Genomic DNA, 115343 nt, shown 5'->3' with positions numbered 1-115343 from the left:
ACGTGGTAGCGTATTGGTTGGTCGCGCTAATGGTGACAATACAGCGATCAGCGAGTCAGTATCTCGTATCTTGTCAGAATTACACGCTGACGTGTTTGTAAATAGCAGTGATAATGTGAAAGATGCGCTGTCTGATGCTGGCGTTAAAGCCAAGGCCAATACAGGCGGCGATGATAAATTTAAAGTTTTATTATTTGATGCCAGTAATATCAGTAACGCAGATGAGCTAAAGCAAGTGTATGAATTTTTTCATGCCGTTGCGCGCCGCGTAGAGAAATCAGGTCGCGTTATTGTCATCGGTCGTCCACCAGAAGACCTCACGGATATTGAAGCAGCATTGGCTCAGCGCGCGCTTGAAGGCTTTGTGAAGTCGGTCGGCAAAGAGTTTAAGCGTGGTATCACGGCCCAGCTTATTTATGTTGCCGAAGGCGCTGAGAAAAACCTAGATTCAACATTACGCTTTTTCACTTCAGCACGTTCAGCCTATGTCTCAGGACAAGTGGTACGTGTTAGCAACGGCGATAACGTTGACGTTGATTGGGCACAGCCTTTGGGCGGCAAAACCATGCTGGTTACAGGCGCAAGTCGCGGTATTGGTGAAGCAATTGCCCGTGTCTTGGCACGCGAGGGCGCTCATGTTATTTGTCTTGATGTACCACAGCAGCAAGCTGACTTACAAAAAGTTGCGAGCGAAATCAGTGGTTCGGTTTTAACCGTCGACATAACTAGTGAAGATGCGGGCAAAGAAATTGCCGAAGCCGCGCAAAAACGTGGTGGTCTAGATTCAGTGATTCATAATGCTGGTATCACGCGTGACAAAACGCTCGCCAATATGGATGAGCAAAAATGGGATATGGTCATCAATATTAACTTGGGCAGTATTGCCAAGCTAAACCGCTACTTGCTTGATAATGATGTGCTAAAAGAAAACGCGCGTATTGTTTGCGTTTCATCAATCTCAGGTATCGCTGGTAACTTAGGTCAAAGTAACTATGCGACTTCTAAAGCAGGTGTTATTGGTTTAGTAAATGCCACTGCTAAACAGTTAGAAGACAATGCGAAAGGTATGACGATTAACGCTGTTGCTCCAGGATTTATCGAAACGCAAATGACAGAAGCGATTCCATTTGCTATTCGTGAAGCGGGTCGCCGTATGAACTCAATGAGCCAAGGCGGCTTGCCAGTAGACGTGGCTGAAACCATTGCATGGTTTGCTTCACCAGCTTCAGGCGGTCTAAATGGCAACATCGTACGTGTATGTGGTCAAAGCTTATTGGGTGCTTAGTAAATATAATGTAGGCAAAATTGTAGTTAATAAAATAGATGATTATCTCAATTAAGCCTGCACTAAGTATATGATAATCAGTAAGGTTTTAGATTTACCTCACATATGCTTACGAAAAAATTGCTGATAAATTGTAATAAAGCTGCCCTAGGGTGGCTTTTTTATGATAAAAACACAGTAATAATAACTTGCCCGGTTTGTTAGATGGTTTTTTACGTTGGCGGCGGGTTATTACTATAATGATAAATAGCTGTATTGGGTAAAGGAAGTGACCCTCTTTGTTGGGCGAAATTACCTTTTAATCAAAACCTATATTCATCAAAATAAGTGTTGATTTTAATCAAAGTAATTGTTAATCAAGTAAGTTTCAGTCAAAGCTCTTACTAATAAACGAATGCATCGCATTTACATCTAGCCAGAAAATTTGCTCAAGCCCCACTTAGGATTTATTATGTCAGACAAACATTATGATGCGTTGCCAAAAGCGCATACCACTTATGCTAATATCGTCAAAAGTTTATTGCCTATTGGTAATAGCGGTAAAATCAGTCGTGATCAACTGCCACAAGCGACCTATTATGTAGATGACTTGCATATCGATCAAAACAATCTTGATGACTACCGTAAGATTTGTGGTTTCGCTGATAATGGCAAAGTGCCTGTGACGTATTTTTCGGTCTTATCACAGACGTTGCAGATGAATATGATGGTCAAAGAGCCATTTCCATTTGCTATGCTAGGATTGGTACACGTGGATAATAGCGTCACTCAGTATCGTCCTATCGGTGAGCGTGAAACGGTTGCCATGGCGGTAAAATTTGATAATTTGCGCGACCATGCCCAAGGTCAGCAGTTTGATTTTGTCACCACGGTGAAATCAAATGATGAAGTGATCTGGGAAGGGACGTCTACTTATTTATCACGCGGCAAAAAATCAAGCAGCAAAGATAAAAAAAGCACGCCGCGCCCAGTAGCGGTTAAACCTGCAGTCAATGAAGACGGTGTACATAGTATCTTTGAAGTGCCAGAAGATATCGGTCGCCGTTATGCGTTTGTTTCAGGTGACTTTAACCTAATCCATCTGCATCCGCTATCAGCACGCGCGTTTGGTTTCCCAAAAGCCATTGCGCATGGTATGTGGTCAAAGGCCAAATGTCTGGCTTTGATGGATGAGCTACCAGATGCTTATACAGTTGAGGTATCATTTAAGCTGCCTATCTTCTTACCAGCTGAAGTAGAGCTTATTGCAGAACCAGTCGCACAGCTTAAAAATGCAGAAGATAGCTGTGAGTTTGGCTTATATAGCGCCAAAAACGACAAGCCGCATCTTGCAGGTGTGATTAAATTGCAAGCTGACAACCAGTAAAATAGGCCATATTTTTTAACATTCATATTTCACGAACACATCACTAATTATGACTTTACATGAAAATGCAATAAGCGCAGCTGAGCCTGATAGTTCAGCTGTGATAGACCAAAGCGCTGCTAATGAGCAAAACGATGCTAACGAACAAAATGCTGCAAGCGCTATAGATAACGGTATCAATTTAGCAGATATATTTGAGCCCTATTTTCGTCCAGAGGCAAATACCATTGTCTGCGGTGCACTCGATGAAGCAAAAGTAGCCGCTTTGGCGGCCGCTGGCGTTGAGTTGGTGATTAACCTGCAGCCTGATGACGAGCTAAGTTTTGATGAACGAGCGGCGGTCGTGGGTGCTGGTATGGCTTATGAGCAGCTACCTATAAGCGGTGCGAATGATTTAAAACAGCTAAAGATATTGGCGTTTGATAATATCCTACGTCAGCATTATGGCAAAAAAACCGTTATGCATTGTGGCTCTGGTAATCGTGCTGGCGCAGCAATTGCGCTGCGTGCTGGCTGGCTACGTGGGCGTAAAATGGATACGGCAATGGAACGTGGGCGTAGTCATGGTTTGACGAAGCTTGCAGAAGAGGTTCATAATCGTTTATTAGTGCCACGCTAAGCTATCGTCAATTCCATTTATGCTGATTAGCATTACTAACAAAAAGGCGACCAATAGGTTGCCTTTTTATTGAGTAGATTTTATCAGCAGGCAGTTTTTTTAAGTGTAAGAACGGTTTTTTATAACTCAGATTAAAAATAAAGCGAGTAAATAATGATAAAAAATAATGCGCAAGCAAATAATAATAACGTCTATCAAGCAAGTGAACTGAATCAATCAATTGCATCTATTAACCCTGAAATTCAACAACGATTACAACAACTGCTGACGGACTTACAGCTTGATGATGCACCAGCTGGCGGCGCATTGGTGGTTTATCAGGCGGGACAATGCATCGCTCAAGCAAGTGTGGGCATGGCACGCGCGGATTTGTCATGGAGTCCTGATACGTTATCGCTTAATTTTTCGACGGGTAAGGGTATTTTGGCGACCTTGGTACATGTATTGGTATCACAGCAATTACTTGATTATGACCGACCGATTGCAGATTATTGGCCAGCTTTTGCGGCGCAGGGCAAAGAGCAGATTACGCTGCGTCGTGTGATGTCGCATCAGGCCAATTTATTTTCCATTCAAAGTATCGATGTCGATAATGAAACGGTGCTTGATTGGAATATGATGCTAGAGAAAGTTGCTGCCATGCCGATAACTGTTCCCGAACAGAGTGAGTTATATGAGAGTGCTTATAGCGCGCTGGTTTATGGTTGGGTGTTAGGCGGCATGATAGAAGCCGTTACTGATATGCCATTAGCTGAGGCATTGCGCCATTATTTAACCGAGCCTCTTGGAATTGCAGATAGCTGTTATTTTGGCGTACCAGAAAACAAGGTAAACGACGTTGCGCATCTAGTTAAGTATTTTGAGACAGCAGAGCAGGTAGCAGAGCAAAAAGACGATTTAGGAACAAACCAAGAAAGCAGTCAACAAAGCGGGCAAGTGCGTCCTCGCCGTAGTAAACCAGTGTTAAGGGCGGACTCTGCTAATACTTTGCATACTTACACCAGTCTACCAAGCTATGCTTGTTGGCAAAAAAGAGCGCTAACCAATCAAGCAAGCGCAAGTGATGGTAAAAATGGAAGTATAAACGAAAGTACAACGGTAGATGAGCTACCCAGTCTAGATACGGCAAAAATTAATCGTTTATACTTTAATAATAGCCAGCTTAATTTAAAAAATTATAAATCCGCTCTTATGTTAGCCAATAAGCAACCTATTGATTATTATGATAAACGCACATTACAGGCTGTTATCCCTGCTGCCAATGGCGTGGCCTCAGCGCAAGCATTAGCGACTATTTATGCCATGCTAGCCAATGGCGGTACATGGCAGGGGCAGACACTCATTGATGAGCAAACCTTTCAGCAGCTATCAACCCCGCAAGTTACCGGCATGGATGCAGTGATGCCTGCAAAAATGAACTGGCGTTTGGGCTATCATCGCCGTTTTAGTCTTTGTGACAGCGAAGCGAGTAATGATAGGGCGCAAGGCTTTGGTCATATGGGTTATAACGGCTCGGTTGCTTGGTGTGACCCTACGCGGCAACTGTCATTAGCCTTTATCCATAATTTTGATGTAACGATGCTTAATGATGTCCGTCAGTTTGCGCTAACGGAAGCAGTATTGGATTTGGTGGATGCTGACAGATAAGGTTAATTAGCATCATCGGCACTTAATACTAATGCTACTTATTTGGCGTCATTTTAAGCAGCCTTGTCGCACTTAAACCATGGATAAAGATAGAAGTTAAAATCACAATGGAGCACACTATCCAAAGTTTAAGGGCATCTTCATTATTAAAGAATCCTTGATTGAGGGCATAAGATAAATAATATAAAGTCCCAATACCGCGAATACCGAGCGCAGAAATAGCGTATTTTTCGGTACGTGGAAGGTTTAATCCTGATAAAGCGATAAAGCCGCCAATAGGACGAATCAGCAATAAAAAGGTAAAGCTGACAATATAGACGCGCCATGTCAGCTCAACCCCCGCTTGCAAGCCTTGACCTAAGAACATGCCAAAGATAACAAGCACTAAAGACATCAGCAAACCTTCTGATTGCTCAGCAAAATCGTGCAATTTGTGATGATAGCTGTGTTCGCGCTCTGAGCGCCGAAAGGCAAAGGCTGCAACAAATACGGCAATAAACCCATAGCTATGCACGTATTCTGCCAGTCCATAGGCAAGTAATGTGATGGCAATCACCACATACCCTTGGGAAATAGTGGTGTTGTGGCTGTATTTTGAAAACACCAGCTTTGCCAAAACTTTACCAACCACAATGCCAACTATTAAGCCTGCGCCAATTTTCCACAGCACATCATGGGTGAACCAAGACCACAGCATCTCACCCGTGAACTGCTGACCTCCGCTATAAGCTTCCGCTATCTTAATCGCGAGATAGACAAAAGGAAATGCGAGACCATCATTTAGCCCTGCTTCTGAAGTTAGAGTAAAGCGCGGTGCGTCTTCGCCGCCGGTGTTAGGCGGGCCAACTTGAATGCTAGAGGCTAGTACGGGGTCGGTCGGGGCCAGTACAGCGCCGAGCAAGATGGCAGCGCCCAGCGTCAAACCAAAAGCATAATAGCCTAAGACGGCCATTGCAAAAATACCAATCGGCATGGTGATAAGCAGTAAGCGCACAGTCGGTCGCCATAAGTGCCACGATAGCTCAGTATCAATCTTAATACCCGCACCGACTAATGAAACCAATACCACAATCTCGGTCAGTTTTTCGATAATAAGACCATTATCAATCGGGTTTAAAAAAGATAAACTCGTCCACCAATAACCCATCAGTAAACCAAAGCTCACCTGTAACATGGGTAATGAGATGGGCGTGCGCTTAAAAATAATAGGAAACAGCGCCCCAAATAAAAAGGCAATGCCGCAGACCAATAAGAATAAATTATAATTTTCAATCATAAGTTTGCCGCACGCTGTTTTATAGGATTTAGAGATGCGATATTAGATGGTGTTTATTAGATGGTGTTTATTAGCTCTTAATAATGAGGCTAAACGCTTTTTAATACCGCAAAAAAACGTTATCAGAATGGCGGCTACGTTGTTTTTTGGTGAAAAAAAAGCCTGCATAGCGCAGGCTTTGGATAATTCTATAACAGTATTGCTTTAAGACTGTAGTTTTAAAAACTTATAAGCAAAGTTTTTTGCTTAACGCTCAACTTGGCTCACATCACGGACGGCACCGGTATCCGCACTGGTCGTCATAGCCGCATAAGCACGTAGAGCAGGAGAGACGTGACGCTCACGACTCACAGGCTTCCATGCATCGCGACCGCGGGCTTCCATGGCTTCACGGCGAGCTGCCAACTCTTCATCACTGACCTGCATATTGATAGTACGGTTTGGGATGTCGATATGAATGGTATCGCCTTCTTCTACCAAGCCAATCGCGCCGCCTTCAGCCGCTTCAGGGCTGGCATGACCAATTGATAAACCTGAAGTACCACCAGAGAAACGACCGTCAGTTAACAGCGCACACTCTTTACCTAGACCTTTAGACTTTAGGTAAGTCGTTGGATACAGCATCTCTTGCATACCTGGGCCACCTTTTGGACCCTCATAGCGGATGATGACCACATCGCCGGCTACGATTTGATCAGCAAGCACGGCTGCTACGGCATCGTCTTGCGATTCAAAAATGCGTGCGCGTCCGGTAAAGACTAAGATGCTTTCATCGACGCCAGCGGTTTTGACCACGCAGCCACGTTCAGCGATGTTGCCGTATAGTACTGCTAAGCCGCCATCGGTTGAATAGGCATGCTGAGCACTACGAATACAGCCTGACTCGCGGTTGACGTCGAGGTTCGGCCATTCTTTTGACTGCGAGAAGGCCTCAGTGGTACGGATGCCACCAGGAGCAGCGATATAACGTGCACGCGCCTCAAGATTGTCAGGATTCATGATGTCCCATTTATCGATGGCTTCTTTCATCGTGGCGCTGTGAATGGTTGGCAAGTCAGTATGGAGCAAGCCCGCACGATCAAGCTCGGCCAACAGCGCAAATACACCACCAGCACGGTGGACATCTTCCATATGGTATTTTTGCGATGCAGGAGCGACTTTTGCTAGGCAAGGCACACCGCGACTTAAACGATCGATATCATGCATTTTAAAATCGACTTCGGCTTCATTGGCGGCAGCTAGCAGATGCAAAATAGTATTGGTTGAGCCGCCCATGGCGATATCTAGAGTCATCGCGTTTTCAAAGGCGGCTTTGGTGGCGATAGAGCGTGGCAATACAGAATCATCATCTTGCTCATAGCGGCGCTTGGCCAATGACACAATCGTGCGCCCAGCTTCCAAGAATAACTCGCGGCGCAGCGAATGAGTGGCCAGCAGCGAACCATTACCCGGTAATGCCAAACCTAAAGCTTCGGTCAAGCAATTCATAGAGTTAGCAGTAAACATGCCAGAGCACGAACCACAGGTCGGACACGCTGAGCTTTCAATGGCTAAGACGTCTTCATCACTGATGCTATCATCAGCGGCATCCATCATTGCATCGACTAAATCAAGCTTACGAATCGCATTGCCTTTACTGTCAGTGGTATGGACGTCGCTACCGCCATCGTTATTGTGGCTGTGAGCTACGGTGCTGGCAATCACTTTACCCGCTTCCATCGGGCCGCCTGAAATAAACACCACTGGAATATTAAGGCGCATAGCCGCCATTAGCATACCAGGGGTGATTTTGTCACAGTTAGAAATACAAACTAGGGCATCGGCGCAATGCGCATTGACCATATATTCAACCGAATCGGCAATCAAGTCACGACTTGGTAGTGAATACAGCATACCGCTATGACCCATGGCAATACCATCATCGACTGCAATAGTATTAAACTCTTTTGCCACGCCACCCGCTTTTTCAATCTCACGTGCAACCATTTGCCCCAAGTCTTTTAGATGCACATGGCCGGGTACAAACTGCGTAAAGGAGTTGGCAATTGCAATAATAGGTTTGCCAAAGTCGCCATCAGTCATGCCAGTTGCGCGCCATAGGGCACGAGCACCTGCCATATTACGACCGCCAGTAGAAGTTTTTGAGCGATAATCCATGTGATATTCCTTACAAATGAGCGAGATTTATTAACGTGTGCAGCATCCGCTGTCATACTGATAGTGTGCTTTTTATGCAGTGTGAGTACTAGTGAATAATACTAAGTCATTACCATACCATTAGATATGAGTAACTGAAAACAATTAACCCCGAATCATAAAGACTTAAGGGTCAATATTTAGGCAAGACGCTCTAAGATAGCGCTCTCAAACCAAGGCAGCTCGCCTTTATCAGCTTCTAGTTTGGCGATGACGACCAAGGCGTGAGTCGCTGGCAAGAATTGATAGTCGGAGCTGGCATCAATAGTCAGTATCTGTTTATCGCCTTCAGCTTGTTCATCGATACTGATTAACGTCTGTTTGGTATTTTTATATAGGACATCAATACGACCAAAAAACTGCCACTCTTTAAAAGCCGCAGTAAGCGCATCCGCTTCATCTTTGGTATAAATTTGCTGGGTGTCTTTACCGGTATTGGTCCAATGTAAGCGTACCGCCAATTGCAGCGCTTCACTAAACACCACCAATGAGCCAACTACTTTGACATGCCAAGGGCTGGTTATCAGCGCCTTATCAATACCCATAAGTTTCGCAGCCTCATTCGCCGTCATCGGAGTATTAAATTGTGCAAGCAACGACGGGGTTAGCGGATAGGTTTGTTTAATACTGTCATCTAAACTGTCGTAATGATACAAAAAGGGCAGCGGCATATCCTGCGTAATGGTTTTTTTGCTAATTTTGCAATTATGAATACGCCAGCTGATTGCTTTATCGCTCAATGCTTCAGCTAAGATAATGGCATTTGGCTCAAGGATTTGCGTACGAGTTTGCGCCTCAACCTCATTCTCAATGTCAACTTGTTCTGTCGCATCTGCTATAGAGCTAGACGGCAGTGTTGTATCATAGATTTCTGAATAATACGGTTGTGAATAAGTGGCGTCATTATCTGACGGCTCATCTGATGGCTTATCTAATGATTGGGTTGGCAAGGCAGTCAAATCCATAAACGTAGGGTGATTAAAATAGAGGATTAATATAACATTTAAAGCGCATCACTCGTCAACAAATTAATCGTGATACCTGCAAATCCTCAAGCCCTTGTACTCAGCCCATATTTCGTCCACTATATTTGCTGAGATATTTATCCTCTAATACTGATCAACAAGTACTGATAACCAATTAAGGAATAAAATAATGAGTCAAGACAACCAAACCAAATACGACGATAACAACATTTTTGCCAAAATGCTTAACGGTGATATTCCTTATCATAAGGTTTTCGAGGACGATAAAACCCTCGCCTTTATGGATATCATGCCGCAAGCAAAAGGTCATGTATTGGTGATTCCTAAGCAAAAAGCAATTGATTTAGTCGATCTTGAGCCAGAATATGCGGTAGCCGTACTCATGACGTCCAAAAAGGTCATGCAAGCACAGCGTCAAGTATTCGAGCGTGAAGGTATTATTCAAATGCAGCTAAATGGCTCACAAGCAGGGCAAACTGTTTTTCATTATCACGTGCACCTGATTCCATCGAGCATTCATGAACTAGGTCGCCATGCTGTAACGCAAGCAGATCATGGCGAACTTGCTGAAATGGCAAAACAATTAGCAGAGGTTATTAATGCTTAAGCTGTAGAGCTGAGATTTATTGCTTAGACATTGCGTTAGAAATTTTTTTTATAAGTGTTAATAGAAAAGTATGGATAAAAAGGCAGCTAACAAGTTGCCTTTTTTATTTTTAGGTAAGAGTGGTGTAACAAATGTTAAATTGATGTTACATATTTGGCATGGTTCTGGGGTTTGGGCGTTCAATGTGGTAAAAATTGGTTCATATTTTACGTACGTATTTTTATATTTTGAATGCTTTGAAAACTTTTGATATTTTTCTCACCGTTACGAGACTCCCTTTATGAAGCCTAAATCATCCAGTTCCACCATTTTGCTGCCGGTATTTGTGCCAGCGGCCGTCATTATGTTGCTGTTAGTTATAGGCACATCCCTTAATCCTGAAGCCGCTGGCGAGTTGTTTGGTACAGTATTAAATTATATTACCGAAACCTTTGGCTGGTTTTATATGCTGGCGGTGGCGATTTTTTTGATGTTTATCATCGTATTGGCATTTTCGCCTTACGGTAGTATCAAGCTAGGCCCTGATCATGCCGAGGCTGAGTATGGTTTTCTTGAGTGGTTTGCCATGCTATTTTCGGCGGGTTACGGTATTGCCTTACTCTTCTTTGGTGTGGCAGAGCCGGTCTTACATTTCGCCAGTCCGCCATTATCAGAACCGCAAACCATTGCCGCCGCAAAGGAAGCCATGCAGATTGCCTATTTTCACTGGGGTTTTCATATTTGGTCTATTTATGGGGTCGTTGGTTTGTCGCTCGCGTACTTCTCTTTTCGGCATGGTTTACCCTTATCGATGCGCTCAACCTTATATCCATTAATCGGTGACAAGATTTATGGTCCTATCGGGCATACGGTTGATGTGTTTGCCATTTTGGGTACGATGTTTGGTATTGCCACCAGTTTGGGTCTGTCGGTCTCGCAGATTAATGCCGGTTTAAATTATTTATTGCCAGATTTGATTCCTGTCAATATTACCGTTCAAGTGATTACGATTGCACTGGTTACTGCAGCGGCATTGGTTTCGGTGCTGGCGGGTATGGATAAAGGGGTTAAACGCTTATCTATCTTAAATATGGTATTGGCAACGGCGTTAATGCTGTTTGTCTTTGTCGTTGGTCCGACTGTCTTTATTCTTAATGCCTTTATGGAAAATACCGGTAGCTATTTGGGCAATATCGTTGAGCGCACCTTTAGTTTACAAGCGTATCAGCTGAGTGATTGGATTAGTAACTGGACATTGTTTATCTTTGCATGGACGATTGCATGGGCACCCTTTGTAGGCTTATTTATCGCCAAGATTAGCCGTGGTCGTACCATTCGTGAGTTTGTCTTTGGCGTGATGTTAGTACCAACATTTTTCACTTTCTTTTGGTTTGCGGTGTTCGGTGACACGGCACTACATATGATTATGTTCGACGGTTATACCTCATTAATCAGCGAAGTACAAAACGACCAAGCCATTGCCTTGTTTAAATTATTAGAGAATCTACCCTTTACTGAATTTGTCTCTTCATTGACCGTTTTATTGATTATTACCTTTTTTGTGACTTCATCGGATTCTGGGTCGTTGGTGATTGATTCGCTCGCAGCGGGTGGCCGTAGCGATACACCATGGTGGCAGCGCTCCTTTTGGGTGGTCACTGAGGGCGCGGTCGCTGCAGTACTGCTGATTGCAGGGGGCTTAACGGCCTTACAAACCGCCGCTATTGTCAGTGCATTGCCTTTTGCGGTGATTATCTTAATTGCCATATTTGGCATGTGGCGCGCGCTACGTATCGAAGGTCATCGCAATCAAAGCTTGGCCAATGACAATCATTTGCCGCCGCATCTCCTTAAACTAGACGCATGGCGCGACCGTATTGATTATATGACGCAGCAGCCAACGCGTGAAAAAGTACTGAATTATATTAAAGGTACAGTTGTCTCGTCGATGAATGAAGTCTCAGAAAAATTTGCTGAAACAGGCTGGTTGCCTGATGTAAATTATGATGAGATTAATGATCGCGTGGTGCTTGAGTTACGAGGCGGCGATAACGTTGAATTTTGGTACGAAGTGCGCTTATCAGAACATGAAGCGCCTGACTATTATACGGAAGCGATGGCGAATAAATTACCGCAAGAGCATCATTATCGTGCGGAGGTTTACTTGCGCCGTGGTGGTCAAACCTACGATTTGTATGGCTATCAACCAGAGTCAGTGATTAATGACATTATTGATCAGTTCGAGAAATACTTGCACTTTATCAATGAATCGCCAGATATTTTACCGTGGCGTATGCAAGAGCACGATGATGACATTACCTTAGAGCAGGGCAGTGTCTTTGATAAATAGGCATTTTATCCCTTGACGTGCGCTGAGCAAATGATTGTCTGAATGACTTGCAATATGCGTACGAACCCTTAGAATAACGGCTTGTTTTCACCATGAATCAAGCCGTTTTTTATGCCTATAAATAATCCAGTGTCTAGTCACTCACCAGCACAAACTGCTAATGACCATCCTTTATTGCAGCCATTGGTCATTGGCGGCTTGACGATTGAAAATCGCCTGATGGTCGCACCGATGGCTGGCGTGACCGACAATCCCTTTCGACGCTTGTGTAAATCCTTTGGGGCAGGCCATGCGGTCAGTGAGATGATTATCGCTGATACCGCACTTTATGCACGCAAAAAATCACTCTATCGTGCCAATTTTGACAACGAAATAGCGCCTATTTCTGCGCAAATAGCCGGCGCAGAACCGGATAAATTGGCAGAAGCGGCACGTTATCAGATTGATAATGGCGCACAGATTATTGATATCAATATGGGCTGTCCTGCCAAAAAAGTGTGCCGTAGGTTGGCGGGTTCTGCACTTTTGCAAGATGAAGATTTGGTCGCGCGCTTGCTAGATGCGGCGGTAAACAGCGTCAATGCGCCCGTTACTTTAAAAACCCGATTGGGCTATGAGAATGGGCGTGAGAATATTTTGCGTGTGGCGAAGCGCGCAGAGCAAGCAGGTATTGCGGCGATTGCCATTCACGGGCGTACGCGTGAGGACATGTATACCGGTGAGGCGCGTTATGAGCTGATCCGTGAGGTCAAAGAAAGCATCAGTATTCCAGTGATTGCCAATGGCGATATCGATAGCGCGCAAAAAGCGCAGCGTGTCTATGAGCTGACCGGTTGTGATGCGGTGATGATAGGGCGTGCCGCGCAAGGGCAGCCTTGGATATTTCGTGATATCGAGCATTTTTTGCGGACTGGCGAAAGTCTAGCTGCACCTAGTGTGAGCGAGATAAAGGAGATTGTCCTAGCGCATTTGCAAGAACTATATGGGTTTTATGGCGAATATTCAGGTTGCCGAATTGCTCGCAAGCACATTGCTTGGTATACCACCGGCATTCCCAATTCCAATGCTTTTCGCCAAGCGATGTATGGTGAAGAGAGTACCGCTGGGCAGTTTCGCGTGGTCGAAGACTTTTTACACGCGCACGAATAGCAAGAAAAAACGGTCAGTTTAAGCAATACACTTGATAATAAATACTTAACTGCTAATATTCATGATATTAAATGCATTTTACGGCTTATTTATTAACTTCAATCCAATTATATTTGTTATGCTTTAGGCGAACATTAACGGAAGTATCATTTACGAAAAGGATCTTTTATGGCCAATCCCTCAAAAAAAGCAATCAGCAAAGCAGTCAAAGATAAGCATGTTATTATCACAGGGGCATCAAGTGGTATTGGTGAGCGTACGGCCTATTTGCTCAGTGAATGCGGTGCTCATGTGATTTTGTTGGCACGTACTGAAGACAAATTAAAAGCCGTGAAAGACAGTATCGAGGAGCTTGGTGGTAGAGCTACTTATTACCCTTGTGATCTGACCAATATGGATGATATAGAAAAAGTCAGCGCGCAAATTTTGGCAGATTTCGGTCATGTAGATGTCTTGGTTAATAACGCTGGTCGCTCAATTCGCCGCTCGGTACACGAGTCTATAGATCGCTTCCATGATTTTGAGCGTACCATGGATATCAATTACTTTGGCGCGGTTAAAATAGTGCTTGGATTTTTGCCGACGATGATTGAACGTCAGACTGGTCAAATTGTTAATATATCATCGATTGGTGTGCTGGCGAATAGCCCGCGCTTTGCCGCTTATGTCGCTTCAAAATCGGCATTGGATGCCTTTAGTCGCTGCTTGGCTGCTGAAGTAAAAGGCGATAATGTCACGATTACCAATATCTTTATGCCGTTGGTGCGTACGCCGATGATTGAGCCAACTAAGTTATACCGCTACATGCCTGCGCTTATGCCGGATGAGGCGGCGATGATGGTTGCCAAAGCGATTGTCCATAAACCAAACAGTATTGCCAGTAACATGGGCAAATTTGCCTCAGCGACTTATTCATTAGCACCAGCTATTAACGTTGGTATTCAATCGATGGGTTATCGTATTTTCCCAAGTACTCGTGCTGGATTGACGAGTGATAAAAAACCAAATATTGCTCAGCGTGCCTTTGCTAGAATTTTACCGGGTGAGCATCACTAAGATAATATGTCTGATGAATTTAAAAAAAGAGATGCCACGGTATCTCTTTTTTAATGCCTTGAAGTTATTCGTAATTTATATGAATGGGTAGTCAGTGGATTTCTATTTAACATAATCACCGTTATGGGAATAGTCGCAATTTTTGGGATTCTTTAGCGCCCATTTCAGATAATAAAACACATAAAAATTATCTCAGATAGGTGATTCTCCAACTGAGCACACGTATAGTGCTAATTAGTTTTAGAGCTATGAAAAACAGGAGTCAGTATGTATATAGACTTATCGAGTTATCCAATTGAGTTAGAGCTAGTCTATGAGTTTTCTAAGGACATGACGAACGATCCACATCTGATACGAGACACACATCAACTCACTTTAGATAAAAGTCGACCTTTTATGGGTCTAAGAGGGGATAAAGGATTGTTTGGCACTCAAGAATGGTGGGAAAATATTCATGCTAAAGTAATTCCTAGTGAAATCAAATCTGGTGTAATTACGAGAACATATGTAGCTGGGATGGAAAACTTAGCGCAAGATAATTCTTTTGAATATGTAGATGACACTGGTAAGTTGCATGATGAAGGTATTTACACGCTTAATAAGAATAAGAGGAGTCTATTCAGACTCAATCATTTAGTTGTCATTTACTATGCCTATGATGAAATGAAAGCCTCAACAATAGAAGACCCTGACTACTTATGTAACGTTATTGAAATGGCGATCTCAAAGATGCCAGTAAGATAATAATAGTTTTTTACAGGTATACCTCTGGCTAACCAATCAGGTGCTTTCACTGGTTCGGTTCCCTAGTGAGGACTTGAATCTTTGGCTGTGGGCTAATGGTATCAAGGTTTTAACCTGCTGAGATAACCCCAGTGTACTTCATGGTGTACTTATCATTTATATTCTGTTCGTGATCGGTGCGCTATACAGGCACTGCTTAAACGCTGGGTAACATAGGTAACCAAATCACTAAGGCTAAAAGCGTTACGAGTAGTACAGGTGGCGTGATTAATAAGCCAATCTTCATATACTGACCCCAGCTTATTTTATAATCCTTTTCCGCCAGTACATGTAACCATAACAAGGTTGCTAAGCTACCAATTGGGGTGAATTTTGGCCCTAAATCATTACCAATAACATTGGCATAAATCATCAACTCACGCGTTGCAGCGGGAACTTGGGCGCTATCAATTGCCAGCGCTCCTATGAGCGTTGACGGCATATTATTCATGACTGAGGCGACGATAGCTGATAGAAAACCTGTGCCAACCGTCGCAATGACGTTACCTTGCTGTCCTAACCAGTTTAGTATTTGCGCGCCATATGCCGTGAGTCCTGCGTTACCCAAGCCATAAACCACTAAATACATGCCGATTGAAAACAAGACGATTTGCCAGGGAGCTTTGCGTAGAACATGGGTCACAGAAAATTTTGTATCACGACCACCTTGCCACCAGCGACCTGCGATTGCCATAAGCACTAGCGCCGCGATACTAGTCACCAATGAAATCACAAGACCTAATGACTCGGTGGCAAAATAAGCGATAAGTAGTAAGGCCAATAATGGAAAGGCCGCTCGAAAAACTAAAGGGTCTTTGATAGCAGATTGTGGTGAGCTTAGACTATCCATTGAATAATGCTTCGGAATATGTCGCGCATAGACAAGCCATAATACCAATAGCGTTGCGATAACAGATACGATATTCACTGGCACCATGACTGCCGCATAGCGACCAAAACCAATATCAAAATAATTAGCGCTAACGATGTTAACTAGATTAGACGTTACTAATGGCAGACTTGCGGTATCGGCAATAAAGCCAGTAGCGATGATAAAGGCTAAAGCTGATTTGGGTGCAAAATCAAGGCGCAGCAAAATGGCAATGACAATAGGAGTGAGCAATAACGCCGCCCCATCATTAGCAAAAAAGGCAGCAATGAATGCGCCTAAAATAACAATCATGGGGAACAGTCGCCGACCTTGACCATTACCTAATCTTGCCACATGCAACGCCGCCCAGCCAAAAAATCCAGCCTCGTCTAATATCAATGAGATGATGATAAGCGCAACAAAGGTAAAGGTGGCATCCCAGACGATATTCCAGACGATAGCCACGTCTGATAATTGCACTACCCCCAAAAGTAGGGCAACTAATGCGCCGCCCATTGCACTCCAACCGATACCCAGTCCTTTTGGCTGCCATATGACTAAGGTCAAGGTGACAATAAAAATCGCTAATGCGAGCATAAAGGTGCCTTAATAAAACAATGGTATTAGAGAAGGTTAACGTTAGATACGCTTGAGTTTAGAGTGATTTTTGATTTACACGCTGTGATACTTCCTCACGACTCTCTACGCGCTCAGAATAACGATCGGTTAGATAAGGGGAGCGACCACGTGTGAGCCACGTAAACTTCACTAATTCCTCACACACATCAACAATACGCTGATATAAAGGCGAGTTCAGCATACGATTATTGTCATCAAACTCTAAGAAAGCTTTCGGAACAGACGACTGATTGGGTATGGTAATCATACGCATCCAGCGGCCCAAGATACGCAGCTGATTGACGGTGTTAAAGCTCTGACTGCCACCACTGACTTGCATTACTGCCAGCGTCTTGCCTTGAGTCGGTCGAACGCCACCTAATGACAGTGGAATCCAATCAATCTGCGCTTTCATGATGCTAGTGATACTGCCATGACGCTCGGGACTTACCCATAGCATGCCCTCAGACCACGCTGCTAGCTCACGTAACTCTTGTACTTTAGGATGATTAGCATCGGTACTATCAGGTAACGGTAAACCTGTGGGATCAAAGGTACGCACCTCGCAACCATACCAGCGCAATATCCGACTTGCTTCCTCACTTGCTAATTTAGAGAACGAGCGCGCGCGTAAAGATCCATATAGCACCAATATTCTTGGTGGATGACGGGGATCATTTGCACCAATCAGAGCCTCAATGTCAATCGGTTGCAGCTCTACTGCATCTATATTTGATAACTCCGTTAAATCGACAGAGGCGTCTAAACTATTATCTTTAGTAGATTGGACTATTTCGCCATCTTCTTTGGTAAAACGACTCACTGGATTATCTAATAACTCAAAAACCTTCTCTGAAGGGCGACACAACGCGGCGCCGCTAGAGGTCACCACAATAGGACGATTCATCAAAATAGGATGTGCCATCATGGCATCAATCAGTTCATCATCAGATAACTCAGGATTATCCAAACCAAGCTCATCATAAGGCGTACCTTTCTGACGTAGAAGCTCACGCGGTGAAAGTTTCATCAAGCCTAACAGCTCAATCAAATATTCACGAGTAGGCGGTGTTTTGAGGTATTCAATGACGTTCGGTTGCTCGCCTGAAGCCTTCATGATGGCCAAGGTATTGCGAGATGTACCACAATTAGGGTTGTGAAAAATGATAGGTGTCATAACGACCTTTTTATAGTGTTAGAAGGGTTTGTATTCTTAAAAGAATAGTAGCTTAGCTGTTGGGTTTGTCGGATGGGTTGATATCACAGGCACTCAAGCTGTCCAAAAGAGAGCCACATAACTCTGGGTGACCTGCACAGCAGTCTTTTAACAAGAATTGAATGACATCTTCGACATGCGTAAGAGACGCACGATAAATAATCTGGCGGCTTTGTCGTTGTGAGCTTACCCATCCTGCCCGGGCAAGCACGGCTAAATGAGCCGACATCGTATTATGTGGCACACCAAGATTGCGAGCGATTTCACCAGCAGGCAGACCATCAGGCTCATGACTAACCAAAAGTCTAAAAGCTTTTAATCGAGTTTCTTGAGAGAGCGCAGCAAAGCTGGCAGTAGCATTTATTATTTCCATAAGTCCAATAATATAGACATATAAAAATAAATCAAGATATTTTATGAGGTCTTCATAAACTGGCTTTCTCAAGCTATAACTGTCTAAATCGAGTTGAGTATTAAGAAACCCCTTGCACAAAATCAATCAAAGCGGGAGTATTTTCTCTAGCACTACGTCCAGCACCAATTAAAGTAGCTGAACCTGGACTTGCCCAATCGCCATAGCCAAATAGCCATAAACGAGGCTCTTTTATAGATTGGCCTTGTTTTACTTCTACCTTACCGTCATCCTCTAGCACACCCAAATTGGCTATATGGTCAAGCTCTGGTTTGAACCCAGTGCACCAGATCACCGCATCGATTTGTTCCTCACGTCCATCGCTCCACACGACACCTTGCTCAGTAAATCGCCTAAACATAGACACCGCTTTTAAAATACCTTTATCACGAACCGCTTTCACTGGAGGCACCATAACAATGTCACCAATTCCGCCCACAGGTGCATCTCCATTATTACCCGTAATCCGAGCCGTAGCTCTCTCAAATAATACGCGACCATCGACATCATCTGCTAAAAATAATGGTGGCTCACGCGTGACCCAGCTTACATCGGCAACCTCAGCTAGCTCAGCATAAATTTGCGCGCCAGAATTGCCACCACCGACTACTAGTATCCGCTTGCCTTTATACGCTTCAATACCAGTATAGTGTGCAGAATGGCACTGCTCACCGCGGTACATTTCTTGGCCGACCAGCGTTGGTATAACGCTATGACTCCATGTACCTGTCGTATTAACCACTGCTTTAGCCAACCAAGTAATTTTTCCATCCGTCACCCGCAAACAGTTGTGTTCACTATCGCGTTGTACATTGATCACCTGATATGGTCGATACACAGGCAGTTGGTAGTGCTGCTCATAATCAGCAAGATAACTGAGCACCTCATCTCGATGCGGGTATTCATTATCTTTGGCCTTTGGCATGAGCCTACCAGGTAATGAACTCATTATTGCCGGAGAAAATAACCGTAGTGATGGCCAAGTATGTTGCCACGCTCCACCACTTTGGCTTTGATTATCAAGGATAATAAAGTCAAGCTTAGCGCGTCTAAGATAATATCCTACCGCTAAACCTGCTTGACCGCCGCCAATCACGACCGCATCGAATATCTTAGTTGACATAATTACACTCAGTTCCTGCTACTAAAAAAGTTGGCTGCTCATTTTGGGGTTTTGTTAAAAACTCTGTCTCTGTTAAACGTGCATAGATTTCGATTAAATTACCATCAGGGTCTTTTAGCCATAACTCATGTAAAGGTGTGCCTTTCCAAGTGGTTCTCGGTGGTTTAAAAATAGTTAAGCCAGCATCTTTTGCGCTAAAAAAGGCATCAATGACTTCTTGCCTGTTATTAACATTTATACCTAAATGATAAAGAGTGTCATGATTAAGCTGCTTACCGTCAGATACCACCAACACCATATTTAACTTGAGGTCTTGGCGGATAAAGGTAGCATAACGATGTGTCCACTCTTTTGGCCAAGTGTTCAACAACCAACTATAAAACGCGGTACTCTTGGCTAAGTCATTTACCCGAATACTACCGTGGAACTCTATAGAGTCGATACCAACTGGCATTTTTATTAGCTCTGCTAATATCAATATTCGTTGTCGCAATTGATCTCGCACCATTCTAAAACGCTCAAGTGCTTCGTCTGACGAACTTGAACCAGTTGCAGGATCAATTAGCGGCCAGTGCAGCCGTTGAACATCTCTTGAAAAAATAGGACAGACCTCTTCAGCACACAGAGTTATAACAGCATCTACAAGGTCGGTGTCTAGCTCCTCAACTGCTTTGGCATGTTGTTGACTGATATCAATACCTAACTCTGCCATCACCTTAATGGCATAAGGATTAAGGTTAGATGGTATAGATCCAGCGCTCGTAACCTGGATGCTTTCTGGCAGATAATATCTTGCCAATCCTTCAGCGATTTGGCTTCGGGCCGAATTAGCGACACAAAGAAATAGGATGTTTTTCATAGTAAGTCCTGTAAATACACACGATTGAGTTGCTTGCTTTGATAAAAATGCGACATATGCTTGATAATATAAATTATCTATACCAATCAGATGGTTCATCAGGATTCTAATGCACAAATCACATAAACATTTTCATCGAACATTTTTAAAAGTATAGTATTAATTGTTTCCATATGTCCAATAATATAGACATAATAAGATAAATCAAGACTATCCTGACATTAGCTTTAAGTTGTCCGTCAATTCTAGCTCGATATATTTAGGATTTACTATGATATAGCCTGTAAGCTTTTAATTGAAATAGCTAGCTCATGTATAACTGTTTACGATGTACTTTAGGGTATACCCCAGCGGAACTAGCTATTTCACCCTTTAAACCTATTAATAGACCACTTAAAACAGACTGCCATAATGGAACCACTTATAATAGACTAGCCAAAAATTCGCCACATTATCCAAAATAACCCTGCCATCACCGCAGCAATGACCAATAGCCGCTTTGCCCAATAAGGAATAAGCGGTTTTTTATAGCCCAAGTCATTAAGCTGACTGTCAACACCGTCTTGTAGACTTTGGAAGCCTTGCTCCGTTGGCGTAGTTTTAACGCGAGTCTTCGTCAGACGCTCCGACTCTTCTTGCACTTGTTCTCTATCAAAGCTAAAGGCTTGGCTTGGGATACCTTGTTTATTGGCGATAGTATTGAGGGTTTGTTGCTGCTTGTTCTTTAACGCAAGCTCGTAAGCATCTATGCGAGATTTGGCGGCATCCATACTGATATTTTCATCAGCGGCCAAGGTTTTAATTGCCTGCACCAAATTGCCTTTTTCGACCATCATCATCACGGCTTTTGGCAGTTTTTTATTGGCGGGCGTTGAGCCTGAATCAGAGTCAAACATGACAGTCCTTATTTGGGTGTGATAATAGGTAAGTGAGGGTATTATAACCATTTTATCGGCGCAAAATTCAAGCAAAAAAATACCGCAACCATTATCATGTCTGCGGTATTTTCATGGCGCTTATCCTATTTTAATAAAAAAATGGCAATAAACGCTTCTTATAAATTATCTAGGACAATTTATAGGTCTTTCCAGCGTTGGATAGACTCTTTGATGACTTCTTTAGCTTCTGCGACGTCACCCCAAGATTCGACCACCGTTGTACCGGCTTTTTTAAGGTCTTTATAGTGGCTAAAATGGAATTGCAATTGGTTGATAAGCTGCTTTGGTAAATCTTCTAGGCTGTTATAAGCATTGCCTGTATCACGGTCGTCAGCCGGTACGACGACGATTTTGTCATCAACTTCGCCATCATCAACGAATTTCATCACGCCGATTACTTTCGCTTTTAAGAAAATACCAGTAGGCAAAGGCTGTTCTGTGATGATAAGCGCATCTAACTCGTCGCCATCTTCATCAAGGGTTTGCGGAATAAAACCATAGTTACAAGGTTTAGCAAAAATCTGTGGATCAACACGGTCAAGCTCAAAAACTGCCAATTCGCGATTCCACTCAATTTTATGGCTGCTACCAGTTGGGATTTCTACGACCACATTAATGATGCCGCCATCGACGTCGCCTGCGTCCAAAATTTTATTAAAATCTGCCATAAATTGCTCCAAGGTGCTTTTGTTATGAATACTTCAATGATAAATGGTTAAGGGTTGGCGCGCTAAGGTTATTGCTGCGCCCAATTTGTGCGCCTGCGATTATAACAAGTTTGACTCAAATTTTCTCACAATGCTTAAGTCTAAGCGTGCACGATATTATGCAAAAAAGGATTATGCAAAGAACAGTATTTAATTTAAAAAACTGTGTAAGCAAGACTGTATAAAAAAACTTGGAAAATTACTTTGGGGCGAGGGCACGTAATTGGATATGTCCAGCATGACGCTTGGCAATATTATCGATAAGTTTTTGGGTCACTTGCTCATAGCTTAAACAGTTGGTCATTGCTGTCATAGATTTTTCCGCTACCTGCGCTGCCAGTTGTTCATCCGCCGTTTGCTCATCCTGCGTTTGCTCATCCATCGCAACGAAGTCAGCCAGTCGTAACATTTGCATGCCCGCATAGCCGCACGGATTAATCGCATTAAAGGCCGATAAGTCACAATCTAAATTAATCGCAACGCCATGATAGCTAAAACCATGCTTGATTTTAAAGCCAAGTGAGGCGATTTTACCCAGCATAATGGCGTCATCGATCGGAAGCTCAGTGAGTGGTTGAGCCTTGTCATTGCTGGCAGTATTTAGATGGCTATATAAATAAACACCTGGCGCATCACGGCGGGCATGGGCGCTGATATCGGCACTGGTATTGACACTATTAGACGCGTGGCTTTTTAGGCAGTCATTGACCACATCTTCAATCGCTTGTTCGGCGTGCGATACCATATTGCGTACACTCCAGCCTAAACTTTCTAAATCAAACAACCAATAGATAACCAGCTGCCCATGCCCGTGCCATGTCACCTGACCACCGCGGTCGGTCTTGATAATCGGGGTATTGGTACGTTGCAGGATATGCTCTTCTTTACCGGCTTGTCCAAGCGTATAGACATCATTGTGATCGACAATCCATAGCTCATCAGGGGTGCGTAAACCCTGCTCTTTTTTGAGGGCGATACGCGCTAATGTACGTGATAGCATGGCATCAAGGGTGGGAACGTAGTCAGCAGCTGAGAGCGATTTGCTGACCAGCATTTCATTGAGGGGTTGCGCGGTATTTTGCATGGGAGTGACTGTCTTATGGTTTTGTTATTAAGAAACGTGCTTATTATTGATATTTAGTGTAGCAGTTTTAGCATTTGTACCCAAATCTAAATTTTAATAGTTGTGCTATGAATTAATAGACCGAGCTTTGATAAAAATACTGATAAACTCCAGCAATACAAGCCTTACCGGACACGTATTTCATACAAACCCAGTAGTCAATCAAAGGTGCTGTTCATTGATTGGACAATGCGCTACATTAAACGGCATTGAATAGAATAGTGTTTAGCAGCATTGAATGGAATCTCATCCGCTTTTTTAGCGACTGCTTATTTTAACGACCCTACATTCAGAGTCTTAAATCTATGATAGCGTACCGACTCTAACGCTTATAACAAGGAAGGTAAATGACTGATAACAATCAAACGACTGCGTTTCAAAACGAGCAGTTTTCAAATAACCAAGATGTAAGCAATCAAGATTCAAATAGCCAAACTCAAGCCTCAAATTATACCAATGATGCCAACGAATCCCTTAACATTATTAAGAGCGTCGCTGATATGCAGGCGCAATTTTCGCGCTTGCAAAAACTAAGCCGCACGCAGCCTATCAATGATTGGGCCACGCGTGAAAATCAACTCGACAATTTAGAGGTGATGCTGAGCGACAATCAAGAATTACTTGCCAAAGCGATTAGCGCTGATTTTGGTTATCGCAGTGAGTCCGAAACCCAGTTCGCTGAGCTGTTTCCAAGCTTTACTGGTATCAGTCATGCCAAAAAGAATGGTAAAAAATGGATGAAGCCGCAGCGGGTATCAATTTCAGCGCTGTACATGCCGGCTCATAATGAGATTCAACCGCAGCCGCTTGGCGTGGTCGGTATTATGGTGCCTTGGAATTACCCGCTGTTTTTGGCAGTCGGACCGATGATTGATGCGCTGGTAGCGGGCAATCGTATTATGATTAAGATGAGCGAGGCGGCACCGCAATTTGCTCAAACCTTTGCTGAGACTATTTCGCGTTATTTTTCACCGGATATGGTTTCTGTGGTCATTGGCGAAGTTGAGATTGCCGAAGCCTTTAGTAAACTACCTTTTGACCATTTATTGTATACGGGCTCGACCGCAGTCGGCAAAAAAGTTATGGCGGCGGCAGCACCGAACTTAACGCCAGTTACCCTTGAGCTAGGTGGTAAGTCGCCTGTCGTCATTTTAGAGGGTGCCAACTTAGAAAACGCTGTTAATCGCGTCATGATGGGCAAAACCCTTAACGCAGGTCAGACCTGTATTGCGCCCGATTATGTACTGCTGCAGCGCCAATATCATGCAGAATTTATTGGTCTGGCAAAAGAGTGGATGGAAAAACATTATCCCAATATTGCAGACAATCCTGATTACTCGCATATCATCAATGGCGAGCAATTTAAACGCGTCAAAGGCTATCTAGATGGCTTAGCAGGCGATGAGATCCATCCGCTGACTGATGTTGGCTCTGATATTGACAGCCGCCTGATGCCGCCAGTGATTGTCAGTGAGCCTGCGCCTGATAGTGAGGTGATGCAAAACGAGATTTTTGCGCCGATTTTACCCTTGATGCATTATGACACCCTTGATGATGCCATTAATTTTATCAATGAGCGTCCACGCCCGTTGGCACTTTATGTCTTTGGTGACAACAGTAGCGAGATAGATCAGGTGCGTAACAATACAGTATCAGGCGGTCTTTGTATCAATGAAGTCATTATGCATGTGGCGCAGCACGACTTGCCGTTTGGCGGGGTTGGTCACTCAGGTACGGGTGCTTATCACGGTAAAGCAGGCTTTGAGCGCCTCAGTCATATGAAGCCGGTGTTTGTACAGTCGAAGCTAAATGGGCTTAATATTTTACTACCGCCATACGGTGGCTTGTTTAAAAAAGCCATGGCGCTGTTTTTGAAATAGCCAATGATAAAACAGTTTTTGGTTAAATAAGCAACACGATAAAAAATAGCATCTATTCAGGTAGGTGCTATTTTTTTGCCTAAAATTTAGTCATTAATAACCAATAGTTAAAAACCAACAATTAAAATTAATGAGCATTTGTCATCCTATCTATAAATCGCTACACTTTGTAGTAAGCCTAAACGATTATAGTGTCAATTTTAGATTGACTAGCGATAGCTAATTTAGGCATTAATAAATAAGCTAGACATAGGCAATACACTTTTGGTTTAAGGTATCAGCGCTACTAACTTTAGCGTTAATACTGATAATAAAAACAATAAATAGGATATCCCATGCGCCAATGGATTGCGTTAAGTTTACTGTGTATGAGTGCCTTGTTGCTGCCGGTATCGGCGTCAGCAGCTTGTGATGCACCTATCAAATTTGGCGCACTGACATGGGAGAGCGGTCAGTTTATCTCTGGGGTGCTTAAGTACATCGCTGAAGATGGCTATGATTGTACAATTGAAGAAGTGCCGGGCGCCGGTCCTGCGCTTGAAACGGCATTATCACAAAATGACATCCAAGTGATTGGCGAGCAGTGGGTTGGGCGCTCGCCAATCATGGAGCAAGCCATCGCCCAAAATAAAGTCGCGGTCATTGGCGATACGCTGAAGGGCGGTGCTACTCAAGGTTGGTATGTACCCAAATACGTCCTAGACGAAAACCCAGGTCTACGCAGTTATCAAGATTTGCCGAAGTACGCTGAGCTGTTTAAAGACCCTGAAGACCCAAGAAAATCGCGTTTTATGAATTGTCCGTCTGGTTGGACGTGTGAGATATTTAATAGCCGTTTGCTTAAAAATACCGGTTTAGACAGTATTTTTAACAATGCCCATCCCGGAACCGGTGCTGCGCTCGATGCCGAGATTGCCTCCGCTTTTGAACAGCATAAACCGCTATTATTCTATTACTGGCAGCCTACAGGCTTGATGGCAAAGTATGACTTTGCGCCATTAGCATTTCCTGCCCATGACGACGCTTGCTGGCAAGACTTGCTACTTGCTGATGGTACAGCCAATTGTGTTTCTGGATTTCCAGTATCGCCTTTAGGGATCGCGGTATCGACACCGTTTATTGAATCTAATCCTGAGCTGGCTGCTGTCTTCGAAAAGGTTCAATTCACCTCCGATGAGCTCAACGGTGCTATCTTAGAGATGAGTGAAAGTAAACGGAGCGGCGATGAGCAAGCCTTAACGTTTTTGCGTGAGAATCCAAACGTTTGGCAACATTGGCTATCTGAGGAAGCGGCCACGAGTCTTGCTGCTAAGTTAGATATTAGCCTAACAGGCGCGGCTGTTGCGAATACTGGTGACCGTAATAATAATGCATCCAGTGCTAACAAATTTGGCCTATCATCAAGCTTTCCTTCGTGGTCACTTGAGACCCCGCTTAATAATACCTTAGCAAACGTTGTCCAAAACTACGGTGACGTCTTTCGTACTATCAGTACGGTGGCGTTAACCTATCTCTTGCTACCCATTGAGCGGCTATTAACGGTTATTCCGCCTTGGCTAATTATCGCACTTGTGACGGTATTGGCGTGGTTTGGCGTGCGTAAAATTTGGTTTGCGCTGGCGTGCGGGGCAGGATTGTTTCTTATCGGCGCCTTTGGACTATGGGGCGCCTTGATTGATACCTTTGCGCTGCTTATCGTATCGGTGTTGGTCACGGTGGTGATTGGTATTCCTATTGGCATTGCCATGTCAGGCAGTAAAATCCTGCGTAAGATTGTGACCCCGACACTAGATGTCATGCAGACCATGCCAAGCTTTGTTTATCTTATTCCAGTGCTCATGCTGTTTGGTATTGGTAAAGTACCAGCGCTATTTGCCACCATTATTTATGCCTTGCCGCCACTGATTCGTTTGACGACTTTGGGTATTACCCAAGTCAATCATGAGATGGTCGAAGCAGGGCGCTCGTTCGGTAGTACGCATCTGCAGCTACTTATTTGGATTAAATTACCCCAAGCGCTCCCCAGTATCATGGCGGGTATTAATCAGGCGGTAATGATGTCACTTTCTATGGTGGTATTGGCTTCTATGATTGGTGCCCCCGGTCTTGGCGAAGATGTCTTGCAATCTATCCAAACGCTCAATATCGGTCAGGGCTTGCAAGCTGGTACAGCGATTGTCATCGTTGCGATTATCATTGACCGTATTACGCAAGCATTCGGTCAAGGTAAGCGCGCACGGCAAAAAACCATCGACGCTGGCAGACGTCCGATTGGTTAGCACTGTGCTCCATATTAGAAGTGAATATCACAAGCAGTAAAAGTGACCATCACGAAACAATGCAAATAAAAAATACAAATAGTGAGAGCAACGATGAACCATATCCAGCTAGAGAACATCAGTAAGATTTATAATGCCAATAGCTCGCAAGCACAGTCTGCATTGGCATTATTGGCTGAAGGTATGGATAGCATTGCGGTCAAGGAGCAAACGGGCTACTCGGTCGGGCTATATGATATCAATTTGAACATTAAGGCGGGCGAGCTGCATTGTATTATGGGGCTATCAGGTTCAGGAAAATCAACACTGATACGCCATATCAATCGCTTGATTGACCCAACCAATGGCAAAATTTGGGTTGATACCAGCATTAATGCAAAAAATAAGGGCAACGCGCAAAGCCCGATAGCAGAGGAAGGTTCGTCCCAAACCGCTGCCAATACCAACTCGGCTATTAATATTTTAGAGCTTAATGATAAGGAGCTACAACATTATCGGCAGCAAACGGTCAGCATGGTATTTCAGCACTTTGGCTTAGTGCCACATATGACGGTGATGCAAAACGTCGCTTACGGTCTGCGTGTACGTAAAATGAGTGTAAGCGAGCGTCATGAAGTTGCTCGGCATTGGCTTAATGAAGTCGGGCTGCCAAACTTGGAGCACAGCTATCCTGATGAGCTTTCGGGTGGTATGCAGCAGCGTGTCGGGCTGGCTCGCGCTTTGGCGACGGATAATCCAATTTTGCTGATGGACGAAGCATTTTCGGCGCTTGACCCACTCATTCGTGCGCAATTGCAAGACCAATTACTTGAGCTACAAGCACGGCTCAATAAGACCATTGTCTTCATCACCCATGATATCGATGAAGCTGTCAAAGTCGGTCAGCGTATTAGTATTTTAAATGGTGGGCGCTTAGTGCAAACCGGTACGCCAAATGAATTACGCCAGAATCCAGCCGATGATTATATTGCACAGTTTATGAGGGCTAAAAATTAATTCAGTCAAGCGCTATATTTGTTTAATAATTAATTTTTTAAATTAACTGCTGCAAAAAGATGACTTTAATAGCAGGTTTTTAAGTGTTGAATAATCAGATAAGAGATTGATTTATTTGTAGATATTGATTTTCCTCTCATTTAGCCTCATATAAAAGTCACTAAGCAAAAAGTCACTAAACAAAAAGTCACTAAGCAAAAAGTGACTAGGCATCATTATTGCTGCCACTACTCCCATATCTCTAATTTCTATATCAACAACCTTACTGCGTTGTTAAAAAAGTGTAGTGAGCTGTCATTAACTCTTAAATTAAACTCTATTGTGGGGTTATACTATTAAGATAATCTAATGTAGATAAGTGTCTTATTATTATCTTAAATTCTAGCTATCTTTAATTAACCTAACCGCTTTTATCTCATTACCTTTATATTTATTCTGTCTTGCTTTTATAACGCTATTAACGCATTTAGTCTAAGCATAATTACCCTAATAAACAGCATAACAAGCCTATAAAAAACCATAAAAGACCATAAAAGACCATTCAATCTAAGTATTTGCTCGCAAGACTTTGTAAAAAGGATCCATCATGCTACCTGATAAACAAGATAATAAGTCGCAGAAAAAAATCCGTTATCATGAGCGCACTAACGCTAGTGATTTAGCGATCTCTTCACCGCGTGCAGCAGCGCGTTGGCTAAAAAATGTCAGCGCTTTTGGGGTGACGACCGTATTAAGTGCAGGGATATTGGTTGCTTGTGGGCAAATGAGTAGCGCAGAAAACAATGCTAAGAGCAATGCCAGTAGTAGCGCCAATACAGGTAGCCAAAACAGTGGCGTGAAAAGCTCACGTAATATGTTACCGTCTGACATGCTTGGGCAAATGCAGGCGTTGCCGCAATTGACAAAGGGTTTGGGCAAAACAGGCGCAGCCGTTATTGATCCTAATAAACCTACCTTGATTAAATTTTGGGCAAGTTGGTGCCCGTTATGTTTAGGGACGCTTGCAGAAACCGAGGAATGGCGTACCGATCCTAAATTTGCTGATTTAAATGTCGTCACTGTGGCCAGCCCCGGTCATCTCAATGAAAAAGCTGATGGTGAGTTCAGTACTTGGTATGGGGGCGTGCAAGCTGATTATCCGAAGCTGCCAGTATTGTCTGACGCTTCAGGCGAGCTGATTAATAGGCTTGGCGTACAAGTGTATCCTAGCTGGGCGATACTCGGTAAAAATGGCAATTTAGTGCATTTAGTTAAAGGAAATATATCAGCAGAGCAAGCCTATGCCCTCGCTGAAAACGCTGATAATGACTTTGCCGAGCTAAAAGCAGGCAATGCCAAACCGGCAAACGCCCAAGCATTAGATAACAATAGTAAGATTGAAACCATTAAGCAAAAAGATGGCGTTTATTATAACGATAAAGGTAAGGCGATTAATACGCGCTCAATCTATCTGGCAGGTGGCTGTTTCTGGGGCGTCGAGGCTTATATGGAGCGCGTCGAAGGTGTCGTTGATGCGGTATCAGGCTATGCCAATGGCGAGACGGCTAATCCAAGCTATGAGCAAGTCATTCGTGGCTCAGGTCATGCCGAAGCTGTAAAAGTAACCTATGATGCGGATAAAACCGATCTTGATACTATCTTAAAATACTACTTACGCGTGATAGATCCAACCAGTCTTAATAAGCAAGGTAATGATCGCGGCGTTCAGTACCGTACTGGCGTTTATTACACCGATAAAGCAGATAAAGCAGATAAAGCGGTGATTGATGCTGCTCTCAAACGTGTGCAAAGCCAGTATAAACAAAAAGTTGTGGTAGAAAACGCACCGCTGGATAATTTTTACTTGGCTGAGATGTATCATCAAGATTATTTGGCAAAAAATCCAAATGGCTACTGTCATGTCGATTTAAGTTTGGCTGATGATAAGCCGGAAGGAACTGCGCGTACCAAGCTTGCGCCTGTAAGCACGGTTGCTGAAACCTTAGACCCTAAACGCTATGCGGGCTTTGATAAAGGCGCGCTGAAGAATACTTTGACCAAAGCACAATACAATATCACGCAAGATGCGGGTACTGAGCGCGCCTTTAGTCATGAATACGATAATTTATTTGCGCCGGGTATTTATGTCGATGTGGTAAGCGGTGAGCCATTATTTTTATCAACCGACAAATATCAATCTGGCTGCGGTTGGCCAAGCTTCACCAAACCAATTGATAAGCAAGTCATTACCCAACACGACGATACCGCCTTTAACATGGTGCGTACCGAGATTCGCTCACGGGTAGCAGACTCGCATTTGGGTCATGTATTCCTTGATGGACCAAAAGACCGTGGCGGGCTGCGTTACTGTATCAACGGCGGGGCGCTACAGTTTATCCCAGTCGATGTGATGCCGCAGTCAGGCTATGCGCCCTTGGTTAAATTGGTAAAGCCTGCAAAACCTTAATGATTAACCTTGATAATTAAACTCATGAAGAGACGTTAAGTATAGGCTTAACGTCTTTTTTATGGCTGATGTTTCAAATTTATAGGCTATAGCCACATGATGAATACGTTTATTATCGTTGTATTTTTGCTGTTATAACCGTTGAATTATGAAAAATGAGGCAAACTTCGTTATACTCAAAATCTTAACGTTTTCTATCACCCCACGAAAGAGGACTCCACCCGACGCTAGGGTGGAGGTGAATTTCGTATAGCCTAGCTCTGCTGATTTTGAATGTATTGTTTGATAATCTCCAACGGTGCGCCGCTACAAGAGCCTGCAAAGTAAGAACGCGACCACAACACAGGCTTATTATAAGCCGCCCTTAAGTCAATGAAGTTGGCTCTCATTCGCCGGCTTGTGACCGACTTTAGATTATTAACCATCTTACTTAGTTGTACCGTTGGTGGGTATTGAATTAGCATGTGAACATGATCGCCTTCACCGTTACATTCCTTGAGTTCCGCACCAAAATCCTTGCATATCTCAGCAACAACTTCTTTAAAGTATTGACGATGATTATCAGCTAAAACCTTTTTGCGATACTTAGTGATGAATACTAAATGCACATGCAGATTATAAGCAGAATGACGGTTTTTATATATCTCACTCATTATAATAAATATCCTTTAATGTTGTTGTTATATAGTATAACATGGTATAAATAACGAACACACTGACCAACAAAGCATCCATTATGAAAATTAATAAAGCGTATAAATTTAGGCTTGAGCCTAACGCAGAACAAGAGGTTATCCTAAATAACCTTGTTGGTTCTGCACGTTTTGTTTGGAATCAAATGCTTGCGGTATCGTTTGAGATGTTTGCTAAAAATGAGTTTATTAATGCAACCAATTTGGTTAATAAAATCATGGATATTAAAGCAAATCCTGAGTTTGCGTTCTTAAAAACAAGCTCTAACGCGGTGTCTTTACAACAAAAAATTCGTGATCTCGCTTCTGCTTGGTCACGCTTTTTTGACCCTAAAGTTCACGCACGATTGAAAGAGAATAAGAAAAAACCTAAAAAGCCTAAGTTCTTCAAGCTTGCTGATGGCACAGAAATCCAATTACGCCCGCTTATGCCGCGCTTCAAGCGCAAATCAGATGGGTGTGATTCAATACGCTTGGTACAGTTTGATAAATATTGCCGTGTTGAAGGCAATCGTGTCAAACTACCGAATGGTATAGGTTTTGTGAAATTTAGGAAATCTCAAGACATCATAGGCGTTATCAAAAACACTACCATCAGTAAGAAATCCGGTCATTGGTACGTGTCTTTTGGTACGGAGCATGAGGTTGAAACACCGCACCATCCGTCCAATACCGCCATAGGTATTGATTTAGGTGTCAGTAAATTAGTTACCGGCTCAAACGGTCAGTGCTTTAAACCTAAGAGCAGCTTTAAAGCCAATCAAGGCGAACTAGCAAAGCTACAGCGCCAATTAAGTCGTAAGGTCTTATTTAGTAATAATTGGAAAAAGCAAAACCGTAAAATCCAAAAGCTTCACCATCACATTGCCAATATTCGCCATGACTACTTGCATAAAATCAGCACTGACATCAGCAAAAACCACGCCATGATTGTCTGTGAGGATTTAAAAGTAGTTAATATGTCGAGATCTGCAAGCGGGACTCTTGAAAATAAAGGTCGCAATGTCAAAGCCAAGTCAGAATTGAACAAATCAATTCTTGATCAAGGATGGGGCATGATGATTGATATGATGGATTATAAGCAGCAATGGCACGGCGGCTTACTCATCAAGGTAGACCCGCGTTATACAAGCCAAACTTGCTTTAAATGCAAGCATGTTGCAAAAGAAAATAGACGCACCCAAGCAGAATTTGAGTGCGTTGAATGCGGGCATCAAGAAAATGCTGATATCAACGCAGCTAAAAATATTTTATCGGCAGGACATGCCGTTTTGTCTGTGGAGGGAGGATGCAGTAAAAGTCGCCCGTTGAAGCAGAAAACTTGTGGCCTTCGTGAGAAAGTCACCTAAGAGCGTTTGCTTTTAGAATCCCACACTTGAGCTTGTCGAAAGTGGCGGGAGTATGTCAATATTAGCATCTTGATAATTATTGATACCTATTTCGTCGCTCGCTTTGTTTGGCGGCTTCTCATTTTTGTATTTAAGGCTGTAACATGACCGTTACTCATACTTCTAAAACTTTTGAACCTATTATTACTTCTTTACTCGATAACGACTTATATAAATTTACCATGCTGCAAGCCATGCTACATCAGTTTCCGCAGACCCATGGTGTTTATCGTTTCCGCTGCCGCAATAATCAAGACACGGTTTATCCTTTGGCTGATATCAAAAAAGGTTTAGAGCAACAGCTAGACAGCTTATGTGAGTTGCGATTTTTAGAAGATGAGCTGGAATATTTACGTAAGTTGCGCTTTATGCGCTCAGACTTCGTGGATTATTTGGAATTATTTAAGCTAAAACGGCGTTTTATCACGGTCAGTATCGATGACAAAAATCGTCTGTGTATCGATATTGAAGGGCCGATGATTCAGGCGATGTTCTTTGAGGTGTTTGTATTAGCGATAGTCAATGAGCTGTATTTTAGGGCGTTATCAAATGCCAGCGTCATTGAAGAAGGGCAGCGTAGGCTTGATGAAAAATTGGCTTTGTTGCATCGCTATGCAGAAGAACAAGCAAATTACAGCCGTGATAAACCGACACCGCCGTTTATCGTCGCTGATTTTGGGACTCGTAGACGTTTTAGTAAAGTATGGCAAGCTCATGTGGTTGAGACTTTACATAAAGCAGAGCCAAAAATTGTCAGCGGAACTTCCAATGTTTATTTGGCAAAAAAACTCGGAATGACACCCATCGGCACCATGGCACATGAGTTTATGCAGGCATTTCAGGCATTGGATGTGCGTTTGCGTGATTCACAAAAAGCCGCGCTTGAAGCGTGGGTACATGAATATCGTGGTGATTTGGGTATTGCGCTGACCGATGTCGTTGGTATGGATGCGTTTTTACGCGACTTTGATTTGTATTTTGCCAAGCTATTCGATGGTCTGCGTCATGATAGCGGCGACCCGTATATCTGGGGCGATAAAGCCATTGCTCATTATAAGAAATTAAAGATAGACCCAAGAACCAAAATTTTAACCTTTAGTGATGGCTTGGATTTAAATAAAGCTTGGGATTTACATCAGTACTTTAAAGGTCAAATAAGAACCAGCTTTGGTATTGGCACCAATTTGACCAATGATATGGGCATCACCCCGATAAACATCGTCCTGAAATTGGTTGAATGCAATGGACAGCCAGTTGCTAAGCTGTCGGACAGCCCAGGCAAGACCATGATCAATAACGATACGTATCTTGCCTATTTGCGCCAAGTATTTGAAGTCGATGAGCCAGAGTAGAATTGACTTAGCTTAAATGTCGCTATTCTCTGTGGTATCTTCCTCGGCGAAGGCGGCATCTAGAGCTTGCTGTACCGCATTGATACGGGTTTCGCAAACGCGATAAGCGGCAATCGATTCTTCCACTGTCGTCATAAGATTATCGATATCTGGCTCGTCTTGTTGCTGTAGTTCAGCGGCATTGGTTTTTAGAATATCGTAAGCTGCCTTAAAAGTTTTTGGGGCGGCTTTTTTGCGTTTGCGAGTAGGGGTTGTCATAAGGTTTCCTAATTTTGAAATAAAAATTCAGTAGATGAGTAATTGTTAAATATTTTAGTTTCAGGAGTCTGCTGCTGGTATAAATTTTCCTTGCTTGCTGTGTGACTTCGTCACTGTTCGAGGCTACGCAAAATTTATCCCAGCAGCTCTGTATTTTTATGGCAAATAGACTATAACTAATTGGTCTCTACATCAATAATTTGTGCTTTTGCCTTACCATCTTTTAAGACGATATGTACCGTTTGCTCAGCATAAAGCTGCGTACTGCTGGTTAGTATTTTTTTATCTTTTGCATCAGTCAGCATAGTATAACCTTGCTTAAGCACGCGAGAAGGACGATGCAAGAGTACAATATCACGCAGATGTTCGCTATTACGTCGTGCTTGTAGCAACTGCTGCTGCGCACTGTGCATAATCGTCTTTTGGTTGTTTTGACTGTGTGTAGCGGCGCTTGCTAACTGCTGATAAGCAGAGACTTGAGTTTGCGTGCGCAAATCGCTGGTTAGTCTAGCAGCTTGCTTCACCTGCCGCTGAGCGCTTTGCTGAATACTACGCCAAGCATAATCACTGTCTTTTTGCAGGGCGGTCAATTGACCAATCGTTTGCGATTGTATTTGGCTTAACTGGCGTGTCGTCTGTTGCTCAGCGCTATTTAATTGCTGCTTGGCAGCTTGTTTTATTTGCGCTTGGTATTGCAGTGTTTGAGTGACGAGCTGTGCTAAATGCGTCATGATAGCGGCAATGACTTTTGACGGCGTATCAAAGCTGGTATGCGCCACTTCATCTAAGATAACTTTGTCACGCTCATGACCGATACCGACCCACACAGGGATAGGCTGCTCGGCAACAAGAGCGGCCAGCTCATAATCATTGAGATAGGCTAAATCACCAACGGCACCGCCACCACGAATAATGACTAACAAATCGGGCAGGCGTTGATAAATATCATAAAACTGCTGCTGGGCGCTGACGATAGCTTGACGGATTTCACTTGGCGCGTGATTGCCCTGAAAGGTAGCGTGATGGTAATGGAAGTGACAGGCCCCTGTACGAGCTAAGCGGTCAGCGTCGGCTTGAAAGTCGCCCAATCCGGCGGCTTTTTCAGGGGCGATGACTAAGACATGCTCAATATCAAATGGGATAGGTAATTGCTGATTGAGGTTTAATAAGCCTTCACCAGTCAAGCGGTCGACCATTTCGGCATATTGCCGTGCCAAGTCGCCTAAAGTATAGCTTGGGTCGATATCTTCAATGGTGAGTGAAAAGCCATATTGTGCATGGAAGCCTGCCGCTACTTTGAGTAATACGGTCAAATCACGGTCAAGTGGCATGCCTGTTGCGCGCTCAAACTTTGCTAAGACGCGTGCGGCTTTAAAGCGCCAAAGGTTACCGCGGCAGCTGGCAATGACTTTGCCGTCGTCATCTTTTTCTGCCAGCTCAAAGTAATAATGCCCACCTTTACTTGATAAATTACGAATCTCTGCTTTGACCCATACGCGGTGATTAAAGGTCTGTTTGATGACCATATCAACCGCCGATAGATAGTCGCTCAGCCGTAAGACCGTATCTTCTAAACTGACTTCGAGACTGTTTTCTTGCTCAGCCAGTTCGGCCTCCAAGGTCGCTAAATCTTTGGCAGGCGCTAAAACCTTAGCTTGTTTTGTATGTGACAGGTTGGGTTTGCGCATAATAATAGACCAAAGGTAAGAAGGTTTAAAAACTCGCTGCTTATATAGTAGAGTCTCTTTTATAGTAGAGTCACTTTAAAATCAATATAGTGCGACTGGGATGAATTTTTCGCAGCCTCTGTGATAGCAGTAAGCAAGGAAAATTTATACCAGTCGCAAGTAGCCACTAGTTATAGACTGATTTGAATGTATGGAACATTAGTTAGGGTAGTTTACCTCAAAAGTGCCGCTACAAAAAGTAAAGCCAATAAGCCGCGATGAATATACTATCTATCTCGCAAACTTATTGGCTAAAAGCTAATAGCTTTGTTAAATAATAGCTGTCTTATTGGCAACGGAAATTAATCATATACTCATAATCATCTTTACGTGATAAGTCTGGTGAGCCCGTACCAAATATCGAACCAATGACCGCACCCGCTTGCCCAATCATACGACCAGTTTGCTCATTTAAAATACCATTATATTTTACTTTGTCATCAACGATAATTACCTGCTTGTTTCGGCAGGTTTTTTGCGCGCTGTCTATCGCATTTTGCTGGGCTTTTACTTTGGTATCGGCAATGCCAGTGGTTTCATAAATAGAGTTGGCGCGTTGGATAACTGGCGAAGAAGGCGTGCTTTGGCAAGCGCTTAATGCTAATGCCGCTGCTAATGTTGCCGTTAAAGTCAAGGTTTTATTAAAAGTATTCATAACTGTTTCCTAAAAGGCTGTTAGTTAAACATAAAAAATAAACAGTATGAATCTAACCTATCGTACTCTTGAGTGTCTAGGCTGTTATTGTGTTTGATATTGCAGGTATATGTCATATTAGCAATGAGACAGTAGAAATTTTTCTGAAATCAGCAGTTATTCAAGGTGATTGCTCCTTACCGTCACTCCAAAATGAGACAAACAGCACCAGTACACAGCAAATCACTTGAAATATAAACCATATCTAGGATAATTGGACTATTCATTCTTAATTAGTAAGTAATTCTATGCAACTGATTCCTGCTCCTGCTGGCGTGCTCGAAGTTGATGCACTCTGGCAACAAGACAATCCTAACGATCCTAATACCGATACGGTGGCGCTGCTTTGCCATCCTAATCCTTTATTCGATGGTACGATGAATAATAAGGTAGTCACGACCATGTATCGGTTTGCGCGTGATAATGGCATGCATGTGGTACGTTTTAACTTTCGCGGTGTCGGGCAGTCAACTGGCGAGCACGATTATGCGGAAGGGGAAGTAGTAGACGCAATGACCGTGCTACAATGGATTGCAGAGCAAACCAACGCACGTAAATTGTGGTTGGGTGGGTTTTCCTTTGGCGGTTACGTGACGGCACGTGTTGCTGAGCAAGTCATGGTGTCGCCGCATATTTGGGGGCTGAGTGATTTTGAGATAGAAAAAGTTGCCCTTATCGCGCCATCCGTTGAAAAAAATGACAACAGTGACATTACTTTACCCGTTGATAAAACTTTTGAGATATACGGGAATGAAGATAATGTTATTGCGCCGGCTAGTATGCAAGAGTTTGCTAAACGCTTAGGGCTAGCGGTTAGTGTCATTGATGGCGCTGGGCACTTTTTCCACGGGCGTTTATCTGAGCTTAAAGGCTTGTTAGAAGAACATAGCTTTGGTATTAAATAGCTGATTGTTTAGATATTACCACACGATGTTGTGTAGCTAATTAGCGATAGAATCTCCGCTTTAATATGGTTAAGCAAATAACATCCACCATTTTTATATTTATTTTGTCTAATGATGAGTCGTATTATGAGTTTATCTCCCTTGCAACGTTATGAGCAGGCCATTAGCACTGATGAGTTTACTCGAGATGAGCAGCAATATCAGGCGATGAGCTATTTAGATGAGTTGTATCATCAGCTCAATAGTAGCGTCGAACAAAAAAAAGGCTTTTTTAGTTTTTTAAAAGCAAAGCCCGTCGCGCCCAAAGGTTTGTATATGTGGGGCGGGGTAGGACGTGGTAAAACATGGATGATGGATATGTTTTACGACTCTTTAACCATTGAGCGTAAGATGCGCCAGCATTTTCATCACTTTATGCAGCGCGTCCATCAAGAGTTAAATAATCTGCAAGGTCAGAGCGATCCGTTGGAAAAAGTCGCGGATATCATTTATGCAGAAGCAGTGATTATCTGCTTTGATGAGTTCTTTGTCTCCAACGTCTCCGACGCCATGATTTTGGGTGATTTGTTCACCATGTTATTTAATCGTGGCGTAACTTTGGTCGCCACATCAAACATTGAGCCGTCTGGTCTCTATAAAGATGGTCTGCACCGTGACCGCTTTATGCCGGCTATCGCCGAAGTCGAGCGCCATACGACGGTAATGAATATTGACTCTGGCATTGATTATCGCCTGCGTGTCTTGCAGCAGGCGGAGCTATATGAGTCGCCTTTGACTAAGGCCAATCACCATTGGCTTGCTAACCGTTTCGCCAGCTTATCTAACAATCAGAAAATCAGCAATGAGCCTATTACTATCAATGGTCGCGAAATTAGAATCAATGCGCGTACCGAAGATATTTTATTCTGTGACTTCCGTCATTTATGTATGGAGCCACGCTCAGCGTCTGATTTTATTGAAATTGCCAAAGAGTTTAGCACCGTCTTAATCAATGCCGTACCCGCTTTAGATGATAATTTGCGTGATCCGACCCGCCGTTTTATTTATCTGGTTGATGAATTTTATGATCGCCGCGTAAAATTACTGGTTCGAGCAGAGCAGTCTATTCTTGAGCTGTATCAAGGAGAGAAGTTAGCGTTTGAGATTGAGCGTACGCGTTCACGCCTGCTTGAGATGCAGTCAGAAGATTACTTAAGAATGGAGCATCGAGTCGAAGATACGGATGCAGCATAATAAAAAATAAGGATACATTATGAGTAATTCAGCAGACAGCTTAGAAGAGAATAACGATAGTAGCGCTGAGCAATCAAGTAAAAACGCGCCGCAAAATAATACCGAAAGCCCTATAGTGACAAATGCGCAAGTGACCGATGAGCAGCTGATTAATTGGATTAAGTCGAGACGCAGCATCGGCAACCTGAGTATTCCGGCACCGACAGAAAGTCAGATTAAAGCGGCTATCGATTGTGCAGTTACCGCGCCTGATCACAAAAAACTGCAACCATGGCGCTTTATTGTTACCCAAGGCAATGCCCGTCATGACTTGGGTCGTGCCTTTTTAGCAGCCGCTGAAGCACAAGCGGCACAAGAGGGTGAAACGCTGTCTGAGAAATCTCGCCAAAAAACCTATAATATGCCGCTACGTGCGCCGGTGATTATTACGGTCGTCACCCAAATGCAAGTGCATAAAAAAGTACCACCTTTTGAGCAAATGCTAAGCACTGGCGCCGCAGTGCAAAACCTTATTTTGGCGCTAAAAGCCCAAGGGTTTAGTACGGTTTGGCGCACAGGCTTGCTATGCAATGAGCCTGCCGTTAAAGCGTATTTTGGCGTTGGCGCAGATGATTATGTCACGGCTTTTGTTTATACTGGCAGCAGTCCTTGTGATATGCCCACGCGCAAGCCCATTGATATTGAGCCATTGCTACGCTTCGAGTCATAAAGGCAATAGCGTAGTAGGGTTACAGAGATATCATGGCAGGGCAGATGCGGCGGTAAAGTCACTCATTAAAGAGAATAATGAGTAAATCAATCAGGTTGTTCGATTAAAATAGCGATTTTATATCAATAATTGTTGAAACATGCCGTTAGTCTCCCTGTATACTCAGCATCAAATCTACTCATAATTCAGTCAGTCAACACGGATAAAAGAATATGACCAGCGCTAATGATAAAAATAAAGACAAAAGTATAGATAGCAGTCAGGCAGAGAATAAAGCAGATGAAAAACAAAACAGTTTGCTGTCAGGTATTATTGAGCGTGCTACCAAATCAGGGCTTGGACGTAAGAAGCTCAATCCTAGCGCGGTTGAGTCTGCCGTGGCAAAAAATATGGCAGAAATCCATAATAATCCAACCAAATTGCGTCTGGCGTTTTTAGGTGGTGGTAGTTTTGGTACGGCAATGGCAAATTTGGCCGCCCGTAATGGCTGTGATACCACGCTTTGGGTACGCAATAAGCGTACGGTTAAAGCAATGGCAAAGACGCAGACCAATAAAAAATATCTGCCCGGTTATAAGCTTGATGATCGCCTCAAATACAGCCACGATTTACAAGCGGCGGTCAAAGATACCGATATTATTTTTATAGCTGTTCCAGGTCTTGCATTTCGAGAAACCCTTAAAAGTATTGCGCCCTTTATTAGCGGGCAATCTATCGTTTCTTTGACCAAAGGTATGGAGAAAGATACCTTTGCTTTAATGAGTGATATTATTAAAGATGAGCTACCGGAAGTAAACTTTGGCGTAATGTCAGGGCCAAACCTTGCCATCGAAATCATGAAAAACATGCCATCTGCTACGGTGATTGCCAGTGACTCTGAGCCATTGCGTCATGCTGTACAAGCAGCGCTACACAGTGCGTTTTTTAGAGTGTTTGCCAGTGATGATGTTCGCGGTGTCGAGCTTGGGGGCGCGCTCAAAAACATTTACGCTATTGCAATGGGAATGGCGGCAGCTTATGAAGTCGGTGAAAACACCAAGGCTATGATATTGACCCGTGGCTTAGCAGAAATGAGCCGTTTTGGCGTGCATGCTGGTGCCAATCCCTTGACCTTTTTAGGTCTGTCCGGCGTCGGCGACTTATATGCCACTTGCAGCTCAGAGCTGAGTCGCAACTACCGTATTGGTAATATGCTCGGTCGCGGTATGACCATCGATGCGGCGGTCAAAAAACTGGGTCAAACCGCTGAAGGCGTTAATACCATTCAGCAGGTACATGAGAAAGCCACCAAAGAAGGCATTTATATGCCGATTACCCATGCCTTGCATGCAGTCATTTATGAAGATAAAGCGGCACTTGGCGTTGCTTTACATCTTATGGAAGCGGGCTTCCGTAGCGATGTTGAGTTTGTCATGGAGCATGACCATAGCAATGCTTCATTAACGGCACAAATGCAAACAGCAAGTAGCAATGCTAAAGATGCTAAAAATAAAAAAGTGGATGGCGATAATAAATAAAGTACTTAGCAAAACGTCGCTTCAGCATAGTTAAATAGCATTAGTAATCAAAATAGTCAGGTAAAAGCAACAAACAAGGTGGTTAAGATTATGAAAATTATCTTAGTACGTCATGGTCAAGCAGAAGATGAAACGCGCCCAGACAGTGCGCGTCAGTTGACTGATTTTGGTCAGCAGCAAGCTGCGCAAACGGCAGAGTATATTACCACTCATTATCAACCTGATTGTTTTGTCGTGAGTCCTTATAAGAGAGCGCAGCAGACACTGGCAGCACTACAGTTACGTGCACCTAACGTGCCATCACAAATACAAGAGAATATCACGCCTTCTGACGATGCTCGTCAGGCGCTGATAGATATTGGTAATATTGAAGCAGAGTGTCTGGTGGTCGTCTGTCATATGTCTATCGTTGCTCATATCGCTGGCCTACTAACGGGTGATTACCCTGAATCCTTCTCTTTAGCAGAAGCGCGTGTGTTTGAGATGGATTTTGTGCTGGCGGGTATGGCAACCGAGATAGACCGTTTTGTCCCAGAACAACCTTATCAGTAACAATAATAAAAACGCTCGTAAAACCCTATATATTTTTGCTAGACCGCAGCTTTAATAAATGACAGCTTCAATAAGCAATGACTTTAAACAGCAGCTTTGATAATTAAGGACACATTTGGTGTTACATGTTTGGTTAAGAGCGCAGCACAGTCCTCTAGCGGTCTGGCATGAAGACATAAAGCAATGGCAAGTTATTGACGGCTGGCAACAGCTACGTGACATCTATGGTAGCTATAAAACCAATAGTCAAAAATCGTTTTGCCTGTATTTCCCCTCAAGCCATGTCTTACAAGTAGATTCTGAGCTAAATACGGCTCAGCTCAAACAATTAGGTATGAGCGGTAAGCAGTATTTATTTGAAGAAACTTCTCTGACGCCTGTTGAGCAGTTAGCGATTCGGCAAATGACCGAGAATAATAGCCATCATCTATACGCCTTGGCACAAAGTGATATTGAATCCTGGCAGCAAAGCGCGAAGCTGGTTGGTATGAATATCGTGGCCTTACTGCCTGACTTTTTATTACTGCCACCGCCAGAAGAGGGCGCAGGGCAGCAAATTGTATTGTACCAAGACAAACAAACGATGCTGCTGCGCCAATCCTTACATCAAGGCATGGCAGTCAGTTACTTGCCTTTAATATTTGAGCGTTTTCCGCATTTAAGCGAAGTGCTGCTATTACCAGCAATTGATGAGGCTTTTGTAGATTCGAGCCACGCTTCTGATGTTGCTAATGAGCCAGCACTTGGTGATGATATTGATTTCACAAAGCTTGGAATTACCGCCAACGCCTTTACTCAAACGGCGGCAATGATTGCCGAGCATCAATTATTATTGACCACGCTACCCGTTGCTCCTAAACCGCTTGAAATTCCTGAACGCCATGCGCTGAACTTTTTTATTAAATCGACCGATTCACAACTGTCACCGTATCTGCGGGTGGCGATGATGGTCGCGCTGTCAGCATTGGTATTACAGATGGCGACCGATGGAGTGCAATGGTATCAGTATAAGGCGGCGACAGCGGCGACCAAAACCGAGATTGCCACTCAGTATCAGTCTTGGTTTCCAAATGAGCCGCTTAGTACGCGCACAAAGCTACAAGTGCAATTGCAACCAAAACTGCGTAGTGACAGCCAAGCGCCTAACGCTCACATAGCCGTATTATCACGTATATCACCGTTGATTAAACAGTCGTCATTACGCGCACAAGCTCTAGTCATGCAGCCAACTGCGCTTAGCTTTACGTTGATTGCACCAGATCGCGGCAGTCTTGATCAATTTACCAATACGCTAGTTTCTCAAGGCTTAAACGCCAAATTAGAACAAGTGAACGGCAATGAGCAAGGGCAGTTTAGTGGTCAAGTGACCGTTGATGTAGTAGAAAACAATAGCAGCGTTAGCAATAAAGGGTAACCATGAAAAGATTACAGCGCCTCGCCAAACGCAGCACTATTGTGACTGAACCTCGAAGCAGTGCGTTATCAACGCGGATGAGTAGCTATCAAAGTACCCTAACGACACGTTGGCAGGCATTGTCTGCGCGTGACCAATTAGCCTTGCTGTTATTGTCGGCATTCTTGCTATTATTTGTCGGTGGCTATGGCGGCTATAGCGTTCATCAAGTAGCAAATGCTAGCAAAAATGAGTATCAAGAGCAGGTCGCTGATTATTTTTGGCTACGTGCCCAAGCCGGTAACATTGACAGCAATGCGTTAAATGCTGCTAGTACTGCAGATGGTGTAGATGCCATGCCGCCGGCTAGTAGTATCAGTGCGCTATTAAATAATTCAGGGATTGTCGATGCGCAGGTCATTGCGGCTGGCGATGCGGTGCAACTGAGCTTTGATCATCCAAGCCAAGCCGTGGTGAGCGGCGCACTGGGTAAGCTTGAACAGCAAGGTTGGCAATTTACTCAACTGTCTATGCAGCAAGATTTGGTCACTAAAGCAATTCAAGTACAGGCGACCGTGACTTCTTAATATTTGTACTCAATTATGTTGGAACATATTTAGCCATGTTGATGGTTTAAAGTTTACCGCATTGAAACCTTGCTCATTTGCCACAATAATATAGCTATTAGCCACAGAATATAACGAGTGACAGTATGATAAACAATACCAATAATACTATGAGTGATAATAAGCGCCGTTCTTTGATTACTTATAATCACATCACGTATCTGCTCTATGTGCTCAGCTATTTTACCGCGGGACTGCTGTGGATTGTGCCTATTTTTATGAATTATGCCAAACGCCATGATGCTGATGGTACTTGGCTTGCTACCCATTTTGATTGGCAGATTAAGACCTTTTGGTATAGCATCGTCTTGTTTGTTGTTGGTGTGCTTATCATCACATTTGCCTTAGGTGGTTTTGGCGTAAGCATGCTCGCTGAAACCAATAATATTGCCATCGGCTCAGTATTGTTGGCCAGTTTGGGTTTCATTATTATGGGCTTTACTTTTATTTGGCATCTATACCGTATTGTACGCGGTTGGATTGCACTTACCGATGGACGCCCAGTTCCCTAATATAAAAATACGAATATCAATAAGCAACAAATACGAATAAATAATGCTGTTTGATATCAGCTTATTAACTAGCTTAAGTAAGTCAATTGACAGCGTTAACGATTATTTATTCGCAGGATATCGCGCAATTTGTCCTATGAAACTTTGGTCTTATTTCAGTTAAGCTGATATAATCGCAGCGCTTGACCTCATTCGTTTTTCTTATTTATCATTTCTTTTCAAGCAGGGTCTGTCATTACTATGTCTTACGCCTTACTTCGCCCTTTTTTGTTTAATATGGACCCTGAGCACGCGCATGAGATGACCTTATCTTTATTAGATAAAGCTCATAAAGCGCGTGTGTTGGGATTAGTATATGGTCAGTCAATGCAGCCAACCGATTGTATGGGTTTGCAGTTTGCCAATCCTGTTGGGCTTGCCGCCGGCTTGGACAAAAACGGCGACTATATTGATGCGCTAGCAGAGTTGGGTTTTGGTTTTATTGAAGTGGGTACCGTTACGCCAAAGCCGCAAGTCGGCAATGACAGACCAAGACTATTTAGAATCAAGCAAGCCGATGCCATCATTAACCGTATGGGCTTTAATAATGAAGGTGTTGATTACCTGATTGAAAACGTCAAGCGCTGTAAATACAAAGGCAATATCGGCATTAATATCGGTAAAAATGCGGCGACTCCGGTTGAAAATGCGGCTGATGATTATGTCTATTGCTTAGAGCGCGTTTATCCGCATGCGTCTTATATTACCGTAAATATCTCCTCTCCGAATACCAAGAATTTGCGCGACTTGCAAAGTGGTGAAGCGTTAACCCAATTATTAGACACCATTAAAAACCGCCACAATCAATTGGCAACCGAATATGGTTTTTATGTACCATTGGTATTAAAAGTTGCTCCTGATTTAGAGCCATTACAAGTCGATTATATCTCCCAGCAGTTGCTGGACTTTGAGATTGACGGTTTGATTGCCACCAATACTACTTTGAGCCGCGTGGGCGTTGAAGATTTGCCTGATGGCGACCAAGCAGGTGGTTTATCTGGTCGTCCAGTCAGCCACATTAGTACGCAGATTTTACAACAATTCTCCGATCAGCTGGGTGGTAAGGTAGCGTTGATTGGCGTTGGCGGTATCGATAGCGGTGATAAAGCCGTCAAAAAAATTGAGGCGGGTGCAGATTTAGTGCAGCTATATTCAGGGCTTATCTATAAAGGGCCTGGATTAGTGCAGTCTTGCATTCAATCCATCGGTGGCTATTACGATGCTATGGAAGGTTAAGTCTTTTAACGACCTTTATAATTGTAAGCTTTTTAATTTCACTGCAATACCCGACGTAAAATGCAAATGAGGCGATAAACATGAGTGGTTTAGACATTGTGATTGCTGTAGTTGTTTTGATTGGCTTATGGCGTGGTTTTCAGGTAGGTCTGATTAAAACGGCTGTCGGTTTGGTCGGTTGGTTTATCGCGCTTATCGCTGCGACGCGTTTGGCAGGTTCGGTCGCGCCGCAATTATCAAGTGTCGTAGAAAACCCTGTTTTACAAATGGCGATGGCCTTTCTAGTGATTGTGATTGCTATCTTAGCCATCATGCACCTAGTTGCGTTCGTATTCTCCGGAGTACTCAAAACCTTACGTCTTGGCGTCCTTGATAAGATGGCAGGCGGGGTACTTGGGGCGGCAAAAAATGTATTAATGGTTTTAGTTGTGCTTAGCGTCAGTGCGCCATTATTGGTGCAAATGCCGCAATGGGAAACTTCGGTGCTTGCGCCTGAATTACTGCCTTATGCCCCTATGGGTAAAGAGTTGGTCTCAGATATGTTTGGCTTGGCATGGGATCAGGTCAATCAGTCTTAAGCTTGATATGCGTGATAAGCGCCCAAAAAAAGCTATTAAATCATCTTTAATATTCGTAAAATACACCTCTATTTATCATCATCAACTTGTCTTATGGATAATTGTCCTTATCTATTGTCCATAAGACGTTATTCTCAGCAAGATCATCAGCTTTGCGGCAAATGATAGGCGAAAATTCAAGACAACCTTGTCAGCCGTTATTGTGTTATCAATGTGTGGTACAAAATAGGATACAACTATGTGTGGAGTCGTTGGGGTCGCAGCTCATGAGCCAGTCAACCAAATTCTTTATGATGCCTTAACCATGTTACAGCATCGCGGGCAAGATGCGGCAGGTATTGTGACTTTACAGGATGGGCGTCTTTATTTACGTAAAGAAAATGGCATGGTACGTGACGTGTTTATGAATCGTCATATGCTAAAGCTGGTGGGTAAGTTTGGTATCGGTCACGTCCGTTATCCGACTGCTGGCACCTCAAGTAGTGCCGAGGCACAGCCTTTTTATGTCAACTCGCCTTATGGTATTACCCTTGCACACAATGGTAACTTGACCAATGCTGAAGGTTTGGCTAAGTCTCTATATCAAGAAGATCGCCGCCATTTAAATACCGATTCAGATTCTGAAGTGTTGCTAAATGTCCTTGCGCATGAAATGCAGAATCTAGACAAAACCAATCCGACGCCTGCGGATATCTTTGAAGCAGTGACAGCGGTTTATGGGCGCATTGAAGGCGCTTATGGCGTGGTTGCTCTGATTACTGGTCATGGTTTGCTGGCCTTCCGTGATCCAAATGGTATCCGTCCGCTGATTTTCGGTAAGCGCATGGCTGCTAACGGTGGCACAGAATATATGGTCGCTTCAGAATCAGTCGCGTTGACGGGTTCAGGCTTTAGTATTGTGCGTGATGTTAAACCGGGCGAAGCTATCTTTATTGATTTAGACCATAAGCTACATACTCATCAGTGCGTCGAGCAACAAGAATATACGCCTTGTATCTTTGAATATGTGTATTTTGCCCGTCCAGATTCTATTATGGACAATATCTCGGTTTATAAATCACGCTTACGTATGGGTGAAAAGTTGGCCGATAAAATCCTTGCCGAATGGGGTGAGGACCATGATATCGATGTAGTCATTCCTATCCCTGATACCTCGCGTACCTCAGCGATGGAGCTGGCGCTAAAGATGAACATCAAGTACCGTGAAGGGTTTATGAAAAACCGCTATATCGGTCGTACTTTTATCATGCCAGGTCAGCAGCAACGTAAGAAATCAGTTCGTCAAAAATTAAGCGCGGTGCCGCTTGAATTTAAAGGCAAAAATGTCCTTTTGGTTGATGATTCAATCGTTCGCGGTACCACCTGTCACGAAATTATCCAAATGGCACGTGATGCTGGTGCCCGTAAAGTATTCTTTGCCAGTGCTGCGCCGCCAGTTAAATATCCAAACGTCTATGGTATCGATATGCCAGTGCGTAGCGAGCTTATCGCCTCAGGTCATAGCGTTGAAGAAGTGCGCGAGATTATCGGTGCTGACCGCTTGATTTTCCAAGATTTGGACGATTTGATTGAAGCTGTTAAAGATACTAAGCATAGCAAGGTTGAAGGCTTTGATTGTGCGGTGTTTAATGGCTGCTACATTACCGGACAAATCAACGAAGCCTATCTTGAGCATTTGCAAGAGCAACGTAATGACACGGCCAAGACTGGTAAAAAAGGCGTACAAATCGTTGCTGATACCCCAGTCGATATGATGGGCGTAGAAGAGCTGTAAGAGACGAAATATCTTAAAATAACGACAAAATAAAAAGGCTGCAATCTCAATGATTGCAGCCTTTTTTTTGAGAAAAAATAAATGTGATAAATTATTAAGCTTCAATCAGCCTAAGAAATGGGTAAATAACCACAAAAAACCATTAATCGCAGCGATACCGACGATCATGCTCACCAGTAACTGACGACTAAGATGATAAATAAATAGTACCAATAGTAATGCCCCAATTTGCGCCATTAATAAATGCACTTCAGCACTATTTAATCCCGCATGTTCTGATAAACCTTGATAAGAAAGACTGGTTAATATGAGCAATGCCATCACAGACAGCGGCAAGCTTTCATTTAAGCGATGCAGCCAAGGCGTATCCAGTAGCTTTTTGGGTATCAAAGCCGGTAGGGCGCGAGTAATAAAGGTCACAGCGGCCATCGCAAGCGTTGCGAAAATCAGATAACTACTGCTCATTGTTGCCTCCTTCTGCCCTGTGACCACTACGCTGCACCCAAAAACCACGGGCTAAAATCATCAGCATACAAATCGTAATCGCTACTAATAACAACCAATTGCTAGTAAACAATGAAGCAATCACTAAGGCAATAACCGCAATACCAATCGGGAAATAACGTTTGATACTTTGAAACTGCTCATAAGCTAAAATGGCAAATAAACATACCAAAGCGAAATCTAAATGCGGTATTAAATCACTTAATGTACTGCCAATCATCACGCCAATCGTACCAGCTAATACCCACCAGCTTTGATTAAACAAACTAATCGGCAGTATCAATGATTGTCGCGACTCGTTTGGCAAACTGGTCATCACTGAAAAAGTTTCGTCCGTTAAGGCGAATAAACAATAAGTCTTGGCTATTTTATTCTTTGGCAGATATTGTAATAATGGCATACCATAAAAAACATGACGTAAATTAATGGCAGCAATATTGGTTGCGATATTACCAATCGGTAATCCAGCACTCAGCATCGGCAGACAAGCATATTGCGCTGCACCTGCATATAAGACCACACTTAGCATGATAGTGGCCCACACTGGCACACCAGCCACTTGTGCGAGCACGCCAAAGGCAATCCCTGCAGGTAAATAACCCATAGCGACCGGCAAGCTTTTCTTAAAACCTTCCGCCCAATCGTAATGGTAGGCTTGGTTTTGATTTATCTCATTTAATTGAGTATTCAAGTGACATCCTAATTTTTTCTTACTTTAATTTGTCGTTTTTTTTGTCTCTTGTCTTTTTTTCTAAATCCATCATACAAGCATGATTTCAGCTAATTACTTTAATAATTAAGATTCAGGCTGCAATTTTTCATAGCTGCCTGTTTGATGAGCGTGGTATAAAAATCCGCTAAGAATAATCAATCTTAATAATAATAAGCACCAAACGCTCAGCCAGATGCCGGTCATATCCCATTGTTGATACAGTAGCCAACTTAAAGGGAAAAATATAATCGCTAATATCAGTGCGGCATTACGAATGACACTACCTGCCGTTAAACCAAAGAATATCCCATCTAACCAATAAGCGCCAACGCCTACAAGGGGGAGAAGTACGGCATAAAGGTGATAGTCATAAGCAAGCGCAAAGACTGGTTCGATATTGGTCATAAATTGCAAATAAGTCGGCATGCCAAGCCACCATATCGCACTTAGCATCAAGGCAAGTCCGTAACTGACAACGCCTGTACGTTTGACGATAATACGGAACCGCGGCCAGTCACGTCGTCCAGCAGCTTGTCCGCTTAAGGTTTCTGCAGATACCGCCACGCCATCAAGGGCAAAGGCTGAGATACTCAATACCTGCAATAAGATGGCGTTAGCGGCCAGTATGACATCGCCGCTTTGGGCAGAAAGACGGGTAATCCAAGCAAAGCTTATCGTTAAAATAAGCGTACGTATAAAAATGTCTTTATTTAATGAAAATAGCCTAAGCATTTTATCTTTGCTAAAGTGTTCTTTATTAGCTGTAAATAACGCGCGCCAAGAGATTTGTAGATGTCGACGGCTCAGGCATAATGCCAATACCACGCCAAGCCAAAAGGCAATCGTCGTTCCTAACGCCACTCCAACCAAGCCCATTTGCATCACGTAAACAAAAAATAAGGTTAGTATGATATTAAGCATAGCGATAAAACCTTGCTGATAAAGCATATAGCGGGTCTTGCCTTGACCGGCAAACCAGCCGATAAATGCAAAGTTCATCAGCTCAGCGATGACACCCCAGAAACGTACATCTAAATAAGTCTTTGCCGCGCTGCCACTGTCAGGATTGGCAGAAAGCGCTTGCAAGCCAAAATCAATCAGCCAAGGTTTTGCGATAAGCAAAACTGTGCCAATCATAAAAGCGAGTAACAAAGCACGTTGTAAAATTGATAGCAAGGGTGATTGATTTTGCTTAGAGGGATTTAATGAGGCATTGCTAGAAGTGTTTTTATTAGCGAGTTGACCCAGTGCTTGTGCAGACAGACCAGATGACGCATATTGCAAGAAGTTAAAGCTGACCAGTATCAAAGACAGTAGTTGTATGGCTAAGCCCATCCCAGCAAGCTTCGCAGTGTCATTCATATTACCGACAATCGCCGTATCAATGACGCTTTGTAGCGGCATCGCAAGGTTAGCCAATAATACCGGCAGTGCAATCGCAATGATGCGCGTATAGCGAGTATCAATCGGTGGCATAACAGTTGGCGGCAAGGTAGATGGCATAACACAGTCGCTTATATAATAACAAGGCAGAAAAGATTTCTAAGTACTTATCAGATGATATTAAAATATAAATGAAAATAGCACAAAGACAAAAGCACCTAGAGTTTAGGTGCTTTTATCGTAATAACATTTACCAACTTAATAACTAAAAAGTCTAATTATTGGCTTTGATATAAGCATCAGTCTTGCTCAAACATTTTTGGATCATTAAAGGTCACGATTTCTTCTTCAAACTCAGGTTTTACTTTAACGATAAAGTCATCACGTGACAGACCCATTGCTAGAGGAATAGAGCTTGCGATATAGGTAGATGAGTAAGTACCAGCAAGTAGACCAATAAACAGCGCAGCCGAGAACCAGAATAAGCCATCACCGCCTAAGAATAGCATCGCGAGCACAACCAACAGTACCGTTGAGATGGTCATAATCGTACGGCGTAGCGTCTCTGTCAATGACAAATCAATCGTTTGACGCGCAGTAATACCACGGACACGGCGGAAGTTTTCACGGATACGGTCATAGACGACGATGGTATCGTTCAATGAATAACCAATCAATGCCAAGATGGCTGCTAGTACTGTCAAGTCAAATGGGAAGCCAAATAAAGCAAAGACACCGATGGTTACGATAGCATCGTGAAATAGTGACAATACCGCACCAATCGCCAGTTTGAATTGGAAGCGCAAGGCGACGTATCCAAGCATACATGCCAATGCTAATACAATCGACATGACTGAGCTTAGATAGATCTCATTACCAACTTGACTACCGATGATATTAACGTTACTGATTTCAACATTATTATTAGGAAGTTTTAATGCTTCACTCAGACTAGCGTTCAAGCCATCAACGTTATCAGATTGGGGTGGTAAGCGTATTAGTAGCTCTTGACGCGTGCCTAGATATTGCACAACGGCATCATCAAAGCCATTATCAGCCAAGGCTTTGACCACTTCGACTTGCTCAGCAGGATTCTCATAACGCACATCGGCTGAAACCCCGCCGGTGAAATCAAGACCTAGGTTTAGACCATTGATGGCAATCGCGATAATACTACCAATGACCAAAATGATAGATAGAATTGCCATTGGCTTTTCTATCTTCATGAAAGGAATGATACGCTGATCGCCAATGGCTTTGATGCCGCCTTCAGCATAGGCTGCTGCATCGTCAGCAGCATCTCCTGAATCAGCTGATACTAAGTTAGTATCTAAGTGAGTATCGGTCGCATCAGATGCTTGAGTAGTCAGTTCTTGACTGCCTTTATCCGCGCTTTTGCCACTACGGCGAGCCTTACTACCTGAGGTTTTGGCAGTGGCATGATTGGTTTGGCTATTGCTACCTTTACCATCACGGCGCGGTTTCTTACGGCGACGCGTACTGGCTTCGCTATTTAAGCCATTCGGTTCAGGATTGTTCTCTTGTTCTAAAGGGTTGTTATTATCGATGGCCATAGTTTTCTCCTAACCGATACTCAGACGTTTGATAGATTTACGCTTACCGTAAGCAATTTGTATCAGCGCACGTGTTACCAAAATCGCGGTAAATAGCGAGCTGACAATACCAATGGCCAACGTAATCGCAAAGCCTTTAATCGGACCTGTACCAATCGCAAATAAGATAAAGGCGACCAGTAAAGTTGTGATATTGGCATCGAAAATACTACTATAAGCGCGATCAAAACCTGCCACGATAGCGGATTTTGGTCTGACGCCGTTTGCTAGTTCCTCACGGATACGCTCAAAAATCAGAACGTTGGCATCCACCGCCATACCAATGGTCAATACGATACCCGCAATACCAGGTAGGGTCAGTGATGAGCCTAAGATTGACATAACAGAGATGATAATAATAACGTTAACTGCTAGAGCAATATTGGCAATCACCCCAAATAGGCGATAGAAAATAATCATAAAGGCGAAGACCAATAGATAACCAACTTGGGTAGAAAATAGCCCTTTATCGATATTTTCTTGACCTAATGATGGGCCAATCGTCCGTTCTTCTACAAAATACATCGGCGCTGCTAACGCACCTGAACGTAGCAAGAGCGCAAGCTCAGCGGCTTCCGCACTACTATCAAGACCGGTAATACGGAATGATGAGCCAAGTACCGCTTGAATGTTGGCACGGTTAATGACTTTAGTTTCAGCGTAAGGAGTACGTACTTCCACCGTTTCGCCAGTCACTGGATCTTCTTCATAAGCGATACGTTGTTTGTTTTCAATAAACAATACGGCCATTTGCTTGCCAACCGCTGTACGGGTAGCATTTTGCATCAGCTTACCGCCAGCACTATCTAGTGTAATACTTACTTCAGGCGAGCCGCTTTCATCGATACCCGTTTGAGCGTTGGTTACCTTGTCACCTGTGACAATCGCTTGGCGCTCTAGCAACACTGGTGGACCATCAAGCGTTTCAAATGGGAACGCTTCGGTACCAGCAGGAGGAATGCCGCCCATATAGTTTTCAGCACCTTCAGCGACCATACGGAACTCAAGGTTGGCCGTACGACCAAGGACACGTTTTGCTTCTGCAGTATCTTGTACACCGGGTAGCTCAACAACAATACGGCTAGCACCTTGTGATTGTACTAAGGCTTCGGTTACCCCAAGCTCAGCAATACGATTGCGCAGAGTGGTCAAGTTTTGATTGACCGCGTAGCTGTTGATTTCATCAAGCGTTGCATCGTTATAAGCTAAAATCAGCGCAGGACCTTGCTCGTCAATAGAAGACTGTAAGGAGAACGTGTTACCCATCGAACCTTGCAGGACGTTTTGTGCACGGTTACGAGTATCGGTATCAGAAAAATGTAGCACGACGCCACGTTTTTCTGTTTTGATACCTTTAATGGCAATACGCTCAGCACGCAGGTCACGGCGCATATCACGACTGGCGCTGTTTAAACGTTGTTCAAGCGCCTTGTCCATATCCACTTCTAGCACAAAACGTACGCCACCGCGCAAATCAAGCCCAAGTTTCATCGGTCTTGCACCAATATCACGCAACCACTGCGGGGTAGTCTGTGCCAAGTTCAGCGCGACCACGTAGTTCTCGCCCAAATTTTGACGCAGCACTTCCTGAGCTTTTAGCTGATCGACTGGATTGTCAAGACGCACCAGCGCACTGTTGCCCTCAAAGGTACCGTCGTGATTATTGATTCCAGCCTCTTCAAGTAAGCTTTGAGACTGAGTCAAGATACCTTCAGACAGCTGCGTACCTGCTGCTGCACTGGTAATCTGTACGGCCGGTTCATCAGGATAGAGATTAGGAGCCGCGTATATACCGGCAATGATGAGCACGACGACGATGAGTAAGTATTTCCAAGCGGGATATTGCATAATCACTTCTTTAGGTTGATAAACTACTGGCGACGCAGGCCACAAGTTAGCAGATGGGAAGTTAGCGATAACAAGGGTGTGTGACTAAATGGGGAGCTACTATATTGTTTTAGTAGTCGTACTGAATCATGCACCACTGTAATCATCCGCGATGATAGTAAAGCAAAAAACGATAAAGCGTAAAGTAATAAAGCGAAAAATGACCGTAAATAATGTACGGTCATTTTGAAGTCATTACAACTATTAATTGATAAATGCCATCAATTAGTCACAACCAATGTTTAATAATTAATGTTTAACAATCATCAAATATATCAATAATGCTTAAACGCTTTCGATAGTACCAGCGGGCAATACTGAAATAACAGAAGCACGTTGTACTTTAACGTCAGTATTGTTGTTTAAGCTCACAACCGCATAATCGCCTTCTAACGCTTTGATACGACCCATAAGACCGCCAGCAAAGATAATTTCGCTACCAACAGTCAATGAATTGACCATGGCGCGGTGCTCTTTGGTGCGTTTAGACTGCGGGCGAATCACCAAAAAGTAAAAAATGGCAAAAAATGCCACTGGCAACAAGATTTGACCAAATAGTGACGCAGCTCCGGCAGTTTCTGGCGCAGCATGGGCAGCTTGAATAAAAAAGCTCATAATTTCTCTCAGTAAGTCATAGATAAGAATAAATTTACAGGCATAGTAACAAAAAATCCCAGACTTGGTAACTGTTAATCATAGGCTAGGCATGTTTTTGTTCAGCATTTACCATACTAACCGCCAATATTTAGGCTAACCATCTTATTGCTATCATGAAAGGCAGGGTAATTAGGGGTTAAGCAGGCAGAAAAATTCAGAATATTAAGTGGATATATTCAGTGTCATGGCATGAAAATAGTAGCGTAATTAGCATGATTAACCCCGTTATCTTTTTGATATAAATAGTGGTTTGGTGTCTGATGTCAGCGTCGCTGTTACCATTAAAGGAGTTTTTAAACCGTTCTAAATGGCGCTATAATAGACTGTCTTGATCATGATTTTAAGTGCCAGATAGATAACGATTGGGTTTTATCGCTTATTATTTTCTATCTGCTACCGTCAGCCCATGATATATTGTGACTTCCTTTTTCTTCTTTGTTTAGGTTACCTAACTTGTTTACCTCTTTTATGTCTGTACCTCGCTTATACCGTCTGCGCGCCTGTCGTAAAGACGCATCTGCTGAACCTCCCCCGACGATGCGTAGCGATACTCGATTGAGTATCAAATCTTTTCTGTTGTTAACTGCGATAACGCTGCTGCCGCAAACCGTTTGGGCAGCTGAAGCAATGGCAGACCCAAGCGCAAGCAGCGTGCTACTACTCATCTTGTTTGTACTCGTAGCGATTGGCATCTCATTTATTTGTTCGTTGGCAGAGGCCGCATTACTCAGTATGACCCCGTCATATATTGCTGACATTCAAGAAAGCAATCCAAAAAAAGCCAACATGCTAAAACGCTTAAAGGTTGATAATATCGATCAGTCGTTGGCAGCTATCTTAACCTTAAATACCGTAGCGCATACTTTAGGTTCTATTGGCGCTGGTGCGCAGGCGACGATTGTCTTTGGTAGCGCTTGGTTTGGACTTTTCTCTGCAGTTATGACCTTGGCCATTTTGTTTTTGTCAGAAATTATGCCAAAAACACTTGGAACCATATATTGGCGTCAATTGGGCGGACTGGTTGCTTATTTTGTCCGCGGTATTATTTTGCTGTTATATCCACTTATTTGGTTTTCAGAAAAATTAACCAAATTGCTAGTACGCGGCAAAGAACCGCAGGCGTTTAGCCGTCGTGAGTTTGCAGCACTTGCCAGCATTGGTGAAGAGTCAGGACAAATCGACCCCTTGGAGTCGCGTATCATTCGTAACTTATTGGCATTTGGTGCCATTAAAGTTGAAGATATCATGACCCCGCGTTCGGTGATGCTGGCGTTTGAAGAACATAAAACCGTTGCTGATCTGCTAGTTGACCGACCAAAACTTACTTTTTCTCGTTTACCAATTTATGATGGTGATTTAGACAATATCACCGGTTTTGTATTAAAAACCGACATGCTATTGGCAAAGTTCAACAATGCTGCCCACAAACCACTGACAGATTATAAACGCGACATTACCTTTGTATTTTCAAAGATGAAATTGTTTGATTTGTTAGAGTTGATGCTAAAAAACCGTCTTCACATTGCGATTACCGTTGGTGAGTATGGCGAAGTCAAAGGCTTAGTAACCTTGGAAGATGTGTTTGAGACCTTGTTGGGTCTTGAGATTGTCGATGAAATAGATCGCGTCGAAGACATGCAAGCGTTAGCTCGGCAGATGATGGACAGACGCGTTGAGCGCTTGGGTATGAAGCTGAGTGATGACGAGCAGTATGAAGACATTCATACCGAGGATAAAAATTAGAAACACCGACATTAGAAACATCGCTATTAAAAACATTGCTATTAAAAACATTGCTATTAGAAATACAGCTATTCAAAATACCTTGCATTAAGCGACTTAAACTGTCTTAAACCATCAATTATAAGGTGTTGAGATGGTTTTTATACGTTCACAATGTATTGAATGCAAACAGCCATTTTAGAGTGACATTCGCAATAATTAAACAGGGTGTCACATGGCTGTGAGAATTTAGTGATAGTCTAAATTATCGTAACAAAACGCTGCTTAAAATCTTAGATTTAACCAGATGTAAGATAGCTAATTTATAAACGTATGACTTATTACTATACTTAATTTCATAAAAGTATAATTTATAAAAGTACGATTTGGTTTTAGTTTATATGATAATTTTTATCTACGAGAGCAGTAATTAATAATTAAATGATACATCACCGTTAAGCATCATGATGGCATGATGAAAACTATGCATGACCATAACGACAATAGTATCACTAAGGAATAGCATGAAAAAATTATGGGGAAAAGGGCTGTTGGCCTTATTGATGAAAAGTGCTAGCGTGACTGCGATAATGGCGGCTGCCAGCACTATGACTATTAGCGCGCAAGCGGCAACCATGACCGAATCATTGGTACAAAACTACGTTGCCGCCATGAAATCAGCTGCCAATAGCCAAAACACCAATCAAGTGGCGCGTTTGGTCTCTGATGATGCCTTGATTTCAATGTCAAGAAAAGGCAAGTCTACCAGCCTCGACAAAGATGCTTATCTAAAATTATTGCAAAACAGTTGGAGTAATACCTCAAATTACCGCTACGATATCAATGTGGATAATATTGTCATTACCGGTGATCAAGCAAAAGCCAATGTCACTACTAATGAAAGCTGGGTAAAAGACGGACAAAAAGTCTCATTTGTTACGACATCGAGAGTGACGCTTACCTTATCGACCGGTAATGCAGTACTTTTACGCGCTGTCTCACAAGTAGCGATCAATTAGCTATAAGCAGGCCATCATCAACAGCGCTAGTTAATGAATTGTATAAATCATGCCGCTATTTAGCCATTGAAAGATAGGGCGGATTAAATTCTGTCCATTATCTTTCATAATAGGCTGGTCTTTGTTTGAGATTGCGTACTATACTGTCGATTAACTTTATTTTATCACTTATTGTTGTTAGGAAACTTCCACTATCATGTCTACTGTGTCATCAAAATCTCGCTCATTTATCGCTTTACCACTGACACTTGCGGTGTCAACTTTACTTATCAGTGCTTGTAGTAATACCTCGGCGGTGAAGAAGACGGGTGCGACCGGCAGCTCAGCTGTGGTTGCGAAGCGTCCTGTCAATCAAGCTGCTAAGCCAAGTACTGGCGCTGATTACTCAACAGCGTTCTTAGATGCTGAGAGCTTAGATGAGCTGGCTGATTTATTAGAAGCCACCGACATGACGATGGTTGAAGGCAATAAACTTGCCATTCAACAATATGGTGACTTGTGGAATCGCTTACGCGCAGGCTACCGTATGAATGGTGGTCAGCCTGTTTATAATCAGCGTATTGAAGCGCAAAAAGGTTGGTTTACCAGTCGTCAAGACTATCTTAACCGTTTGACCGCCCGTGCCAGTCGCTATATTTACCATACGGTACGAGAAGCTGAGCGCCGTAATATTCCAACTGAACTTGCGTTATTGCCTGTGATTGAAAGCTCCTACGATCCAAGTGGTACCAGTAGTGCGGCAGCTGCAGGTTTATGGCAGTTTATCCCAAGTACAGGGCGTATCTATGGTCTAAATCAAAGTAGCACTTACGATGGTCGCCGTGATGTCATCGAATCAACCCGTGCCGCTTATGACTTTTTGACCGCACTGCATAACCAGTTTGGTAGTTGGGAGCTAGCACTAGCCGCTTATAACGCCGGTCCTGGTCGAGTACAAAAAGCCATTGATGCCAATGCTGCTGCGGGATTGCCAACGGATTACTGGTCGCTAAGATTACCGACTGAAACCATGAACTATGTGCCGCGATTTTTAGCGGTTGCCGAAATCGTCGCTAAGCCTGAGCAATATGGCGTTTATCTGCCTGCTATCGCTAACCGTCAGCATTTCCGTAGTGTGCCGGTCAACTATGGCGTCAGCTTAGCCGAAGTTTCGCAGACAACTGGTGTCAGTTATGATGAATTGGAAAGATTGAACACGGCACTGACGTCAGCTCGTATCGATGCATCAGGTCCGCAGCGTGTTATTATTCCTAATGATGTCAGCTTGACGACGGATGCGAAACTGAGCGCCTTAAGAGGTAATGGTAGTAGTAATGTGATTGCTTCTAGTAACACCAGTAGCAATGTTGCTACCGCGCCAAGCTACTCAGGCTCTACTTCTACTACGCCGAGCTACAATAATAAACCTTATACTGGCGGCACATCATTGCCTTCTACGGGTAGCGCGCTTGCTGAATATGCCGCGAGTGCCAGTGTACCGCAGCAAACCACCAGCTATATTCCGCCGACGGTTTCACCGACGAGCAGCTCTGTTTATAGCAGCAATACCTCATTCCGTACTGAGCCGCCACTGACTTCGGCAGAAACCAAAAAGATTAATGCCGAGCTAAAAAGCAGCAACAGTTTACCGACCACATCGGCACAAATTACGCAAAACAATACCATCATTCAAGAACCGCCGTTAAGTAAAGCGGAACGTGACTTTATTGCCAGTCAAATTCGTATTAGTACACCTGAAACCAATGTCATCAATGCAGATGGTAATATCAACCTATCAGCAGTACAGACGCAGCAGTCAGTGTTAGAAGCCAGTGGTAAAGAAAAGAAACTGAGCTTCCCAAAAACCTCGGTCAGCAAACCAAAACCACAAGGTACACGCAGTACTTATACCGTAAAACGTGGCGATACCTTGGCAAATATCGCCAGTCGTTCGGGTGTCAACTGGCGTGATATTGCTGAATGGAACCAGATTGATGCTAGCGCTAATCTATTAGCGGGCAGTACGTTATATCTATATAATGCCAAATCGATTGAACCCTTGAGTAGTGCGAGCAATACAGCAGCCAGTCAGCCAGAAAGCTATGTGGTACAAAGCGGTGATACCCTTATCGGTACAGCCAATCGCTTTGGTTTGTCAGTGACTCAGCTAGCAACTTATAATAATCTGAGCAGTAGAGCGGACTTGCTACGTGGTCAAAAACTATGGCTGGTTCCTGGTAAAGTAACCGCGCCTGCGACCACACCTGCAGCGCCATCGACCAAACCTACTAAGTCGAGTGCGGCAACCAAAAACTATAAAGTCAAACCTGGTGATGGTTTGATTGCTTTGTCACGCCAGTTTAATGTGCCGACTACTACCTTGGCGACGTTAAATAATATTCGTACGACCGATTCACTATATGTTGGTCAGAACTTAAAAGTACCAGCTAATGTAGAATTTACGACTGCGCCTACTACGTCTAATAGTGTGGCTAGCAGCACATCGAGCAGTACTAGCAGCAATACTCCTGCTAGTAGCTCAAGCTCAGTGGCAACGACCAACTATAAAGTCAAATCAGGTGATACTTTAATCGGTATCGCAAATAGCGTTGGCATTAGTCCTGAAGAACTGGCAGCCGTAAATACTAACTTTGATGCCAAAGCGCGATTGCAACGTGGTCAAACGATTAAAGTACCTGTTACCAAAGATTTGGTAGATCGTCAGCTTAACGACAAGGCAGTCAGCTATAAAGTCAAATCAGGCGATACCTTGACGGGCGTTGCGCAGCGTTACAATATTGGATTGGGCGATTTAGCAGCTGCCAATAACTTGAAAACTAATTCCAATTTAATATTGGGTCGTACGATTACCATTCCTGCTAATGGGACAGTGAGCGCTTCTAGTACAGCTAATAGTAATGCTAGTAGCAGCAGTAACAGTAATAAAGGCAGCAGCAGCGCCAGTGCAGAAGCCACTAGTAGTACTGCTAGCGGTAAAAAGCTTGGCAATACTGAGAGCTATAAAGTTAAATCGGGAGATGGCCTTATTGCGCTAGCGCGTCAGTTTGGCATCTCGGTAGAAGACTTAGCGGCTACTAACGATTTAGCGACTAACGCCCAGTTGCAACGTGGTCAAACCATTAAAGTACCAAAAGCGACGGTCAGCTATACCGTTGGTTCAGGCGATAACTTGATTGGATTGGCGCGTAAATACGGCGTCTCAACCAAAGAGCTTGCGGATATGAATAATATCGCTGTAGATACTATGCTACAACGCGGTCAACGTCTAACCGTACCGAATCGCTAATATATAATGTAATCGCATTTAACAAATTTTAAGCATTAAAAAAAGCTGCTCTTCATAGAGCAGCTTTTTTATTGCAAAAGTTTTATAGGTATTTTATTTACAAGCTTTTACTAAAAATATTTTAAAAAGAAAGCTGATTAAACCGTCTGCGTTTTAATGGTTTCAAGATAACTTCTAATATTACTCACATAATGCATCGCTTGACCATAACGGCTATTTGAGGCTCTGTTTTCAGATAAGTAGGCATATATATTGGCCCAGCTTTTATCATCGATACCATTGGCATTCAATTTACGCTGGATACCTTTTACGGCATTTGGACCCATATTATAAGCGGCAAGGGCAAACCAGATGCGGTCGGTCTTTGGTACATCAGCGAAATCGGCTTTCATTTGCTCCAAATAGCGAGCGCCACCACCGATACTTTGGTAAGGGTCAACGCGGTCGGAGACGCCCATCGCTTTGGCAGTATTATTGGTCAGCATCATTAGGCCGCGTACCCCTGTCGGTGAGACAGCATTAGCATCAAGATGTGACTCTTGATAGCCCATTGCCACCAGCAACTCCCAATCATGGTTGTAATTGCGCGCTTGCTCTTCAAACGACGATTGATAGTCGGGTAATTTCTCTATCAGGGTCTTTTTAAAATGGTCTTGGCTATAAGCATCTTTTAATAAATTTTGATTATAAAATGCCGCCAATTTCTGTGTGTGTTCAAGCTTCATGCTATCACATAAGAAATAACTGGCTTTTTGTGATAACGGATCATTGGCTGAATTAAACGTCCAACTGACTTTAGGGTGTAAACCATTTTTGGTCAAGCTGGCGTCATAGCCGCAGCTGACATTGACTGACGATAAATTCATCTGGCTTTTTAGCTGAGTGCTGGCTGTGGTCAATGCCATATCGGCATCGCCTGATTTTAAAGCGTTGAGCGCTGCATCTTCACTGGCATAAGCCTTTAGCTCGATTTTTACCCCGAGCTCATCAGCATAACTATGCACTAAGTCGTAGCCAAAACCATGCTGAAAGCCATCAGTCGCAAAGTAAGTACTATCGCCTGGCACAGCAGCAATGGTCAGAGTTTTCTCTAACATGACATGCTCATAAGCTGGTATGGGCGCGCCCATTGTCGTCAGACTCTCAGCAGGTAGAGAGAGCAGGGCAATACTAGATATTTGCGCCAATTTTTTGGTCTTGGCGAAACGAGTCACTTTAATAGGTGCAACGGCTGGAACGATGTTACTTTTGGTACTTAGCAAGCGTTTAGAAGGCTGCAGTATATATGATATACGGCGTTTAGCCCCTCGCGCAGATGCTTTCGCACGATAAGTAATTCGCTGCATGGATGTCTCCTGATTTTAGCCATCCTGCATACCACAAAACGCTGTGTCAATTTATGCTGCTTATATATGCTTATCAAAAGCGTATTACTATATAAGCGGCATGAACTGTCGTTGCATTTTAGATAATATTGTCCTTATAAATAAAATAAGTACAATGTCATCTTGTTTAAATATAGTTGGACTAACATTCGTTATATAAGCGTTAGCACTCAAATCTTTCAATCAGCTAGCCAATACTTAATGTCATCTTTTTTTAAACTTTTTTCAAAATAGAAATCGTTTTGAACACTATTCTAAAAAAAAGACGCACCACACCGCGAAGGCTATAAATCGGATGATTCCTTCATCGATGCTAGGTTGGCTATTGAATAAAAGACCCGTTACTCAACTATCGTAAACATAGGTAAGGTCATGAATAAATTATTGAGACAAAAACGTTGCATAAGCGCGGTACAGCTGTACTTAATCGTTGCAACGCTCATATTATTAATCAGCTACTCTTTAAATAGGTTGTAGTAGAGTAAATGGTCGATAATACGTACTGTCCAGCGATAAAAACAAGCAAACACTTTCTAACTACTCACTAAATATAAGTAGAAAATAGGGCTTGCCTTAGCAGTATCGCGACGCTAAAACAAAGCAGAATATCTAATAAAAAAATAGTTTATTAGACAATAAATACTGTTTAGCACCATAACCGGAAGCTATAAAAATGGGAAGTCTCATGACAAGACATTCTTTCTTCAGGTACTAATATGCGGATATTTACTATATTATTCAAGTAGGGTTAATAAATTAGCGATAAAACTTAACAATAGCACTATAAACGGTAAAAAACCGCCTCGTTTTCATTAATTCACTGACAATAAGCGTCAAAAAAAGTGATTGCCATAGGAAATAAAATGCTTGTACTGCGTTTAAAATTAGTGCCAAAACAACGAAAAATTTACTAAAACTGCTTAATCATCAGGCTGGATTGTCGATATCTATAAAAGTCACTGGTAAGCCAAATTGCTGCGCAATGATATCGCCCAATGCCTGGATACCACCACGTTCTGTCGCATGATGACCGCAAGCAAAATAATCAATACCAAGCTCACGGGCAATATGCGTGGTACGCTCTGATATTTCACCGGAGATAAAAGCATCGCAGCCCATCAGTGCCGCTTGTTCAATCATATCTTGCGCGCCGCCGGTACAGATACCCACGCGTTCAATAAGTCTATTATTTTGCGTATCAGATTGATTGCTATCTGAAGTTTGATAATGAGCAGAGATATGCAGTGGCAGGCGTCCTAGCGCGTCGGTAATCTGCGTAATAAGACTTTGGGCATTCTGCGGTGTGCAATTGGCAATATTACCAACCGGATGTGATTCGCTAGGATAAAGGGCGCTAATGATGGTCATATCAAGTTGCTCAGCCAGTTTGGCGTTATTGCCAATGTGAGGATGGGCATCAAGTGGCAGATGATAGCCAATCAAAGAGATACCATGTTGCATGAGCTTGCGGATACGTTGACCTTTCATGCCGGTTATGGGTGCAGGCTCGCCTTTCCAAAAATAACCGTGATGCACCAAAATGGCATCGGCTTTGTCAGCAATCGCCGCATCAATCAACGCTTCACATGCAGTGACACCAGTAACGATGCGCTGAATAGGTCGACCACCATCTACCTGTAAACCATTGGGCGCATAGTCTTTAAAGGCTGCTGCTGATAGGTATTCGTCACAAAAATCTGTTAAGGCTTGAGCGTTAATCGTCGTATTTGAAAGTTGGTTTGAAGGTTCGGCTAAGCTATTATGTTCGTTCATAGAGTTTCCTTATAATTATTGCGGCTTTTCACTATTTTGCTCTTTTACAGCTTCGATTATAGCTTCGATTTTTTACTGTTTAAATGGTTGAAGTTTGTATGTTAAATAATCAAAATATCTATTTATAAAAACACCTATCTATAAATGATACATGTTATAAATCATCAGGGCTTTATCATTGCTATTTTAGCATGGTGCTGTAAGAGAGTAGACAAGGCGAATAACTGAAACGGTACACGATGCGTTACTATTTGTCGGTGTTGCCAGTTATAATTTGCATACCTGAATCTATATAATTTATAACCCTAAAATTATTCAAGCTGGCGTTAATCATTTCTAATCACATCTGATTGATTAGACGTGTATTCGCTGATTCACCCTTCATTATTTTATAAAAATGGTTTTATAAAAATAGTTTTCAAAAATATAGAGGTTTTTATATGTCGTCATCTCGAAACGCCAATGACAAGGCTGGTCTGGTAAAATGGTTACCTTGGATTTTGTTGCTGATAGTGATTGCAGCATTTATCTGGTTGTTTACGAGTATGAAAACGGCATCAGAGCAAGCATGGGAGCCACCTAGAACCACGCCCGCTGAGCAGCAAGCGTCGACGCCTGTTTCCGATACACCGGCACCGATTTCTTCTTATCATAATGGCGTTGCTCGCGCCTCACAGTCGGTAGTCAATATTTATACCACCCAAACGATGGCCGAGCATCCTTATATGAATGATCCGGTGCTGCGCCGCTTCTTTGAGTTCCACGGCGCACCCTCAGAAGAGCAGGGTAATACCAATTTAGGCTCGGGTGTGATTGTCTCAGAAGATGGTTATATCGTGACCAATGCCCATGTGATCGAAAAAGCGGATGAGATTACTGTGGCCTTTAATGATGGGCGCAAGAGCCGTGCTAAGCTTATTGGCACGGATCCAGACAGTGATTTGGCAGTGATTAAAGTCGATATGACGGGTCTAACACCACTTGGCTTCCGTAAAGAACCTACGCTAGTTGGCGATGTTACATTGGCGATTGGCAATCCATTTGGTGTCGGACAGACGGTAACCCAAGGTATTATTTCAGCGACAGGACGTACAGGTCTTGGGGTCAATAAGTTTGAAGACTTTATCCAAACCGATGCCGCTATTAATCCGGGTAACTCGGGTGGCGCATTGGTTGACGCTTTTGGTGAATTGGTTGGTATCAATACCGCTATCTACTCACGTTCTGGTGGCTCGATGGGTATTGGTTTTGCCATTCCTACTGCTATCGTTGAGCAAGTGATGAACGCTATTATTAAAGACGGTAAGGTCAGCCGTGGTTGGTTAGGGATTGAGATACAGTCACAATTACGTGACCCAACGCAGCTAGAAACCTCAACTGGGGTAGAAGTGCTGAACGTCGTTCCTAAGAGCCCTGCTGCTAAAAGCGGTTTACGTATCGGCGATGTTATCCTGACGATTGACGGTATTGAGATGACGGATGCCAATACCTTGATTCAATATGTCGCTCGTAAAGCACCGAATACTACATTAAACGCGCAAATCTTACGCCGCGGTAAAAACGCGCAAGTGAAGATATTGTTAGAGGAACGTCCGGCGCAAGAGCCGATGGCGCGCCCTGTTGTCATTCAGGATGAAACGCTTGGCGGTATGGGCGATCCGAATCTACAAGGTGAAAGACAAGAGATGCCAATGATGTCAGAAGCCGAGCGTGACCGTATGCGTGAAGAGTTATTACAGCTGTTTGAAAGAGATGGCGCACCTTTATAAGCAAATTTATAACGGCATGCTCCATAAAATAAAGTTTAAGCAAACAGTTTTAGAGTGTTATAAATAATAAAAAAGCGCGCTATCTTGTAGATAACGCGCTTTTTTTATTAGACTTTTAATGTTTAATAATAGCTTTACTAATTTAGCAGCTATTTTTCTATTAACTCATGATTGATATAAATCACCCCTTGCACGCGACAGCAGCAGGGCAGGATTTCATCTTCTTCAATCATAGCAAGTGGCTCAAACGGATAATCAATAACGTGTGAGCTGGCAATGCGCTTGATACGGCAACTGCCACAGTAGCCTTCCTTACACTGATAATTGACATCATGTCCGGTGCGTAGCAATCCATCGAGCAGACTTTCGTCATCATGCAAGTAGAATTGCTTCTTACTCGTCATTACCCAAGTCATAATTTTATCCTATTTATATCCCTAACTTTTTTATGTCCTATCATTTTGGAATCTCTAAACGATACTCTTTAAAAAGCTATTGTCTACAACTCTACTCTATAACTCAAAATCATCAAAATCGCTGTCTGATAAGTCTGAATCAATTTGACCGACCAAGTACGAGCTGATTTCTGTCTCTTGCGGTGCCACTTGGACATTGTCAGAAGACAACCAGGTATTAATCCAAGGAATCGGATTTGATTTAGAATTGGGGAATGCCACTGGCAAGCCAACCGCTTCCATACGTAAGTTGGTGATATATTCGATATATTGGCAAAGGATGTCTTTGTTTAGACCAATCATTGAACCGTCTTTGAACAGATAACCCGCCCATTCTTTTTCTTGCTCAGCCGCTCTGGTAAAGATATCAATGCTTTCTTGATAGCACTCATAGGCAATATCGACCATTTCTGGGTCATCTCTGCCATTGCGCATCAAGTTCAAGATATGCTGCGTACCGGTTAAATGTAGCGCCTCATCACGAGCAATGAGCTTAATAATTTTGGCATTACCTTCCATTAGCTTGCGCTCAGCAAAGGCAAACGAGCAGGCGAACGACACGTAAAAGCGAATGGCTTCTAAGACGTTAACGGCCATCAAGCATAAATAAAGCTGTTTTTTCAGCGATTTCAAACTAACCGTCACTTCTTTGCCATTGATGGTATGCGTGCCAGCACCATACATATTGTAGAGCTGTGAATCGTAGTACAAATCATCATAGTACTTAGCGATGTCGGCAGCGCGCCCTAAAATGTGCTCATTTTGCATGATGTCATCAAAGACAATACCTGGATCATTGACGATATTACGAATGATATGGGTATAGCTGCGCGAGTGAATGGTCTCAGAAAACGTCCACGTCTCAATCCACGTTTCAAGCTCAGGAATAGACACCAATGGCAACAGTACCACGTTTGGGCTACGACCTTGGATAGAGTCGAGTAGCGTCTGATACTTTAGGTTACTGATAAAGATATGCTGCTCATGTGACGATAGATTGCCATAATCCATACGGTCTTTTGACACATCAACTTCTTCTGGACGCCAAAAGAAGGACAGCTGCTTTTCAATCAACTGCTCAAAGACAGGGTGCTTTTGCTGATCATAACGCGCCACGTTGACCGGATTACCAAAGAACATGGGTTCGAGCAAAGCATTATTTGGTTTTTGCGAAAAGATTGAGTAAGTCATCGTGCCACCTTTATAAGTTATACAAATGGTTAATCTAAAATTGGATATGCGGTTTTAACAATGCGGTTTTAAAAGTATCAGCAAAATGGGTTATAGGCTCTGTATTATAAATTCTCTAGTGATATTTGTGTTGGTTCGTGTCCATCATTCATATAGGCTTTAAATATCTCGCTAAGCTCACTATCATCCAATCCTTCTAGCTCATCGATAGCGCTCTTACGCAGCGTACTTAAGTCTATGTCTGCGGCTTTCTGTGTTTCTTTTTTTGTTGGTTTCTTGACTGGTTTTTTTGCCTGTTTTGGCGCGTCCATCTTTGGCATTGCGCTGCTATTCAATTGCTGACGAACTTCCTCGATATCGACTTCTACTTGCACGATATGCGAGCCACCATCGTTTAGGTCGGAAAATACGTTAGGGATAAACAAACCACCGTCTTTGATGATTGCGGTATATTGCACGTCTATGACCTCCGTCATTTTTATTCTTTGTGTGTTTCAATTATGGTTGGCGCGATACAAGGCTTTCATATACCTTATTGTTTTCTCTTTTGCCTACGGCTAGCACATAAACCACCACTACGTCATCTTTGACGGTATAAACCAGACGATAGCCTATGGTGCGTAATTTAATTTTATAGGCGTCTGTATGTCCTGAGAGTTTTGACGCAGGAACACGAGGGTTTGCTAAGCGCTGCTGTAATTTTTTCTTAAACTGCTGCTGAATACTGGGCGCTAACTTTTTCCATTCTTTTAACGCGAGAGGATGAAACTCAAGATTATAAGTCATCCAACGTTACCTTTATAGGTGTTTGCCCGTCATTCATCCGTGCGCTAACCGTTTGGCTTAATGCCATATCGTCCATCGCTTCCATCATGCGCTCAAACATATCTGTGGAAACTAAGTAAGCGACAGGTTTATTGTGATTTAAAATAGCAATAGACTCACCATCCGACTGTTTAATCAGTGCCGAAGGGTTGGTCTTGAGTTCTGAGATACTGGCTGTCTGTGTCGCAAATATTGGTTGCATGATTCATTCTCTACTAATATTAAGCTCTAAATATAGGGCTAATATTAGCACGAAAATTAGGTCTTAATTGTTAATCTATATATTTTGTAGGGTGCGCCTCGCGCACCTTTAAACATAATTTCTATATCATCGGTGCGCTGGGCGCATCCTACGATTTGTTAGTGTATTTTTCTTGGATTTAAAGTCTCAGGAAATAAATCGTCAATAGAACCTTTTTTAGGATAGGCTTTATTAATTGAATACATAAGTTCCTCCCAAGTATCAGCTGCTCGCATTAAACCAATGATGCTATGTAAATGCATTTCAAGTGCTTTTCTGCCTTGATTTTCTGATAAATGCTGATGATCTCTATGTTTTGTAGTACCTTTCTCATCTCTTGAATTTAGTTTTTTGAGCTCATCGACTAATCCTGCTGCCATACGACCATATACAATATCATTAGTGTATCTTCCAACAACACCTGGTCTATCGAACGTGCTCCATTTCCAATTCTTTAGCCTAAAGATCTGCTCATAATATTCATCTGGGAATGTCTTAGTCCATGCAATAAGATCTTTACTTATATATTCATTAAGAATTGCCTGCAAAGCTTCTGCTTTACGAATATTTTGATAACCAGTAGCTTCATCTACCAACGCAATAATGCCAACTTTGGCTAATGATCTAATAATTATAGACGCTTGTATGACTGTCTCTTTCTGATTTTTATGAATTACTGTTCCAGCTTCGTCTGCTAGTATATAAAGTTCACAGACCAATGGAATAATTATTGCATCAAAACCTTGAAAGCTTCTGCCATTTTCGTCCTGATAAGATATCTTCTCTTTTATATTATTAAGTTCACTAGACACATATGGTTGTAAGTTTTTAGCATCCATAAAAGAAGGTGTATCTGGCAATCGTGCATTACCTCTACTTTCTCTACCTAATGCTTTAAATACATCTGAATGTTTAATTATCCGTCTACCATCGTTAAGAACAGCACACTCTAACTCAACATCAGCAATCTTCATTGTGCCTGTATATTCTGAAACTAGCATAAAAAATCCTTTTCATATTAGCTGACATAGTAGCAAACAGCGGATTTAACCCAAAAGCCAAACCCGCCATTCATCGCTTACTTAAATCTTACATGCACCGCCAGCACAATCATCTTCCATATCCGCTTGGGCATCGTTCGCACCATCACGGGTGTTATGGTAGTACAAAGTTTTCACGCCAAGCTTATACGCCGTCAACAAGTCTTTTAGCAATACTTTCATCGGTACACGCTGACCATCAAAGCGCGTTGGGTCATAGTTGGTATTGGCAGAGATACTTTGATCGACGAACTTTTGCATGATAGCAACCAGCTTTAGGTAACCGTCATTGTTCGGCATTTGCCATAATAGCTCGTACTGATCTTTTAGCTTATCAATCTCAGGCACGACTTGCTTGAGGATGCCATCTTTTGACGCTTTGATAGAGACCAGACCGCGTGGTGGCTCGATACCGTTAGTCGCGTTGGCAATCTGACTAGAAGTCTCAGACGGCATCAAGGCAGTTAGGGTAGAGTTGCGTAGACCGTGAGTGGTGATCTCAGTGCGTAGCGTTTCCCAATCGAGATGTAGCGGCTCTTGGCAGATTTTATCCAAGTCTTTTTTATAGGTATCAATCGGCAAGATACCTTGTGAGTAGGTGGTCTCATTAAAGGCAGGGCACGCGCCTTGCTCTTTTGCCAATTTGTTTGACGCTTTCAAGAGGTAGTACTGTAGCGCTTCAAACGTTTGATGGGTTAGACCAAGCGCGCTGTCGTCTGAATAGCGGACGCCATTTTTAGCCAAATAATAGGCATAGTTAATCACGCCCACACCTAAGGTACGGCGACGCATACTGCCATTTTCAGCTGCTTTTACTGGATAGTCTTGATAGTCGAGCAGGGCATCAAGGGCGCGGACGATTAATTCTGCTGGCTCTTCGATATCACTAACGTTTTCAACTTTACCCAAGTTGACCGCTGATAGCGTACAAAGGGCGATTTCACCAGTTTCGTCATTGATGTTATCAAGTGGTTTGGTTGGTAGGGCGATTTCCATACATAGGTTTGACTGGCGAATCGGCGCAACTGTCGCATCAAATGGGCTATGGGTATTGCAATGGTCGACGTTTTGGATGTAAATACGACCGGTGCTGGCGCGTTCTTGCATCATCAGACTAAACAGCTCAGTTGCTGGAATTTGACGGCTACGAATGCTTGGGTCATTTTCGTACTTGGTGTATAGCTCTTCGAATTTGTCTTGATCTTCGAAGAACGCATCATACAAGCCCGGGGTGTCGCTTGGTGAAAATAGCGAGATATCTTGACCTTTAATCAAGCGGGTATACATGGTCTTATTTAACTGAACGCCATAGTCCATATGACGGACACGGTTGTCTTCGACGCCGCGGTTGTTTTTGAGTACCAATAACGACTCAACTTCTAAATGCCATAATGGGTAAAATAACGTCGCTGCACCGCCACGCACGCCACCTTGTGAGCAGCATTTCACCGCAGTCTGGAACAGTTTGTAGAATGGGATACAACCAGTATGTTGGGCTTCACCGCCACGGATTGGGCTACCAAGGGCGCGGATACGACCAGCATTAATGCCAATACCAGCACGCTGAGACACATAGCGTACGATGGCGCTGGTGGTAGCGTTGATAGAGTCTAGGCTATCACCACATTCAATCAACACGCACGAGCTAAACTGGCGCGATGGCGTACGCACACCTGACATGATAGGCGTAGGTAGAGATATTTTGAATTGTGAGGTCGCATCATAGAAGCGCTTCACATAATTGAGACGCTCTGACTTTTCATAGCTGGCAAATAGACACATACCGACCAGCATATATAAGAACTGCGGGCTCTCATAAACGGTCTTGCTGACGCGGTCTTGTACCAAGTATTTGCCCGCCATTTGCTCAACGGCAGCATACGCAAGAGTCATATCGCGCCAGTGGTCAAGATACTCTTCTAATTCATCAAATTCAGCACGGCTATAATCGGCTAGGATATGCTGATCGTATTTACCAGCATCAGTTAGCTTTTTGACATGATCATACAGATGCGGCGGGGTGAATTTATTATAAGCAATCTTACGTAAATGGAAGATGGCCAAACGCGCGGCTAAATACTGATAGTCAGGCGTGGTTTCAGAGATAAGGTCAGCGGCAGACTTGATGATAGTCTCATGGATATCACGAGTTTTGATACCTTCATAAAATTGAATGTGCGACTTTAGCTCCACTTGTGATACTGACACATTATCTAAATCATGAGCAGCCCACTCGATAACCTTGTGAATCTTGTCTAAATCAATAGGCTCTAAACGTCCATCACGTTTGGTTACTTGGATTTTATCGATATGTGTCATGCTGACCTCGTAAGTTGATTGCTTGGCAATTAATTTATAATGATGTTTATAGTGTTACTTATAGTAATGCGGCGCGGTTAATACCGGCGGGCATTCTTTATCACGCTATCTTTATTACGCTATAACATCCTGTCACGGCAGAGTGTTTTTTTAGGCAAAACGATGCCATTGCTCATAGTGATGGTTGAAATCACTGAGCACTACATATAGCGTATTTGTTAGTAGGTGGACACAATATAGCGGGAAAATTTTCAAAATGCTATATTGATTTTAGCGGCAAACTATGTTGACCAGAGGGTAAAGCGTGTCCGAATTTTGGCAAAGGACGATGGGATAAGGGTTAGACGCCAATAAGAAAAATAATAAAAGTTTTGTAAAAAATGGCGCGGATTTGCTTTTTATTGTTGGCTAAATTAACGAGCACAAATCTGCTGAATAGTGCGTATATTTCGGGTGGAGATTGTACCCCAGACAATAAAAAATCGCCACCCATATGAGTGACGATTCGGACGAAAAACGGGCTGGTTTTTCTTAAATTGATAAAACTGTCGTTAGACGACCATGCGTACGGTTTTTGCATTATCGAGTGACGCATAAAGCGTGTTTACTTGCTCAACGGTGGTCAAGTATAAATTGGCACGTACCGAATGGAAGCGTCCTGTTTTTGATGGTTTAACTTCCATAGACGCTAAATCAAACTCTGGAAACTGGCTACCAAGGATAAGCTTCACTTCATTGAGTAAGTTATCATGCTCGCCTTCATGACCGATGATGCTGAGTGGGTAGTTCATCGGGAACTGCCACAGTTCAGGATTTTGCACATCGGTTTTTTTGCCTTTTAAAACACCGTCATTGGCGACCAATTCTGTCACTTTGACTTCTCTTTTAGGCGTTTGATTTGGATTACTGCCTTGATTTTCGATGTTTAGGTTGCCAGTGTCTTTTGGATCATCAGTCATGATGTGGTCCTTATTATTTATTGAAATATGAGTTACGTGGATAAGCGCTTTATTCACCATTTATAAGGGCATTAAGCATATTATTCAAGTGTTTTGATAGTGATAACTCATATTAAAACCGTTATTTTTTATAAGCACATACCGCCACATAATCGCCGCGATCATAACCTTCGATGACGTCTTGTACTTTGTCATTGGCATACATAGGATGGGTCAATAGGGTCTGCGCATATTCAAAATCGACGAAACCATTGGCTTGCATTAGCGCGATTTTCTCATCAGAGGTACGCCAGTTTGCTGATTTAACGAGTTCGATAGGATAAGGGTCAGCAGGGGAGATGTGCTCGAGTAATGGATGCTCCCACGTGTCTAACGAGCTGGCCAAATTGTATAAGCTAGCAAAGCCGCTTTCTTTTGGCACATCAATCAGGATAAGCTTACCGCCAGTCTTTAAAGCATCAAACGCCTTTTTAATACAGGTATCTAAGTCATTGATATAGCTGACGCTGCCATTAAACATGATGATGTCAAACTTATTGGGCTCAATCTCACAGGTTTCCGCAGGGCTGATATCTACTTGTAAGCCGCGCTTTTCAGCAACTTCTGCCATGTCTTTTGATGGCTCGATACCGTGCGTGATATGAATGCCGTAATCTTTGGCTAACAATGATTCGAAAAGTCCGCTACCACAGCCGATAGACAATATTTCGCTGTCTTTATCTAAGAAATAGGCAACCAGTTTTAGCTCGCTGGTCAGTAAGTTTTGGTTGTCAAAAAACCAGCTGTCATACGCGCTTGCGTGTTCATCGAATGCGGCCATTAAGTCTCTCCTTGAGTATGTTGGTTATTATATTGAGGAATTAGTCGGATTTTTGAATATGAAAGTACAGGCTATGATAAATCTAACGCCTGTTGCCAAAAATTAACTTCCATACGCGCGGCAGTGTTAAATAACCGTTGAAATTTGTCTGTTTGAGCAGGGCTAGCATCGGCTAACAGCGTATTAATCTGCGCTTCATTTTGCGCGGTAATTACTTGAAAGTCATCACTGGAAAACACATCAATCCATGGCTGGTAAGGGTTGCCCGTGATAAAACCTTGCTCTTTGATATGCTTGCCAATTTCAGCATAACCCATCAAGCAAGGCGCAATCGTAGCATATAGCTCGGCCAGTGAGCCTGACATAGCAGCGTCTAATATATAGCGGCTATAGGCGATGGTTACGGCAGATTCAGCAGCACTCTCTACTTCATCAAGTGGTATATTCCACTGACGACAGAAATCCAGATACATGCCGATTTCCATATCGAGCATGGCGTTGATACCTGCTTGACCGACGCGCATTTGTGCCAGCGTGTCACTCTTATAGACGCTTAGCGCCATCACGCGGGTATAGTGAATTAAGTATAAATAGTCTTGGATGAGGTAGTGACGAAAGCTGTCAGGGGCGAGCGTACCTGCCGCCAATTGCTTGACGAAATCATGCTGAATATAGTCATCCCATGACGGGCAATTGTGACGTAGCGTTTGGTAATCCATAGTTTTTATTTACTTTTATAAAACGCGAGCAAGCAAATGACAGAAAACGAGAAGAGATAGGGCACAGAAAATTTGCCAGTCTAATTTAAATAGATTGGCAAAATATAAAGTAAATGTGACTTATATATCGACACGCTTGTTTCCTACGTCAGTGCTAACTGCATCAGGTTCGCGGGTAACTCTCAGCCATGATTTTGATTATACTTAAAACGCCAAAATCAAAGCACCCCGACAAGGTTTATTTTTTAATAATAAATATAAAATTCAGATATAGTCAGTTAAAAATAAAAGCGATACGTTATAGCTGTGTGCGACTGGTATAAATTTTCCTTGCTTGCTGTTATCACAGAGGCTACGAAAAACTCATCCTAGTCGCACTGTATAGATTTGAAAGTAATTCTAATAGCGTTGAGCTACTGTTGAAGTAGTTCGTGTTTAAGCAGCTCAGCTATATGATAGGCGAACTCAGTCATCATTAGCAAGTGATGTCCAAACAACCATCAATAAAAGCAACTTAGATTTAAAAATCTATTTTTTATCGAGCTGTTCAATAGAAGTATGGTAGAGCATGAGCATGGCTTTAAAACGGCGCTCATATAAGCCTTCTGCATACAGAAGCTCCACACTTAAGCTATCAATCACGCCTAGATAAGCATCGCTATACAGCTCTAGCTGCTCAGAGTCTAGCTGATAAGGCTGTAGAGCCAGCTGTATTTGTTCCGTCAGTACCTCAATATAAACGTTAAAAGTTGCCGCACTGGTATCAGTCAGAAGCACAGGTGCGGCATAGGCCATGCGAATTAAAAACCGTAAGGTAATCGCGCTTTCGTAACGCGCTTTAAAAGCATGGCAATACGCTTCACCGGGAGCAGGAAATTCACTAACCGTCGCAAAGCATGATTTAATAAATGTACATTCTGACTCAAGTGCATCTTGTAGTAACTCCAAAAATATGGCTTCTTTACTGACAAAATGCGTATAGAGAGAGGCTTTGCGGATACCCACAGCCTTGGCAATATCACTGAGTGATGCGCCCTCGTAGCCGTACATAAAGAAAGGCTCAAACGCGGCATCAATAATACGTTGCTTAGCGTTTGAGCGTGGTTTATGGCTTTGCATAAGCCTCCTCTAATGATGTTGTGGCGACAGTAGTATAAGGTTTTAAGCTTCTAGAACCGAGATAGACCAATGCTAAAATAATTGGTCCCATGGCACCTAGCAAAATTAGCCAATATAAGGTGTTATTCTGGACCAGTTGTCCCGCGATGGGTGTGGCAGTGGATGAGAGTAACATAGGAATGGCGCCCAATAAAGCCGCGCTTGAACCCAAAGCGCTACGCTGTGAGTCCATTGCAATCGCCATCAACGTCGCTTCTAATACGCCGAGACCAAACAATCCCAATGCTATGCCGATGACAATACCGACCAAACCCATCGATAGCAGATAAGCGACGATACATACGGCACTACCGAGCATCATGACACCGGCACCGATTAATGCCAAATGTGATGCTGATATTCTTTTGACCAAATAAGCGGTAGAAGAAGCGCCTAAAATTAAACTGATGCTGGTCAAGCCAAAGACAAAACCAAATTGCTCTAGGCTAAGACCGTAGTCGGTTTGATAAACATAAGCAGAACCACCGATGTAGGCAAACAAAAAGAAATACACCGCAGATAGCGCAAATAGGTTAAAAACAAAGGTTTTGTTCTTTAATATGCCAACATAAATGCTGCTGATGTTTTTTATATTTAATTGAATGCGCTTGTCTTTTGGCAAGGTTTCTTTGATATTCAACAGCGTATTAATCAGTACGATCATACCTAACACCGCCAGAATAAACATAACGCCGCGCCAACCATAATGCGCACCGACGATACCGCCGATTGCTGGCGCGACGATTGGGCCTAGTGCCACAATGGTATTTAATAAAGCATAAATTTGTGCAGCTTTTGATCCATCGACGAGATCACGTACCATGCTCATCACCACTACGATAGCCATCGATGCGCCAAGACCTTGCAAAATGCGGGCAAAGATTAGGCTTTCAATACTTTGTGACCACATCGCCCATACTGAAGCGCCAATATACGCCAACAAGCCTGCAAATAATGGTGCTATTCGCCCTATGGCATCAGATACAGGACCAAATACCAGCTGTCCTAAACCCATAAAGATAAGAAAGACGGTCAACGTGACTTGCGTGGTGGCGTAGGAGGTATTGAGGTCTGTTGCCATATTTGGCATTGAGGCCAAATACATGTCAATCGCTGCAGGGCCAAGCGCTACAATGATGGCAAGAGAGGTGATTATTTTCAAGCTGATTTGTTTATTCATAAGAGTGCACTATTAACTATTTATCTATTTAATTTTTTAGCTACCGAACGGTAGGTAGTTATACTCGCTATTTTAAATAAAGGCAATATTCTTATGAATTAATTGCTTATGTAATGCTATAGCGGCTCAATATTTAATGGATAAAAACTAATAGCTATTAAATAACAGCCATCAAATAGCCGGCATCAAATAACAAGCACAAAAAAGCTGAGACATGCTCAGCTTTTTTAGTTTGTCATTAAGAATGTTGATATGTGCTTAGCACATACTATTTCAATTAGTCATTTTCAAGGAAAGAGCGTAAATGCTCAGAACGTGATGGATGACGCAATTTACGTAGTGCTTTTGCTTCAATCTGACGGATACGCTCACGTGTCACATCAAACTGCTTACCAACTTCCTCTAACGTATGATCGGTTGGCATATCGATACCAAAACGCATTTTTAGCACACGTGCTTCACGCTCAGTCAGATTACCCAATACGTCACGCGTGGCTTCACGCAGACCAGCTGCGGTCGCATCATCAACAGGGCTTGAAATCGTACCATCTTCGATAAAGTCACCTAGGTGTGAGTCTTCATCGTCACCGATAGGCGTCTCCATAGAGATAGGCTCTTTGGCAATCTTTAGCACTTTACGGACTTTAACTTCGTCCATCTCTAAGCGTTCGCCTAATTCCTCAGGCGTTGGCTCGCGACCCATCTCTTGCAGCAATTGACGTGAGACACGGTTTATCTTGTTAATGGTCTCAATCATATGCACAGGGATACGAATCGTGCGTGCTTGGTCAGCGATAGAGCGGGTAATCGCCTGACGAATCCACCAAGTAGCATAGGTCGAGAATTTATAACCACGGCGGTATTCAAATTTATCGACCGCTTTCATCAGACCGATATTACCTTCTTGGATTAAGTCCAAGAACTGTAGACCACGGTTGGTATATTTCTTAGCGATAGAAATTACCAGACGTAGGTTAGCTTCGACCATCTCTTTCTTGGCACGGCGCGCTTTGGCTTCACCAACCGCCATACGACGGGCAACGTCTTTCATGTCGTGAATTTTCATGTCGAGCTGTTGCTCGTAATCACGAATTTTACGTTGTAGTAAAATCACATCGTCAGCGACTTTTTCTAGCGTACCCGCAAAAGCAGGCTTACCTTTGATACGCTCAATGAGCCAATCAACGTTGGTTTCATTGCTAGGGAAAGTTTTACGGAACTCATCGCGCGGCATACGACCACGGCGAATGACCAAACGCATGATTTGACGCTCTTGTTTACGCACATCATCATAAACATCATGCATGATAGCCATGACTTGGTCTGACAAACGATTGTTTAGCTTGAGCATCATAAAGCGTTCAGCAAGTAAAGAATACGCAGTATCGGCTTCTACGCTACCACGGCCATAATCAAGCAAGGCTTGTTTGGCTTTGATAAATAAGTGTTCGATCTCTTCTAGGCGCAGACGTACTTCTTCTGGATCGATACCGCCGGTTTCTTCTTCGGCTTCTTCTTCAACTTCTTCTTCGTCTTCGTCATCATCATCGCGCGCCGCTTTTACTTTGGCTTTGATAACAGGCGGGTTTTCCTTTTCTTCTTTAATACGCTCGCGCTCTTCTTTCGCCGCTTCTTTGGCTTCTTGGGCAGCGATCTTGTCTGCTTCAGTTTCAGGATCTAAAAAACCAGTGATAACATCAGACAGTTTTTTCTCACCATCTTGTACTTTTTGATACTCGTCAAGGACGAACTGCACTGTGCCCGGCCAGTAAGACATGGCATGCTGCACGTCACGAATACCTTCTTCGATACGCTTGGCGATGGCAATCTCGCCCTCACGGGTTAAGAGATCAACCGTACCCATTTCACGCATATACATACGCACAGGGTCAGTAGTGCGACCAGGATCGGTCTCAACTGCTGCTAATACTGCGGCTGCCTCATCGGCTGCTGATTCGTCATCATTTGAATCATCGTTCATCAAGATGTCATCGGCATCGGGCGCAGATTCAAAAATTTTAATGCCAACGTCCGTTAGCATTTGCACGATATCTTCAATCTGATCACTTTCAGTAATAGAGTCGGGCAGTTGGTCATTCACCTCAGCATAGGTCAAATACCCTTGCTCTTTACCCATTTGGATTAAGGTGGCCAGTTGAGATGTGGACTTAGAAACTGACTTATCGTTCATAAATACTCGCTTGCTTGTATCGGACATTTTTATATTGTGACTCGCTATCGCTCGCTGGGTGCGTTGATATAATCAATCGATTCATCAAGATATGGCGTAAAGGTTGTCAATAATAACAAAAATGAGTGGATATGAATAAAGGCTCAAAATACTACAATTACAATACTAAAAAACCGCTAAAAATTGGTCATGCGCAAAATACTTCAAAATCATATTATCTAAAAAATACTATTAATTAAAAAACAACACTACCTAAGAATACTGTGAGCTAAAAAATGGCAATCCAAAAATACGGCGTTTTAAAACTTATCTTTTAAAAAGCGCATTTAAAAATGTATACCTAAAGCTGTGTTTTTACCTAAAACAGTGCTTAATGATGCGGGTTTATCGTCATCTATTAAGTCGTGCTATAAATAGTTAGCGACACAGTTTAACACAAACCAGCATAATCAAGCACGAGCTAGTGATGCTCGCTGCTATTTATCTACCAATTATTTTTCACCCATTGGTTTTTTATCAGTAGCCTAATTGAGGGCTGTATATGCAACTTGGCATAATCATTAATAGTGGGGGCAACTGCGATGCTTTTAAAGGGTTGCTGCCTATAAATAAAATATAGGACGTGTCATAGAATAGCCGTTAAGATTTCACCGTTGCCATTTGTGCCGATTGTTCTGCTTGCTGAGCGCGTAACCAGTCATTTAATAATTGTGATTGCTTACGGACAATCGCCAGCTTTATATTGTCAGGGTTTTTCACCAAATCTTGGATTTTTTTCTTCATATGCCGTTCAATCAACTGGCTGACCAATTCCTCAACCAAACCATCAAGGCTTAAGATATTGCGCGTGGTAAGCGCTTTATAAAATCCGCCCCAATCGCGGCTAAGCGTCTCTTGGGTTGTTGGTTTGACATTGGATAAAATAAAGTGTGCCGCTGCATTGACGTCTTTTGGCAGATAATTAAGACAGCGCTTAATGGTGCTGACGATATCGAGCAGAGCATTATCTTGCAAGTCCTCCCACGCTAGTGGACGCAATGTATCGGCAGAGGCTTTTTGTTTAATATGAGCCGGCAGCTGTAACTCATTAATACCTGCCTGCTGCCAAATGGCTTCGATAGGGTCATCACTTAAGGCGCGCGGTTGGAATAAAAAGCACAGCTGCAGCTGCTGACTGATGGTCATATCACCATCAAAATCTAGCAGCGCGTCTTTAGCATCTTTGTTCTGATTGCGTTTACCGCCAAGCTTTTGATAAATATCATTGTTCAAAAGATAGCGAAAGCTACTGCCTTTAGGTAGAGCGGTGGTCAACGCCCGTACCTGTGACATAAGCTTGGCTTTACCTTCGGCCAAGGTCAAGTCATAACGCTCACTTAAATAGGCAAAAATATACTGTGATAGCGGCATGGCAGTAGCGATTTGTTCGCGCATCGCATCTGCACCCTGACTTTTAATAAAAGTATCAGGGTCATGATTGTTAGGTAAGGTTAAAAACCGCAGCTCTTTATCATCGCCAAGCACGGGCAGAGCGACTTCAAGGGTACGCCAAGCGGCTTTTTGCCCCGCGCTATCACCATCGAAGCTCAATGTCAGGGTAGGGTTTAATGTCAATAGCCGTGATATTTGACTCTCATTAATCGCCGTACCCATAGAAGCAATGGCACCATAGATACCAGCTTGATAAAGGGCAATGACATCCATATAGCCTTCGACCACCAGCCAATCATTTGCGCGCTGCTGGCGAGATTCATAGTAGCCGTATAGTACGTGCTGCTTATGGAAAACGGGTGAGTCAGAGGAGTTGATATATTTGGGCTTCACTTCGTCATCGAGCGCGCGACCACCAAAACCAATGGTACGACCTTGGTTATCGCGAATCGGGAAAATAACCCGATCACGAAGCAAGTCGTAATCACGCCCTGATTCTGATTTGCGTACTAAGCCTAATGCTTTAAGGCCTTCAATATCCTGCGGGAATTGATGCTCAAGATGCTGCCAACCAAATGGCGCATAGCCAAGACCAAAGGTTTCAAAAATATCTTCTGTGATACCGCGTGATAAAAAATAATGGTTGGCATGCGGATGAATGGTGAGATTGTGCTGATAAAACTGCTGTATCTGCTCTAATAGCTCATAAAGATTGCCGTCTTTATCAGAGGCACTATTGTCATCGTAGAGAGCGGTAGTATCAGCATCATTAGTCAACCATGCAGGCGGATAGCCATTATCAGCTTGATGCTCTGTATTATAAGCATCTGAACCATAATCATCCGCCATATAAGGCATAGAGTCATAGGAACCTAGTGGCGGGTAGTTCTCATAGCTATTGCTATTATTATAATTACTATCGTTATAATCCGATTGCACATGCCCTGATGACGTATCAGCAGATACTTGCTCAGTGTTTGAATGTTTTTTCGGTGTGTGAGTTGCTACTACGGGCTTTACAATTGGCTGTTTTTTACTACGCTGATAGCTGACATTTTGCTGCTCTTCTTTTGGCACTTCGATGCCCGTTTGTTTGGACAGCTCATTAACCGCTTCGATAAAAGTTAAGTTTTCATAATCACGTAAAAAACTGATGGCATTACCACCGACACTACAGCCAAAGCAGTGATAGATGTTTTTTTGCGGATTGACATAAAAAGAGGGCGACTTTTCGCCATGAAACGGGCAGCAGCCTTTGTACTCACTACCGGCACGTTTAAGCGTGGTATGACGCCCAATGATACTGATTAAGTCAGCTTGGCTATTTAATTGCTCAAGAATATGATTTGGGATGCTCATGCAAAAAACAGTTTACCATAGGTCAATTATTTTGGAACAGACAGATTAAGCGATATATAGCAAAACAAGGCCAACAGAATGTTGACCTTGTTTTTGATGATAGGCGCTAAGCGTCTAAAATAGACGAGAGTAGTATCAGCCTACTCAGCAGGTAATGTGGTACGGCGTACAGGATTGACGTTTTGTGGATCGACATCGGCTTCTCTGGCGGCATCGCCGGTGCTCGATTGACTGGTCACGCGTTCAGCTGATGCTTCAGGTAAACCTAAGCCAACATTGATACCGCTATTAGCGCGCTTAGGAGACATATTTAGAGGTGCATTAGCATTGGCTGCTGCCGCATTATCACTTGGCAATCTTAATTGGCTGGCATTACGGATCACTTGGGTTTTGGTAGCACCATTGTAATCGCCTGTCGCAACTGAGGTGTCTTTGTTAAAGCGGTTCAATTGCCCAAAGGTCAATTTAGTAAACAAAGTGCGCTCACGTTTGGTATTGAGTTTGACGCGTCCATCAGCGCTGAGCATATTTGGATAGTTGATTTGCAACAGAGTTTTATATTCTTTTGCCAAGTCGTCAAGACCGAGTTTTTCATGGCTATAAGCCAATACTGCAAGGGCGTTAGGCACAGATTCACTTAATGGATAATATTGGAACACCCACTTGGCACGGTTTACCGCAGCGACATAGGCTTCGCGCTCGATATACCAGTTTGCCGCGCTCATCTCACTTTCGGCGAACTGATTATAGATAAAGGTCATGCGCTGTGCGGCGTCAGGCGCATAAGGGCTGTTAGGGTATTTATTGATAAGCTCTTGGAAATTAGCAAAGGCAATACGCAAATACGCGGTATCACGCTCAGCTTGATTGAGCTTAAACAGTTTTAAGCCTTCTGATGAGCCTTGCATATTGGCCACGCCGCGTACGTAGTAAGCATAGCTGACTTGCGGATTAGAAGGATATAGGTTAATGAATTGCTCAGCGCTGGCTGCAGCGGTCTCAAACTTGCCACTTTCGTATTGGGCGTACATCATATCGAGCAATGCTTGCTCGGCATATTGTCCGGTTGGATAGAAGGTGCGAAGATTGGTTAAATCTTCGATAGCTTGCGTGTAGCGACCTTTATCAATCTGGGCGATGGCTTCGTTATAATAACCTTGCTCTGACTTCTCAGCAGTTTCAACCGCATCCACGTCTTTACCGCCAGTGAGGTTTTTAAACGTTTGACAACCCACCAAGTTAACGCTTAGCGCAAGTAGGGTGATTGAGGACAGTTTGATAAACGTATTGCCAACAGCTTGCATACTTCTTCTCCGACACAAGACGCGTAATAGCAGCGACGCTATTAGGCTAAATAGTAAAAGGGTAATAAAGGTAATAATAAAAAACGATGCTTGCGGCATCCGCTAACTGTCTGCTATCGAGTAGGCGCTATCAATAAGCACACTCATTATCAACATGATTTTTATCGAATGCAATTTTGCCAATGTTAATAACATCAATTATTTTAAAATTCTTATTTTAAAAATTCAGTGCCACAGCATACAGCAAAACATGGCTTACTTTATAGAATAACGTTTGCTTCGTCTATTTTTTCGTTATCTATTTTGTAGTTAAACGACCAATACTTTATATATGGTTGCACTAATGCTTTATGTATGGTGGCCATGGTGACATTGTTCCGTAGTTTAGCATGAGCCGCCGTCACGAGCGATATTGAATATGGCTGACAGGAGCAAATATACAGTAAATTACAGCCAAGTCATATTTTAGAGAGTTAATAGACCGCGTAACCTACATCACCTCAGCGCTAAACAGCCATCTCATGACAATCGTATGACAGTGATAAAATTATAGATAACACACAGCTTCTGTAGGGCTTAGACGTTCAGCGTGTTACACTATGACGATGTGACTGTTGCTTTTTTTGACCTTGTTTATTTTTAATGGTCAGTAAGCGCTAGTCTGCTTCCTTATGAAGTCGGCTTACAAAACCGTAAGCGACTTTGCTATGTATGAATCCGCTATGAATAATGATGCTATGACGACTAAACTACCTAAAAATAAATCCCTAGATGCTGATCTTTCAACATCAGAAGTGCTAACCGCCCAAGAGCTATCGGCGCAAAAATTAGCCATGAAAGCTTTACCAACGAAAGGTTCACCTGTGCAAAAATCAACGATGCCAAATGAGTTATTAGAGGAAAATGAGCTGCTTGATGACAATGAAAGTGCGCTCGATGAGCAGATACAAGATATCTCCGATGACGATGACGAGCTCGATGAATTGATGGACGGCGACGTGATTGATGATGAAGATGAGGAAAGCGATGGTGCCGCGCCAGTCGCTGGGCAAGCGGTTCCTGTCATCATTGATGTTACACATACGGTAATAGAAGACGAAGCGGGTTTACGTATTGATAAACTGGCGTCAAAAATATTTACCGATTTTTCACGTGTACAGCTACAAGGTTGGATTGGTGATGGCAGCTTGCTCTATAACGGTAGTGTACAAAAGCCAAAAATTCGCGTCAAAGCTGGTGATATCTTGCATTTATCGACGACCCTAGAGCAGCATAGTGAAGATCAGCCAGAGAATATCGACCTCGAGGTGGTTTATGAAGATGATGATGTCTTAGTGATTAATAAACCTGTCGGTATGGTTGTCCATCCTGGTGCTGGCAATCAGACGGGTACCTTGGTGAATGCGCTCCTATATCATTATCCGCAGCAGCACCATCTGCCGCGTGCCGGATTGGTACACCGTATTGATAAAGATACCTCAGGGCTATTGCTAATTGGTAAAACCAAGCCCGCGCAAATGGCATTGATGGAGCAGCTAAAAGACAAGTCTGTCTATCGTCATTATCAATGTGTGGTCGCAGGGGATGCGGCAAGTTTATTGCGTCATCGCCGTATTGACGCGCCGATTGGTCGCCATCGCAATCAGCGTACCAAAATGACGGTGATGACGGCAGGTCGTGAGGCAGTCACGCATTTATTAACCGTGACCCCGCTTAACGATAACTATTGTTTAGTGGACGTCAGTCTGGAGACAGGACGTACACACCAAATTCGTGTGCATCTTAGTCATATTACCTATCCGATAGTCGGTGACCGCGTATACGGTGGTCGTCGTCAATTGCGTGCGGGTTTAACAGAAGTGCAGCGTCAAGCGATTAATAATTTCCCGCGCCAAGCCTTGCATGCCTATACCTTAGGTTTCGTTCATCCAACGACGGGCGAAGATATCGAAGTCACAACACCAATTCCTGAAGACATGCAGCAATTGATGGCGGTCTTAAGCGATGGTTATGACGAAGAATAATCATTAATGACTTAATGATGTTTATTTAAGAAGCATAAATTAGCGGTAATGCTTTAATAATAACGATAAAACTGGTGCGCCGACCATGCCTAGCATAACAAACAATCTGCCTATTACCTTGCTCGCTCAGCTTGATGACGTGGCGGTTTTCCAAACCGCCGCTTTTACTAGCGATGATAATAACGGTGCTAGTGCAGTTAATTTAAAAGATTATCGCCCAACAGACGAGAAAAGTCAGACAAGTTATGGCTCGTTAAATTTAGGCTTGCATGTTAATGATAACGCTAAAAAAGTCTTAGACAATCGCATGCGTCTATTAACGGCTATCAATGAGCAATTAACAGAAAAGCAGCTCAAGCCTATTAATAGCTTGTACTGGGTCAATCAGGTTCATGGTAATCATATCCATGACATTGACAAGACAGCGCTCAGTATGGAGCCTATGGCTGCCGATGCCATGGTCAGCCAACAAGCGGACTTGGGGCTTGCGATTATGACCGCCGATTGTGTGCCGATAGTTCTATACCAGCCAGCAACGGGGCAGATAGCTGCTATCCATGCAGGCTGGCAAGGGCTGGCATGCGGTGTCATAAAAGCAACGGCTGAGCGCTTTAGCGGTGCTGAACCAATCATGGCATGGATTGGGGTTTGTATCAGTCAAGAAAACTATGAAGTCGGCAGGCAAGTACGAGATAAGCTGCTGGCAGGCTGTATCGATAATCAGGCTTTATTAATGCAGCATTTAGAGAGCTTTGAAGAACGTTACGTCTTAGCTACTGAGACGGATAAAATTAAGCTGAACTTACCAAGGCTTGCCGCTGATCAATTAAATAGCGCAGGAATTATAGTCAGCAATGATTCCGCTGTACCTTGCAGCTATGCTGACCCACATTATTATTCTTATCGGCGTCAAACGCATCTTGGGCAGCCTGCAACAGGACGTATGGCATTGATTATTAGCCGCAGCGCTTCTATAAAGTAGTTATGCCATAATAAATACGCTAGTTTTCTCGATTAGTTAAGAGTTCTGGTCATATTGCGATAGTTCACCGGACTCCCTTCTTTATTTTCTATTTTTACTTCATTTTTAATTGCCATTATTAGAGTTTGTATGAATACATCTGTCACAGCGTCTGCCATTTCAACCCATGATAATGATGTTGCCAACTTATCGATGGCTGTTATCTACCATAGTAACTACGGCCATACCAAACGCGTCGCCGAAGCGGTGGTGATGGGTGCGCGTCAGCAATTAGCGGAAACACAGGTCAAGGCGGTCGATGTTCATGATGTCGATTGGGATTTTTTGGATCAAGCTGATTTACTGGTGTTTGGTAGCGCCGTGTATATGGGCAGCGTGACGGCAGGTTTTAAGACTTTTATGGATGAGACCTCCAAACGTTGGTATCATCGGAAATGGGAAGGGAAGTGGGCAGCAGGTTTTGCCAATTCAGGGGGTCTTAGCGGTGATAAGCTTGCCGTCCTACAGCAGATTTGTCTCTATACCATGCAACATGGGATGAATTGGATAGGTATGCCGCTAATGCCAACGGGTCACGAAGCGCATGACTTAAACCGTCTCTCAAGTTTTTTGGGTTTGATGACCCAGTCGCTTGACGGCCCACCTGAGAAAACACCCGGAGAAGGCGATATCAATACCGCTATTTGGTTTGGCGACCATTTGGCTAAGACCATTATTAAACATCAGCCTAAACCACAAATAGCAGCTTCTGACAGTTAGAGTAAGCAGTCGCTATAGATAATTTATTAAGCGTAAAACATAAAAGCAGATATCCATCCGGTATCTGCTTTTTTATTGGTTTTATGGCGCGTTATTTTGTATTGAGACTTTATCAAAGATACTTTGAGTAGAAATAGTTTTAGTAGGCGCGGTGGTATCAGAAGCAGGTGCAGTCGTAGCGTATATGCTGTCAACAATGACCGCTTTGGCGGGAACAGTTTGTATAGGAACGTTTTTTACAGGGATGGGACTCTCGACAAATTGAAAAGATTGGCAAGCTGTCAAAGGCATCGTCGCTGCAAGTAACGTTATAAAGGCAAATGATTTCATAAAACATCTCAGGCGATAAGTAGCACCATTAAAATAGTGCAACGTTAAAATAGCGCTCATCATAAACAAAATAAGGTAAGACGCAAAAGAGGATTTGTTAGTAATACAATAATTTTCCTCGAAATCAGGCTGTCACTAACTCATAGCTATGTATCTATTATGTACGCTCAAAATTATCAAAAACAACTAATAAAGACAAGTTTTAGAATATAAATCACTCTATATATTCGTTTTCATAAATAAATTAAGTGTTAATACGACTTTAGTAATTGTTTTTAAAGGGATTTATTGTATTATTTATAATTATAATATAAAAAAGCATATCATCTAACTAAGAGTTAGCATGGATTCAACGTTTCTTTAAGTTTTGTAAAAACATGCAGTAAATGAGTTACTATTCAAGTAATAGTAGTGAAATAGTCTTACATTAGTGAGGTGAGTAGACATTCTTTAGTAACTATATTCAATAGCTATATTTATTAACTACTTTTATTAAGTTGTTTTTATCACACTCCTTTATTAAGCATTTATGGACGATTTGCTACATCATTTAATGGACTATTCGTTGAGTATGACCAGTCGTAAGACTTTACTCAATATCATTTGCTCAACATCAAATGCCTCGTCCCAACAATAATTACAACACCCTAGGTGCCAGCTATATGAGGATATTATGAAGCCACTTTCTGTGATGTTATCGATGCTTGTCATTGGTATGACCTCCAGTGCCGTGATGGCTGAAGGTGCTAACCTTCCTAATGCCAACTTACCCAATGCTAGCTTGCCTAATGTAAGCCCTGCCAATAGCGAGCTTGTCAATCGCGGTGCCTACATTGCTCGTGCTGCTGACTGTATGGCCTGCCATGGCGAGAACTACACTGGCGGTACAGCGATTGAAACTCCGATGGGAGATATTTATTCAACCAATATTACCCCTTCTAAACGTTACGGTATCGGCAATTATACCGAAGCGGATCTAAAGAACGCTCTACAAAAGGGTCGTGCGCCCAGCCATATGCTGTATCCGGCCATGCCGTACCCTTCTTATAGTGGTATGAAAGAAGAAGACATCAGCGCATTGTTTGCTTATTTGCAAACTGTACCGGCCGTTGATGAAGCCCCTAAGCAAAAAACTGACCTGCCATTTCCTTTTAACATCCGTAGCTTAATGCTTGGTTGGAATTTCCTCAATATACCGTCAACTGAAAAGCGTGACGGGCTTAATGAGACGCAAAAACGTGGTGAATATCTGGTCAACAATCTAGAGCATTGCGGTACTTGTCATACCCCGCGTAATAGCACTATGGGTTTTGATAAAAAAATGTATTTATCAGGCGCGCAGCTCGGTCATTGGCATGCGCCAAATATCACACCTGATGAATCAAGTGGTATTGGCAGTTGGAGTGAGCAAGATATTGTCACTTATCTACGTACCGGCGAGCTTGATCAGCGTGCCTATGCTGGTGGTCCGATGGGTGAAGCAGTCGCGCACAGTACGCGTTATCTAAAAAATGAAGATTTGAACGCGATTGCCTCTTATCTAAAAGCCGTACCTGCTATTCAAACCGATGACAAGGTATCTGCTGTCAATGTGGCACGTTTACCAACACCCATCAATGAATCCATCACTCATGACTTGCTTGCGCAAAAAGACTACTTAGCCCAAGCAAAAGCAGAAGTTAGCAGCGGTAGTAATTCACCAAAAGCCTTATATCTAGCAGCATGTGGTAGTTGTCATGGGGTCGACGGTTATGGTCAGCCTGATGCACGTTATGCGCCTATCGTTGGATTGAGTAGTCTTCGCCGCGAAAAGCCTGATGCGCTTGTCAATATGATTCTTCACGGTGTAGAAGGGGCGACGAATACGTCACCTATCATGCCAGGATTCTCAGAAGAGCTGAACAGCGAACAGATTGCTGGCATTACCAACTACGTCCGTACCAGTTTTGGTGGTCATGCAAATAGTGAGGTAAGTGCTGCCGATATCGATCGCATCGCGACGACAGGCGTCGATAAGCCCTTCTTAATTAAGTACGCGGGCTTACTGGCGATTATCGGTATTATCGTCGCTATTTTTGTCATTATATTTATTATACGAGCCATTTTACGTTCTAAGCGCCGTCGTTAATGACAAACTAGCTATCAGTCATGACTTTTATCATTACGATTTTGATTTAATTTATTTAAATTGGGGCTGTGCAGATAGCAAGAGATTGAATAAAACAGCGGGTTATTAATCTTACAAATGCGTTTTAGACCATCATTATAAGACAGGGATTAATTGGAATACGGTAAGTAGGGCAGTTTGGCAAATAAACGCAGAATTAGACCAAGCTGAAAGTTGATAAAAATGCTTATCGATAAAAATAAGCGCTTATTAATACAACCACTGCCTACCGTTATGCACGAACGTCTACTTCAAGGAATATTATTATGAAAGACATGCTTCAATCACCCACGCGGCGCCAACTGCTCTCGATGATTGGTAAAACAGCGGGCGCAACCGCCATGTATCAGGCGATGACGACGTTAGGATTTGCCTCAGAATCGAGCTTTAAAGAAACCATCGATCTGAAAGGTGCACCGCCGGGCGCTAGTATCGTCATTCTTGGTGCTGGTCTTGGCGGACTGACGGCGGCTTACGAGTTACGTAAAGCGGGCTATAACGTCAAAGTCCTCGAGTTCCAAAATCGTGGCGGCGGTCGTAGTTGGACACTCAACAGCGGTGATAAATATACAGAGCTTGGCGGCGAAGAAGTTACTTGCGATTTCGAAGAGGGTAATTACTTCAATGGTGGACCATGGCGTCTGCCTAGTCATCATTATGCTGTCTTCCATTACTGCAAACAGTTCGGCGTTGAGATGCAGCCATTTATTCAAACCAATGACCGCGCTTATTTGCACCGTAGTACCCATTTTAATGGTGTGCCGCAGCGCTTGGGTGATGTAAAAAATGATATCCAAGGCCATGTGTCTGAGCTTTTATCAAAAGCGGTGAATGTTGGCGGACTTGATCGCTCAGTTAATAAAGAAGATAAAGAGAAGCTACTAGAAGGCTTAAAAGGTTGGGGTGTGCTCGATAAAGATTATCGCTACCGCGCCAGCAATGCGACCAGTAAGCATCGTGGTTATAGTGTTTTTCCGGGTGGTGGCTTGATGCCTGATGAAACCCCATCAAAGCCTTTGCCTATCAGTGAGATATTAGATTCAGGCATGTGGGCAGATATTTATGGCAACCACATGACCTATGCGCATCAGCCAACGATGTTTCAGCCTGTTGGCGGTATGGGTAAAATCGGCGATGCGTTCACTCGCGAATGCCGCGATATGATTGAGTTTAATGCCAAAGTTACTAAGATTCATCAAGATGAAAACGGCGTTACCGTAGATTATGTTGATAGCAACAGCCCAAATGGCGCGACCAAAACCATCCGTGCTGATTGGTGTGTCTGTAATATTCCTTTAACGGTACTGACCCAACTTGATATCAACGTCTCAAAACCCATGAAAGAAGCGATGGCAGCGGTACCTTATGAGACTTCTTATAAAGTAGGCTTAGAGTTCAATCGCCGCTTTTGGGAAGAGGATGAGTGGATTTATGGCGGTTTGACTTATACTGATATGCCTATTGCACAGATTGCTTATCCTTCAGAAAATATGTTCAAAGACGGTACGGGGGTGTTATTAGGTGCGTATGGCTATGGTCCAACGTCTTATAAATTTAATACTTTAACCCCGCAAGAGCGCATTAATGTCGCGCTTGCCTACGGTAAATATATCCATCCTCAGTATCCAAAAGAGTTCCGTGCCGGTACGTCAGTGGTATGGCATCGTATCCCATGGACACTTGGTTGTTATGGTATTTGGAATGAGTCGACTCGTCGTCAGCATTACGACACCTTGTGCAGTATTGATAACCGTATTGTATTGACGGGCGAGCATTGCTCACACATTCCGGCATGGCAAGAAGGCGCTATTTTATCTGGTATGGATGCCGCCAAGCGCCTACACCAAAAAGCAAAAATGCTGGGTTAATATGAATAACTATAAGAATTCAGAGGCTATCATGGACAATGCAATCGTGAAGAAGGCAATCGTGAAGAAAAAAGTCATGAAAAACATGACACCCAAACTGCTGACTGTGATGTTGCTGACTGGGATGAGTAGTGCAGCACTTTTAGGCTGTAGTCAACAGTCAGATGACGTACAGACGGTGGCGAGTATACATGAGCAAGACCCCGTCACAACGGATGATTATCAAGCAAGTCGTAATACAGGCAGTTGGGGCGGCGTTTATATGAGTCGTGAGGAGCTTGCAGCACCTGCTATCAATATCGTTGATCACAGCTCACTTCCTACTATGGAAAATGATCCAAGTATTGCTGAGTGGGACGCAAAGTTTGAAGGAACAAATGCTTTTGTGACGACAGATGGTAAAAAGCTGTATCACGACTCTTGCGCTGCTTGTCATATGCATAAAGGCGAGGGCGCTTATGGCGCAGGCTATTATCCGCCACTCGCCAATAACAGCAAAATGCAATCGAAGTATTACATCATTGATATCTTAATCAATGGCTTTCGTGGCATGCCATCGTTCCATAAGATGATGAATGATGAGCAGATGGCGGCGGTCACTCAGTATGTCGTCAGTGATTTAAACGGTTTTACTGATACGGTTACCGCTGAAGATGTGGCACAGCTAAGACATGCGGTTCCGCCAGCCAGCGATCCAAGTGATGAGTAATGCAATGAGTTAATGTTTTAGCTAACAGTTTTAAGTATTGGTTTTTACTTACTTATAGCTAATTTTAACTATAAAAGTCGCACCATTCTTTGAAGTCAAAAAAAGCGCCTAATATTTATTAGACGCTTTTTTATATCTGAAATTTCGTTTCTAGGGTTTCATTAACTTGTAAAACGAAAAGTTAATTAAGCTATTTAGGGCTCGATGACCAGACAGGCGAGCGGATAGTACCCTGACCAGATTTACCAAAGGATTCGCCACCGTTCAGCGATTTGATGGTCAGTACGCCTTTACCGCCTTGCTTTGAGGCGTAAACCACGCGCTTACCATTGGGCGAAAAGCTTGGGGCTTCGTCGATACCGGTATTGCCCAAGTTGGCAGTGACTGCGCCACCACTATTCATGATGGCAGCTGAGCGACCACTTAAAAAAGCAATCTGTGAGCCATCGCTACTAAACTGCGGGCTGGTCGCATAACCACTATTTGATACTTGAGTCGTACGTCCTGAACCAAATTCATAACGATAGATGCGCGGTTTGTTAAACCCTGCACGGTCACTCACGAAGACAAAAGATTTGCCATCTGGTGCGTAGCTTGGTTGTACTTCACTGCTTGGCCAATTGGTGATACGTCGAGGCTGACCGCCACTAGCGCTCATCTCATAAATATCGGCACTACCTTCAAAGCTACTAGAAAACAGTATTTTGCTACCATCTGGTGAAAACGATGGGCTAAGATTGCTACCTGGGAATGGCGTTAATGGTGTCGCACCACCACCGCTCACGCTTTGTATATAGATAACAGGGTAAGATTTGTCGCGCTGGACTGAATAGGCGATGCGATTGCCATCAGGTGACCATGTAGGCGAGAAGATAGAGCCTGCCACCTCTGTAATAGTTTTGGCGTTTTCGCCATCAGCATCCATGATCTTTAGGCGTGATACTTTTTCTTTGCCAGTGCCAATCTCTTCGATATAGGCAATACGTCCTGAGAAGTCACCGGGAATGCCGGTGATAAGCTCATATACTTTATCAGCGATAACGTGAGCTGCATAACGCATGCTTTCTTTATTATTATCAGCAGTTAACGTTTGCTTACCTTCTATCACGCGTCCTGTTTTAACCTCAATAACTTCATAGTCGGTAACAACTTTACCGCGATTGCTTCGCGTGCTACCGATGACAAGATAAGGAATGCCCATACTTTGCCAAACCGGTAGCGTGCCTGCTAACTCGCTACTACTATGCGGCTGCTGCGGTAGGTTTTGGCTAGTGACTTTAAGCTCTGTTTTGCTTAGATCATTCGAGATAATAGACGATAAGGTAGTGTCACCGGCAAAGGGCACAAAAGCCACTTGGCTTTGCTGTACTGGAATCTCATAATCCAATTCTAAAACGACGGGTGCCGCAAAGACGCTAGGAGCAAGCATCAAGCTTGAGGTGCTGGCAAGTAAAGAGAGGCATAGTTGTTTATGGATGCGCATGACCAAATCGAACTCCTAGGTTGGGATAATGTTTGTTATAGGCTGTAAACTAACGGTTAAATGCTATCGCAGCAGATATAATTTTGTCGTAGTGATTATTAAGTCATTCAAACTAAAGTGTTAGCAATGATGTTTAAGCTAAAGTTAGCAATAATATCGTCTTAGAGCAACTGGTTAATTGCTGCCCTTGAACTGTATGGTAAAGGTAGGATATTTAGGGTCATCGGCATCAATCGGTAAGCTGCCAGTATTTAACACCGCTTGCTTAGCAGCTTCATTGACCGCGCTGTCAGGCCCTGAGGCGGAGACACTCACCACATTACCACTGGCATTGACAGTGATGGTTAAGGTGGTGCGCTGCGTCGAGCCCTTCGCTGCTGTCGGCGGATTATAGTTTCGTTTGATAAGGTTGACAATTTCACTGTTGCTGGCACCGCGGTTGCCACTTGATGCCGAGCGACTGCTGCCTTTTGCGGTACTTGAGGTCGTGGCGTCACCAGATAATGTTGATTGCCCATCATCTCCTAGGCTAAGCGTTTGACTTGCGCTGCCAGAACCACCGGTATTGATTTCTATATTTCTATCATTAGCAGTAGGGCGTTTAATCTTAGGCGGGTTATTTTGTTTGTTGCGAAAATCACCCAACCTTTTTTGCTCTTCAATAAGCTGTTGTCTTTTGTCTTGTTCAACTTGATCATGTTCTTCGAGCACAGATTCATCTAACTGCGCTGCCCATTCCGCCATATTACGCTCATAATCTTGATTTTGTTCAAGTAGACGTTGGTGTTGCTCTTCGCTCATCAACATCGGGCGACTAGCGGGGTCATTGGAATGAGTAAAAACAGGCACACGCTCAGAGTTTGGCTGAGTTTGGCTGTCGTAGCTGATACTACTATCAGTGCTATTTTCTGACATATTACTTGATGAGCCACTTGAACTGCCGTCGGTCTGCATGGCGCTGGCCGCTGCTGCACGATTGGCAATTATCTGTCCTTGCATCTCAGCCAGTTGCTCAGGGGATATCATGACGGTTTCAATAGTGCCCGCAGTCTCGACTTCCATATTCTGATAGCTATAAATCAAGATACCAATCACAAGACCATGTGCCAGTAAACTGAGCAACGTAGGCAAGGTTAGCCCGTTACCTTCAGGTTCGGTCGGCACATAAACGGTCGGTGCATTACGCATGGCACTGATACTCGAAAACAGGATACTCAAGGATACGGTACTCGAAAATAGGGCACTTAAGAACGTGAGACTGAAAAATATGAGACTGGAAAAAGAGCTTCATCAAATTATCTACTTTATTATAACCAACGGCGCTAAGAGTGGGCGATATTATAATGCAGGCGCAGGTAAAGGCGCGCCTGTCAATAGTCCTACCTTTTGAATGCCTGCTTGTTGTAAGGTTGCCATCAGGGTCATGATAGCGCCATACTGGTTATTTTGATCGGCATTAATCATCACTTGTAAAGGCTGTGCACCCACTTCGCTACTTTGAGTTTGCAGATTGGATAGCGTATCAATCAGCTCCGGCTCGCTAATCGGCAAGTCGATATTATTCTCATAACTGATAAAAATCTCGCCACTGTCCGTCAAGGACACAATCACAGGTAGCTGGCTTTGGCTCATGGTATTGGTTTGCTCTTTTGGCAAATCAACGTCGACGCCTGTAATCAGCATCGGCGCGGTGACCATAAATATCACTAGCAGCACTAACATGACGTCGATATAAGGAACAACGTTCATCTCCGCATTGAGCGCTTTTTTCTCACGGCGATAGGGACTTTGTTTCATAGACCAGTTACCTGAGTGCTTTTATTAACTGGATTGACTGGGCTTACTTGCGTACTAGGCTGCGGATTCTCGATACTAGTTTCGCGTTGTAGCATCCCCGTCATCTCATCACAGAATAAGGCACGCGAGTCGTATAGGCGGCTTGATTTGGCGGTAAAATGATTATAAGCCAATACCGCAGGAATAGCGGCAAATAGACCCATAGCAGTAGCAATCAAGGCTTCAGCAATACCGGGCGCCACAGTGGCTAACGTTGCTTGTTCGCTTTGCGACAGTCCCAAAAAGGCATTCATAATGCCCCAAACGGTACCAAATAAACCAACATAAGGTGCGACTGAGCCAATACTTGCCAGCGTCGTCAATCCTGACTCTAATAACTGCTGCTGACGTCCCAATCCCACTCGAAGCTTACGTTCAACGCCATCGATAATGTCATCTTTAGGTTGGCGTTTTTTATGCATTCTTAAGTATTCTGAAAACCCGACATAAAAAATCTGCTCAAGACCTTGGCGCTCAGGTGAACCTTGCACGCCTTGATAGAGCTTCGCCAAATCTTCTCCTGACCAAAACCAAGTTTCAAACTGTTGATCAAAGTTTTTAGCCGTACCTAAACGGGCACTCATACGAAAAATAATCACCCAACTGAGTAACGAGGCTAATAATAACAATGCCATCACAATCTGTACCAATAGACTGGCTTGGGTGATCAGGTCGACAATATTTAATGATTCAGGCATGGGTTAGGCTCATGGGTAATTAATAATAACGGCTTTTATGGGGTTGGCTAAATACTTATAGCTGCTAGAGGCGAGCAGGTATTCTCATCAGATTTTTATCCTGTCTCCTCGCCACAACCCCCTAGTGTACTGTGAAATGAGGAAAAGGTCATTTATTATAGTGTTAAAGTGTAAAATGATAAATAAAAAGCTTTGAAGTAAGAATAATAATAAAGATTGACTAAGCGCTGAAACATTGTTCGCTTAGTCACAGTTAATGGTGCTAAATTGCAGTTTTGTACCCACAAGGCACGGGTAATGATTGAATTTACACGCTAATTTCTCTAGAATGTTGCACTTTGTTACCGCTGCCTTTTGATAATGACGTCGCAATTTTTTTGCTGACGTCTTCTTTATTTTAGGCGCAATAAATTTGTTTTTTCACTAGCAAGCTGGGCGCGACACTTATGAATGCAATTGAACGCTATTTTGGAATCAATGGTGAAAACACCACGATCAAAACGGAAATTCTAGCCGGTATTACAACCTTTTTGACGATGGCTTACATCATCTTTGTAAACCCTAACGTGTTAGCCGAAGCGGGTATGGATAAAGGCGCTGTATTTGTTGCTACTTGTTTAGCAGCGGCAGTAGGCTGCTTTATTATGGGCATCTACGCAAGATTGCCGGTTGCATTAGCTCCAGGTATGGGGCTAAACGCCTTTTTCACCTATGGCGTCGTGCTTGGTATGGGCTATGCGTGGCAGACGGCGTTAGGTGCGGTATTCTTATCAGGGTGTTTATTTATCCTGTTGAGCCTATTTAAGATTCGTGAGTGGATTATTAATGCCATTCCGAACAGCCTCAAGCAAGGTATCGTCGCTGGTATCGGTGCATTTTTGGCGTTTATTGCTCTGCAAAGCTCCGGCATTATCGTGGGTCGTGATGCCACCTTAGTAATGCTCGGTGATATGACGTCATTTCCACCAATGATGGCAGCGTTTGGCTTCTTTATTATCATTGGTTTGGTCTATAAAAAAGTTCCTGGCGCGGTTACCATTGGTATCTTGCTCGTAACCATTATCAGTTTAATCACCGGTCATACGCAGTTCACTGGCATCATGTCGACGCCGCCATCGATTGCCCCGACACTCATGCAGCTTGATATTGCAGGCGCGTTTGATATCGGCATGATTAGTGTGATTTTTGCTTTCTTATTCGTTGATTTGTTTGATACCGCAGGCAGTTTGGTAGGTATCGCCAATAAAGCGGGCTTAATCGATAAAGACGGTAATATCCCCAATATGGACAAAGCGCTGCTTGCCGATTCAACGGCGACGGTTGCTGGTGCTATGTTAGGTACGTCATCGACGACCAGTTATATCGAAAGTGCCTCAGGCGTTGCCTCAGGCGGTCGTACGGGTCTGATGGCCGTGACCGTTGGCGTGATGTTTTTACTGAGTATTTTCTTTGCGCCACTCGCTGGTATGATTCCTGCTTATGCAACCGCTGGCGCGATATTTTATGTATCGGTATTGATGTTATTTACCCTAAAAGACATCAACTGGGAAGACTTAACCGAAGCCGCTCCAGTCGCTGTTGTATTGCTATTGACGCCGCTTACGTACTCTATCGCTGATGGTATTGCGCTTGGTTTTATTACCTTTACCGCCGTCAAGCTGATGACAGGTAAATTCTCTGAGATTACCATGGCTGTTTGGGTATTGACGGCTATCTTGTTGGCTAAACTGGTATTCTTATAATCGATTTAGCTATTATTTATATGGTTATAAATAGCTAAATTTATAATAGACTTAACCGTTTATAAAAACCCTCCTTATTCATTAATTGATAAGGAGGGTTTTTTTATGTTTAAAGATAAATGGTAATGGTAAATAAATCCAAATAATTGATTAGAAAAATAATTAATGGTTAATAGTAAACCTTTATCTATAACCAAAGCGTCACATTTGCGATAGCGTTAATAACCAATTGTTTTTAAAGAACATATATCTTGGTTAAAATAAGTAACAGCGGGGCTTTGAGGCTTTTTTTCATGCTACCATGACCAAGCTAAGCGCATCACCTCAATCAACGCCGTAGAGGTTTTTCTTACAGTGAATTTGCGTCATATAAGATGATAGATCCGGTTTTATTAAAAACATACTGCATCTGAGCATCACTCTCCATTCACTACTAACAAGAAGAAGGCACTAATGCCGCTTAGCTGTTCGTTGTTGCCTTTATATTGTTAACGTAGCCCGTTTAACACTAAAACGACCTACTTGATCGCTTCCAGCCTATGCTGGACTTCCTCGTTTTTTGATGGCGCTGTTGGGACTCTGATTGTTGTAAACATCCATTGATGATCATTATTCAATTTAACTGTTTAATTTAATTATTTAATTCAATAACGGTTATGAATGTCTTACAACATCACTAGAATTCCCAGCGCGCTATTTATTATGGTTTTTAGACGATAGTTATGGAGTTGTTATGAACCCAGTAGACCAGTTTACCCCGCAAGAGCCGATTTTATTTAAGCCAGCAGATTTGCTATCCCCAGACTATATTACCCAGTCGTCAGAAACGCTGCACGCTCGTATCTCACCTTTATATAGCGTTGATGAAGAGTGCTGGTTAACGCAGTTGTTGCCACTTGCCAAGCCGACTGATAGCGAACGCGAAGCGGCTGCCACGCAGACACGCCAACTGGTCGAGCACGTACGTAATGATGGCAAAGCTGTGAAAATGGTTGATTCGTTATTACTCGAATATAGCCTTGATACCCAAGAAGGTATTCTGCTGATGAGTTTGGCCGAAGCATTGATTCGAGTACCAGACAATTATACGGCTGACGCGCTGATTCATGACAAAATGAGTGTGGCAGATTGGAAAAAACACCTCAAAAATGACAATGGTTTTATTGTCAATGCCTCGACATGGGGCATGATGATGACCGGCCGTGTGGTCAGTATTGATAGCAATACTACCGCTTCAGGATTTTTGGATCGTATGACCAAAAAGATGGGTGAGCCGGTCATTCGTAGTGCGATGCAAAAAGCCATGCGTATCATGGGTCATCAGTTTGTATTGGGCGAAACCATTGAAGGGGCGAATAAAAATAGCCAACCATATCGTAATAAAGGCTATACCTATTCATTTGATATGCTAGGTGAAGCGGCCATTACCCATAAAGACGCTGAAAAATACTTCAACGATTATCTGCATGCGATTAAAGCGACTGCCAGTATCAAAGTTAAAGAGGGTATGCCAAAGCCGTCGGTATCTATTAAGCTGTCAGCCTTGCATCCGCGCTATGAAGCGACCCAAGAAGAGCAAGTCATGGGTCTATTACGTCAACGCTGCCTACTATTGATTGAAGCGGCACGAGAGGTCAATGTCGATATTAGTATCGATGCCGAGGAAGCCGACCGTCTTGAGATTTCTTTAAAGCTATTTGAGTCTCTATACCGTGATAACTTGACGGCTGATTGGGATGGCTTAGGTATTGTAGTACAAGGCTACTCTAAACGCGCGATTGCGATTTTAGTATGGTTAGCGCGCTTGGCAACTGAAGTCGGCGATCGTATTCCAGTGCGTTTGGTAAAAGGCGCGTATTGGGATACTGAGATTAAATTGGCGCAGCAAAAAGGTCTGTCAGGCTATCCAGTCTGGACACGTAAAGAAGGTACAGATACTGCCTATCTTGCTTGCGCACGCTTCTTATTATCCGAGCATTTACGCGGACTCATCTGGCCACAGTTTGCGACGCATAATGCGCACACGCTAGCGTCGATTATGACCATGAGTGCGCATCGAGATTTTGAGTTTCAGCGTCTACACGGCATGGGCGATGCGCTTTATGATCATATCCTGCAAGCCTATCAGATTCCGGTACGTATCTATGCACCGGTTGGCGCGCACAAAGACTTGTTGCCGTATTTGGTCCGTCGTTTACTTGAGAACGGTGCCAATAGCTCGTTTGTCCATCAGCTATTAGACAAGTCTTATCCAATCGACAAGCTAACCGTACATCCATACGATAAGTTATTGACCAACGATACCTTACACAATCCTGATATCCCGCTGCCGTTAGATATCTATGGTAAGCGCCGTGCCAGTTTCGGTCCCAATATCTTTGTGGAGTCACAATGGCTACCGTTTAAAGCGGCTATTGATAGCCATCTACATAAAACGTGGTCAGCGACTTCTATTATTAATGGTAAAGCGATTGCTGAATACGAAGCGGATGGTAAGACTCATAAGCTTGAATCTCAGAAAGTGCGTGCGCCTTGGAATCATGAAGTCATCGCTGGTGACGTAAAATATGCCAATGCAGATTTGGCCGTTCAAGCTATCGGTGCGGCGGTGGCAGGGCAAAGCGCGTGGCAAGCAGTACCGGCAGCGCAGCGGGCTGCTATATTGCGTAAAGTAGCGGACTTGTATGAGGAAAACTATGCGGAATTGATGGCGCTATGCCAGATTGAAGCTGGTAAAACCATGCAAGATGGTATTGATGAAATTAAAGAAGCCGTTGATTTTTGTCGCTTTTATGCCGACGAAGCAGAACGTTTAGACACTGTAGTGCATGAGTTCACCGATTTGTCTGGTAAAGATTCTCGTCAAGTTTATAAAGCACGCGGTACTTTCGTATGTATCAGCCCTTGGAACTTCCCATTGGCGATCTATACGGGTCAAATCGTGGCAGCACTAGCAGCAGGCAATACTGTGGTGGCTAAGCCTGCTGAACAGACGAGCTTAATTGCGCATTTCGCTGCCCAATTAATGTACCAAGCAGGTGTGCCAGCAGAAGCATTACAGCTAGTGACGGGTGCGGGTGATGTTGGCGGTGCTTTGACGGCAGCGGATAATATTGCAGGTGTCATTTTTACGGGTTCAACCCAAACGGCGCAGCGTATCAACCAAAGCTTAAATAATCATGTGCAAGCTAATGGTGAGCTACCGGTCTTTATTGCTGAGACGGGTGGTCAAAATGCTATGATTGTTGACTCAACCGCACTACCTGAACAGGTGGTTAAAGATGCTGTCTTATCTGCCTTTGGTTCGGCTGGTCAGCGTTGTTCAGCGTGTCGTATATTATGCGTACAAGAAGAAGTCGCGGATGATTTAATCGAGTTACTGCAAGGTACTATGGCTGAGTTGATCGTTGGCAATCCACTGCACGTAACAACAGATGTAGGTCCGGTGATTGATGCGGATGCCAAGCGCAGTCTAGAAGCTCATATCGAGCGTATGAGCGCTGAGCCAACGGCGACTATTTTGGCGCAGACACCTATGAGTGCCAGCTCGGTTGTCAGCCAAGAGCAATCTACCTTTGTATTGCCAACGGCGATCGAGGTAAAAAGCATTGATGTCATCGGTGGCGAGCATTTTGGTCCGATATTGCATGTACTGCGTTATCAAGCGACTGACCTCAATCAGCTTATTGATGCTATTAACGGTACCGGTTTTGGTTTGACTTTGGGTATTCATAGCCGTATTGAAAATATTGTCGAGCATATTGAACGCCGTGCGTTTGTCGGTAATACCTATATCAACCGTAACCAAATTGGTGCGGTCGTCAACGTCCAGCCATTTGGCGGTTGTGGTCTCTCTGGTACGGGCCCGAAAGCAGGTGGTCCGCACTACGTGTCCCGTCTTATGCAGCTGCGCTCTGAGTCAATGACTAATGAGCATAGCAGCGCTGCAAACCAAAACAATACGACTGAATCACTCACTCAAACACAAATCGCATAAGGAGTAGCAAGATGGCGACTGAATTTAAAAAGAATCATGCCCAAGTTTGTGAATCTTGGCGATTACTTGGCGCGGTCAATCGCGCAACTTATCTACAAGCGGCTATTGCAAAATTGGCGTTGCTGACTGGCGATGCCAATAAAGCAAAGCGTTTGTTCAATCATTTATTGAGTGCTGCGCCCAGTCTAGATGAAGTGCACCGTATGACGGGCGCGACGGGTGAGTCCAATGATTTATACGTAACCGCTCGTGGCAAAACCATGGTCATCGGCGCTGAGTCTGCTCGCGCAATGGCAGTACTTGGGCAGTTAATCGCCGCATTATTGACTGGTAACGAGGTGATACTACATTGCCCAAGCCAAGATGAGATGTGCAATGAGGCTGCAAAAATACTGTACGAGACGGGCATTAGTGATGATGTGCTGAGTGTGGCTAATGACTCGCAAACCGTTACGCTATTATATATTGACCGCCTAGCGCAAGTGGCTGTCGCTGGTAATCAAAGCGAGGTACAAACGATTAGTCAGGAGCTTGCCAATACCGATGGTATCTTAACGCAAGTTATTGCTGTTACCGATATGGAAGGCTTGTCAGAGATGCTCACGCCTGATTATCTGTATCGCTTCGTCACTGAACGCGTAAGAACCATTAATACCACAGCGATTGGTGGTAACGCCAGCTTACTTGAGCTGGGAACAGATTAGATATTAGGACTAATAAATAAATGCACAATAAGAAACCGATACCTGCTCAGTCAGATATCGGTTTTTTTGTTTAAATAAAGGTGGTTTAATTTAAGTTAGTTAAATTGAAAATCACTCAGCAAAATCAATCCACACCCAGCCATTTTCAAGCCACTCACTTAATTCATCTGGGTCAACATCCATCACATCTTGACTCTGTAAATGTTCACCATTAGCCAAACGCATTAGGACAGCGGTCGCTTTATCATCCAAGCCATCAAGACGTTGGCCATTGGCATATAACGTAATGCCATCATTGGTCTGACGGTAAAGCAAACGATTACTATAATCCGCTTGCAGGGTGGCGCCATCGTTCAGGGCTTGCATGAGCTCATCGGTATCTAGTGTTTCTTCTGGCATCAGCGCGTCATACTGGCGTTTGCTGACGACTTCGGACACTGCTTGATGAATAATGTCATCACCGCGCTTAGATTGCAGCATTTGTAATAGCTGCTGTTTAATCGCATCTATGCTATCTGCTTGCAGTTCGCCAGATGCTTGTAGCGCTTGCGGCAATAGCATAGGTATAAATAAATCGCTGTCATTGGTGGCGATATCAGCCACGCTATCGATGATTTGCATTAAGTTTGGACGACGACAGCCAAAAGAAAATGTCAGGCAATCATCTTGGGCAACGCCAAAGTGTGATAATTTTGGTGGTACATAAAGCACATCACCAGCTTCTAACATCTCATCAAAGACAATCTCACCCATATCATCAAACAATCTAATCGGCTCATCGGCGACAAATTCGGTGTTTTTATCACAAAATTTACCCAACTGCCAACGACGTTGACCATAACCTTGGGCTAAAAACACATCATAATCATCATAATGCTTACCAACCGAGCCGCCTTTTGGCGCATAAGAAACCATAATGTCATCGCGCTGCCATTGCGGGATAAAGTCAAATGCTTGCCATAATTGCCCAAGCTCAGGTGACCATTGCTCAAGGTTTTGCACCAGCACCGTCCATTGCTCTGGCAGATTATCAAAATCAGCTTCAGCTAATGGACTTTTTTTAAGTTGCCATTGTGGCAGGCCTTGTTGCTTGCTCGCGGCTTGGGTTAGCAGGCGCGCTGAAGCATCCTCTTCTAGTGCCAGACCGAGCATATCGTCTGGCTCAAACATGCCAATAAGTTGCGGTAAACCTTGTTTAATAAGTAGTGGTTTCTTTTGCCAGTACTCACTTAAAAACTGCTCAGGAGTAATAGAGTCGGGTAAACAAAGAGGAATTGAAGTCATTGATAAATCCATATCTAAAAATGGGTATAAGAGAAATAACAAGAGATGCTTTATAGAATAATTTTAATAGTTTATGATGCTAATCCATCTGACGGCTATTGCTATATTTTTAACGACTATAGTTTTAATTATTACGGTATTAATAGCCGCCATCAGAGCATCTAATGATTTATAGGAATTTTATGAAAAAACTGCATTTTATCGTCATTATCGCGAGCATATTTTTATTACAAGCTTGTGTTCATAAGATTGTGACCGTACCCGCTAAAATCGCTTATAAAACCACCAAAGGCGTGGTCAAAGGTACAGTTGCGGTCGGTAAAGCCATCATACCGGGCGACAGTGATGATAAAAAAGACGATTAAAACCTTTGCTTATCAACCAGTTTCTTTAGTTATTCCGTGATAATATGTGTATCACGGGCTTGAAATAACATAACAGTTGCCGCAATCAGCCCGCCAAGTAATGCTAAAGCCATGTCTTTGTGGGCATCCCACATATCACCTTGCTGACCATTATAAGCTTCCGCAGCTTCTGGTGATAAAGTGGTCGCAATGTCCCATTCTAGTAGCTCATAAAGCAAGCTTGATGACATATTAATCATGAGGGCAATAGCGATTAAAAGCTTGATTGATTGAATCTTAAAGATAAATTTTGAGCTTTCAACCATCGCTCTAAATAGCAAAAGCCCATAGCTAAAATGAACCAGCCTGTCATACATATTACGCTGCCAACCAAATAGCTCGCTTAGCTGTATGCCAAATAGCTGCTGCGTCCAATCATCGTAAGGTACATACGAATATAGATAGCGTGCACCTATAATATGAATACATAGAAATATGGCAGCGAGCACGTAAGAGCGCGAGCTGATAAACCAGTAGCGATAAGCAATAAACATCAAGGCTAAAAAAAGCAGCGTACCCAGCTGATGCAGCAGATAGCTTGACCATTCTAAAGGCTCAATACTTGCCAATACCATGACGATAAACATCACCATAGTACTGACAACTACCGATTTAAAATTTCGATGCACAAGGTTTTGCTGCATGATGGACACTTATTTTGGCTAGCTGTTATTCGTAACTAGCAATTAATAGCTAGCGATTAAATCTTAGCAATCCACTCTTTAATAGTACGAGCTTGTTCAGCTGCATTACCCGTATAAGTAGCAGGCGTCATTTCACGTAGACGAGTTTTATCCGCATCGCTAACCGCATCTAATTCATCACTTTCAACGAAGGTTAGCATAGCCTCGCGAGTCATGGCATTACCACGAGTCAAAGCTTTTAGCTTCTCGTATGGGTTTTCGACACGGTAGCGACGCATAACAGTTTGAATCGGCTCTGCCAACACTTCTTGGGCATTGTCCAAGTCATCATTTAAGCGCTGCGCATTTAATTCAAGTTTGCTCACACCTTTTAGGCAAGCATCAAAAGCAATCATGCTCTGTGCCAGACCGACACCGATATTACGCAACACGGTAGAATCTGACAAGTCGCGCTGCATACGCGAAATTGGTAGCTTTTCACCCAAATGAGCTAGCATGGCATTAGCTACGCCTAGATTACCTTCTGAATTTTCAAAATCAATCGGGTTGACTTTATGCGGCATGGTAGAAGAACCCACTTCACCGTCTTTTAGGCGTTGTTTAAAATAGCCTAAGCTAATATATTGCCAAATATCACGGTTAAAATCGATTAGAATGGTATTGAAGCGTTTTACTGCATCAAATAACTCGGCGATATAATCATGCGGCTCAATTTGCGTGGTGTACGGGTTAAAAGTTAGCTCTAAGCGCTGGTCAATAAATTGCTCAGCGTGTGCTTGCCAATCAACATCAGGGTACGCTGAGAAATGGGCATTATAGTTACCGACCGCGCCGTTAATTTTACCGAGTAGCTCAACTTGACCGATTTGTTTGATTTGGCGGGCTAGGCGGTAAGCGACATTTGCCATCTCTTTACCCAAAGTTGTTGGGCTAGCGGTTTGACCATGCGTACGTGACAACATCGGCTGGTCAGCATGAGTAAGCGCCAAATCAACGATGCTGTCGGTGACTTGCTGCATTTTAGCAACCACAATCTCGCGGCTGTCTTTTAGCATTAATGCATATGATAGATTGTTGATATCTTCACTGGTACAAGCAAAATGAATGAATTCTAACGAATCCTCAAGCGCTACCTGACCACGGAATTTATCTTTAATAAAATATTCAACCGCTTTGACATCGTGGTTAGTGGTCGCTTCGATATCTTTAATCGCTTGCGCGTCCGCTTCACTAAAGTTATCAACGATGCTGTTTAAAAAGGCATTGGTATCAGCATCAAATGCTGCTAATTCACCAATCTCGCTATTATCCGCCAATGACTGTAACCAGCGAATCTCAACGGTGACACGTGCTTTAATTAAACCAAACTCAGATAAGTAAGGGCGTAAGCTGTCGGCTTTGGATGCGTAACGACCGTCGATTGGGGAAAGTGCGGTAAGTGGAGTCATGAAGGGGCCTCATTTAACAGTAAATAAAATAGTAAATAACACAGTACAGAAATTTTAGTGGCACAATTATAACCTGTTTATAAATAAGATTAAGTTAAAAAACAAATATCACATTAGTAAAATAATGTTTACTTGATAAATAGCTAGTGATATATTGCCGGATTAACTCAAACTCATATCAAACCAGGAACAAACAATGAATAAATTATTGGGCGTCTTATTATTAGGGTCTACTTTGAGTTTAACTGCTTGTGGTGGTGAATCAGATAGTAGTGGTTCATCTTACACGGGCTCTAACTCAGCACCCACAACTCCGAACACACAACCTACAACTCCTCCCAAGCCTACTATTGCTAAATGTAAATCTGAAGGTAACAATGTATATGTACCTAGAGAAGGCACATGTACTTTCGCAATTCCTAGTGTTAATGGCGGTAAAGAAAGCAGTTATGAATGTTCGGGCAATACCGTTACTTTAGGCTCAAAAATTTCAGGAGGAATATCTGCTGGTAGCCTCAACTTTAATGGTTATATAGTTCAATGTGCTAAATAATATCTATCGGCTTAAAAAATAAGTCGATTTATTTTTAAAAGCATTCACACGGGTAGTGGATGCTTTTTTTATATTCTAAAAGTTATAATCAGAAGTCTTCAACTCAATCAACTATAGTATTAAACCATTGATATCTTATGAAAGACAAAATCTTATTTATCTTATCTGTTCTTGTTGCCTTTTTATTTGGTGTTTTAAGCACCTATTTGTTTATGACCAAACAGCAAATGGATCGGGTTATGCAGACGAAACAGCAAACCCCTATAGACACAAATAATCAAAATGGCTCTAATCAAGCAAGTAATACTTTAGTGAAGTTAGAGAGTTACGCAAATAATATAGGCGCAGGGAAATTATCAGCTGATCCAAACACAAAGGTATCATCTCCCTCTACTAATGATTACTCACAGCAGCAAGCTATAAATATCGTTAATGATATGCCGGATTACGTCCTAGGTCAGTACGTTGATAAATTTATGGCAAAAGGCTCCAGTGATGTTATCTCAGATAAAAGACGGTTTGCCCAGCGAGCTGTCGAAGAACTATATAAATCAAATGACAATCAACCATTAGTAGGCAATGTGAAATTATCTTTAAGTCCAGTAATGCCGCCAAACTCTTTAGATACTTCAACCCTGAATAAAGATACTAAGCTATTTGCGCATTTGGACACAGATGGTAAAGTCTCTGCTAGCCCTTTTGTATTTGTAAAATGGGTTAACAATCAAACAGGGCAAGTGTTGTTATTTGAGAAAAAGAATATTGTCGCTTACAGTAATCAGAATTGGGTAAGTTTTAAACCATATGATGGCTGGACTCCGGGAAGCTATGATATTCGTTTTTATCAATTTACCTCAGAGCTTCAGCCAGTCGCTCAATTGACTTATAGTATTTACGCCGTAATTGAGTAAGACCTGAAAATTAAAACCCGCAAGGCGCATCAATAGAGGCAATCACACCGCCACCCAGACAAACCTCATCGATATAGAATACTGCTGATTGCCCAGGTGTGACTGCACGCTGCGGCTCATCGAATAGTACACGGACTTCACTGCCGTCATCACTTAGCGCGTAAACACGGCAGGCCTGATCAGGCTGACGATAGCGCGATTTTGCCATACAGCGTAAGCCATCTTGGCCAAAAATATCAGCAGGCGGTAAGCCATCGACCCAGTCAAGCTTATAAGCTTGTAGTTCATTACTTAGCATCATCGGATGCTCATGACCTTGACCGACGATTAAACGGTTCTTGTCCAAATCTTTTGCCAGTACAAACCAAGGCTCTTCAGGACGGTCTTTGACCCCGCCAATACCGATGCCGCCGCGCTGACCTAGGGTGTAATACATTAAGCCATCATGCTGACCTATCACATGACCATCGTCGGTGATGATATCGCCTTTTTGTGCTGGCAAGTACTGCTGTAAGAAGTCTTTAAAGCGACGCTCACCAATAAAGCAAATGCCGGTTGAGTCTTTTTTGTTGGCGGTAATTAGGTCATGTTCTTCAGCGATTTGGCGCACCACTGGTTTTTCAAGCTCGCCAACTGGAAATAAGGTCTTAGCAATTTTATCGCCACCGACCGCATGTAAGAAGTAACTTTGGTCCTTATTGTTATCCAGTCCGCACAATAGCTGGGCGACGGTTTCGCCATTGCTATTTTCATAGTTCATGCTGCGGCGTGTATAGTGGCCGGTGGCAATATAGTCAGCACCAAGGGTCAAAGCATAGTCTAAGAAGGCTTTAAACTTGATTTCTTTGTTGCATAAAATATCTGGATTTGGGGTGCGTCCGGCTTTATATTCGGCTAAGAAATGCTCAAAAACCCTATCCCAGTATTCCATCGCAAAGTTGGCGGTATGCAGCTTGATACCGATTTTGTCACACACCGCTTGCGCGTCTGCTAAATCATCCATCGCCGTACAGTATTCGGTGCCGTCATCTTCTTCCCAGTTCTTCATAAACAGACCTTCCACTTTGAAGCCTGCTTGCTGGAGCAAAACAGCAGAGACGGAAGAGTCAACGCCGCCCGACATCCCGACAATCACGTGCTTGCTGCTAGGATTGTCAATATCGGCAAGCGTCAAAGGACGATGGACGCTAAAAGAGTCTGAAACGGGTAGGCTTGAGGTGTTTGGCGTGGCTGACATAAAATTGCTCAACAATTTATACGTTATCCAAAATTGGAAATGACGCTATTCATTAATAAAACGACTAAGAGTGATAGACTTAGTCAGCGGATAAGGTCATCTCGTTTTTTGGACTGGGTATTTTGGTCTAAGTATTGTGATAAAATAAGCGTCATATTATAACAGTTAATTGAAAGCGGTGGCGACCTATGCGCGCCTACTGTGAGTAAAAGCGCTTGAGAAATTTAGATAGTGATTCTAAATTATTTTAATCACCCCTAATTCACTTGGAATAATAATGATAAGAATTGGTCAAGGTATTGATGTTCATGCTTTTCATAATAATGGTCAGCAGCAATATGTCATACTGGCAGGTGTGCCGATAGAGCATACGCATAGTTTGCTTGCGCATTCTGATGGGGATGTAGTACTGCATGCGCTTGCTGACGCCCTGCTTGGCGCATTGGCACTTGGTGATATTGGGCAGCATTTTCCAGATACTGATGCGGCGCACGCCGGTTTGGATTCGCGCGTCCTACTCCGTTATGTGTATGGTAAAGTCCAAGCAGCCGGCTATACTTTAGGCAATGCCGATATTACCGTCATGTGTGAGCGCCCAAAATTGGCACCCTATAATCAAGCGATGCGCGAAAATATCGCCAGTGACTTGCAAACCGATGTGAGTAATGTCAGCATTAAAGCCACAACGACTGAAAAACTGGGCTTTACTGGTCGGCAAGAGGGCATCATGGCCAATGCCGTGGTATTATTGGTGCCGAATATGAATCTGGCTAGCGACAACATGGCTAGCGATAATGTTTCTGATGTTAATACGCCTGACGTTTAATCCCTAATAGCAAGCGATTAGATGATGGTTGCAATATAACGGCAATTGCCCCATGTAGCAGCCACATGCCAAATTTAATGTGACACACCTCTGTTTGATAATAATTTTTGATTTTAATAAATAGGAGCTTTTATGAGCGAGCAAACCCCAAATACTGCTGCAAACGATGTTGAACAGCTGATTCGTGATCAAATCAAAGACAATAAAGTCATTCTTTATATGAAAGGCACGCCGCAGTTCCCGCAGTGTGGTTTTTCTGCCAAATCGATTGAGGTTTTGACGCAGATTGGCCGTCCATTTGCCTTTGTTAATATTTTAGAAAATCCAGAAATCCGTGCAACATTACCAAAGATTGCTAACTGGCCAACCTTTCCACAGTTGTGGATTGATGGCGAGTTGATGGGCGGTTCAGACATCATTTTACAAATGTACCAATCAGGCGAGCTTAAGCCTTTGGTTGAAGCCAATAGCCCTGCTGCTTAATATTTAAGCGCTTTTATTGGGCAGCTTATATGTCTCAATAAATGGTTTAAAGGATTTTTGAAGTATTGAAGCACAGTAAACCCGAATAGCCTTCCTTAATAAATTGGATGGGTTGTTCGGGTTTTTTTGTCTATGCAATTCATTGTTTTTATAGCTTTTAGCCCCATATAGTGTCCAAGATAAATATATTTTGCATAAAGGAGAGGGTTATATGAATAATCAATTACCAAACACGGAATTAACGGAGCAACAAGAAGCAACTGAAAAAGCAGCCATTGAAAAACGCCGCGAGCATTTAAAAAACGAATCAACCCGTTTGATTGATATGGCAGACAATGAGCCAAATTCTGCCCTTAAATGTATTCATCATTTAAGCGTGGCAGGCGGTGCAACCGAGGCGACTTATATTGCTATTGAGCAGCGTATCTTCGCTGATCAAGATGCTGCCGGTGCCTATCATCTAGCATTATTGGCGCAAAATACCCCAGATTTACCCATCGATGCGCGTCAACTTATCGAGCTTGTGGTCAATAAAGGTGATAACGCTCAGCGTTTGGCCTTGTTAAAAAACTTGCCATTACCGCCAGTTGAGATGATTAAAGAGCAAATCTTGGCTAGCGATGATGGTGATGCTATTGGGCAAATGAATGCCTATTTGCAGATTAACCCAGAAGGTTATGGCAGCCACCATATGCTGGCAAGTGGGCAGTCCGACCGTATTGTACCGCTCAGTCCGGGTAAATAAATCCCACCTAGGCTCATCAAGCTTCTATTGATGCACCTTGATAGTTAATTGGAATAATAATTAATTTGAATAGTTTTTCGTATAACGTTTTTTCAGCGGTAAAAAATTGTTATAATTACCGGCTATCTAACCTATCTTTAATGGCTCATCTGAGTCGTTATCTCTTTTTAAATTCGACTGACGTCTATTTATCGGCAGCCATGCTATTTGAACATAGCCTCTGGCTCACGGTTGCGTTAAAAGTCAAGTGAGGCATACATGCAATACCCAAAAACTTACGACGTGGTAGTGATCGGTGGCGGTCATGCTGGCACAGAAGCTGCTTTGGCGGCCGCACGTATGGGTGCGCAAACTTTACTTTTGACGCATAACATTGAGACACTAGGACAGATGAGCTGTAACCCTGCGATTGGTGGTATCGGTAAGTCGCATTTGGTGCGTGAAATTGATGCGCTTGGTGGCGCTATGGCATTGGCGACGGACAAATCCGGTATCCAGTTTCGCGTGTTAAATAGCCGTAAAGGTGCTGCTGTTCGTGCCACGCGCGCACAAGCAGATCGTATTCTTTATAAAGCCGCTATTCGCCATACGCTTGAGAATCAGCCAAATCTTGATATATTCCAACAAGCAGCTGACGATATCTTGGTCGAAAACGGTCGTGCAACGGCAGTTGTGACCGCAACGGGTATTATCTTTAATACTCAAACCGTGGTACTCACCTCAGGTACGTTTTTAGGCGGGGTTATTCATATCGGTCTTGAGAATTCAAAAGGTGGACGTGCAGGCGATCAGCCTTCTATCAAACTTGCTGACCGTTTACGTGAATTGAAATTACCCGTTGGTCGCTTAAAAACAGGGACACCAGCACGTATCGATGCGCGTAGCGTTGACTTTAGCGTGATGACGGTACAGCCAGGCGACACACCTTTGCCGGTGATGAGCTATATGGGCGATGTCTCCATGCACCCTGAACAGGTTAATTGCTATATCACTCATACCAATGCGCGTACCCACGATATTATTCGTGAAAATCTAGACCGCTCACCGATGTTCTCTGGAAAAATCGAAGGGGTAGGTCCGCGTTATTGTCCGTCTATTGAAGATAAGATTCATCGCTTTGCCGATAAAGACAGCCATCAAATTTTTATTGAGCCAGAAGGTTTGACCACGCATGAGCTATATCCAAATGGTATCTCAACCAGCTTGCCGTTTGATGTGCAATTAGACTTTATCCATAGTATGAAAGGCTTAGAAAATGCGCATATTACACGCCCAGGTTATGCGATTGAATATGATTATTTCGATCCACAAAATCTAAAACCAACGCTTGAAACCAAATCGATTGAGCGCCTGTACTTTGCTGGTCAAATCAATGGTACGACCGGTTACGAAGAAGCGGGCGTGCAAGGTCTATTAGCCGGTACCAATGCCGCACTGGTCACCTGTGAAAACAGTGAGTTTGATGTTTGGACACCGCGCCGTGATGAAGCGTATCTTGGCGTGCTTGTCGATGATTTGATTACGCATGGTACCACTGAGCCATACCGTATGTTTACCAGTCGTGCAGAGTATCGCTTACTGTTGCGTGAAGACAATGCTGATCAGCGCTTAACCGAAACTGGTCGTAAGCTTGGACTAGTAGATGATGTGCGTTGGCAGGCGTATGAAGAAAAAATGGAAGCCATTGCTTCAGAAACCGCACGTCTTAAAGATATTTGGGCAACCCCTGCTAATGCTTTAGGTCAGCAAGTAACCGAGCAGACAGGAGAGGTGCTGTCTAAAGAATCCACTGCTTATGACTTATTGAAACGCCCACAAATACATTTTAATGATATCGCTGCTATTACAGGTTCGGAAGTTGATAACCAAGTTGGCGAGCAAATAGAGATATCGGTTAAATATGCCGGCTATATTGATCGTCAGCAAGAAGATATCGACCAGATGAAGCGTTTAGAAAATACAGCCCTACCAATGGATTTTGATTATAGCGTGGTGTCAGGATTGTCCAATGAGATTGTACAAAAGATGGCGCAAATTCGTCCAGCAACTTTAGCACAAGCGGGACGTATTAGCGGTGTGACACCTGCCGCTATTCAGTTACTAGCGATGACCGTTAAAAAACAGAAAAAAGCACAAGCGGCACTGAATGCGTCGTAGCAATAGCTTAAAAGACAAAAGCTCAAAATTAAAAAACCAACCTATCAAAAAGTGTTAGCTCAAAGCCTAAAAAATATAAAAAAGCCCATAATGAGAAATCGTTATGGGCTTTTTTTGTCAAAATATCGCCGTTATGAAAAGAAAGTCGCATACCAGCTTGTCTTGCTTGCCGTTTTATCTCTATACTTATATGACGAATCATCCTACTTATCATTTATTAATTTATCTCGCTGTTGTCTATAGTATGGTGGGCTTGTCACCGAATTGAGCTTGTTTATGACCGCTGCTATTATTTTTGCCATCACCATTGTATTGCCCAACCTTTTTTTGATGGGGTTGGGTTTTTTAATGCAAAGGCGCGGTGAGGCGAGTCAAGCTTTTATCGATCAAGCATCCAGCTTTGTCTTCAATTACTGCTTGCCTTGCTTGTTGTTTTTTAGCGTCGTTGATAGTGAGGTCGATTATGCGAAGCAAATGATTTTAATCATGGCTGGTATCCTTGTAACCTTTATTTTATTTATTGGGGCAGAGGTTTATGCTAAGTTTTTTATCCCTAAGCCTGCCGACCAAGGCGTGTTTGTACAAGGTATCTTTCGTAGTAATATGGCGATTATCGGGCTGGCAACAGTTGCCAATGCCTACGGAGAGCAGGGCTTAAGTATTGGCGCCGTCTATATGGGTGTGGTGACGATATTATTTAATATCTTAGCAGTTATTACGCTGAGTCGTGTGTCCAAAAGCGCAGACGATACGTGGGTCAGTCGCAGCATAATGGTTGTCAAAAAACTGTTTACTAATCCATTGATTATCGCCTTATTAGCGGCATTTGCTTATAAATCGTTACCGCTACCGCCTATTACGGGCGTGATTCATACGACTGGCGATTTGCTGGCAGCGGTGGCATTACCGTTAGCGCTGATTTGCGCTGGTGCGAGTATTGATCTAAAGTCGATGTTGCATCCGTCTGGGTTGTCCATGCAGGCCAGCATTGGACGTATTGTCATTGCCCCTTTTGTAGCGATAGCCGTTGGGTTAAGTTTTGGCTTATCGGGCATGCATATGGGCGTGCTGTTTTTAATGGCGGCATCACCAACTGCGGCTGCCAGTTATGTGATGGCAAAGGCCATGGGTGGTAATGATATATTGGCTGCTAATATTTTAGCATTTACAACCGTGGTAGGAATGTTTGGCATGGCGATTGGCGCGGCAATACTACGTGTGTTAGGGTGGATATAGCGTCAATCATTACGCTTAATCATCCTGTTTAGTCATCGCGTTTAATTATGGATATAAAGTAAATAATAAATTGATAAAAAGGAGCATCCAACGTGCAGTTATTAAATCAAGCAGTCGTGACAGAACATCTCAATATGCAAGCGGCTATTGACGCCATTGAAGCGATGTTACATCAGCAAGCGGCACACCCTAAGTGGATTAAAGCGCCTGAGCGTTTAGTTATTGAGACGTTTAGCGAAGATGACAAACACAGCTCAGGCTCGCATCTATCGATGCCCGCTACGATTTATGATGGGGAAAAAGAATATACTGCCGTGAAATTGGTGACCATTTGCCCTGATAATCCCAGCCGTGATATGCCAACGACTACCGCCCTTATTACCGTATCTGATAATGATACTGGCGCCATATTAGCGATTATGGATGGCATTTATATTACCCAAGTGCGTACCGCAGCATTGTCAGGTATCGCCACCAAATATATGGCAAAGCCTGATTGTCAAAGCGTGGCAGTGGTCGGCTGCGGCGGCATGGCTTATGAACAATTGCATGCTGTATTAACAGTCCGTCCTGAGATTGGAACGGTTTACCTATGGAATAGAAGCAGTGAAGGCGCTGAACAATTTAAAACGTGTTTTGAGCGTGATTATAGTCAATGGAACGTTGATATAAGCATTTGCGAAAATATCAATGATGCTATCTGTGATGTGGATATTATCAATGTAGCCACGCGTGCGACGGAAGGTTTATTTGATAGCAATCATATCAAGCCTGAGGTGCATATCAATGCGGTAGGAGCATATCAGCCGTCGATGAAAGAGATCAGTAATGAGGTTATCGCAAATAGTAATATGGTGGTGGTTGATGACTTAGCGGGTAGTCGCCATGAAGCAGGTGATTTGATTCAAGCGCACGATAGTTCTGATTGCGCATGGACATGGGATGACCTTAGTGGCGATTTACAAGCGCTCGTAACCAAAGAGATAGTAAAAACAGAGCCTGGTATCACTTTGTTTAAATCAGTCGGCGCGGCAAGCTTTGATGCCGCTGTGGCTCTATATGTGGCGAAACAAGCCAAACAAAAAATCTTTGGTACTGCAGTTGATTGGTAAGAATACTGACGGCTTTTAACGCCAATATTTGAATGTTTTTATCCCAACTATTATTACCATTAAAAAGCCCCCCTTTTGAACTGACCCCCTAAACTTAGACAGTTTAAGTTTGCATCAAGGACTGAGCTTTGTACTTAACAGGGCTCAGTC

96 protein-coding genes (1 of these 96 running past the window's edge) are annotated in these 115343 nt (G+C 43.2%); 48 read left to right on the top strand and 48 right to left on the bottom strand.

Annotated features, from left to right (window positions below; genetic code table 11):
* The 4 genes from AC2FA3_RS08350 to AC2FA3_RS08335 form a co-directional block, all read left to right on the top strand.
* Positions 1-1285: the 3' portion of a 3-oxoacyl-ACP reductase gene (locus AC2FA3_RS08350; protein ID WP_201612239.1), read on the top strand. 116 nt of this gene lie to the left of the window's left edge; the window shows 1285 of its 1401 coding nt (coding positions 117-1401); its start codon lies beyond the left edge, outside the window; its stop codon occupies positions 1283-1285.
* Positions 1286-1736: 451 nt separating this feature from the next.
* Positions 1737-2651: a MaoC family dehydratase gene (locus AC2FA3_RS08345; RefSeq protein ID WP_490509173.1), complete on the top strand. Its 915-nt coding sequence runs from the start codon at positions 1737-1739 to the stop codon at positions 2649-2651.
* A 49-nt stretch (positions 2652-2700) separates the two neighbouring features.
* Positions 2701-3270: a hypothetical protein gene (locus AC2FA3_RS08340; protein ID WP_490509172.1), complete on the top strand. Its 570-nt coding sequence runs from the start codon at positions 2701-2703 to the stop codon at positions 3268-3270.
* 153 nt (positions 3271-3423) lie between these two features.
* Entirely contained in the window at positions 3424-4917 is a 1494-nt protein-coding gene (locus tag AC2FA3_RS08335) for a serine hydrolase domain-containing protein (protein ID WP_490509171.1), read from the top strand.
* 34 nt (positions 4918-4951) lie between these two features.
* Here AC2FA3_RS08335 and AC2FA3_RS08330 read toward each other — a convergent pair whose 3' ends face one another.
* From AC2FA3_RS08330 to AC2FA3_RS08320, 3 genes are all read right to left on the bottom strand, one after another.
* Positions 4952-6193 carry a cation:proton antiporter gene (locus AC2FA3_RS08330; protein ID WP_490509170.1) on the bottom strand — a complete coding sequence of 414 codons (1242 nt, stop codon included), beginning with the start codon at positions 6191-6193 and terminating at the stop codon, positions 4952-4954.
* Positions 6194-6439: 246 nt separating this feature from the next.
* A complete protein-coding gene (gene ilvD / locus AC2FA3_RS08325; protein ID WP_298869594.1) occupies positions 6440-8350 on the bottom strand; it encodes a dihydroxy-acid dehydratase in 1911 nt (636 codons plus the stop codon).
* A 179-nt stretch (positions 8351-8529) separates the two neighbouring features.
* A complete protein-coding gene (locus tag AC2FA3_RS08320) occupies positions 8530-9354 on the bottom strand; it encodes a hypothetical protein (RefSeq protein WP_490509169.1) in 825 nt (274 codons plus the stop codon).
* Positions 9355-9544: 190 nt separating this feature from the next.
* On the opposite strand from AC2FA3_RS08320, the gene AC2FA3_RS08315 reads away from it, so the two are divergent.
* From AC2FA3_RS08315 to AC2FA3_RS08295, 5 genes are all read left to right on the top strand, one after another.
* On the top strand, positions 9545-9982 hold the full coding sequence (locus AC2FA3_RS08315) for an HIT family protein (RefSeq protein ID WP_490509168.1): 438 nt from the start codon (positions 9545-9547) through the stop codon (positions 9980-9982).
* 280 nt (positions 9983-10262) lie between these two features.
* The gene (locus AC2FA3_RS08310) at positions 10263-12311 is read left to right on the top strand and encodes a BCCT family transporter (RefSeq protein ID WP_201624270.1); all 2049 of its coding nucleotides are present in this window, start codon (positions 10263-10265) and stop codon (positions 12309-12311) included.
* Positions 12312-12422: 111 nt separating this feature from the next.
* Positions 12423-13460, top strand: coding sequence for a tRNA dihydrouridine synthase DusB (gene dusB, locus AC2FA3_RS08305; protein WP_490509167.1), 1038 nt, complete (start codon positions 12423-12425; stop codon positions 13458-13460).
* 168 nt (positions 13461-13628) lie between these two features.
* A complete protein-coding gene (locus tag AC2FA3_RS08300; protein ID WP_165597297.1) occupies positions 13629-14516 on the top strand; it encodes an SDR family NAD(P)-dependent oxidoreductase in 888 nt (295 codons plus the stop codon).
* A 267-nt stretch (positions 14517-14783) separates the two neighbouring features.
* Positions 14784-15260 carry a hypothetical protein gene (locus AC2FA3_RS08295; protein ID WP_490509166.1) on the top strand — a complete coding sequence of 159 codons (477 nt, stop codon included), beginning with the start codon at positions 14784-14786 and terminating at the stop codon, positions 15258-15260.
* 196 nt (positions 15261-15456) lie between these two features.
* Here the strand turns inward: AC2FA3_RS08295 and AC2FA3_RS08290 are convergent, their stop codons facing one another.
* The 8 genes from AC2FA3_RS08290 to AC2FA3_RS08255 all read right to left on the bottom strand — a co-directional run bounded on the left by AC2FA3_RS08290 (position 15457) and on the right by AC2FA3_RS08255 (position 23127).
* Positions 15457-16767 (bottom strand): arsenic transporter, encoded by a 1311-nt coding sequence (locus tag AC2FA3_RS08290; RefSeq protein WP_490317914.1) that lies wholly within the window; start codon positions 16765-16767, stop codon positions 15457-15459.
* A gap of 58 nt (positions 16768-16825) precedes the next feature.
* Positions 16826-17965, bottom strand: coding sequence for an arsenical resistance protein ArsH (gene arsH / locus AC2FA3_RS08285; protein WP_490509165.1), 1140 nt, complete (start codon positions 17963-17965; stop codon positions 16826-16828).
* Between the two features lie 52 nt (positions 17966-18017).
* Entirely contained in the window at positions 18018-18377 is a 360-nt protein-coding gene (locus tag AC2FA3_RS08280) for an ArsR/SmtB family transcription factor (RefSeq protein ID WP_102076267.1), read from the bottom strand.
* A gap of 100 nt (positions 18378-18477) precedes the next feature.
* On the bottom strand, positions 18478-19539 hold the full coding sequence (locus AC2FA3_RS08275; RefSeq protein ID WP_490509164.1) for an ArsO family NAD(P)H-dependent flavin-containing monooxygenase: 1062 nt from the start codon (positions 19537-19539) through the stop codon (positions 18478-18480).
* Positions 19529-20398: a VOC family protein gene (locus AC2FA3_RS08270; RefSeq protein ID WP_490509163.1), complete on the bottom strand. Its 870-nt coding sequence runs from the start codon at positions 20396-20398 to the stop codon at positions 19529-19531. The genes AC2FA3_RS08275 and AC2FA3_RS08270 overlap by 11 nt, the downstream gene beginning before the upstream one ends.
* 431 nt (positions 20399-20829) lie before the next feature.
* A complete protein-coding gene (locus AC2FA3_RS08265; protein WP_490509162.1) occupies positions 20830-21294 on the bottom strand; it encodes a hypothetical protein in 465 nt (154 codons plus the stop codon).
* 179 nt (positions 21295-21473) lie between these two features.
* Positions 21474-22004, bottom strand: a complete 531-nt coding sequence (locus AC2FA3_RS08260; RefSeq protein WP_025651820.1) for an inorganic diphosphatase — start codon at positions 22002-22004, stop codon at positions 21474-21476.
* 238 nt (positions 22005-22242) lie between these two features.
* The gene (locus AC2FA3_RS08255; protein ID WP_372829887.1) at positions 22243-23127 is read right to left on the bottom strand and encodes a lipoyl protein ligase domain-containing protein; all 885 of its coding nucleotides are present in this window, start codon (positions 23125-23127) and stop codon (positions 22243-22245) included.
* 386 nt (positions 23128-23513) lie between these two features.
* On the opposite strand from AC2FA3_RS08255, the gene AC2FA3_RS08250 reads away from it, so the two are divergent.
* From AC2FA3_RS08250 to msrAB, 4 genes are all read left to right on the top strand, one after another.
* On the top strand, positions 23514-25046 hold the full coding sequence (locus AC2FA3_RS08250; protein WP_490509161.1) for a coniferyl aldehyde dehydrogenase: 1533 nt from the start codon (positions 23514-23516) through the stop codon (positions 25044-25046).
* A 335-nt stretch (positions 25047-25381) separates the two neighbouring features.
* Positions 25382-27325: a glycine betaine ABC transporter substrate-binding protein gene (locus tag AC2FA3_RS08245; protein ID WP_490509160.1), complete on the top strand. Its 1944-nt coding sequence runs from the start codon at positions 25382-25384 to the stop codon at positions 27323-27325.
* Between the two features lie 93 nt (positions 27326-27418).
* A complete protein-coding gene (locus tag AC2FA3_RS08240) occupies positions 27419-28321 on the top strand; it encodes an ATP-binding cassette domain-containing protein (RefSeq protein WP_490509159.1) in 903 nt (300 codons plus the stop codon).
* 586 nt (positions 28322-28907) lie between these two features.
* Positions 28908-30767 (top strand): bifunctional peptide-methionine (S)-S-oxide reductase MsrA/peptide-methionine (R)-S-oxide reductase MsrB, encoded by a 1860-nt coding sequence (msrAB, locus tag AC2FA3_RS08235; protein WP_490509158.1) that lies wholly within the window; start codon positions 28908-28910, stop codon positions 30765-30767.
* A gap of 254 nt (positions 30768-31021) precedes the next feature.
* On the opposite strand, the gene tnpA is transcribed toward msrAB, so the two are convergent.
* On the bottom strand, positions 31022-31420 hold the full coding sequence (gene tnpA / locus AC2FA3_RS08230; RefSeq protein WP_201625632.1) for an IS200/IS605 family transposase: 399 nt from the start codon (positions 31418-31420) through the stop codon (positions 31022-31024).
* An 83-nt stretch (positions 31421-31503) separates the two neighbouring features.
* Between tnpA and AC2FA3_RS08225 the strand changes: the two genes are divergently transcribed.
* Both AC2FA3_RS08225 and pncB read left to right on the top strand, forming a co-directional pair.
* Positions 31504-32808, top strand: a complete 1305-nt coding sequence (locus AC2FA3_RS08225; protein ID WP_490509157.1) for an RNA-guided endonuclease InsQ/TnpB family protein — start codon at positions 31504-31506, stop codon at positions 32806-32808.
* 143 nt (positions 32809-32951) lie between these two features.
* Positions 32952-34199 (top strand): nicotinate phosphoribosyltransferase, encoded by a 1248-nt coding sequence (gene pncB, locus AC2FA3_RS08220; RefSeq protein WP_490509156.1) that lies wholly within the window; start codon positions 32952-32954, stop codon positions 34197-34199.
* A 12-nt stretch (positions 34200-34211) separates the two neighbouring features.
* Here the strand turns inward: pncB and xseB are convergent, their stop codons facing one another.
* From xseB to AC2FA3_RS08205, 3 genes are all read right to left on the bottom strand, one after another.
* Complete coding sequence (gene xseB, locus AC2FA3_RS08215) at positions 34212-34457, bottom strand: exodeoxyribonuclease VII small subunit (protein WP_183617778.1); 246 nt, start codon at positions 34455-34457, stop codon at positions 34212-34214.
* A 176-nt stretch (positions 34458-34633) separates the two neighbouring features.
* A complete protein-coding gene (gene xseA / locus AC2FA3_RS08210) occupies positions 34634-36145 on the bottom strand; it encodes an exodeoxyribonuclease VII large subunit (protein ID WP_490509155.1) in 1512 nt (503 codons plus the stop codon).
* Between the two features lie 325 nt (positions 36146-36470).
* Complete coding sequence (locus AC2FA3_RS08205) at positions 36471-36839, bottom strand: hypothetical protein (RefSeq protein WP_201565367.1); 369 nt, start codon at positions 36837-36839, stop codon at positions 36471-36473.
* Between the two features lie 287 nt (positions 36840-37126).
* Here AC2FA3_RS08205 and AC2FA3_RS08200 point away from each other — a divergent pair, with 287 nt between their 5' ends.
* The 11 genes from AC2FA3_RS08200 (at position 37127) to purF (ending at position 47952) form a co-directional block, all read left to right on the top strand.
* Positions 37127-37783, top strand: a complete 657-nt coding sequence (locus AC2FA3_RS08200) for an alpha/beta hydrolase (RefSeq protein ID WP_490509154.1) — start codon at positions 37127-37129, stop codon at positions 37781-37783.
* Between the two features lie 126 nt (positions 37784-37909).
* Positions 37910-39016: a cell division protein ZapE gene (gene zapE, locus AC2FA3_RS08195; protein WP_201628595.1), complete on the top strand. Its 1107-nt coding sequence runs from the start codon at positions 37910-37912 to the stop codon at positions 39014-39016.
* A gap of 19 nt (positions 39017-39035) precedes the next feature.
* The gene (locus AC2FA3_RS08190) at positions 39036-39725 is read left to right on the top strand and encodes a nitroreductase family protein (protein ID WP_490509153.1); all 690 of its coding nucleotides are present in this window, start codon (positions 39036-39038) and stop codon (positions 39723-39725) included.
* A gap of 212 nt (positions 39726-39937) precedes the next feature.
* Positions 39938-41242, top strand: a complete 1305-nt coding sequence (locus AC2FA3_RS08185; RefSeq protein WP_490318542.1) for an NAD(P)H-dependent glycerol-3-phosphate dehydrogenase — start codon at positions 39938-39940, stop codon at positions 41240-41242.
* 90 nt (positions 41243-41332) lie between these two features.
* Entirely contained in the window at positions 41333-41794 is a 462-nt protein-coding gene (locus AC2FA3_RS08180; RefSeq protein ID WP_490509152.1) for a SixA phosphatase family protein, read from the top strand.
* Between the two features lie 118 nt (positions 41795-41912).
* Positions 41913-43208 carry a type II secretion system protein GspL gene (gspL, locus tag AC2FA3_RS08175; RefSeq protein ID WP_490509151.1) on the top strand — a complete coding sequence of 432 codons (1296 nt, stop codon included), beginning with the start codon at positions 41913-41915 and terminating at the stop codon, positions 43206-43208.
* 2 nt (positions 43209-43210) lie between these two features.
* A complete protein-coding gene (locus tag AC2FA3_RS08170) occupies positions 43211-43774 on the top strand; it encodes a type II secretion system protein M (protein ID WP_490509150.1) in 564 nt (187 codons plus the stop codon).
* 125 nt (positions 43775-43899) lie between these two features.
* Positions 43900-44325 carry a DUF4870 family protein gene (locus AC2FA3_RS08165; protein WP_490509149.1) on the top strand — a complete coding sequence of 142 codons (426 nt, stop codon included), beginning with the start codon at positions 43900-43902 and terminating at the stop codon, positions 44323-44325.
* Between the two features lie 240 nt (positions 44326-44565).
* A complete protein-coding gene (locus tag AC2FA3_RS08160) occupies positions 44566-45600 on the top strand; it encodes a quinone-dependent dihydroorotate dehydrogenase (protein ID WP_201543093.1) in 1035 nt (344 codons plus the stop codon).
* 80 nt (positions 45601-45680) lie between these two features.
* Positions 45681-46178, top strand: coding sequence for a CvpA family protein (locus AC2FA3_RS08155; RefSeq protein WP_490509148.1), 498 nt, complete (start codon positions 45681-45683; stop codon positions 46176-46178).
* Between the two features lie 238 nt (positions 46179-46416).
* Positions 46417-47952 carry an amidophosphoribosyltransferase gene (gene purF, locus AC2FA3_RS08150; protein WP_201543091.1) on the top strand — a complete coding sequence of 512 codons (1536 nt, stop codon included), beginning with the start codon at positions 46417-46419 and terminating at the stop codon, positions 47950-47952.
* A 105-nt stretch (positions 47953-48057) separates the two neighbouring features.
* Here purF and AC2FA3_RS08145 read toward each other — a convergent pair whose 3' ends face one another.
* The 6 genes from AC2FA3_RS08145 to yajC form a co-directional block, all read right to left on the bottom strand.
* Complete coding sequence (locus tag AC2FA3_RS08145; RefSeq protein WP_490509147.1) at positions 48058-48417, bottom strand: AzlD domain-containing protein; 360 nt, start codon at positions 48415-48417, stop codon at positions 48058-48060.
* On the bottom strand, positions 48407-49147 hold the full coding sequence (locus AC2FA3_RS08140; protein WP_490509146.1) for an AzlC family ABC transporter permease: 741 nt from the start codon (positions 49145-49147) through the stop codon (positions 48407-48409). Before AC2FA3_RS08140 ends, AC2FA3_RS08145 begins: the two co-directional genes overlap by 11 nt.
* 105 nt (positions 49148-49252) lie before the next feature.
* The gene (locus AC2FA3_RS08135) at positions 49253-50671 is read right to left on the bottom strand and encodes an MATE family efflux transporter (protein ID WP_490509145.1); all 1419 of its coding nucleotides are present in this window, start codon (positions 50669-50671) and stop codon (positions 49253-49255) included.
* 179 nt (positions 50672-50850) lie between these two features.
* Positions 50851-52125 carry a protein translocase subunit SecF gene (gene secF / locus AC2FA3_RS08130; RefSeq protein WP_490509144.1) on the bottom strand — a complete coding sequence of 425 codons (1275 nt, stop codon included), beginning with the start codon at positions 52123-52125 and terminating at the stop codon, positions 50851-50853.
* 9 nt (positions 52126-52134) lie between these two features.
* Complete coding sequence (gene secD, locus AC2FA3_RS08125; protein ID WP_201543086.1) at positions 52135-54012, bottom strand: protein translocase subunit SecD; 1878 nt, start codon at positions 54010-54012, stop codon at positions 52135-52137.
* Positions 54013-54336: 324 nt separating this feature from the next.
* The gene (gene yajC / locus AC2FA3_RS08120) at positions 54337-54666 is read right to left on the bottom strand and encodes a preprotein translocase subunit YajC (protein WP_201543085.1); all 330 of its coding nucleotides are present in this window, start codon (positions 54664-54666) and stop codon (positions 54337-54339) included.
* A gap of 495 nt (positions 54667-55161) precedes the next feature.
* Here yajC and AC2FA3_RS08115 point away from each other — a divergent pair, with 495 nt between their 5' ends.
* From AC2FA3_RS08115 to AC2FA3_RS08105, 3 genes are all read left to right on the top strand, one after another.
* Entirely contained in the window at positions 55162-56451 is a 1290-nt protein-coding gene (locus AC2FA3_RS08115) for a hemolysin family protein (protein ID WP_490509143.1), read from the top strand.
* Between the two features lie 503 nt (positions 56452-56954).
* The gene (locus AC2FA3_RS08110) at positions 56955-57449 is read left to right on the top strand and encodes a nuclear transport factor 2 family protein (RefSeq protein WP_201543084.1); all 495 of its coding nucleotides are present in this window, start codon (positions 56955-56957) and stop codon (positions 57447-57449) included.
* 196 nt (positions 57450-57645) lie between these two features.
* Positions 57646-60735, top strand: coding sequence for a LysM peptidoglycan-binding domain-containing protein (locus AC2FA3_RS08105; RefSeq protein ID WP_490509142.1), 3090 nt, complete (start codon positions 57646-57648; stop codon positions 60733-60735).
* A 137-nt stretch (positions 60736-60872) separates the two neighbouring features.
* On the opposite strand, the gene AC2FA3_RS08100 is transcribed toward AC2FA3_RS08105, so the two are convergent.
* Both AC2FA3_RS08100 and AC2FA3_RS08095 read right to left on the bottom strand, forming a co-directional pair.
* Entirely contained in the window at positions 60873-62081 is a 1209-nt protein-coding gene (locus AC2FA3_RS08100; protein ID WP_201612328.1) for an MltF family protein, read from the bottom strand.
* Positions 62082-63047: 966 nt separating this feature from the next.
* Positions 63048-63893: a Nif3-like dinuclear metal center hexameric protein gene (locus AC2FA3_RS08095; protein WP_490509141.1), complete on the bottom strand. Its 846-nt coding sequence runs from the start codon at positions 63891-63893 to the stop codon at positions 63048-63050.
* 440 nt (positions 63894-64333) lie between these two features.
* Between AC2FA3_RS08095 and AC2FA3_RS08090 the strand changes: the two genes are divergently transcribed.
* Positions 64334-65662 (top strand): S1C family serine protease, encoded by a 1329-nt coding sequence (locus tag AC2FA3_RS08090; RefSeq protein ID WP_490509140.1) that lies wholly within the window; start codon positions 64334-64336, stop codon positions 65660-65662.
* Positions 65663-65811: 149 nt separating this feature from the next.
* Here AC2FA3_RS08090 and yfaE read toward each other — a convergent pair whose 3' ends face one another.
* The 15 genes from yfaE to AC2FA3_RS08015 all read right to left on the bottom strand — a co-directional run bounded on the left by yfaE (position 65812) and on the right by AC2FA3_RS08015 (position 82854).
* Positions 65812-66078: a class I ribonucleotide reductase maintenance protein YfaE gene (gene yfaE / locus AC2FA3_RS08085; protein ID WP_201543079.1), complete on the bottom strand. Its 267-nt coding sequence runs from the start codon at positions 66076-66078 to the stop codon at positions 65812-65814.
* A 96-nt stretch (positions 66079-66174) separates the two neighbouring features.
* Positions 66175-67308, bottom strand: a complete 1134-nt coding sequence (gene nrdB, locus AC2FA3_RS08080; RefSeq protein WP_201543078.1) for a class Ia ribonucleoside-diphosphate reductase subunit beta — start codon at positions 67306-67308, stop codon at positions 66175-66177.
* Positions 67309-67412: 104 nt separating this feature from the next.
* On the bottom strand, positions 67413-67784 hold the full coding sequence (locus AC2FA3_RS08075; protein WP_490509139.1) for a hypothetical protein: 372 nt from the start codon (positions 67782-67784) through the stop codon (positions 67413-67415).
* Positions 67785-67806: 22 nt separating this feature from the next.
* Complete coding sequence (locus AC2FA3_RS08070) at positions 67807-68094, bottom strand: type II toxin-antitoxin system RelE family toxin (protein ID WP_201628580.1); 288 nt, start codon at positions 68092-68094, stop codon at positions 67807-67809.
* Positions 68084-68335 (bottom strand): type II toxin-antitoxin system Phd/YefM family antitoxin, encoded by a 252-nt coding sequence (locus tag AC2FA3_RS08065; RefSeq protein WP_490509138.1) that lies wholly within the window; start codon positions 68333-68335, stop codon positions 68084-68086. Before AC2FA3_RS08065 ends, AC2FA3_RS08070 begins: the two co-directional genes overlap by 11 nt.
* Positions 68336-68493: 158 nt before the next feature.
* Entirely contained in the window at positions 68494-69375 is an 882-nt protein-coding gene (locus tag AC2FA3_RS08060; RefSeq protein ID WP_490509137.1) for a P63C domain-containing protein, read from the bottom strand.
* An 81-nt stretch (positions 69376-69456) separates the two neighbouring features.
* On the bottom strand, positions 69457-71733 hold the full coding sequence (gene nrdA / locus AC2FA3_RS08055) for a class 1a ribonucleoside-diphosphate reductase subunit alpha (RefSeq protein WP_490509136.1): 2277 nt from the start codon (positions 71731-71733) through the stop codon (positions 69457-69459).
* 551 nt (positions 71734-72284) lie between these two features.
* Positions 72285-72692, bottom strand: a complete 408-nt coding sequence (locus AC2FA3_RS08050) for a YbeD family protein (RefSeq protein WP_490509135.1) — start codon at positions 72690-72692, stop codon at positions 72285-72287.
* A gap of 121 nt (positions 72693-72813) precedes the next feature.
* Positions 72814-73512, bottom strand: coding sequence for a class I SAM-dependent DNA methyltransferase (locus tag AC2FA3_RS08045; protein ID WP_490509134.1), 699 nt, complete (start codon positions 73510-73512; stop codon positions 72814-72816).
* Positions 73513-73583: 71 nt separating this feature from the next.
* Positions 73584-74231 (bottom strand): thiaminase II, encoded by a 648-nt coding sequence (gene tenA / locus AC2FA3_RS08040; protein ID WP_490509133.1) that lies wholly within the window; start codon positions 74229-74231, stop codon positions 73584-73586.
* Between the two features lie 528 nt (positions 74232-74759).
* Positions 74760-75350 (bottom strand): TetR/AcrR family transcriptional regulator, encoded by a 591-nt coding sequence (locus tag AC2FA3_RS08035; RefSeq protein ID WP_201612335.1) that lies wholly within the window; start codon positions 75348-75350, stop codon positions 74760-74762.
* Positions 75337-76569 (bottom strand): multidrug effflux MFS transporter, encoded by a 1233-nt coding sequence (locus AC2FA3_RS08030; RefSeq protein WP_490509132.1) that lies wholly within the window; start codon positions 76567-76569, stop codon positions 75337-75339. The genes AC2FA3_RS08035 and AC2FA3_RS08030 overlap by 14 nt, the downstream gene beginning before the upstream one ends.
* Positions 76570-76846: 277 nt before the next feature.
* Complete coding sequence (gene rpoD, locus AC2FA3_RS08025) at positions 76847-78760, bottom strand: RNA polymerase sigma factor RpoD (RefSeq protein ID WP_201543071.1); 1914 nt, start codon at positions 78758-78760, stop codon at positions 76847-76849.
* A 639-nt stretch (positions 78761-79399) separates the two neighbouring features.
* The gene (locus AC2FA3_RS08020; RefSeq protein ID WP_490509131.1) at positions 79400-81550 is read right to left on the bottom strand and encodes a DNA primase; all 2151 of its coding nucleotides are present in this window, start codon (positions 81548-81550) and stop codon (positions 79400-79402) included.
* Between the two features lie 140 nt (positions 81551-81690).
* The gene (locus tag AC2FA3_RS08015) at positions 81691-82854 is read right to left on the bottom strand and encodes an outer membrane protein assembly factor BamD (RefSeq protein ID WP_490509130.1); all 1164 of its coding nucleotides are present in this window, start codon (positions 82852-82854) and stop codon (positions 81691-81693) included.
* 722 nt (positions 82855-83576) lie between these two features.
* Between AC2FA3_RS08015 and AC2FA3_RS08010 the strand changes: the two genes are divergently transcribed.
* The 3 genes from AC2FA3_RS08010 to AC2FA3_RS08000 all read left to right on the top strand — a co-directional run bounded on the left by AC2FA3_RS08010 (position 83577) and on the right by AC2FA3_RS08000 (position 86619).
* Entirely contained in the window at positions 83577-84878 is a 1302-nt protein-coding gene (locus tag AC2FA3_RS08010; RefSeq protein ID WP_490509129.1) for an RluA family pseudouridine synthase, read from the top strand.
* An 85-nt stretch (positions 84879-84963) separates the two neighbouring features.
* Positions 84964-85860, top strand: coding sequence for a purine nucleoside phosphorylase YfiH/LACC1 family protein (locus AC2FA3_RS08005; protein WP_490509128.1), 897 nt, complete (start codon positions 84964-84966; stop codon positions 85858-85860).
* 129 nt (positions 85861-85989) lie between these two features.
* On the top strand, positions 85990-86619 hold the full coding sequence (locus tag AC2FA3_RS08000) for a flavodoxin family protein (protein WP_490509127.1): 630 nt from the start codon (positions 85990-85992) through the stop codon (positions 86617-86619).
* An 81-nt stretch (positions 86620-86700) separates the two neighbouring features.
* Here the strand turns inward: AC2FA3_RS08000 and AC2FA3_RS07995 are convergent, their stop codons facing one another.
* On the bottom strand, positions 86701-86949 hold the full coding sequence (locus AC2FA3_RS07995; protein WP_201612340.1) for a hypothetical protein: 249 nt from the start codon (positions 86947-86949) through the stop codon (positions 86701-86703).
* Positions 86950-87622: 673 nt separating this feature from the next.
* Here AC2FA3_RS07995 and AC2FA3_RS07990 point away from each other — a divergent pair.
* The 3 genes from AC2FA3_RS07990 to AC2FA3_RS07980 all read left to right on the top strand — a co-directional run bounded on the left by AC2FA3_RS07990 (position 87623) and on the right by AC2FA3_RS07980 (position 91693).
* Complete coding sequence (locus AC2FA3_RS07990; protein WP_201612341.1) at positions 87623-89077, top strand: cytochrome c; 1455 nt, start codon at positions 87623-87625, stop codon at positions 89075-89077.
* A gap of 305 nt (positions 89078-89382) precedes the next feature.
* Complete coding sequence (locus tag AC2FA3_RS07985) at positions 89383-90984, top strand: flavin monoamine oxidase family protein (protein ID WP_490509126.1); 1602 nt, start codon at positions 89383-89385, stop codon at positions 90982-90984.
* A 1-nt stretch (position 90985) separates the two neighbouring features.
* Positions 90986-91693 (top strand): c-type cytochrome, encoded by a 708-nt coding sequence (locus tag AC2FA3_RS07980; protein ID WP_490509125.1) that lies wholly within the window; start codon positions 90986-90988, stop codon positions 91691-91693.
* 190 nt (positions 91694-91883) lie between these two features.
* Here AC2FA3_RS07980 and AC2FA3_RS07975 read toward each other — a convergent pair whose 3' ends face one another.
* The 4 genes from AC2FA3_RS07975 to tolQ all read right to left on the bottom strand — a co-directional run bounded on the left by AC2FA3_RS07975 (position 91884) and on the right by tolQ (position 95710).
* Positions 91884-93176: a hypothetical protein gene (locus tag AC2FA3_RS07975; protein ID WP_490509124.1), complete on the bottom strand. Its 1293-nt coding sequence runs from the start codon at positions 93174-93176 to the stop codon at positions 91884-91886.
* A gap of 174 nt (positions 93177-93350) precedes the next feature.
* On the bottom strand, positions 93351-94394 hold the full coding sequence (locus tag AC2FA3_RS07970) for a cell envelope integrity TolA family protein (protein ID WP_490509123.1): 1044 nt from the start codon (positions 94392-94394) through the stop codon (positions 93351-93353).
* Positions 94395-94514: 120 nt separating this feature from the next.
* Entirely contained in the window at positions 94515-94973 is a 459-nt protein-coding gene (tolR, locus tag AC2FA3_RS07965; protein ID WP_201543062.1) for a protein TolR, read from the bottom strand.
* Entirely contained in the window at positions 94970-95710 is a 741-nt protein-coding gene (gene tolQ, locus AC2FA3_RS07960; RefSeq protein WP_201612344.1) for a protein TolQ, read from the bottom strand. The genes tolR and tolQ overlap by 4 nt, the downstream gene beginning before the upstream one ends.
* A gap of 446 nt (positions 95711-96156) precedes the next feature.
* Here tolQ and AC2FA3_RS07955 point away from each other — a divergent pair, with 446 nt between their 5' ends.
* The 3 genes from AC2FA3_RS07955 to AC2FA3_RS07945 all read left to right on the top strand — a co-directional run bounded on the left by AC2FA3_RS07955 (position 96157) and on the right by AC2FA3_RS07945 (position 102153).
* A complete protein-coding gene (locus AC2FA3_RS07955) occupies positions 96157-97452 on the top strand; it encodes an NCS2 family permease (RefSeq protein WP_201612345.1) in 1296 nt (431 codons plus the stop codon).
* A 733-nt stretch (positions 97453-98185) separates the two neighbouring features.
* Entirely contained in the window at positions 98186-101449 is a 3264-nt protein-coding gene (gene putA / locus AC2FA3_RS07950; RefSeq protein WP_490509122.1) for a bifunctional proline dehydrogenase/L-glutamate gamma-semialdehyde dehydrogenase PutA, read from the top strand.
* Positions 101450-101460: 11 nt separating this feature from the next.
* A complete protein-coding gene (locus AC2FA3_RS07945; protein WP_201612347.1) occupies positions 101461-102153 on the top strand; it encodes a 1-pyrroline-5-carboxylate dehydrogenase in 693 nt (230 codons plus the stop codon).
* 111 nt (positions 102154-102264) lie between these two features.
* Here the strand turns inward: AC2FA3_RS07945 and AC2FA3_RS07940 are convergent, their stop codons facing one another.
* Positions 102265-103437 carry a JmjC domain-containing protein gene (locus AC2FA3_RS07940; RefSeq protein ID WP_490509121.1) on the bottom strand — a complete coding sequence of 391 codons (1173 nt, stop codon included), beginning with the start codon at positions 103435-103437 and terminating at the stop codon, positions 102265-102267.
* Positions 103438-103619: 182 nt separating this feature from the next.
* Between AC2FA3_RS07940 and AC2FA3_RS07935 the strand changes: the two genes are divergently transcribed.
* Positions 103620-103802 (top strand): NF038104 family lipoprotein, encoded by a 183-nt coding sequence (locus AC2FA3_RS07935; RefSeq protein ID WP_149489992.1) that lies wholly within the window; start codon positions 103620-103622, stop codon positions 103800-103802.
* A 29-nt stretch (positions 103803-103831) separates the two neighbouring features.
* Here the strand turns inward: AC2FA3_RS07935 and AC2FA3_RS07930 are convergent, their stop codons facing one another.
* Positions 103832-104485, bottom strand: a complete 654-nt coding sequence (locus tag AC2FA3_RS07930; protein WP_490509120.1) for a DUF2238 domain-containing protein — start codon at positions 104483-104485, stop codon at positions 103832-103834.
* Positions 104486-104541: 56 nt separating this feature from the next.
* Positions 104542-105933 (bottom strand): adenylosuccinate lyase, encoded by a 1392-nt coding sequence (gene purB, locus AC2FA3_RS07925; protein ID WP_490509119.1) that lies wholly within the window; start codon positions 105931-105933, stop codon positions 104542-104544.
* Positions 105934-106129: 196 nt separating this feature from the next.
* Between purB and AC2FA3_RS07920 the strand changes: the two genes are divergently transcribed.
* Together AC2FA3_RS07920 and AC2FA3_RS07915 are read left to right on the top strand one after the other, a co-directional pair.
* Positions 106130-106486 carry a hypothetical protein gene (locus tag AC2FA3_RS07920; RefSeq protein ID WP_201612352.1) on the top strand — a complete coding sequence of 119 codons (357 nt, stop codon included), beginning with the start codon at positions 106130-106132 and terminating at the stop codon, positions 106484-106486.
* 137 nt (positions 106487-106623) lie between these two features.
* On the top strand, positions 106624-107397 hold the full coding sequence (locus AC2FA3_RS07915) for a hypothetical protein (RefSeq protein WP_201609696.1): 774 nt from the start codon (positions 106624-106626) through the stop codon (positions 107395-107397).
* Between the two features lie 10 nt (positions 107398-107407).
* Here the strand turns inward: AC2FA3_RS07915 and mnmA are convergent, their stop codons facing one another.
* Positions 107408-108634, bottom strand: coding sequence for a tRNA 2-thiouridine(34) synthase MnmA (gene mnmA, locus AC2FA3_RS07910; RefSeq protein WP_201609700.1), 1227 nt, complete (start codon positions 108632-108634; stop codon positions 107408-107410).
* 277 nt (positions 108635-108911) lie between these two features.
* On the opposite strand from mnmA, the gene ispF reads away from it, so the two are divergent.
* The 4 genes from ispF to mnmG all read left to right on the top strand — a co-directional run bounded on the left by ispF (position 108912) and on the right by mnmG (position 112845).
* The gene (ispF, locus tag AC2FA3_RS07905; protein ID WP_490509118.1) at positions 108912-109460 is read left to right on the top strand and encodes a 2-C-methyl-D-erythritol 2,4-cyclodiphosphate synthase; all 549 of its coding nucleotides are present in this window, start codon (positions 108912-108914) and stop codon (positions 109458-109460) included.
* Positions 109461-109592: 132 nt separating this feature from the next.
* Complete coding sequence (gene grxD / locus AC2FA3_RS07900) at positions 109593-109943, top strand: Grx4 family monothiol glutaredoxin (RefSeq protein ID WP_025653310.1); 351 nt, start codon at positions 109593-109595, stop codon at positions 109941-109943.
* Positions 109944-110154: 211 nt separating this feature from the next.
* Positions 110155-110688, top strand: a complete 534-nt coding sequence (locus tag AC2FA3_RS07895; protein WP_201609703.1) for a hypothetical protein — start codon at positions 110155-110157, stop codon at positions 110686-110688.
* A 258-nt stretch (positions 110689-110946) separates the two neighbouring features.
* Entirely contained in the window at positions 110947-112845 is a 1899-nt protein-coding gene (gene mnmG / locus AC2FA3_RS07890; RefSeq protein WP_201609711.1) for a tRNA uridine-5-carboxymethylaminomethyl(34) synthesis enzyme MnmG, read from the top strand.
* A gap of 28 nt (positions 112846-112873) precedes the next feature.
* On the opposite strand, the gene AC2FA3_RS07885 is transcribed toward mnmG, so the two are convergent.
* A complete protein-coding gene (locus tag AC2FA3_RS07885; protein ID WP_201609713.1) occupies positions 112874-113047 on the bottom strand; it encodes a hypothetical protein in 174 nt (57 codons plus the stop codon).
* A gap of 74 nt (positions 113048-113121) precedes the next feature.
* Here AC2FA3_RS07885 and AC2FA3_RS07880 point away from each other — a divergent pair, with 74 nt between their 5' ends.
* Together AC2FA3_RS07880 and AC2FA3_RS07875 are read left to right on the top strand one after the other, a co-directional pair.
* The gene (locus AC2FA3_RS07880) at positions 113122-114081 is read left to right on the top strand and encodes an AEC family transporter (RefSeq protein ID WP_201609715.1); all 960 of its coding nucleotides are present in this window, start codon (positions 113122-113124) and stop codon (positions 114079-114081) included.
* Between the two features lie 92 nt (positions 114082-114173).
* Positions 114174-115193 (top strand): ornithine cyclodeaminase family protein, encoded by a 1020-nt coding sequence (locus tag AC2FA3_RS07875; protein WP_201609717.1) that lies wholly within the window; start codon positions 114174-114176, stop codon positions 115191-115193.
* Positions 115194-115343: the final 150 nt, after the last annotated feature.

The organism is Janibacter sp. CoH_79_TC_3, from assembly GCF_058197955.1.
This window is presented reverse-complemented; position numbering and strand designations above follow the sequence as displayed.

Coding starts and splice junctions, on each gene's coding strand:
- AC2FA3_RS08345 (WP_490509173.1), top strand. CDS start 1,737: ATGTCAGACAAACATTATGATGCGTTGCCAAAAGCGCATACCACTTAT.
- AC2FA3_RS08340 (WP_490509172.1), top strand. CDS start 2,701: ATGACTTTACATGAAAATGCAATAAGCGCAGCTGAGCCTGATAGTTCA.
- AC2FA3_RS08335 (WP_490509171.1), top strand. CDS start 3,424: ATGATAAAAAATAATGCGCAAGCAAATAATAATAACGTCTATCAAGCA.
- AC2FA3_RS08330 (WP_490509170.1), bottom strand. CDS start 6,193: ATGATTGAAAATTATAATTTATTCTTATTGGTCTGCGGCATTGCCTTT.
- ilvD (WP_298869594.1), bottom strand. CDS start 8,350: ATGGATTATCGCTCAAAAACTTCTACTGGCGGTCGTAATATGGCAGGT.
- AC2FA3_RS08320 (WP_490509169.1), bottom strand. CDS start 9,354: ATGGATTTGACTGCCTTGCCAACCCAATCATTAGATAAGCCATCAGAT.
- AC2FA3_RS08315 (WP_490509168.1), top strand. CDS start 9,545: ATGAGTCAAGACAACCAAACCAAATACGACGATAACAACATTTTTGCC.
- AC2FA3_RS08310 (WP_201624270.1), top strand. CDS start 10,263: ATGAAGCCTAAATCATCCAGTTCCACCATTTTGCTGCCGGTATTTGTG.
- dusB (WP_490509167.1), top strand. CDS start 12,423: ATGCCTATAAATAATCCAGTGTCTAGTCACTCACCAGCACAAACTGCT.
- AC2FA3_RS08300 (WP_165597297.1), top strand. CDS start 13,629: ATGGCCAATCCCTCAAAAAAAGCAATCAGCAAAGCAGTCAAAGATAAG.
- AC2FA3_RS08295 (WP_490509166.1), top strand. CDS start 14,784: ATGTATATAGACTTATCGAGTTATCCAATTGAGTTAGAGCTAGTCTAT.
- AC2FA3_RS08290 (WP_490317914.1), bottom strand. CDS start 16,767: ATGCTCGCATTAGCGATTTTTATTGTCACCTTGACCTTAGTCATATGG.
- arsH (WP_490509165.1), bottom strand. CDS start 17,965: ATGACACCTATCATTTTTCACAACCCTAATTGTGGTACATCTCGCAAT.
- AC2FA3_RS08280 (WP_102076267.1), bottom strand. CDS start 18,377: ATGGAAATAATAAATGCTACTGCCAGCTTTGCTGCGCTCTCTCAAGAA.
- AC2FA3_RS08275 (WP_490509164.1), bottom strand. CDS start 19,539: ATGTCAACTAAGATATTCGATGCGGTCGTGATTGGCGGCGGTCAAGCA.
- AC2FA3_RS08270 (WP_490509163.1), bottom strand. CDS start 20,398: ATGAAAAACATCCTATTTCTTTGTGTCGCTAATTCGGCCCGAAGCCAA.
- AC2FA3_RS08265 (WP_490509162.1), bottom strand. CDS start 21,294: ATGTTTGACTCTGATTCAGGCTCAACGCCCGCCAATAAAAAACTGCCA.
- AC2FA3_RS08260 (WP_025651820.1), bottom strand. CDS start 22,004: ATGGCAGATTTTAATAAAATTTTGGACGCAGGCGACGTCGATGGCGGC.
- AC2FA3_RS08255 (WP_372829887.1), bottom strand. CDS start 23,127: ATGCAAAATACCGCGCAACCCCTCAATGAAATGCTGGTCAGCAAATCG.
- AC2FA3_RS08250 (WP_490509161.1), top strand. CDS start 23,514: ATGACTGATAACAATCAAACGACTGCGTTTCAAAACGAGCAGTTTTCA.
- AC2FA3_RS08245 (WP_490509160.1), top strand. CDS start 25,382: ATGCGCCAATGGATTGCGTTAAGTTTACTGTGTATGAGTGCCTTGTTG.
- AC2FA3_RS08240 (WP_490509159.1), top strand. CDS start 27,419: ATGAACCATATCCAGCTAGAGAACATCAGTAAGATTTATAATGCCAAT.
- msrAB (WP_490509158.1), top strand. CDS start 28,908: ATGCTACCTGATAAACAAGATAATAAGTCGCAGAAAAAAATCCGTTAT.
- tnpA (WP_201625632.1), bottom strand. CDS start 31,420: ATGAGTGAGATATATAAAAACCGTCATTCTGCTTATAATCTGCATGTG.
- AC2FA3_RS08225 (WP_490509157.1), top strand. CDS start 31,504: ATGAAAATTAATAAAGCGTATAAATTTAGGCTTGAGCCTAACGCAGAA.
- pncB (WP_490509156.1), top strand. CDS start 32,952: ATGACCGTTACTCATACTTCTAAAACTTTTGAACCTATTATTACTTCT.
- xseB (WP_183617778.1), bottom strand. CDS start 34,457: ATGACAACCCCTACTCGCAAACGCAAAAAAGCCGCCCCAAAAACTTTT.
- xseA (WP_490509155.1), bottom strand. CDS start 36,145: ATGCGCAAACCCAACCTGTCACATACAAAACAAGCTAAGGTTTTAGCG.
- AC2FA3_RS08205 (WP_201565367.1), bottom strand. CDS start 36,839: ATGAATACTTTTAATAAAACCTTGACTTTAACGGCAACATTAGCAGCG.
- AC2FA3_RS08200 (WP_490509154.1), top strand. CDS start 37,127: ATGCAACTGATTCCTGCTCCTGCTGGCGTGCTCGAAGTTGATGCACTC.
- zapE (WP_201628595.1), top strand. CDS start 37,910: ATGAGTTTATCTCCCTTGCAACGTTATGAGCAGGCCATTAGCACTGAT.
- AC2FA3_RS08190 (WP_490509153.1), top strand. CDS start 39,036: ATGAGTAATTCAGCAGACAGCTTAGAAGAGAATAACGATAGTAGCGCT.
- AC2FA3_RS08185 (WP_490318542.1), top strand. CDS start 39,938: ATGACCAGCGCTAATGATAAAAATAAAGACAAAAGTATAGATAGCAGT.
- AC2FA3_RS08180 (WP_490509152.1), top strand. CDS start 41,333: ATGAAAATTATCTTAGTACGTCATGGTCAAGCAGAAGATGAAACGCGC.
- AC2FA3_RS08170 (WP_490509150.1), top strand. CDS start 43,211: ATGAAAAGATTACAGCGCCTCGCCAAACGCAGCACTATTGTGACTGAA.
- AC2FA3_RS08165 (WP_490509149.1), top strand. CDS start 43,900: ATGATAAACAATACCAATAATACTATGAGTGATAATAAGCGCCGTTCT.
- AC2FA3_RS08160 (WP_201543093.1), top strand. CDS start 44,566: ATGTCTTACGCCTTACTTCGCCCTTTTTTGTTTAATATGGACCCTGAG.
- AC2FA3_RS08155 (WP_490509148.1), top strand. CDS start 45,681: ATGAGTGGTTTAGACATTGTGATTGCTGTAGTTGTTTTGATTGGCTTA.
- purF (WP_201543091.1), top strand. CDS start 46,417: ATGTGTGGAGTCGTTGGGGTCGCAGCTCATGAGCCAGTCAACCAAATT.
- AC2FA3_RS08145 (WP_490509147.1), bottom strand. CDS start 48,417: ATGAGCAGTAGTTATCTGATTTTCGCAACGCTTGCGATGGCCGCTGTG.
- AC2FA3_RS08135 (WP_490509145.1), bottom strand. CDS start 50,671: ATGCCATCTACCTTGCCGCCAACTGTTATGCCACCGATTGATACTCGC.
- secF (WP_490509144.1), bottom strand. CDS start 52,125: ATGGCCATCGATAATAACAACCCTTTAGAACAAGAGAACAATCCTGAA.
- secD (WP_201543086.1), bottom strand. CDS start 54,012: ATGCAATATCCCGCTTGGAAATACTTACTCATCGTCGTCGTGCTCATC.
- yajC (WP_201543085.1), bottom strand. CDS start 54,666: ATGAGCTTTTTTATTCAAGCTGCCCATGCTGCGCCAGAAACTGCCGGA.
- AC2FA3_RS08110 (WP_201543084.1), top strand. CDS start 56,955: ATGAAAAAATTATGGGGAAAAGGGCTGTTGGCCTTATTGATGAAAAGT.
- AC2FA3_RS08105 (WP_490509142.1), top strand. CDS start 57,646: ATGTCTACTGTGTCATCAAAATCTCGCTCATTTATCGCTTTACCACTG.
- AC2FA3_RS08100 (WP_201612328.1), bottom strand. CDS start 62,081: ATGCAGCGAATTACTTATCGTGCGAAAGCATCTGCGCGAGGGGCTAAA.
- AC2FA3_RS08095 (WP_490509141.1), bottom strand. CDS start 63,893: ATGAACGAACATAATAGCTTAGCCGAACCTTCAAACCAACTTTCAAAT.
- AC2FA3_RS08090 (WP_490509140.1), top strand. CDS start 64,334: ATGTCGTCATCTCGAAACGCCAATGACAAGGCTGGTCTGGTAAAATGG.
- yfaE (WP_201543079.1), bottom strand. CDS start 66,078: ATGACTTGGGTAATGACGAGTAAGAAGCAATTCTACTTGCATGATGAC.
- nrdB (WP_201543078.1), bottom strand. CDS start 67,308: ATGACTTACTCAATCTTTTCGCAAAAACCAAATAATGCTTTGCTCGAA.
- AC2FA3_RS08075 (WP_490509139.1), bottom strand. CDS start 67,784: ATGACGGAGGTCATAGACGTGCAATATACCGCAATCATCAAAGACGGT.
- AC2FA3_RS08070 (WP_201628580.1), bottom strand. CDS start 68,094: ATGACTTATAATCTTGAGTTTCATCCTCTCGCGTTAAAAGAATGGAAA.
- AC2FA3_RS08065 (WP_490509138.1), bottom strand. CDS start 68,335: ATGCAACCAATATTTGCGACACAGACAGCCAGTATCTCAGAACTCAAG.
- AC2FA3_RS08060 (WP_490509137.1), bottom strand. CDS start 69,375: ATGCTAGTTTCAGAATATACAGGCACAATGAAGATTGCTGATGTTGAG.
- nrdA (WP_490509136.1), bottom strand. CDS start 71,733: ATGACACATATCGATAAAATCCAAGTAACCAAACGTGATGGACGTTTA.
- AC2FA3_RS08050 (WP_490509135.1), bottom strand. CDS start 72,692: ATGACTGATGATCCAAAAGACACTGGCAACCTAAACATCGAAAATCAA.
- AC2FA3_RS08045 (WP_490509134.1), bottom strand. CDS start 73,512: ATGGCCGCATTCGATGAACACGCAAGCGCGTATGACAGCTGGTTTTTT.
- tenA (WP_490509133.1), bottom strand. CDS start 74,231: ATGGATTACCAAACGCTACGTCACAATTGCCCGTCATGGGATGACTAT.
- AC2FA3_RS08035 (WP_201612335.1), bottom strand. CDS start 75,350: ATGCAAAGCCATAAACCACGCTCAAACGCTAAGCAACGTATTATTGAT.
- AC2FA3_RS08030 (WP_490509132.1), bottom strand. CDS start 76,569: ATGAATAAACAAATCAGCTTGAAAATAATCACCTCTCTTGCCATCATT.
- rpoD (WP_201543071.1), bottom strand. CDS start 78,760: ATGAACGATAAGTCAGTTTCTAAGTCCACATCTCAACTGGCCACCTTA.
- AC2FA3_RS08020 (WP_490509131.1), bottom strand. CDS start 81,550: ATGAGCATCCCAAATCATATTCTTGAGCAATTAAATAGCCAAGCTGAC.
- AC2FA3_RS08015 (WP_490509130.1), bottom strand. CDS start 82,854: ATGCAAGCTGTTGGCAATACGTTTATCAAACTGTCCTCAATCACCCTA.
- AC2FA3_RS08010 (WP_490509129.1), top strand. CDS start 83,577: ATGAATAATGATGCTATGACGACTAAACTACCTAAAAATAAATCCCTA.
- AC2FA3_RS08005 (WP_490509128.1), top strand. CDS start 84,964: ATGCCTAGCATAACAAACAATCTGCCTATTACCTTGCTCGCTCAGCTT.
- AC2FA3_RS08000 (WP_490509127.1), top strand. CDS start 85,990: ATGAATACATCTGTCACAGCGTCTGCCATTTCAACCCATGATAATGAT.
- AC2FA3_RS07995 (WP_201612340.1), bottom strand. CDS start 86,949: ATGAAATCATTTGCCTTTATAACGTTACTTGCAGCGACGATGCCTTTG.
- AC2FA3_RS07990 (WP_201612341.1), top strand. CDS start 87,623: ATGAAGCCACTTTCTGTGATGTTATCGATGCTTGTCATTGGTATGACC.
- AC2FA3_RS07985 (WP_490509126.1), top strand. CDS start 89,383: ATGAAAGACATGCTTCAATCACCCACGCGGCGCCAACTGCTCTCGATG.
- AC2FA3_RS07980 (WP_490509125.1), top strand. CDS start 90,986: ATGAATAACTATAAGAATTCAGAGGCTATCATGGACAATGCAATCGTG.
- AC2FA3_RS07975 (WP_490509124.1), bottom strand. CDS start 93,176: ATGCGCATCCATAAACAACTATGCCTCTCTTTACTTGCCAGCACCTCA.
- tolR (WP_201543062.1), bottom strand. CDS start 94,973: ATGAAACAAAGTCCCTATCGCCGTGAGAAAAAAGCGCTCAATGCGGAG.
- tolQ (WP_201612344.1), bottom strand. CDS start 95,710: ATGCCTGAATCATTAAATATTGTCGACCTGATCACCCAAGCCAGTCTA.
- AC2FA3_RS07955 (WP_201612345.1), top strand. CDS start 96,157: ATGAATGCAATTGAACGCTATTTTGGAATCAATGGTGAAAACACCACG.
- putA (WP_490509122.1), top strand. CDS start 98,186: ATGAACCCAGTAGACCAGTTTACCCCGCAAGAGCCGATTTTATTTAAG.
- AC2FA3_RS07945 (WP_201612347.1), top strand. CDS start 101,461: ATGGCGACTGAATTTAAAAAGAATCATGCCCAAGTTTGTGAATCTTGG.
- AC2FA3_RS07940 (WP_490509121.1), bottom strand. CDS start 103,437: ATGACTTCAATTCCTCTTTGTTTACCCGACTCTATTACTCCTGAGCAG.
- AC2FA3_RS07935 (WP_149489992.1), top strand. CDS start 103,620: ATGAAAAAACTGCATTTTATCGTCATTATCGCGAGCATATTTTTATTA.
- AC2FA3_RS07930 (WP_490509120.1), bottom strand. CDS start 104,485: ATGCAGCAAAACCTTGTGCATCGAAATTTTAAATCGGTAGTTGTCAGT.
- purB (WP_490509119.1), bottom strand. CDS start 105,933: ATGACTCCACTTACCGCACTTTCCCCAATCGACGGTCGTTACGCATCC.
- AC2FA3_RS07920 (WP_201612352.1), top strand. CDS start 106,130: ATGAATAAATTATTGGGCGTCTTATTATTAGGGTCTACTTTGAGTTTA.
- AC2FA3_RS07915 (WP_201609696.1), top strand. CDS start 106,624: ATGAAAGACAAAATCTTATTTATCTTATCTGTTCTTGTTGCCTTTTTA.
- mnmA (WP_201609700.1), bottom strand. CDS start 108,634: ATGTCAGCCACGCCAAACACCTCAAGCCTACCCGTTTCAGACTCTTTT.
- ispF (WP_490509118.1), top strand. CDS start 108,912: ATGATAAGAATTGGTCAAGGTATTGATGTTCATGCTTTTCATAATAAT.
- grxD (WP_025653310.1), top strand. CDS start 109,593: ATGAGCGAGCAAACCCCAAATACTGCTGCAAACGATGTTGAACAGCTG.
- AC2FA3_RS07895 (WP_201609703.1), top strand. CDS start 110,155: ATGAATAATCAATTACCAAACACGGAATTAACGGAGCAACAAGAAGCA.
- mnmG (WP_201609711.1), top strand. CDS start 110,947: ATGCAATACCCAAAAACTTACGACGTGGTAGTGATCGGTGGCGGTCAT.
- AC2FA3_RS07885 (WP_201609713.1), bottom strand. CDS start 113,047: ATGATTCGTCATATAAGTATAGAGATAAAACGGCAAGCAAGACAAGCT.
- AC2FA3_RS07880 (WP_201609715.1), top strand. CDS start 113,122: ATGACCGCTGCTATTATTTTTGCCATCACCATTGTATTGCCCAACCTT.